This window comes from Embleya sp. NPDC005971, assembly GCF_040629175.1.
Taxonomy (GTDB): Bacteria; Actinomycetota; Actinomycetes; order Streptomycetales; family Streptomycetaceae; genus Embleya.
In genome coordinates, this window is record NZ_JBEXUX010000032.1 from 1 (window position 1) to 115,343 (window position 115,343).

Below are 115,343 nucleotides of genomic sequence, written 5' to 3' on the forward strand. Positions count from 1 at the left end.
CATATCGCCTCGTCGCGGACTCTGGGCTTCGAGGAGCGGTTCCGTGCGGCCACGGCGGGTCGTGGTGTGGATGTGGTGTTGAACTCGCTTGCGGGCGAGTTCGTGGACGCGTCGTTGCGACTGGTCGCCGACGGCGGCCGGTTCGTGGAGATGGGCAAGACGGACGTGCGGGACGTGGACGTGGTCCGGGCCGCGCATCCGGGGGTGGTCTCGTACGAGGCGTTCGATCTGGTCGAGGCGGCCGGTGCGGACGGGGTCGCGGAGTTGTTCGCGGTGTTGCTGCCGTTGTTCGAATCGGGTGCGCTCGTGCCGATCGTGGTGCGGTCGTTCGATGTGCGGCGGGCGCCGGAGGCGTTCCGGTTCATGTCGCAGGCGCGGCACACGGGCAAGTTGGTGTTGCGGATGCCGGTGTCGCCCGACCCGGACGGCACGGTGCTGATCACCGGCGGAACCGGCACCCTGGGTGGTCTGGTGGCCCGCCATCTCGTGGTCGAACACGGCGTGCGAAGCCTGGTGTTGGCCGGCCGTCGAGGCCCGGACGCGCCCGGCGCGGCCGAGTTGGCGGCCGAACTCACCGAACTCGGCGCGGACGTCGTCGTCGAGGCGTGTGACGCGGCGGACCGGGAGGCGTTGGCCGCGGTGTTGGCCCGCATCCCGGACGGACGTGCGCTCACCGGCGTGGTGCACGCCTCCGGTGTCCTGGACGACGGCATGGTCGAGTCGATGACGGCCGAGCGACTGGCCCGGGTACTGCGGTCCAAGGTCGACGGCGCGATCAACCTGCACGAACTGACCGCCGACCACGACCTCTCCGCCTTCGTACTCTTCTCCTCCCTCGCGGGTCTGGTCGGCAGCGCCGGACAGGCCAACTACGCCGCCGCGAACACGTTCCTGGACGCGCTCGCCCAGGACCGGCGCGCCCATGGCCTGACCGCCACCTCGCTGGCCTGGGGTCTGTGGGCCCGGGCCAGTGGGCTGACCGGCGAACTCGCCGAGGCGGACGTGGCCCGGATGGGGCGCGGCGGCATCCTGCCGATGGCGCCCGAGTTGGGACTCGCCCTCTTCGACGCCGCCCGCGGCAGCGACGAGGCGCTGTTGGCCCCGGTGCGCATCGACGGCAGTGTGCTCCGGACCGGCCGGGTGGCGCCGATCCTGCGCGGCCTCGCCCGAGGGCCGGCCCGGCGCACCGCGTCGACCGAAGCGACGGCTACCGGCCCCTCCCTGGCGCAGCGCCTGTCCAGGCTGTCCTCGGCGGACCGCGAGGAACTGCTCGTCGACCTGGTTCGGGCCAATGTCGCCGCGGTCCTGGGCCACGGCTCGGCGGGCGCGGTGGATCCGGACCGGGCCTTCCGGGACCTGGGCTTCGACTCGCTCACCGCCGTGGAGTTGCGCAACCGCCTCACCGCGGACACCGGACTGCGGTTGCCCGCCACGCTGATCTTCGACCACCCCTCTCCGGCCGAACTCGGCCGGCGGTTGCTCGAAGACCTCGCGCCGGAATCGGCCGACGCACCGGAGAGCACCCCGGAGCACGGCGCCGCGCCGGAGCCGGCCGCGCTGCGCGGCGGCGACCCGCCGGCCGCCGACGCCGGCGCGTCGATCGCGCTGATGGACGCCGACGAACTCATCCGGCTGGCCCTCGAGGGAGCCGGCGAGTCCTGACCCCCGGCCCGGCCCGACGCCACACGTCGGCCGGGCACCCGATGATCGGCCCCGCCGGGCACACCGGCGGGGCCGATCATCGTTTCGGCGGTGCGGACGAGCAAAGGGGAGGGGCGGTCGGCTTCGAGCCGACCGCCCCTCCCCTGTTCCTGTCCGTTCGGGCTGCCCCCGGTCAGCGGCCCAGCAGCGCCGACTCGTCCGGCTTCAGGGGCGGTTCGTCCGAGATCGGCCCGCCGGCGGGCCGGGCGGCGAACCGCTGGGCGGCGGCGAACACATCCGGTGCCTGGAGTCGGGTCAGCGGCGCGGACAGCGTGGTGACCTCCATCGTCGCGGTCGCCACCGCGGGATCGTAGAGCGCCGCGGTCGAGACCAGTTCGGCGAACCGCCGGCCGGCCGGCGAGGGGTTGGCCAGCCGGGCGTCGGTGACGTCCGAGCGGCAGCCGGGATAGTCCAGGTCCAGGGTGGTCGCCAGGATCCACGCGTCGTCGATCGCCGCGCTCACCGCCCGCTGGACACGCCGGGCGAGCTGGGGTGCGAGGCCGCCGAGTCGGCGCAGCTCGCCGTCCAGGGCCAGCGCGCTCTGCGCGGCGCAGCTCATCCCGTGTCCGTACACGGGGTTGAAGGCGGCGAGCGCATCCCCGAGTACGGCGAAGCCCTCGGGCCAAGGGGTGACCTGTTCGTAGTGCAAGCGTCGGTTCGTCGTGCTGCGCGAGCCCTGGACCTCGGTGACCGGCTCGGCGGCGGCGATCAGGTCGCCGACGATCGAGTGCCGTGCCGCCGCGGCGAATTCGACGAAGCCCTCCTCGCCGTTCGGCGGTTCCGCGCCCCGGGTCCCGGAGATCGTGACGATCCACCGGCCGTCCTCGATCGGGACGAGCACCGCGCTCTGCCCCGGGCCGCCCGAGCGGTGGTCCGGATACACGCTGACCACGGGGAAGCCCTTCTCCGCCCCGGCGGGGGCCCGGAAGATCCGGCTGGAGTAGCGCAGCCCGACGTCCACGGTCTCCTCCCGCACGGGAGGAAGTCCCAGATCGGCCAGCCACTTCTTGGCCGGCGACCCGCGGCCCGTGGCGTCGACCACGAAGTCCGCCGCCAACTCGCTCGGTCCCGCCGAGCCGTCGCGCGGCCGGAGGCCGATCCCGGTCACCCGCCCGGCCTCGGTCAGCGGGGCGAGCACGTCCATCCCGTCGAGCACGGTGATCCGTGCATTGCGCAGCACGGTGTCCCGTACCGTCCAGTCGAGCAGCTCCCGACTACAGGTGATCATGAACTGGTCGCCGGGGAATCGCTGTTGCCAGCCGTACGCGGTCAGCGACACCACATCCGCGGGGAGCGCGACGCGGTGTGCGCCGGCGGCGAGCAGGCGCTCGGTCATGCCGGGGAGCAGGCGATCGATCGCCCGGGCGCCACCCGACATCAGCAGATGCGCGTGCCGCGCCTGTGGCAGGCCCTTGCGCGGGTAGGGCCCGTCGGGCATCGTGTCGCGGTCCACCACGGTCACGGAGTCCACGTGGTCGGCCAGCACGTGTGCGGTCAGCATGCCCGCGAGCCCGGCACCCAGCACCACGGCGCGCTTCGAGTCGGTCATCGGTACGCCACACCCTTCCAGTCGTCGTTCGCGGCAGTGCGGGCCCGCGTCATTCGGGGCCCAGGAACACCACGTCGGACCGGCCCCAGTAGCCCTGCATCCCGGTGATCAGGCCGTCGGCCCCGACCGTTACGGCCATGACGTAGTCGAACCGGATGCGTGTCCCCGGCCCGCTGTCCTCGGGCGGCGCGGGCACGAACCCCAGGCGCACCAGATTCGGGCCCCAGGGCAGGTAGTTCATGGTCGTGACGACCGGTACCGCGGCGGTGGTGCCGTCCTGCGCCGCCACAGGGACACCGAAGTCCTCGAAGGCCCGGCATTCGATGGCCGCGCCCGCGTGCGCGCGCAGTGCCTCGATCCCGGTCTGCAACCCGGTACCCACCGGGTCCTCGAAGCGCACGTGTGGCGAGTAGAGGGCGAGCAGCCCTTCCAGATCGGCGGCGTTCACCCGGCGACAGTGCTCCACCACCAGGTGTTTGCGCAGATTCTCATCGGGCACGACGACCTCCCGCTGCCCGCGCTTCGGCACGGGACGTAGTGGAGACAGGCATGATCGGACTGTGCCACGCGGGCCCGTCCGGAGTTCGCGCACAACGGCGGTTCAGGGGTGTGCCCGACGAAGTCAGGGGTCCCACCGCCGGCCGGCCGGCGGTTGCACCGAGGGCACCGGGTCCGGGTCACATGGTCACGTCGGTGGCGCCCCAGAAGGTCCGGGCCTCCTCGATCAGTCCGTCGTCGTCGATGCGGAACGTCATCACGGCGTCGACGGTGACCCGCTTGCGCTCGGGGTCCTCGACGTTGATCAGGTCGGCGGTGACCGCCGCGGCGACGTGCCGATCGTCGTGCGCGCCGACGATCGAGTTGACCGTGTCCTTGATGTCGGCCCCGTTGATGGTGACGTCGTAGAAGTGCCGCAGCGCCTGGTGGCCGCGGGTGACCGGGGCGCCCAGCGGGTCCTCGATGTATCCGTCGCCGGCGAACATGGCGACCACCCCGTCGACGTCCCCGGCGTTGAGCCGGCGGTAGTACTCGGTGATGATCTTCTTGCGGGTCGGCTCGTCGGTCATGGTGCTCCCTCCGTCGGTGGCACTCGATCGGAACGCGCCCAGCCAGTACGGCTCGCGTTGGAACGGATAGGTCGGCAGGTCGATGCGCCGTGCGGACACTCCGCGGAACAGGTCGGTGTGGTCCGGGTCGACCCCGGCCACGTACAGCCGCGCCGGCGCCGACGCGAACGCCCCGGGTGCGAGCGCCGCGTCCGCGTACAGGTGCAGGGTGAGCGCCGCGCCGGTGTCGGGCCGATCCCGGTCCGGGGCGCCGAGATGCACGACCAGGTCGGTGTCGCGCGCCGCGAAAGTGCCGGTCGCCTCGGTCGGTTCGCCGGCCGTGGGCGCGGCGCCGGTGAGCAGCGCCTCGGCGTCGAGGTTCGCGCCGTCGTCCGTCAGCACCGGAAGGCGCGCGGGCGCGACCGTGCGATCGGGCGACTCGTCGGCGCGACCGAGGGTCACGGCCGCCGCCTGACGCAGGGTCAGCGAGCCGCCGAGGTGGGCGGCGGCGATCCGGCCGATGCCGCGACCGACCAGCGCGTCCGGGCGCAGGCCCAGACTCTCCAGCAGCCGGTGGCCGGCGAGGTGCGCCGCGAACGTGGCCGCGGCGACGGGCGGTTCGTCGTCCGTGCCGGGCCGGGGCAGCGGCTCGTCCAGGTACGGCGCGAGGGCGGCCGCGGCCTCGTCCCAGGCGTGCGCGTAGGCCGGAAACGCGGCATACAGCGCGGCCTCGGCGTCGGCCGACCGCTCCCCGGCACCGGGCAGCAGGACCACCAGGCGGGCGCCCTCGTCGGCCGAGCGGCCGGTGAGCAGCGCGGGATGGGCGGCGCCGGCGGCCAACGCGGCCAGGGCGTCCAGGAGTTCCGCCCGGTCCCGGGCCGGGATCGCGGCGCGCTGCTCGAACGCGGTGCGGGTGGTGGCCAACGACCAGGCGACGTCGGCCGGAGCGAGGGTGTCGTCGCCGGCCAGCCGCTCGTGCAGCCGGCGGGCCAGTGCGGCCAGGGCCGGGGCGCTGCGGGCGGACAGCAGGCAGGGCGGCGGGGCCGATCCGCCGGCGGAGCCGTTCGTCGCGGGCGGTGCCGCGAGGGGTTCGTCGGGGGCCTGTTCCAGGATGAGGTGCACCTTGGTGCCGTTGCCGCCGAACGAGGAGACCCCGGCGCGGCGCGGGCGCCCGGTCTCCGGCCAGGCCACCGCCCGATGGGCCAGGGCGATGCCGCTGCCTTGCCAGTCGACGTCGGGCAGTGGTTCGGCGGCGTGCAACGCCTCGGGCACGACGCCGTGCCGGATGGCCAGGATCGTCTTGATGACGCCGACGACGCCGGAGGCGGCATGCGGGTGGCCGATGTTGGCCTTGACGCTGCCCAACCACAGCGGACGGTCGGCGGGACGGTGCCGGCCGTACGCGTCGATGACCGCCTCGGCCTCGACCGCGTCGCCCAGGGGGGTGCCGGTGCCGTGCGCCTCGACCACGTCGATGTCGGCCGGACCGAGACCGGCCTCGGCGAGGGCGAGTTGCATGACCTGGCTCTGCGAGGGGCCGTGCGGTGCGGTCAGTCCGTTGCTGGCGCCGTTGTGGTTCAGCGCCGAGCCGCGGATCACCGCGAGCACCGGGTGGCCGCGGCGACGCGCCTCGGAGAGGCGTTCGACGACCAGCATGCCGGCGCCCTCGCCCCATCCGGTGCCGTCGGCGTCCGCCGAGAAGGACTTGCAGCGGCCGTCGGAGGCGATGCCGCCGAGGTTCTCGTACGCGGCCGGGAACGCCAGCACGGTGACGCCACCGACCAGCGCGGAGGCGCACTCGCCGCGGCGCAGCGCCTGGCAGGCCAGGTGCAGCGCGACGCCGGAGGACGAGCAGCCGGTGTCGACGGCGAGGGTGGGCCCTTCGAGCCCGAAGGTGTAGGCGACCCGGGCGCAGGCGAACGGCGAACCGGCGCCGGAGGACACGTAGGGCAGACTCGCCTTCGGCACCTGCCGCAGGTCGGAGACGTAGTTCTGGAAGAAGGTGCCGAGGTAGACCCCGGTGCGCGAGCCGCGCAACCGACGCGGATCCTCGCCGGCACGCTCCCACGCCTCCCAGGCCAGTTCCAGCAACACCCGTTGCTGGGGGTCGATCACCAGCGCCTCGTCCGGGCCGATGTCGAAGAACGCCGGGTCGAATCCCGAGGCGCCGGTGATGAAGCCGCCCTGGGACAGCAGGCCGACGCCGGGCATCGCACTGTTCCAGGCGGCGAATCGGTCCAGGTTCCAGCCGCGATCGTCCGGGGCGGGCCCGATCGCGTCGCCGCCCGACACCAGCAGGTCCCACAACCGGTCCGGGGATTCGATGCCGCCCGGCAGCCGGCAGCTCATCCCGACCACGACCACCGGGTCGTCCTCGCCGTCGGGTTCCGCGCGGCGGTCGGCGATCGGGGCGGTCGAGCCGACGGGCTCGGCCGGGTCCCCGGTGAGCCGGGTGCGCAGGTGCTGGGCGAGGGCGGTGGGGGTGGGGTGGTCGTAGATCAGGCCGACCGGCAGGCGCAGACCGGTGGCGGCGGCGATCCGGTTGCGCAGGTCGACCGAACTGAGCGAGTCGAAGCCCAACTCGCGGAAGGGCCGACCGGGCGCGACCGCGTCGCCGGTGGGATGACCGAGCACGGCCGCGGCCTGCCCGCGCACGATGTCGAGCAGGATGCGGGTGTGCTCGGCGGGGGGTTCGCCGGCCAGCCGGGCGGCGAGTTGCGGGTCCTCGCTCCGGGTGGCGCCGACGGCGCGCCGCACCGGGGTACGGAGCAGGCCGCGATACAGCGGCGGCGGCGGATTGCCGGCGAGTTGCCGGGAGAGCGCGCCGAGGTCGGTCGGCAGCGGTACGAACAGAGCGGTGTCGGTGCGGATCGCGGCGTCCAGGATGGCCAGGCCGTCCGCACTGGAGAGGGTGCCGAAGCCGGCGTCGACCATCCGGTCCCGGCCCGTGGGCTCTATGCGCCGGGTCAGCTCGCTCAGTTCCGCCCACATGCCCCAGGCCAGTGACGTGCCGGGCAGGCCCTCGGCCCGGCGGCGGGCGGCCAGGGCGTCCAGGAAGGTGTTGGCGGCGGCGTAGTTGGCCTGGCCGGCGGTGCCGAGCACCCCGGCGGCCGAGGAGAACAGCACGAACGCGGCCAGGGGCGCGGCGCGGGTGAGTTCGTCCAGGTGCAGCGCGGCGTCCACCTTGGGCCGGAAGACCGCGGCGACGCGTTGTGGGGTCAGCGCGTCCAGGACGGCGTCGTCGAGGACGGCGGCGGCGTGCACGACCGCGGTGAGCGGGTGGGCCGCGGGCACGGCGGCCAACACCGCGGCGAGTGCGTCCCGATCGGCCGCGTCGCATTCGGCGACGGTGACTTGGCCTCCCGACTCGCCCAGTTCGGCGACGAGTTCGCGGGCACCGGGGGCATCCGCGCCGCGCCGGCTGAGCAACACCAGGTGCCGGATGCCGTGCCGGTGCACCAGGTGGCGGGCCACCAGCGCGCCGAGGGTGCCGGTGCCGCCGGTGATCAGCACGGTGCCGTTCGGGTCGAGCGGCGTGGGCTCCGCGGCGGGGGTGCCGGCGGCCCGGCCGAGCCGGGGCGCGAGCAGCCGGCCGGCGCGTACGGCCAGCCGGGGTTCCCCGGCCGCCAGGGCCGCGCGCAGCAGGTCGGCCGAGACGGGAGCGTCGGTGTCGAGCAGCACGACCCGACCGGGGTGTTCGGCGTCGGCCGAGCCGACCAGTCCCCACAGCGGCGAGCCGGCCAGGTCCGGAGCCTCGTCGGGGATCGCGGCGACCGCGGACCGGGTGAGCAGCACCAGGCGGCCGGCCGCGAGCGGTTCGTCGGCCAGGTACGCCCGCAGGAGTTCCAGCGTCGCGCCCGCGACGGCCTCGGGTCCGCAGTCCTCGACGACGACCGGGACGACGACGGTGTCCGGGACGCGGGCACCCGCGGCGACCGCCGCGGTCAGCGCGGCCAGATCGCGGTGCACGTACACCTCGGCGTCCGGATCGCGCAGCGCGGCGGACAGCCCGGCCCGGTCCGGGCCCTCGGCGAGCACCGCCCAGGTCCCGGGTACCGGCTCCGGCGCCACCGTCACCGGGGCCCACTCGACGGTGAACAGCGTGTCGCGCGGCAGGCCCGCGCCGGCCGTCGGCCCCGGGGCGGCCACCTGCTCGAACACCACCGGGCCGAGGTCGGCCAGTGGTTGCCCGGCCGCGTCGGCGAGCGTCACGGTGACCGTGCCGTCGGCGCCGGGACGCAGGTGCACCCGGGCGCTGTCGGCGCCGGTGGCGTGTACCGCGACGCGACCGAGCGAGGTGGGCAACAGGGTGTGCCCGGTGTCGTCCGCCGGCGCCGGGCGGGCCAGGTGCCAGGCCCGGAGCGCGGCGTCCAACAACGCGGGGTGGATGCGGTAGCCGCGCACCGCACCGGAGTCGGCGTCGAGCAGCACGTCGGCGAAAACCTCGTCGCCGCGCTGCCACAACCCGCGGATCACCGCCGGGTCGGACCCGCCGTCGGGCTCCGGCAGCGGCAGCGGGTCGGCGTCCCGGGGCGGCCAATCGTGGTCCGCGGCGGCGGCCGGGGGAGGCGACGCGGCGGTGAGGGCGGCGCTCGCATGGCGGACCCAGCGGCCGTCCGCGACGGCGGGATGGCGGGCATGCACGGTCAGGGTGCGGCCGGCCCGGGCCGCAGTTACCTGGATGCGGGTGGCACCGTCCGCGGCCGGCACCGACGGCCGGTCCAGGGTCAGGTCCGCCACGCCGGCGTCGACCTCGTCGGCCGCGCGCACCGCCAACTCCGCCAGGGTGCCGGCGCCGAGCGTGGGCACCGCGCCGGCGCCGGCGCGCCCGAGCGGGTCGAGGGCGTCGACGGTGCCGGTGAGCACGACCGTGTCGTGGTCGGCCAACTCCACCGCGGCGCCCAGAATCGGATGGTCGGCCGGGTCCAGGCCCAGCGCGGCGGGTTCGGCCGTGTTCGGGCCGGGCGAGAGCCAGTAGCGGGCGCCCTGGAACGGATAGGTGGGCAGGGCGACATCCGCGGTGCCGATCCCGGCGAACAGCGGGCCGAGGTCGATCCGGGCGCCGCGGACCGCCGCCTCGCCCAGCGAGGTGCGAAAGCGCAGCAGCGAGTCGTCGTCGCGGCGCAGCGTCGCGACGACGGCGGCGTCCGCCTCGGCGTGCTCGGCGCACTCCTCGATGGCCGCCGTGAGCACCGGGTGCGGACCGACTTCGACGAAGACACCGTGCCCGCTCGCGAGCAGCGCGCGCACGCCCTCCTCCAGCAGCACGGTCCGGCGCAGATTGCGATACCAGTAGTCGGCGTCCAGCAGCGCCGTGTCGATCCAGTCGCCGGTGACGGTGGACCGGAACGGCACCGCGCAGGTGCGGGGCGTGATGTCCGCCAGGTCCGCGATCAGCCGGTCGCGCAGCGACTCCACCTGCGCGGAATGCGAGGCGTAGTCGACGGGGATCCGGCGCACCCGCACCTCGTCGGCCTCGCAGGACCGGACGAAAGCGTCGAGTTGCCCCGGCAGCCCGGAGACGACGGTGGAGCGGGGGCCGTTGTGGGCGGCGATCGACAACCGCAGGCCGGCGCGCTCGCAACGAGCCTGCACCTCGGCGACCGGCAGTGCCACCGACGCCATCCCGCCGTGTCCGGCCAAGGAGGCGGCGATGGCCCGGCTGCGCAGCGCGACGACCTTGGCGCCGTCCTCCAGCGACAGGGCGCCGGCCACGCAGGCCGCGGCGATCTCGCCCTGGGAGTGACCCAGGACGGCGGCCGGCCGCACGCCGTGGTCCTGCCACAGCCGGGCCAGCGAGACCAGTACCGCCCACAGGGCGGGTTGCACGAGGTCGACCCGGGCCAGAGCGGCCTCGTCGTCCAGCACCTCGGTCAACCGTCGGTCGATCCAGGGCGCGAGGGCCTGCTCGCACTCGGCGAGGTGCGCGGCGAACTCCGGGCTCTCGCGGCGCAGTCGGCCGGCCATCCCGGTCCACTGCGAGCCCTGGCCGGGGAAGACGAAGACCACCTTGCCGCGGACCACGGCGGGCCCCTCGACCAGCAGCGCGGACGCCGTGCCGGACTCCAGTGCGTGCAGCGGCTCGTGGGCTCGGTCCGAGTCCTCGACCAGGACGACCGCCCGGTGCTCGAAGGCGGTCCGGGTGCGGGCCAGGGCGGCGCCCACCCGCGCGGGGTCCGGCCGCGCCTCGCCGGCGCACCAGCGGGCCAGTTGTCCGGCCCGGGCCCGCAACGCCTGCGGGGTGGCCGCCGACAACAACCACGGCACCGGTCCGCGGCCGAGCGGCCCGGCCGGACGCTGCTCCGAGGGCTCGGCCGGCGGTGGGTCGTCCTGCGGATCGGCCTGTTCCAGGATGACGTGCGCGTTGGTGCCGCTGAGTCCGAACGAGGAGACCGCGGCGCGCCGCGGCCGGTCCACCGGCGGCCAGTCGCGGGCTTCGTCGGCGAGCCGGACCTCCCCGGCGGACCAGTCGATGTGCGGGGAGGGGGCGTCGACGTGCAGCGTGCGCGGCACGTGTGCGTGGCGCACCGCCAAGACGGTCTTGATCACCCCCGCGATGCCCGAAGCGGCCTGGGAGTGACCGATGTTGGACTTGATCGACCCCAGCCACAGCGGCCGTTGCGGGTCCCGGTCGCGGCCGTAGGTGGCCAGCAGGGCCTGGGCCTCGATCGGGTCGCCCAACGTGGTGCCGGTGCCGTGCGCCTCGACCACGTCGATCTGGTCGGGGGTGAGTCCGGCATCGGCCAGGGCGGCCCGGATGACGCGCTGCTGGGAGGGGCCGTTGGGGGCGGTCAGCCCGTTCGACGCGCCGTCCTGGTTGACCGCCGAACCCCGCAGTACGGCCAGCACCCGGCGGCCGTTGCGGCGCGCGTCGGAGAGTCGTTCGAGCAACAGCAGGCCGGCGCCCTCGGCCCAGGAGGTTCCGTCGGCCGCGGCGGCGAAGGGCTTGCAGCGGCTGTTCGGGGCCATCATGCCCTGGCTGCCGAACCCGAAGAAGATGCTCGCGGTGGACATCACGGTCACGCCGCCGGCCAGGGCCAACGAGCACTCGCCGGTGCGCAGCGCCTGGGCGGCCAGGTGCAGCGCGACCAGCGAGGAGGAGCAGGCGGTGTCCACGGTGACCGCGGGGCCCTCCAGTCCGTAGACGTAGGAGAGTCGGCCCGACATGACGCTGCCGGCGGTGCCGCTGACCAGATGGCCGGCCACCCCCTCGGGCAGTTCCGTGACGCCGGTGCCGTAACCGGTGGCCGTGGCGCCGATGAAGACGCCGGTCCGGCTGCGCTTCAACGAGGACGGCACGATGCCGACGCTTTCGAAGACCTCCCACGAGGTCTCCAGCAGGAGCCGCTGCTGGGGGTCCATCGCCAGCGCCTCGCGCGGCGCGATGCCGAACACGGCGGCGTCGAAACGGTCGGCGTGATCGATGAAACCGCCCTGCGGAAGCGCGCCGATGCCGATGCCGGTCGCGGCCAGGTCGAGCACCTGCTGCTTCCAGCCGCGATCGTCGGGCAGGTCCCCGATGGCGTCGGTGCCCTCGACGACCAGTCGCCACAGATCCTGCGGGTGGGCCACCGAGCCGGGGAAGCGGCAGCTCATGCCCACGATCGCGATCGGTTCACCGGCGCCGTCGGCCAGTTCCGCGTTGCGCGCGCTGAGCTGCTCGTTCCGGGCCTGCAGTTCCTCGTTCCGGGTCAACGACGCCCGGAGTGCCTCGACGAGCCGATCGGGGGAGGCGGTCACGCCGAACCCCGCTCGTCGCGGCGACGGGACGGGGCGGCGGCTCGGGCCGGCGGGTGTTCGGCCGGCCCGCGCATCGTCCCCCGTTCCGGCACCACACCCCGGGGGCGCGATTCGGTCACCCGTGCGGAAACAGTCGGAAAACGATGCATGGAGGACTCCCGTTTCGCCGACGGTGCCGGCGGACGATCACCACAGGACTGTCCTCAAGCTAATCGGCGCGATATCGGAACCCGACCCCATCTTTGGGCCGGGCAATCCCCTCATGCCCGGCGCGGACCCCCTACCGGGCCCGAACCGCGCTCGTCGAGCAACTCGCGGGCCCGGTGGGCGGCTCGGGCGACGAGCGACTCCAGGGCGCCCGCCGGGATCCCGGGCGGCGGCGTGATCCGCACCGACGGCACGGTGTCCGGCACCGGCGGCGGGTCGGCGGGCAACGGGTCGACCGGGCGGTAGGCCTCCCGGGCGGCGACGCCCGGCGCGGTGGCCGGCGAGCCGGGTGCCCGGGTGCCCGGGTCCCGCGCGCGCAGGCCGTCCAGGAACGCCCGTTCGCCCCGCCCGCGGAGCAGCAACAACACGAACGGGTCGGCGTCCAGCAGCCAGGCCGCCTGGTAGCACAGCGCGGCGGCATGTCGGCAGGGCAACTCCCAGTCCGGGCAGTCGCAATCCGGATCCAGATCGCCGATGCCCGGGAGCAGCGGTACGTCCGCGTCCTCGGCCGCCGCGACCAGCTCCTGCGGCATGTCCCGGTCCAGGAGCGCGGCCAGATGCCCGGACTTGGCGGCCACCTGGTCGAGGAAACGATCCCACCGCGCGTCGGTGAGCCGCTCGATGTGCACGGCCGTCTCGTACTGCGACCCGTCCGCGTCGTGCACGGACGCGGCGATCCGGCCCGGGCCGACGGTGATCGGGCCGACCCGACCGGAGCCGGCGTACGCGCGCCCCTTGCGCAGCGGCTCGCCGGAGAGCGCGGCCTCCTCCAGGGCGTCGGTCCAGGCGTGGCCCCACCAGGTGGTGCCCCTGGCACCGCGGCTGCGGCGTGGGGCGAACGCGGGGAAGACGCGGGCCGGTTCGGTGGTCATCGGCTGCTCCTGAGCTCGACCAGGTTCGCGAGTTCGGTGTCGGAGAGTTCGGTGAGTGCGGCCTCGCCGCCGGTGAGCACCGAGTCGGCCAGCGCCCGCTTGTCGCGCAACATCGCGGCGATCCGGTCCTCGATGGTGCCTTCGGCGATGAAGCGGTGCACCTGGACCGGCCGGGTCTGGCCGATCCGGTACGCGCGGTCGGTGGCCTGTTCCTCGACGGCCGGATTCCACCAGCGGTCGTAGTGCACGACATGGTCGGCCCGGGTGAGGTTGAGCCCGGTGCCGGCGGCCTTGAGCGAGAGCAGGAACACCGGTACCGCGCCGTCCTGGAAACGGGCCACCAGGGCGTCGCGGCGGGTCGGCGCGGTGCCGCCGTGCAGGAGTTGGTTGCCGATGCCGCGCCCGTCCAGGTGCTTGGCCAGCAGCCGGGCCATCGTGACGTACTGGGTGAAGACCAGGACCGAGCCGTCCTCGGCGAGGATCGTGTCGAGCAACTCGTCGAGCAGTTCGAGCTTGCCGGAGCGACCGTCGAGGCGGGGCTCGGGTTCCTTGAGGTATTGCGCGGGGTGGTTGCAGATCTGCTTGAGCCCGGTGAGCAGGCCGATGATGTGCCCACGCCGGGCCATGCCGGTGCTCTCCCGCAGTTCGGCCATCGCCTCGCGCACCGCCGCCTCGTACAGGCCGGCCTGCTCGCGGGTGAGCGACACCGGCTGGTCGGTTTCGGTCTTGGCGGGCAGTTCCGGCGCGATGCCCGGATCGCTCTTGCGCCGGCGGAGCAGGAACGGCGCGATCAGTCGGCCCAGTCGCTCGGCCGTGGGACCGTCCCGATCGGCCTCGACCGGCTTGACCCAGCGACGGCGGAACGCGGCCAGGCCGCCGAGCAGGCCGGGGGTGGTCCAGTCCAGGATCGCCCACAACTCGGACAGCCGGTTCTCCACCGGGGTGCCGGTGAGCGCGATCCGCGCCTGCGCGGGGATCGTGCGCAGCGCCTTGGCGGTGCCCGAGGTGTGGTTCTTGACGTGTTGCGCCTCGTCCGCGACCACCAGGCCCCACGCCACGTCGGCCAGCCGCGCCCGGTCCAGGCGCATCGTGCCGTAGGTGGTGAGCACGAAGCCGTCGACGAGGTCGTCCAGGGTGCGGCCGGTGCTGTGGAAGCGGCGCACCGGCGTGCCCGGCGCGAAGCGCTCGATCTCCCGCTGCCAGTTGCCCAGCAGCGATGCCGGGCAGACCACCAGGGTCGGCGCCGGGCCGGCCGGGTCGGCGCCGTCGAGCGCCGCGGCCCGCCGGTGCAGGTGCAGCGCGATCAGCGTGACGGTCTTGCCCAGGCCCATGTCGTCGGCCAGGCAACCGCCCAGACCCAGCGAGGTCATCCGGTCCAGCCAGCGCAGGCCGCGCAGTTGGTAGTCGCGCAGGGTCGCGGCGAGCGCCTTGGGTGCGGCGATCGGCTCGGCACCGCCGTCCGGATCGGCGAGCCGCTCGCGCAATTCGTCCAGCCACGCCGAGGTGCCCACCTCGATGCGCTTGCCGGCCACCTCGATGCCGCCGGTCAGCGCCGCGGTGAGCGCCTCGATCGGGGTGAGCGGCTTGATCGAGCGGTTGCGGGCCTTGGCGATCAGGGCCGGGTCGACCAGCACCCACCGGTCGCGCAGGCGCACCACGGGTCGGTGCGACTCGGCCAGCGCGTGCATCTCGGCGGCGGTCAACACCTGCTCTCCCAGGGCGAGTTGCCAGTCGAAGCCGAGTGGGGTGTCGCCGCCGAGGAAGGCGCGCAGGTCGCCGGGCGGCCCGTCGTGCGCGCCGACCACGGCCCGGGCGGTGAGATCGCGCACCAGGTCGCGCGGCCAGTGCACCTCGACCCCCGCCGCGGCCAGGCGCGCGGTGGCGGCGCCGAGCAGCGCGCCGAGGTCGTCGTCGCCGACCACCACCCGGTCCGGCACGCCGGCGTTCAACAGCGGCTCCAGCGCGGGCCACACCCGGGCGGCCCGACGCAGCGCGAGCAGCACGTCCAGCCGGGCCCGTTCGCCGAAGCGCGGGTCGGTGCCGGTCCACAGGGTGTCCGCGTCGATCACCGCGCTCGGATCGGCGAGCGAGTGCACCTGGACGATCGCCCGGAACGGCGCGTGTTCGATGTCGTGCGTCTCCAGCCGCAACGAGATCCGTACGCCGGTGTCGACGTCGGCGGCGATTCGATCCGACCAGGAGCGCAACTCGGGCAGCCGGTGCGGGTCGGTGGCGGCGAACGCGCCGGCGAGCCCGCCCCGCGGCGCGGCGGCGGTGCGCGGCATCGTGTCGGCGACCGCGTCCAGGAAGGCGCGGATCAACGGCGCCGCCTCCGGCAACAACGCGCCGCCCCCCGTCGGCATCGCCCGGGCCTCACCCGGCATCGCGTCGGCGAGCGCCCGCACCCGCTCCACGTCGGCGGCGTCCAGCGGCCCGGCCCGCCACGCGTCGTGGTCGCCGGGAGAAAGGCCGGGCAACATCCGGCCGCGGGCCACCAATTGCAGGGCGAGCACGGTGGCCGCCCCCCAGAACGCGGCGGCCGGGTGGGCGTCGGCGGTCCGGCGGGCCCGGGAGAGCAGCCGGACCGCGTCGGCGACCGGCACCAGGACGGCGGGGTGGACCTGCTCGGCGCCGTCGGCGTCGAGCACGGTGACGGTGTCGGTGCCGTCGGCGTGCGGCCAGAACGCGACGGCGCCGGCGCGGGGCGGGTCGGCCGGCGCGAAGGTGGCGGCGTGCCGGATCAGGTCGGTCGGGGCGTGCGTGCTGCGGGTGTCGATGTTCGCTACTCCTGCGGTGCGGGGGATTGCGCCGGGGCGACGGCCGGTGCGGGCCGGCGCGAGCGGATCAGGGTCTCGATGCCGTCCAGGACCAGACCCAGGCCGAACTCGAAGCCCGCGTCGGGGGCCTCCTCGTAGCTGCCGGCGGCCCAGACCCGGGTGAGGGTGGGGAAACGGGCGGGTTGGATGAGCCGTTCCAGATACGGCGTGCTCTCCGCCCACCAGTCCTCGTAGCCCACGCCGCTGGTGACCGCGTCCCGATTGACGTCGACGGCGACCTGGGTGATGCCGCGGACGTACGCGTCGACGAGCCCGACGACGTGGGTCATCTCGGCCTCGGTGAGGCCGAGATCGGCGACGGTGCGCAGCGCCGAATCGGCCCGGGCGGTGACCCGCGGGCCCATCAACAGCAGGCCGGGGCCCCACAGTTGCACCACCCACGGATGCCGCTGGGCGAGCGCGTGGTCGGCGCGCGCGTGCCGTTCCAGCGCGGTGCGCCAGTCGAGCCCGGCCGCGTCGGGCAGTGCGGACTCGCCGAGCACGGTGTCGAACATGACGTGCAGCAGTTCGGCCTTGCCCGGCACGTAGGTGTACAGCGACATGGTGCCCACGCCGAGTCGCTCGGCGACCGCGCGCATGGACAGCGCGCCGATCCCGTCGGCGTCGGCGATCTCCACGGCCGCCCGCACGATGCGATCCACGGTGAGCCCCTGCTTGGGGCCGCGGGTGGGTCCCTCGCCGGTGCGCCACAACAACGCGAGGGTGCGGGCCGGATCGGCGCGCCCACTCTTCTCTCGTGCCACGTACGTACCTTCTCCCGAAAACTCCGTAGAGCGTACGGTACGTCATCCGGAGTTGATCGACAAGCTTGATCGACCGGCTGATCGAAGGGCTGATCGAAGGGCTGATCGAACGGCGCCGCAAGCCCTCGGAAGTTCTTGCGCGCCAACTCCGTATGACGTACGGTACGGCGTACGAGACAACTTCGTATCTTGTACGGAGTCGGCTCGCGAACGCCTTCCCGTGCGGTTCGATCGAACGCGACGGGCGACACACGAAGGGGCCCACATGCCACTGGCGATCTCCGCCGAAGGTGTGACCAAGACGCGCGGCGCCACCCGGGCGCTGGACGGATTCGATCTGGAGGTGCCGACCGGCACGGTGCACGGGCTGCTCGGCCCCAACGGCGCGGGCAAGACCACGGCGGTGCGGATCCTGACCACGCTGCTGGGTCCGGACGGCGGACGGGCCGAGGTGGCCGGATTCGACGTGCTGCGAGACGCGGCGCGGGTGCGCACCCGGATCGGGCTGCTCGGGCAGTACGCCGCATTGGACGAGGTGCTCGGCGGACGGCAGAACCTGGAGATGTTCGGCCGGCTGTACCGCCTGGGCGCCCGCGCGGCCCGGGCCCGGGCGGACGAGTTGTTGGCGCGGTTCGCGCTGACCGACGTCGCCGAGCGCGCGGTGACCACCTACTCGGGCGGCATGCGTCGCCGGCTGGACCTGGCCGCGTCGCTGATCCAGGCACCCGAGGTGCTCTTCCTGGACGAGCCGACCACCGGGCTCGACCCGCGGGGCCGCACCGAGGTGTGGGAGGCGGTGCGCGAACTGGTCGCGGGCGGCACGACCGTGCTGCTGACCACGCAATACCTGGAGGAGGCGGATCGGCTCGCGGACACCATCTCGGTGGTCGACCACGGCCGGGTGATCGCCCGCGGCACGCCCACCGAGCTCAAGTCCCGACTCGGCGGCGACCGGATCGACGTGGTGGTCCGCGAACCGCTCGACCTGAGCGCCGCGGCGACGATCCTGGCCGGCGTCGGCAACGGCAACCCGGAGGTCCGGGCGGACGAGCGCCGAGTGGGCATCGCGATCACCGACCGGGTGAGTGCGCTCACCGCCACCGTGCGGGCACTGCACGACGCCGGCATCGAGGCCGAGGACATCGCGCTGCGCCGACCCACCCTGGACGAGGTCTTCCTGACCATCACCGGCGTGCGCCGGGACGAACGACCGGTCGAGCGCGCGCACGGGTCGCGCCGGGCGGGCAGACCCGACACGGGCGACGCGAAGGAGGTGGCGGCATGAGCGCCGCGCTGCGCCGGGCCCTCCCGGACACTTGGACGCTGACCCGCCGTACCTTCGCGCACTGGGCCAGGCAGCCCGCGCCGGTGCTGGTCGGGCTGCTGTTCCCGGTGCTGATGGTGCTGATGTTCGGCTACCTGTTCGGCGGCGGGATGGACGTGCCGGGCGGTGGTGACTACCGCGAGTTCCTGTTGCCGGGCATGTTCGCGATGACGATGGTCTTCGGAATCGAATCCACCTTCACCGCGGTCGCCGGCGACGCGGCGCGCGGGGTCACCGACCGATTCCGGTCGATGCCGATGTCGCACTCGGCCGTGGTCGGCGGGCGGGTGCTCGCCGACATGGTGCACGCCGCCGTCGGGCTGGCGGTGCTGATCTGCTGCGGACTCGCGGTGGGTTGGCGGTGGCACGAGGGGCCCGCGCGAGCGGCGCTCGCCGTCGCGATGTTGCTGATGTTGCGGCTCGCGGTGTTGTGGCTGGGCATCTACCTGGCGCTGCGCGCCAAGGGGCCCGAGTCGGTCGCGGTCCTGCAGATCCTGGTCTGGCCGCTGGGCTTCCTGTCCAACGTGTTCGTCTCGCCCGACACGATGCCGGGTTGGCTGGGCACGGTGGCCGAGTGGAACCCGCTCTCCGCGAGCGCGGGCGCCGGCCGCGAACTGTTCGGCAATCCCGGCTGGTCCGGCGGCGGCTGGGTCGCCGATCACACGATCCTGATGGCCTTCGGCTGGCCGCTCGTGCTGATCGCCGTCTTCGCGCCGCTGTCGGTGCGACGGTATCGCGGACTCGGCCGCTGACCCGGGCGCCCACCGAGGGTCCGCCGCTCGCCGGTTCGCGAGCGGCGGACCGTGCGGGCGGCGGATCGCGCGGCGCGGGCCGGAGTCGGTCAGGCCGTCCGGGCCCGTTCGGCGCAGGCCAACGCCGCCCGCAGGAACTCGGCGGTCGCCGAGTCCTCCGCCTTGACCAACTCGGCCGGCGTGCCCGCGAAGACGACCGTGCCACCGTGCTTGCCGCCACCGGGGCCCAGGTCGACCACGTGGTCGGCGCGCTTGACCACGTCCAGGTTGTGTTCGACCACCACCACCGTGTTGCCCGCGTCCACGAGCCGATCCAGCAGCCGGATCAGGGTGTCCACGTCGGACATGTGCAGGCCCGTGGTCGGCTCGTCGAGGATGTACACGCTGCCCGTCTTGTGCAGCTCGCTCGCCAGCTTGAGCCGCTGCAACTCGCCGCCGGAGAGCGAACTCAATGGTTGTCCCAGGGTCAGATAGCCCAGGCCGACCGAGGCCAGCGACCGCACCCGAGTGCGCAGCGCCTCCTCGACGAAGTAGTCGATCGCCTCCTCGGCGGTCAACGCCAGCACGTCCACGATCGACCTGCCGCGCAGCGAGTACGCCAGGACCTCGTCGCGAAACCGCCGCCCCGCGCACGCCGTACAACGGGTGGTCACCGGATCCATGAAGGCCATGTCGGTGCGCACCACGCCACGCCCCTGGCATTGCGGGCAGCCGCCCAGCGAGTTGAACGAGAACAGCCCCGGATCCACGCCGTTGGCCTTCGCGAACAACCTGCGCAGCGGGTCCGCCACCCCGACATAGCTCGCCGGCGTCGAGCGGGAGGAGATCCCCACGCCCGACTGGTCGACCACCACCGCCGTCGGGTGTGCCGCGACCAGGACGTCCGAGATCAGCGTGCTCTTGCCGGAACCGGCCACCCCGGTGACCACGGTGAGCACGCCGGTGGGGATGTCCACGTCCACGTCGCGCAGGTTGTGCAGGTTCGCGCCGCGAATCTCCAGCACGCCGGTGGGCCGGCGAAAGTCCGGCTTGAGCGGGCCGGCCCGGCGCAGCGCCCGCCCGGTCGGCGAATCCGACACGCGCAACTCGGCGAAGCTGCCCTCGAACGTGACGGTGCCGCCGTGGATACCCGCCCCGGGCCCGACGTCCACGACATGGTCGGCGATCGCGATCACGTCCGGATCGTGCTCGACCACCAGCACGGTGTTGCCCTTGTCCCGCAGCCGGGTGAGCAGATCACCCAGCCGCACCACGTCGCGCGGATGCAGCCCCACGCTCGGCTCGTCGAAGATGTACGTCATCCCGGTCAGGCTCGACCCCAGGTAGCGCACCATCTTCAGCCGCTGCCCCTCACCGCCGGACACCGTCGAGGTGGGCCGATCCAGGTGCAGATAGCCGAGCCCGATCGCGACGATCCGCTCCAGCGCGAGCGCCGCGGGGCGAGCCACCCGGCGGGCGACCGGGTCGGCCAACCCGGTGAGCACCCCGACCAGGTCGCCGATCTCCATCGCCGCGTAGTCCGACAACGATTGCCCCTCGATCAGCGACGCGCGCGCCGCCTCGTTCAGTCGGGCACCCGCGCAGTCCGGGCACGCCCCCTCGGCGACGAACCGGGCGATCGTCTCGCGGCTCCGCTCGGCCAGCGCGGAGGTGTCGCGGTTGAGGTAGAGCCGGTTGAACCGGTCCACCAGCCCCTCGTAGTCGATGTGGTGCCGGCCGTTGCTGTTGACGATCTCCACCTTGGCGCCGGTGCCGTACAGGAACAGTCGCCACTGCTCGTCGGTGAACTCGCGGACCGGGACGTCGGTGGGGTAGAGGTCGTGGTTCGCGTACAACTGCCACTGCCAGCCGCCCACCGCGAACCCCGGGTGTCGGATCGCGCCCTCGCGGATCGCCAGGGACGGGTCGAGCAGCGCGTCCAGGTCCAGTCGGACGGTGCGCCCCAGCCCCTCGCAGGTCGGGCACATGCCGTTCGGGTCGTTGAACGAGTAGTGGTTGGCGGGCCCGGCCCCGGGTGTGCCGTGCCGGGAGAACAGCACCCGCAGCAGCGGGTGGATGTCGGTCATCGTGCCCACCGTGGACCGCGAGTTGCCGCCGACCGGGCGCTGGTCGACCACGATCGCGGTCGACAGGTTCTCGATCGTGTCCGCCGTGGGCCGCTCGTGCTTGGGCAGCCGGTTGCGGATGAACGTGGTGAACGTCTCGGCGAGTTGCCGCTGCGACTCGACCGCGATGGTGTCGAAGACGATCGACGACTTGCCCGAACCGGACACGCCGGTGAAGACGACGATCCGGTTCTTCGGGATGCGCAGCGACACGCCCTTGAGATTGTGTTCCCGGGCGCCGGTGATCACGATGTGGTCGTAGTCCATGTGGCCAACGTACGAAGGTGTCCCTGACAGGTGTTGTCAAGGATTTCGGAACGATTGCGCACTGCCCCCAGCAGTCGCGAACCGTCGTCGCCGACCGCGCGACGGCCGGGAAAGCGGTTGCGCCGCGCGGACCCGATCGAGCACCATCGCCGCCATGACGAACCTGGCGAAGACCACGCACACCACGAACCGAAAGGGCGGCGACCGCCCGGGCGCGTGACCGCCCCGACGCCGGCCGCCGAGCCGACCGACCCGCAACCTCGCCCGAGCACCGCGCCGTCGAGCCGGGCCGGGCACGACGCACCCCGCTTCGGCTACGGGGACGCGGCGCACCGAGCGATCGAGGCCGACCGCGACGGCCCGACGGCTCGCGAGATGTTCGCGCGCACCGCGGACCCGGACGCGGCAGTCCGGCTGCGCGCCCTGACGTTGTTGACCGACGTCGGCCACGACGGCGAGCGGTGGCCGGCCGCCGCCGACGTGGCCGCGCACCTGTCGACCGACCCCGACGAACGGGTCCGCCGCGCCGCCGCCTGGCTGCTCGCACACGTCGATCTCGACCGGGCGCTGCGCGCGGCGTACGAGCCGCCCGCCGACCCGGTGGCCGGCTTGGCGCTCGTGGAGGCCGCGCTCGGCCGCTGGGCTCGGGACGCGGACGCCGCCCGACTGGATCTGGCGGAGCACCTGCGCGAGCACCCGGACCCCGCCGTGCGGCTGCGCGCGGGGCTGGCGGCGCTCGCGCTGTGCGCACCCGAGCGGCACGACACCTGGGAGCGGGTGATCCGGGGTGCCCTGGCCTGGGCCGACCGGCTGGCCGGCCCGGGTTCGCGGGTCCGGTGGACCGCGGCCGAGTTGTTGGCCTCCGCGCTGGTGCGCGGCGGGCGTGCCGAGGCCGACTGGTACCTGTGGGCCGACCTGCTGATTCGTTCCCCGGACCCGGCGACGGCGCGGGTGGGCATCGGGTTCGGGTACCAGGCGATCCGCACCTGGCGGGCCGGACCGGCCCGACTGTGGCCGGCCCTCGGGCACGCGCTCGACCACCCGGACCCGGACGTACGAGCGGCCGCGGTGCACACGATCGGCCGTTCCACCCACGCCACCCGCAGCGCCGCGAACGCGCTCGCGCGACTGACCGCGGATGCGATCGTGGGCCTGCCGGCCGCCGCCGCCCTGGCCCGGGAGGGCGATCGCCGGGCCCTGCCGACGGTGCGCGCGGTGCTGGCCACGACGGCCACGGACACGACGCACCCCGGACTGGCGCGGGCCGCGGCCGGCTTCGCCGACGACCCGTCGGCTCCCCTGCGCGACGCCGCACTCGGCCGGTTGGCCGGGCACGACGCCGCCGCCTGCGTACGCTCGCTCCGCGAGCGCGGCTGCCTGCTGCCCGCGGCGCTGGCCGCACTGAACCCCGGCCTACCGGGCGCGGCCGCGGCGGTGCCCGCGCTGATCGCGGCGTTGGCCGACGTGACGAGCGTCGAGGCGCACACCTGGCCGCGCGGCCGGCTCGCGCAACTGCTGGGCGAGTTCGGCCCGGCGGCCGGCGATGCCGTACCGCTGCTCGAACGCCTGGCCGCCGACGCCCCCGAGCGGCACGTGGCCCTGGCGCTGATCCGGATCACCGGCGACCGCGCGCTCGCGGAGGCTCGCCTGGACGCGCTCGGACCCGCGGTCCGACGTCCACGTCAGGCCGTGGTCCTGCTCGACTGGCTCGTGGACCACGGCGGCCTGAACGCACGCCACTCCGCCGAACTGTGGTCGCTGGCGGCGGACCCGACCCGGACCTACGGGCCGGTCCTGGTTCCGCTGTGGCGGCACGCCGGGGAGGCCGCCCTGCCGGTCCTGCTCGCGGCGCTGCCGCAGTTGTTGGAGGCCGACGTCTACGGATCGTTCGTCTACCGCCTGCTCGGGGACATGGGCGCGGCGGCGGCGCCGATCCTGCCCGCCCTGGACTCGATCATCGACCGTCGCGAACGGGCGCCCGGGCCGGACGAGGACGACGACGAGGTCATCCGCGACGAGCGGTTGGTCCAGCGGGCCCGGGCGGCGCGGGCCCGGATCCTCGCGGCTGTTGCCAGTAGTACGCAACTGCCGGGTGCCGGCAACTAAGCTCGTGCCATGACCGCTTCACCCATCGTCCTCGGCATCGAATCGTCCTGCGACGAGACCGGCGTCGGCCTGGTCCGGGACGGCCGGCTGCTCGGCCACGCGGTGGCCACGAGCATGGCCGAGCACGCCCGATTCGGCGGCGTGGTGCCGGAGATCGCGGCCCGCGCCCACGTGCACGCGCTCACCCCCACCGTGCGGGCCGCACTGGACTCGGCCGGGCTGCGTCGGCGCGACATCGGCGCGGTCGCGGTGACCACCGGACCCGGCCTGGCCACCGCTCTCCAGGTCGGCGTGGCCGCCGCCAAGGGCTTCGCGCTCGCGCTGGACGTGCCCCTGTACGGCGTGCACCACCTGGCCGGACACGTCGCGGCCGACACCCTCGAACACGGCCCGTTGCCCGACCCGTGCGTGGTGCTGATCGTCTCCGGCGGCCACACCTCGCTGCTGCTCGTGCGCGACTTCGCCCGCGACCCGATCGTCCACCTCGGCGACACCCTCGACGACGCGGCGGGCGAGTGTTTCGACAAGGTGGCCCGGGTGTTCGGCCTGCCCTACCCGGGCGGACCGGCGATCGACCGGGCCGCGCGCGAGGGCGACCCGAACGCCGTCGCCTTCCCGCGCGGACTCACCGGCCCGCGCGACGACCCGTACGCGTTCTCCTTCTCCGGCCTCAAGTCCGCCGCCGCCCGCTGGGCCGAGCGCTCGCGGGCCGGCGGCGGCACGTTGCCGGTCGCCGACGGCGCCGCCGCGCTCCAGGAGGCGGTGGCCGACGTACTGACCAGCAAGGCCGTCGCCGCGTGCACCGCGCACGACGTGCGCACCCTGGTCGTGGTCGGCGGGGTCGCGGCCAACTCCCGGGTGCGCTCGCTCGCGGCCGAACGCTGCGCCGCGGCGGGCATCACGCTGCGGGTGCCGCCGCCCCGGCTGTGCACCGACAACGGCGCGATGATCGCCGCCGTCGGCGACCTGCTGATCCGGGCCGGCAAGGCGCCTGCTCCGCTCGACGTGTCCATCGACCCGTCCGCACCCCTGGAGTACGCGTGCCTGCACCCCGTGGCGACACCCACCCGGGCGGCCGGATGAACCCGAACATCCGCCGCTTCACCGCCGCCGACCTCACCCGGTACACGGCCGGCATCCGAGCCGTCTACGCCGAGGCGTTCGCCGAACCGCCGTGGCACGAGGGTCCGGAACAGGCCGTCGAATACGCGCGACGGCTCGCCGCGGACACCGGTCGACCGGGCTTCGTGGGCGCGATCGCGGTGGCCGAACACACCGGCGCCGTGCTCGGGTTCGCGACCGGTTGGACCACCGCGACACCGATGCCCACGAGCCGCTCGTACGGCGACGTGGCCCGGGCCCTGGGCCCGGCGCGGACCGCGGCGTGGTTGTGCGGTGCGCGAGAGGTGGACGAACTCGCGGTCGGCGGCCTGGCCCGCGGCACCGGCACCGCCGCCGCGCTGCTGAACGCGGTGACGGCGGATGTGCCCGACGGCCGGTGTTGGCTGCTCACCTCGACCCGGGCCGAACCGGCGCTGCGTTTCTACGCCCGGCAGGGTTGGCGCCGCGTCGCCAACACCGAGTCGCCGGACACCGCGCTGCTGCTGCACCCTCGGCATCCGGCTCCCGAAGGGCCGGCGTCGCCGCCTCAGGGCGTGTAGCGCAACATCCAGTCGTTGTCCGCGTTGCGACCGAACTCGGGATCGTTGGGCGGATCGGCCGGGAGTTCCTCGACCTGGTCGGCCGCCGCGACCCGCTCGGGCAGCTTGCCCCAACGGGCGGCCCGATCGGCCTGCTCGACGCCCTCGCCGGCGGATTCCTTCGGCTGCTGCCGCTCACGCTTTTCTTCGATGTCCATGAGCCCCTGCCCTGTCCGAGCCGTGCACCTTGACGCCCCAACGGTAGCGCTCTTCGCCGCGGGGATACTGGGACCGTGTACGCCGAACGTCGTTCCCGCCTGGCACCGCTGACCGTCTGGACCCGCACGGTCGAGGTCGCCGGATCCGAACGGGTGCTGCCGGACGGCTGCATGGACCTGATCTGGTCCGGCGAGCAACTGATCGTGGCCGGCCCCGACACCCTCGCGCACGCGGTCGAGAACACGCCGGGGGCCCGCTACGCGGCGGTGCGCTGCGTGCCCGGGATCGGGCCCGCGCTGTTCGGGCTGCCGGCCGACACGCTGCGCGATCGACGGGTCCCGCTGGCCGATGTGTGGGGCGAGCGCGCGGTGCGGGTGCTGACCGAACGCATCGCCGGCGCCGCCGATCCGGCCGCCTTCCTCGAACGGCTGGCCGCCGAGCGGCTGCGCGACCACGACGCCGACGCGGCCCGCTTCGCCGACGCGGTGGTCGGCGAGCTGCGGGCCGGCGCCGACATCGCCGCGATCGCCGCCGAGGTCAATCTGAGCGAGCGCCAACTCCACCGGCGCTCGCTCACCGCGTTCGGCTACGGGCCCAAGACGCTGGGCCGGGTGCTGCGCCTGGACCGCGCGCTGGACCTGGCCCGCGGCGGGCTGCCGGCCGCCCGGGTCGCCGCGGACGCCGGCTACGCGGACCAGGCCCACTTCGCCCGCGACGTCAAGGCCCTGGCCGGCGTCCCGCTGCGCACCCTGCTGTCGGGCTGACGCGCTACGGAGCCTGCTTCGGCAGCGGCGCGAGCAGGTCCACGGCGTTCCCGTCCGGGTCGTGCAGGACCGCGTACCGCTGCTCCCAGAACGCGTCCCACGGCGCCAGATATCCGGTGTGCCCGGCCGCGACCAGCTCGCCGTAGACCCGGTCCACGTCGGCCGGATCGGTGAACGCGAAGGCCAGCGAGGCCCGGTGGTCGCCGGTCGGCGCGGTCCACCCGGGGGCGAACGAGCGGACCGTCTCGACCGTGTCCAGCACCAACAGCGGCCCGTCGGGCAACGACACCTCGACATGCGGGAGCGCGTCGTGCTCGGCGGGGATGTCCAGGCCGAGCGCCCGGTAGAACGCGAGCGACGCGGCCATGTCGGCGACCACGAGCCCGATGAAGTGGAAACGAAACGCACGAGAAGTCATACCCGCACGCTAGCCGGCCCCGTGGTCGCGTTCTTGAACGAATCGGACGTGTCCGCCGGCGTGTCGGGCCGGCCGCACGCGCCGGACGGGTGCCCGGCGTCGCTCAGCCGCGCTCTCGGCGGGCCGCCGTCAGGGCGAGCAACGTGGTCGCCGCGGCCAGGGCACCGCCGAACCACAACACCGCCGACGTGGCCACGGCGTCCACCGTGATGCTGCCGAGCAACGAGCCGAGCGCGATCGCGACCTGGAACCCGGTGACGAACACCGCGGACGCCGCCTCGGGCGCGTCCGGGGCCGACCGCGACATCCACGCCTGCAGGCCCACCGGTACCGCGCCGTAGGCGAGGCCCCAGACGAGCATCGCCGTCACGGTGCCCGGCGTCCGGGGCCCGGACAGCGCGAGCAGCACCATCGAGCAGGCGAGCAGCCCGGCCGCGACCGCGAGCGTGCCGTACGCGGCGCGCCCGATGTACGCGCCGGCCACGAAGTTGCCCAGCACACCCGCCACGCCGTAGCCGAACAGCAGCCCGCCGATCGGTCCCGGCCCCAGGTCGCCGACCTGCTCCAGGATCGGCCGGATGTAGGTGTAGGCGCCGAAGTGGCCGGCGATCACCAGGACCAGTCCGGCGGTGCCGATGAGTACGGTGCGTCGACCCAACAGCGCGCCCAGCTCGCGTGGTCGCACGGCCCGCTCGGCGGGCAGCGGTGGCAACAACACGAGCAGGACGATCAGGACGAGGGCGGCGAGCCCCGCCATCACCGCGAACGCGACACGCCACCCGGCCCATTCGCCGATCATCGTGCCGATCGGCACCGCGATCACCGAGGCCATCGAGACCCCGCCGAAGATCACCGCGGCGGCCCGGCCGACCGATCGGGCGGGCACCAGGCGCACCGGCAGGCTCGCGCCGATCGCCCAGAAGCCGCCGATGGCGGCGCCCACGAGCAGGCGGGCCACCAGCAGGGTGGCGAAGTTCGGCGCCAACGCACTGATCGTGTTGGCGGCGAGCAGCACGAGCATCATCGCCGCCAGGACGATCCGCCGGTCCACCCGACCGGCGGCGACCAGTACGAGCGGCGCGGCGAGGCCGGCCACCACCGCGGCCGGCGTCATGGCCAGGCCGGTGGTGCCCTCGGATACGTGCAGGCCCTGCGAGATCGGGGTGAGCAGGCCGACCGGGAGCATCTCGGTGCCGACCACGGTGAAGGTGCCTGCGGCGATGGTCGTGACGGCGAGCCAGGAGCGGGCGCCGGCGGTCTCGGGAGCGGAAGCGGGCTCGTCGTGGGGTCCGGGGTCGGGGGCGGACGCAGCGGTGGAGGCGGTGTCGACGACTGGGTTGGGCATGCCGCTCAGCCTGGCCGGCGCACCGGGCCCCCGACAACGGCCAAGATCGCATGCGAGCACAAGCCTCGCTTATGCTCGCAGGTCGAAGTCCGGTGCCCGGCCGAGCACGCACCCCGTGTGGGCGGCTTCGGGGGTGCCCGAGGGGGAGGAGAGTGCGGATGAGCGTGGAGTTCCGCGAGTTGGAGTGCTTCGTCGTACTGAGCGAGGAACTGCATTTCACCCGTACCGCCGCGCGGCTCTACACGTCGCAGGCCCGGGTCAGTCAACTGTTGCGGCAACTGGAGGAGCGGATCGGCACCCGGCTGTTCGAGCGCAACAGCCGCCGGGTCCGGCTCACTTCGCAGGGCGAGCTGTTCCTGGCCGAGGTGCGGCCCGCGTACGGCGCGATGGTCGACGCGGTCGACCGGGCCCGGGCCCGCGCCCGCGGCATCGAGGGAGTGTTGCGGATCGGCTTCGTCGGCACGCCCTACGGCACCCTGCTGGACCTGGTCGGCGACTTCCGGGCCGGTCATCCCCAGGCGCGCGCCGACCTGGTCGAGACCCCGCTGTCGGATCCGTTCGGCCCGCTGTTGCGCGGCGAGATCGACGCGGCGTTCGTGACCCTGCCGGTGGTCGACCCGGCGCTGCGCACCGGCCCGGTGATCGCCGTCGACCCGCTCGTGCTCGGGGTCTCCACCCGCCACCCGCTCGCGGCGCGGGACCTGGTGGACGCCGAGGAGTTGGCCGAGTGCCTGTTCGTGGACATCGCCGGCCCCGCGCCCGCGCGTTGGCGCGAGCTCCAGTCGCCGACGGCCACGCCGGGTGGCCGGGAGATCACCCACGGACCGGGTGCCGGCACCCTTCAGGAGGCGTTGTCGTTGATCGCCGCCGACCTGGGGGTACTGCTGTTCTGCGCGCAGTTCGCCGGTTACAACGGGCGACCCGACGTGGCGTTCGTACCGGTCACCGGCCTGCCCGAGTCGGCCGTCACGCTCGCCTGGCGCGCCGGGCAGGAGACGAATCTGCTGCGCTCCTTCGTCGCCGCGTCGACCCGGCTGTCGACGCGGGCCGCCTGAACCGGTCGCGACCGGGTCGACTCGGCGGCGCCGGAACATGACGATCCATCGACAAAACGACGTCGTCGACGGGATCGAGTCGGGTCGGCCCCGCCCCCGGGCCGCAGTGCCGCCCCGGGGGCATACCGTGAGGTCGTCAACCCGTCTCGGACCGAAGGACCTGGTCATGCCGCTGCTCACGATCAAGTCTGAAGGTGAGGTCGAGATCGAGGTCCGTCGCTCACGCTTCCTGTGCGCCGTCGCGCGCGTGGGCGACGACGCCGCGGCGCAGGCGTTCCTGGCCCGCCGCCGGGCGCTGCATCCGTCCGCGCGGCACAACTGCTCGGCCTGGATCGCGGGCGGTCAGGAAAAGGGCTACGACGACGGCGAACCGTCCGGCACGGCCGGTGCGCCGATGCTCCAGGTACTCCGCCGCCGCGAACTCACCGAGACGGTCGCGGTGGTGACCCGCTACTTCGGTGGCATCATGCTCGGCGCCGGCGGCCTGATCAGGGCGTACGGCTCGGCGGTCACCGAGGCGGTGGACACCGTGGGAGTGGTCGAACTGCGGCCGATGCTGGTGCTGACCGTCGACGTCGACCACACCCACGCCGGCCGGCTGGAGAACGACCTGCGCGGGCTCGGCCACCAGGTCCGCGACATCCGCTACGGCGCCGAGGTGGCGATCGACGTGTGTGTGCCGGAGCCGGACCGGGAGCGTTTCACCGCCCGACTGACCGACCTGACCGGCGGCCGGGCGAGCGCCCGGGAGACGGGGCGCACTTTTGTCGAGGTGGACGCTCCCCGAAACACTTCCTGACGTACTTCTTGCGCCGGTGCGCCCCAAAGCCGGTTGAAACGCTTCCCAGGTCGGAACACCAAGGGGTGTATGGGTGCTCGCGCGGGGGCTGCGGGAAATGAGGAAGTGATGACGGCTGGATACGACGAGAAGTCGGCGACCGACCAGGCGGAGGTCGTCCGGGTGGTGCGCGAGCGGGTGATCAAGGCTCGTGCGGTGTTGTCCGAGGCCAGTGCCGCGCATGATACGAACGCACTGTCGCCCGCGCTGGACGAACTGGAAGACGCGCTGCACGCCGCCCGCGAATACGGCGTGACGGTCCCACCACCGGCGGACGGCGCCTGACCCGCGCGCCGGGTCGGCTCAGGGGTTCTCGTGCAACCCCGCGTCGGCCGGCCCGACGACGAAGCGGGTGAAACGTACGCGCAGACCCGCGCGTTCCGGCGAGCAACAGAACGGCCCGGCGAACGCATCCGCGTCCCGGGCCAACGGCGCCAGTCGGATGGTGCGCCACGGGTCGTCCTCGGCACGCGCCCGAATGGTGAGCGCGTCGCCGGCTCGGCTGACCCGGACGGTGACCGACCGGCCCGCCCACTCGGGCACCGGCGCGATCGACCAGTCGGACATCTCCCGGGTGACCACGGCGCCCACGTGCAACGCGCCGTCGGTGACCTCGACGCCGGCCTTGACCCAGGTCCGCTCGTCCACGCGGACGAACAGGCCGGCCTGGTCGTAGAGCGTGTCGAAGTCGCCGTCGAAGGTCACCTCCACCGAGGTGTCCGGGGCGAGTTCGGTCAGCAGCGCGCTGCCGGTGTCCCGGGTGAAGCCGTACGAGGTCTGTCGCCAGAAGTCGGCGCCGGCGTGCGGCGTCACCACGAGCGCGGCGCCGACCCGTCGGGCCGCGGCGGGCGGGTTGAGCCAGTGTGCGTCGTCCCAGTCCACATCCTCGGTGCTCATCCACCGAGCGTAGTGCGGGCCGCCGAGACGACGGCGGCGGACTCGGAGCGTTCGGGCCCGGAACGCTCCTCGCCGCCGACATCGCCTCGGTGGCCCGACGGACGGTCGGATCGGCCCGAGTCGGATCGACCCCGCGTCAGATCGACCTGTGCATGCCACCGTCGACGATGTAGTCGACACCCATGATGTTCGCGGCCCGCTCCGAGGCCAGGAACAGCACCACGTCGGCGACCTCCTGCGGTTCGGAGACGCGGCCGGTGAGCACCCCCATCGCCTGCGGCAACACCTCGTCCATGAACACCTGCGCGGTGGTCCCGGCGGACGCGGCCATCAGGTCCGCGAACTGCCCCGGGTCGGTCCACAGCGGGGTGCGCACCGGACCGGGCGAGACGGTGTTGACCCGCACGCCCTGCGGGCCGAACTGCTCGGCCAGCGACTTCGAGTACGAGCTGAGCGCGGCCTTGGAGGCCGAGTAGTGCACCAGCGACGCGGACGGCAGGTGACTGTTCAGCGAGCTGATGGTGACCACCGCGCCGCCGCCCCGGGCCAGGATGGCCGGCATCGCGGCCGTGGTCGCGCGCACCGCGCTGAACAGGTTGATGTCGAAGATCCGCCGCCACTCGGCGTCTTCGACCTCGATGATCGAGGGGGTCGGCGCGCCGGTGCCGACGTTGTTGACCAGTACGTCCAGCCCGCCGTGCGCGTCGACGGCGACCTGGACCAACTCGGCCGGACCGTCCGGGCGAGTCAGGTCCACGGCCACCGGGAGTACGTCGAACTCCTCGCGCAGCGCCGCCAGTTCGGGGGTGACGGTGCGGCTGCCGGCGACCACTCGGGCGCCCTCCTCGGCGAAGCCGCGCACGATCGCCAGGCCGATGCCCTTGCTGCCACCGGTGACCACGACGACCTTGTTCTTCAGGTTCAAGTTCATGGCTCAATCATTGCTTCGCGGAAAACTCATTGCTGGCGGAAAACCGCCGTCGCGTTCCGGGAGGCAAGCGCGAGCGGGGGCACGTGCCGAGGGTGCGTGGGAGGGCCGACGAGTCGGCCGGTACGTGGCGTCCCACCGCATCAGCCGGGTCGGCTCGCGGTGAATGCCGCGTCGAGCAGGGCGCCGGTCTCGGCGATCGCGGTGGACAGTGTCGAGGGGGTCAGCCGGGAGACGATCTCGTCGACGCCGCGCAGGCCCGCCCGATCCACCAGCGTCTTCTCGTTGGTCACCCACTCGCCGCGGCCGGCCGACACCGCGTGTGCCGCCTCGCAGGTCGCGCGGCCGATCGCGCCCGCCACGTCGGTGAGACGGCCCCGGTCGGCATGCGCCCGGTCCGCGTAGTCCAGGGTCAGCCGCGCGTCGTCGCTCCACCGGGTGTGCCCGGCCCGGCGCAGCGCCTGCGGGTAGGAGGGGCGCGGCAGTTCGCCGAACAGCACCCGGTTGACCGCGAGTTCGGCCACCACCAGGTAGGTGGGCACGCCGGCCAGGTGGAACAGCAGCCGTTCGACCTCGAACCGGCCCTCCCGCGCATCGGCCAACCGCCGCTGCACGTCCGCGAGTTCGCGGTAGTGCAGGTCGACCGCCCGGTCCTGGACGGTCAACCAGGCGCCGCCGTTGAAGACCCCGCCGCCCCACGCGCCGAACTCGGAGACCTCGCCCGGCCAGCCCAGGCCGCGGACCGCGTCCGGGGTGAACCCGTCCCGGTAGTAGACCGAGAAGTCCCAGTCGCTGTCCGGGCGATGGGTGCCCTGGGCGCGCGATCCGCCGAGTGCGACGGCCGCGACGCCGGGCAGCGCGGCCAGTCGTTCCGTGACGTGGGTGGTGAAGGATGCGTCACTGGTCATGATCGCAGGCTATCTCGCCCCCGGACCGGATCGGCGCAGCCCCACGGGGGCCGGCCGCCGCCGATCGGGCCCGGGGGCCGCGTCGGTCAGGGACGCAGGTAGCCGCGGGCGACCGCCTCGTCGATCAGTTCCAGCGTGTAGGTCCACAACGACGGCGAGCCGTCCGCGATCGTGCTGCCCTGCTTGGCCAGCACCTCCGTGCGGGTGAGGTCGTACTCGCGCCAGGTGCCGCCCTCGGTGTGGAAGTTGAGCAGGCACGGTTGGAACCGGTCGACCGCCTTGGCGAAGCGGGCGTCCGGGGTTTCGCGGGCCTCGAATTCCTCCCACAGCGCCTGTAGTTGCTTGCCCTGCTCGGCGGGCAGCAGGCCGAAGATCCGGGCCGCGCCCCGCTGCTCGCGCTCGGCCTGGTCCGCCTCGGCGACCGTGTCGTAGTAGAAGGTGTCGCCCGCGTCGATCTCGACCAGGTCGTGGATGAGCAACATCCGGGTCACCCGCGCGACGTCCACCTCGGTCGCGGCGTGCTCGGCCAGGGTGCCCGCGAGCATGGCCAGGTGCCACGAGTGCTCCGCGGTGTTCTCGCGTCGCGACGCGTCCGCGATCAGGTTGCGCCGGACCACGCCCTTGAGCCGGTCGATCTCCAGGACGAAGCCGATCTGCGCGGCCAGGTGCGCGTCGGTGGGCGGGAACAGCGGGACACCGGACAAGGCGACTCCTCGGTCGAACGATCGGGCGGCGTCCGGATCGTCGCACCCCCACCCGCCCGGGCGGCGGCCGGCAGTCGACCGCCGCCGGCGCGCGGCGCGGCGAAGATCGCGGACACCTCCACGATATGCAATGCGCTTGGGCCGACCCGGCCCCGGTGGGGTCGAGCCGACACCCGAGCCCGCGGAGCTAACGCAACTTGGTCAGCAGGGCGGGGAGGTCGGCCAACGCGCCCTCGACGATCGCGGTCGCCATCGGCGCGAACGCGGCGATGTCGGTGCCGGCCCAGTCGATCGGGCCCTGCGGCGGCTCCGGGTCGTACTCGATGCCCAATTGGATCGAGCGGGCCACGTCGGCGCCCGCGATCCGCTCGACCACGTGCAGCGCCATGTCGATGCCGGCGGACACGCCGGCGGCGGTGATCACGTCGCCGTCCTCGACCCAGCGCTCGGCGACCGGTTCGGCACCGAAGGCGGTCAGCCGGTCCCGGAACAACCAGTGGCTGGTGGCCCGGCGGCCGGCCAGCAGTCCCGCCTCGCCGAGGATCAGCGAACCCGTGCACACCGAGGTGGTCCAGGTCGCGGCGGCGGACGCGGTCCGCACGTAGTCGAGCAGCGCGGTGTCGGCGAGCGCGCGCAGGGTCGCCTGCTCGCCTCCGGGCACGCACAGCAGGTAGGGCGCGGGCACCTCGGCGAAGGTGCGGTCGGCGGCCACCCGCAACGGGGCATCGGTGGGCATCGGGTCGGTGTGCGCGCCGACCACGCTCACCTCGTAGTCGGTGCCGAACCGGCTCAGGCTGGTGAACACCTCCAGCGGACCGACCAGGTCCAGCAGGGTCAGGCCCGGATACAGCAGGAAGGCGATGGTCTTGGGCGCGGGAGCGGCGGTGTCGTGCTCGGCGAATGAGGTCATGGGCCGACCCTCGCGCGTGCGCGCCGGGGGCACGAGGACGATGTCCGGATCCTTGTGATCCCGGTCCTTCGGACACTAGGTTTTCGGGTCATGGACCTCCGCCCGGACGCGCGCCGGATGATCGTGGTCGGCTACCCGGACTCCGCGCTGCTGGACATCGCGTGTGTCACCGAGACGTTGGCCACCGCCAACACGCTCGGCGCCGACCCGCCGTACGACATCCGGCTGGCCGGTCTCGGCGGCCGGCCGCTGCCGTGCTCCGGCGGCTTCGAGCTGACCCCGCACGTTCCGCTGGAGCATGTGGTGGGCCCGGTGGACACGCTGCTGATCTGTGGTGGACAGGGCCATGAGCGGGCCGCCCGGGACGAGCGCTTCGTCGGCCATGTGCGGCGCGCGGCCGGGCCGGCGCGCCGGGTGGCATCGGTGTGCACGGGTGCCTCGGTACTGGCCGCGACCGGGCTGCTGGACGGCCGACGGGCCACCACGCACTGGGCGTACGCCCGGCAACTGGCCGCCGACCGGCCCGCCGTCACGGTGGACGCGGCCCCGCTGTTCATTCGGGACGGCCGGATCTCCACGTCGGCCGGGGTGACCGCGGCGCTCGACCTGACGTTGTCCTTCGTCGAGGAGGATCACGGCCCGGAACTGGCCCGGCACACCGCGCGCGGCCTGGTCACCTATCTGCAACGGCCGGGCAATCAGGCCCAGGTGTCCATGTTCGTGGCCGCGCCGGCCCCCGAACATCCGCTGGTGCGGCGGGCGATGGCCTACGTGACGGGCAACTTGGAGGCCGACCTGAGCACTGCCGCACTGGCCCGCGAGGTGGGCGTCGGGGCCCGGCACCTGTCCCGGCTCTTCCGGCTCGAACCGGGCACCTCGCCGGCGCGCCATGTGCGGGTGACCCGGACCGAGGCCGCGGCCCGGCTGCTGGTGTCCACCCGACTGCCGCTGAGCGCGATCGCGCGCCGGTGCGGTTTCGGCACGACCGAGACGCTGCGGTCGGCCTTCGCCGAGTTGTACGCGTGCTCGCCGTCGGCCTATCGGCGATCCGCGGGCGCCGCGGTCGGGCCGTCGGCATCGGCCGCCGCCGCGCCCTCGGGCACGATGTAGTCGCGGATCAGGCGTTCGGCGTCGCGTACCAGCGGACGGAAGACCTTGTATCGCGACAGCGTGATCACCCGCTCCACCATCGGCGTGGTGCGGGCGACGAACGCGCGCGACTTGGCGCAATCGGGCGAGCGGTCGTAGACCCAGAAGAGCACGATGCCCATCAGGTGCAGCCACAACAACTCGGGCAACAACTCGGCGAGTTCGTCGTCGATCCGGAGCGAGGAGCCGCGCAGCACCTCGGCGAACAACGTGGTGACCTGGGCGCGGATCGGATAGGACTCGGCGGAGAACGGGCTGAGCGGGCTCTCCGGGTCCGCGGCGTTGCGGAAGAACTGCACCGCGAACGCGTGATAGGGCTCGGCGACGTCCAACCACGCGGAGAGCACCACCTGGAGCCGCTCGCCGAAGTCGCGGACACCGCGCAGGTCCTGCCGGCACCGGTCGACGTGCTCGTGGGTGACCTGATCGTAGAAACCGTGGATGAGGTGTTCTTTGGAGCCGAAGTAGTAGTAGGCGTTGCCGACCGAGACGCCGGACTCCTGGGCGATGGCCCGCATGGTGGTCTTGTCGTAGCCGCGCTCGCGGAACAGCCGCAGCGCGGTCTCCAGGATCAGAGACCGCGTCTGCTCGCTCTTGCCGGGGCGACCACCCCGGTCCGGCGGGTCGCCCTTGCCGGCCGGGGTCGATGCGTCGGTGTCTTCCACGTGCTCCACGACAGGCAAGGTTAGTGCGCGATCTCGCACCGGTCGTCACACGCGACCACCGTCCAGGGTTCCCGGTAGGGGTCGGCGTAGGGATAGGGCGGCAGGGGTTCGCGGCGGCTGACCGCCCGGATCCGGGCCGCGGCCAGTACAGCGGCGCGGGCCATCGGCATGCCCACGGGGGTGGCGAGCCGGCGGGACAGGCCGCGATAGGCGCGCAGTGCCCACAACACGGTGATCCACGCGGCGGCGCCCGACCACACCTCGCCGCCACCGCCCACGACGGTCAGTTCGCGCACGGTCGCGGGGTGGTCGAGTTCGGGGAAACGGTTGTGTGCCCGGGGCGAGTCGGCCGGGAGCAGATCGACGGCGACCAGGGTCTGTTGCCGGGCGATCCAGTCGCTGAGCGCGGTGCACAGCGGGCAGCCGGCGTCGTAGAGGACGGTGAGTCGGCGGATCGGGGCGGGCGGCTCGGGGTCGGACACGCCGTGCCGGGCCGTCCCCTCCGATCGGCCCGGCACGGTGTTCACGGGTTCGGCGATCATCGGGATCAGACCCCGGGCGCCGGGCGGGTCGTGCTCTGCGGGACCACCGGCGGCATCAGGTCGCGGCCGGAGATCTTGTGCGCGCGGGGCGCCCCGCCGGTGCCGCTGCGGTACGCCTCGTCGTCGAGACCGCGCTGCCGGATCCGGTTCAGCACGTAGACGTTGAGCAGGTGCAACACGCCCAGGACCAGCAGTACGGTGCCCAGCTTGACGGACAGTGCCTCGACCGATTCGCGGGCGTTCTCGACGGCGTCGCCGACCTTGAGGTAGAGCGCGACGAAGCCGAGGTTGACGAGGTAGAAGCCGACCACCAGGAGGTGGTTGACGGCGGCGGCGAGTTCCTCCCGGCCGTGCAGGACGTCCCGGAGGAAGATCTGCCCGCTGCGGCTGAGGGTGCGGGCCACCCAGATGGTGAGCCCGATGCTGACGAGCAGATAGATGGCGTACGTGACGACGGTCATATCCATGACCCGGCTCCTTTTTGAACGTGTTCAAACCGGCCGACGAGCGTGACTGTAGACCTGTTTTTGAACACGTTCAAGTCGCTGAGGGGTCGGTGTCGGAGACCCGGCCGAAAACGGCGAAACCCGCCGATCACACCGCAAATGCGGGCTGATCGGCGGGAGTCGGTGGAGCGTGATCGGTCGTGACGGGCCCGTCGCGACCTCGGTCGCCGGATCGGCGCGGCATCGGGGCCGGGTCAGCGGGCCGCGGCCGGGTCGGCGACGGTGGGCCGGTCGCCGTCGCGGTGGGCGCGCCGGACGTCCTCGATCCAGGCGCGGCTGAACATCGCGGACAACACCGCGACGCCGCCCCGGTGGATCCGGACCTCGCCGTGATCGATGTGACCGACCAGGCGGATCGTCCGACCCTTGGCGGCGGTGGGCCGGCCGGCGTCCTTGACCCGACCGCGGCCGGTCCAGCGCAGCCCGTCCTGCTCGACGACCGCGTCGTCGGCGACCAGCAGCTTGAGCATCGCGTGGTCCAGGTCGACCCGAATCTCGATGTCGCCCGCGTCGATCCGCGGCGAGCGCAGGTCCAGCACGGTGGCGGCGCGGCGCTCGCGGACCTCGAACGAGGTTCCGGTCGTCCAGTTGCCCAGGTGCTTGGTGGTGGTGTGGTCGGCGTGGATGCGAATCGGGGTGGTGGTCATGGCGGTTCCTCTCGGACGGTGACGCCTCGGCCGACGGCGGGGCCGGATTTCCCCGCTCGCTGCCGATGCATGAATAGTGGCATGGCGACTAGTGTTTCGGCAACTAGTATCGCTGGAGTTAGTTTCCGGGCATCCAGTACGCTGAGGCACATGACGACGACCTTCCGCAGATCACCGCTGGCCCTGGCGCTGTTGGGGTTGCTCTACCGCGAGCCGATGCACCCGTACGCGATCCAGCAGCGGATCAAGCAGTGGGGCAAGGACAAGGTCGTCAACGTGGGCCAGCGCGCGTCGCTGTACAAGACGATCAATCGGCTGCGCGAGGCCGACCTGGTCGCGGTGCGCGAGACCGAACGCGATCAGCAGTACCCGGAGCGCACCGTCTACGAGATCACCGAGGCGGGTCGGATCGCGTGCCACACCTGGATGGCCGAGATGCTCGACACCCCGCGCAACGAGTTCCCCGAGTTCCCCGCCGCGCTGTCCTTCCTGGCCCTGCTCACCCCGGAGACCACGCGCGCGCTGCTCACCCGGCGTCGGGACCGGCTCGTCGCCGATCTGGCGGCGCTCGACGCGGACGCGACGAACGCGGCCGGGTTCGCCCTGCCGCGGGTGCTGACCCTGGAGGACGAATACCTGCGTGCGGTCACCGGGGCGGAACTGGCCTGGGTGCAGGCGGTGTTGGTCGACCTGGCCGAGGGTCGGCTGAGCTGGAGCCAGGATTCGCTCGCGGCGTTCGCGGAGCCGGTGGCGCAGTAGAGCCCGAACGCGCCGACGCGGCCCGCACCGACTCGGGCGGGTCGCCGCCCCGCCGGCCGTTCTCGCGCGGCCGACGCGCCGCGTCCGGGGCGGGCCGGTTCGGTCGGGTGGCGGCCGTATCATCCACATGATCGACGACTCGGTGACCGCGCTCGGCCCGGGCGCGCCGGGTGGCGACGACCCCGGGAGCGACCTTGTCCGACGCGCTGGAGTACCACGCCCTGCACATCGCAGTGGAGACCGAGAGCGAGGGCCGCGCGATCCTCGACGAACTCGCCCGGGATCCGGGCCGGTTCGGCGAGATCGCCCGGAAACGGTCCAAGGACCCGCTGTCCGCGGCGCACGGCGGCGATCTCGGCTGGGGGCAGGAGGACGACTACGCGGAGGCGTTCGCCGAGGCGTTGGTCAAGCTGCGCCCGGGCCAGTTCAGCGACCTCGTCGCGTCCCAGTACGGCTTCCACATCATCAAGCTCGCGAACACCCGTCCGGCCCGCTTCGTCGACGAGGACTGACGGGCGGGCGGACCGGCCGCGGTCCGTCGGGGCCGTTCGGTGCGGGTCCGCGTCGGCGGCGGATGGTGCCGGAGCGAACGGGAATGCATCCGCAGGGCGACCGCGCGCGTGCAGGGAGTAGAGCCGTCGGCTCCGCCGGGAGCCCCCGTCGCACGGCCGTCCGATCGAAAGGGATCGCGAGATGATTCGTACTCGGCAGACGCAGGACACCTGCGGACGCACGTCGGTGAAGATGTTCGCGGCGGCGACCGTCGCGCTCGCCACCATCGGTGTCTGCGCGGCACCCGCCTCGGCCGTGCGTTTCGGCACCGACGCGCCCGCCGGCGCCGCGCCGTACGCCGTGGCCCTGTTCACCGCGGACGGCCAGCAGCTTTGCGGCGGAACGCTGGTGGCCCCGAAGAAGGTGCTCACCGCGGCGCACTGCGTGAGCGGCCTGGACGACCCGACCGCGATCACCGTGGTCGCCGGGCGGCTGGACCTGGCGGGTACGGGCGGACAGACCCGCGCGGTCACCAAGAGCAGGGTGCACCCGAAGTTCGAGCAGGGCACGCTCACCTACGACGCCGCCGTGCTGGACCTGGACCGACCGCTGAAGCAGCAGCCGTTGCCGATCGCCGGCGCCAAGGACGACGCGCTCTACCGGGTCGGCAACGAGGCGAAGGTCTACGGGTGGGGCAAGACGGACGGCGGGGTGTCGACCACGCGGCTCAAGCAGACCACCCTGGTGCTCGCACCGCTTGCCGAGTGCGCGCCCTACACGTTCCCCACGGACAGCCCGGCCACCCGGGTGTGCGGCCAGGCGCCGGCGAACAACCCCGGCAGCAGCATCTGCCGCGGCGACTCGGGCGGGCCGCTGGTGGAGAAGGGCAAGCTGATCGGGATCGTGTCCACCGGCAACAAGTACTGCACGGGCGAGCAGCCCGAGTCGGTGTTCACCCGGGCGAGCGCGGTGACCAAGGGCCTCGGCCTCTGAGCCGTCCGCAGCGGCGGGGCGGCGCGTGAGCGGTTGCGGGCCGGCCGATTCGTAGCCCGCCGGACCCGGCTCGCGTGCCCGAACAAGTGCATCGATCAGGTCGAGGGCGCGTCGCCGACAGGGCCGCGCGCCCTCTTCGATGGGGCCTCCCGCCCTCGTCGATCGGAGCGTCCCGACCCCGTCGAGCCCGCTATACACACCAGGTATACCTGGTGTGTATAGTCCTCCGCATGTCAATCGGACACACCCTGCTCGGACTCCTGGAGTCCGGGCCCTGCCACGGCTACGACCTCAAACGCAGCTTCGACGAACGCTTCGGCCGGGATCGTTCGCTCGCCTACGGCCAGGTCTACTCGACCATGTCGCGGCTGCTGAAGAACGGGCTCGTGGAGATAGACGGCCTCGAAACCAGCGGCGGGCCCGAGCGCAAGCGCTACTCGATCACCGACGCCGGCGTCACCGACGTCGAGCAGTGGCTCGGCCAACCCGAGAAGCCCGAGCCCTACCTCCAGTCGACGCTCTACACCAAGGTCGTGCTCGCGCTGCTCACCGGCCGGGACGCCAACGAGATCCTCGACACCCAACGCGCCGAACATCTGCGGATGATGCGCGACCTCACCCGGCGCAAGCTCGACGGCGATCTCAGCGACCGATTGATCTGCGACCACGCGCTGTTCCACCTCGAAGCCGACCTGCGCTGGCTGGAACTGACCACCGCCCGCCTCGGCGAACTCACCCAGGAGCTCCGCAAGTGACCGACGCCCTGCTCAGCGGCCACGAGCTGCACAAGACGTATGGTGCGACGCCCGCACTGGCCGGTGCCGAGTTCACCATCGGCGCGGGCGAGATCGTCGCCATCATGGGTCCGTCCGGATCGGGCAAGTCCACCCTGCTGCACTGTCTGGCCGGCATCGTCCGCCCCGACTCCGGCACCATCCGCTACGACGGCGGCGACTTGACCGCCATGTCGGACGCCCGGCGCAGCGCACTGCGCCGGAGCGACTTCGGCTTCGTCTTCCAGTTCGGCCAGTTGGTACCCGAGCTGACCTGCCTGGAGAACGTCGCGCTGCCGCTGCGGCTGAACGCGGTCAAGCGCCGGGAGGCCGAGTCGAAGGCGCGGGAGTGGATGGAGCGCCTGGAGGTCGCCGACCTCGCGGGCCAACGACCCGGGGAGATCTCCGGCGGCCAGGGCCAGCGCATCGCGGTGGCCCGAGCCCTGGTGATCCGCCCCCGCGTGGTCTTCGCCGACGAGCCCACCGGTGCGCTGGACTCGCTGAACGGGGAACGGGTGATGAAGCTGCTGATCGAGGCCGCCCGCACCACCAAGGCCGCGGTCGTGCTGGTCACCCACGAGGCCCGGATCGCCGCCTACTCCGACCGGGAGATCGTCGTCCGCGACGGCCGGTCACGGGACATGGCGCGTGCCGCGTGAACGTGTTCCGCGATCTGAGGATGGGCGCCGGCTTCGCGGTCACCGGCGGCCGGGAGGGTTGGACCCGAACGCTGCTGACCGCGATCGGGGTCGGCCTCGGCGTGGCGCTGCTGCTGTTGACCACCGCGATCCCCGGGGCGCTGGGCGCGCGGGACGACCGCGGGCGTGGTCGGGACGAGTTGTCGGGGCGGGCGCAGCAGGCCGCCGAGAACACCCTGCTGATCGCCACGATCGACACCACCTACAAGGGCGACGACATCCGCGGCCGGGCGCTTCGCGCGGAGGGGCCCCGGGCGCCGGTCCCGCCGGGGCTCAGCCGGTTGCCCGCCCCGGGCGAGATGATGGTCTCGCCCGCCCTGGCCGACCTGCTGGCCTCGAAGCGGGGCGCGCTGCTCAAGGAGCGCCTGCCCTACCGTACGGCCGGAAAAATCGCCGACCGGGGCCTGATCGGTCCGGACGACCTGACCTTCTACCTCGGCAGCGACGCCCTCACCGGGGACTCGAACACGGCGGTCCGGGTCACCGCGTTCGGCAATGATTTCCCCGCGGAAAAGCTGGATCCCCGGCTGCTCCTGCTCGTCGTGGTGATGTTCGTGGTGCTGCTGATGCCGGTTGCGGTGCTGATCGCCACGGCCGTGCGGTTCGGCGGCGACCGGCGCGACCGGCGGCTCGCGGCGCTGCGGCTGGTCGGTGCGGATGCCCGGACCACCCGATGGATCGCGGCCGGCGAGGCGCTCGCGGGATCGTTGTTCGGGCTGGTCCTCGGGCTCGGCTTCTTCCTGATCGGTCGGCAACTGACCGGCGCGGCGGCGGCGTTCGACCTGAGCATCTTTCCCGGCGACCTGGATCCGAGTGTGCCGCTGGTCGTCCTGGTGGTGCTCGCGGTGCCTGCCGCCGCCGTCGCGGTGACGCTGTTCGCGCTGCGTTCGGTGGTGATCGAGCCGCTCGGGGTGGTGCGTACCGGTACCCCGGCCCGGCGCCGGGTGTGGTGGCGGTTGCTGCTGCCGGTCGTGGGCGTGGCCCTGCTCTTCCCGTTGATCCGTCGGGGCGCCGACGCCGGGGAGTTCAACCGGTTCCAGGTGATCGGCGGCACGGTGCTCCTGCTGTTGGGGGTCACCGCGTTGTTGCCGTGGCTGGTCGAGGCGATGGTGGCCCGACTCGGCGCGGGCCGGGTGTCGTGGCAACTCGCGGTGCGTCGGCTGCAACTGGGCAGCGGTGCGGCGGCCCGCTCGGTCAACGGGATCGCGGTCGCGGTGGCCGGTGCGATCGCTCTGCAGATGCTCTTCATGGGCATCGAGAAGGACTACGTCAGGGACACCGGCCAGGACACCGCCCGGGCGCAGATGTCGGTGTCGTCCAGCGGGTCGATCGGCAGCGACCGGGTCACCGAGATCACCGACGGGATCCGCCGGACCAAGGGGGTGCGCAGTGCCTTCGGGCACTCGGGCACCCGGATCGGCGATCGGGGCGACAACCCGGCCGAGGGGGCGACGCTGACCATCGGGACGTGCGACGCACTGCGCGAACTGGCCCGGATCGAGCGCTGCGCCGACGGTGACGCGTTCATCATCGAGGCGAGCGGGTCCTCGGACCGGGTCGTCGGCGAGATGCGGCCGACCCCCGGTCGGCAGGTGGTCATCGATCCGGCCTACGGGATGATCGAGGGGGCGGCCCCGTCGCGCACGCCGTGGCGGATTCCCGCGGCCGCGCCGACCGTGCCGGGTCGAGCCGACGCGCACGGGACGCGCTACGACGGGGTGCTGGCGACGCCGGGCGCGGTGCCCGCGGCGGCCAGGAAACTGACCTACTGGATGGACGTGCAGATCGACCCGACCGTCCCGGACGCTCGGGACCTGGTCCGCAACGCCGCCGCCCGGGTCGATCCGCTGTCCACGGTCTACGACCTGTCCCGGACCCAGGAGTCGCGGCGGTTCGCGAACGTGCGCACGGCGCTGTTCATCGGCACGGCCGTGGTGCTGCTGCTGATCGGCGCGAGTCTGCTGGTGACCATGCTGGAGCAACTGCGCGAGCGGCGGAAGTTGTTGTCGGTGCTGGTCGCGTTCGGCACCAGGCGCAGCACGCTGAGCTGGTCGGTGCTGTACCAGACGGCGGTTCCGGTCGCCCTGGGCCTGGTGCTCGCGGCGGGCACGGGCATGGGGCTGGGTGCCGCGCTGCTGGGGATGGTGGGTCGGCCGTTCACCGTGGACTGGACCGGCATGGCGTCGATGATCGGGATCGGCGCGGGGGTGGTGCTGCTGGTCACGGCGCTGAGCCTGCCGCCGCTGTGGCGGCTGATGCGCCCGGACGGGCTGCGCACGGAGTAGGCGCGGGCATCTCTCGCGAGCGAACCCGCCACCGGGCGGCCGTGCGAGCGGCCACTCGGTGGCGGGTTCGGGGCGGTGGTGTGGTGGGTGCTCAGGGTTTGCGGGCGACCGCGCCGAACTGCGGTACGACCGGCGGAAGTTCGTCGGTGGGGGAGGCGGCGCGCCAGCGTGCGCAGGAGACGATGCCCGGTTCGAGCAGCTCCAGGCCCTCGAAGAACCGCTCGAACTCGGCGCGGCTGCGCGCGGTGATCGGCGGCTTGGCGTTCTCGTTCCAAAAACGCATCGCCTCGACGTTGCCCTCGCCGCCCAGTTCGGTGGTCGGGTGGGTCACCACGAGGTGGCTGCCCGAGGGCACCGCGGCCATCAGTTTGCGGACGATGTCCACCGCCTCGTCGGTGTCCAGGATGAAGTTGAGGCTGCCCAGCAACATCACCGCGACCGGCCGCTCGAAGTCCAGCGTCGCCGCGGCGGCCCGGAGGATGGTGTCCGGGTGGTGGGCGTCGGCGTCGATGTAGTCCGTGGCGCCTTCGGGGGTGCTGGTGAGCAGGGCGCGGGCGTGCGCGAGCACCAGCGGGTCGTTGTCCACGTAGACGATCCGCGCGGCGGGGTTCACCCGTTGGGCGACCTCGTGCGTGTTGTCGGCGGTGGGCAGCCCGGTGCCGATGTCCAGGAACTGGTCCACGCCCACCTCGCCGGCCAGGAACCGCACCGCGCGGCCGAGGAAGACGCGGTCCGCCCGGGCGACTTCGCCGATCGAGGGGAACATGTCGGTGACGTGGTCGCCGACCTTGCGGTCGATCGGGTAGTTGTCCTTGCCGCCCAACCAGTGGTTCCAGACTCGGGCGTTGTGCGCCACGTCCTGGCTCGATGTCGGCGGGCCCTCGGCGGGTCGACTCTCGCTCACGGGGGTGGTTCCTTATCCCTGGACGCCGTTCGGTCGGCACGCTCCGAACGAAAGGTTGCGTCGATCGGCGCGATCGAACCGATTCCCGAACCATTGTGCCAGGCCCGTGTGGATCGGCCGGCTGCGGTGTATGGGCGTGTCGGGCCGCGATCGGTTGCCGGGTCCGCCGGTCCGCGCCGTCGGGTCCGCGCGTTTTCCGGGGGTTGTGCGCGGGCGGTCGGTTCAGAGTGTGCGGATGCGCCGGCGCGGACGCGGGAGCGTCGCGGGCGAGAAGGGTGTCGGTATTGTCGGCATTTTCGAATCCGGGCGGAGGTCGGCCTTTTGCATATGCAATTGCATGGGTGTCACTCGGGAGGGTGGATTCGACGACCGGGCCCGTCCTCTCCATGATGGGCGTGGAAATGGGGCCGTTCCGAGGCTTTGACGTTTTCCGATCGAGTCTCGTTGGCGTATGTGCGTTTGTGCCTCGGGACCTGCGGTTCCCAGTGCGTCGACCGGTCGATGTGGTCGGTCGGAGAGGACGTCCTCGACCGGTTCGGGAGCGCGGAGGCGGGCGCCGCGCATTTGCATTTCCGTGGATTCGTTGATGTCCGGGAAAGTCTGGGAGTAGCTTCCGGAACATCGAACGACCCCGGATGCCGAGCATCGCTCCGGGGTCGTCGGGAACAACGATCAAGGAATCACGGATGTTGATCGAATTATCCGCCGGAGAGTTGTCCCAGCACCCCTCGACGATTCCCGAATGCACCATTCCGTGGTTTCCCTCCGGGGAAACGACGGGGAGTGCGGAGATTGCGGATGTCCAGCTCCGGCCGAGCGCCGAGGCGCCGGTGGCGCGGTGCGTGTGCACCGCCCTACGGCGGATTCCGTGATCGCCTCGCCCGGAACCGGAAGGAGAAACAGGGAATGAACGCCCAAAGGGGCATCACCAGGTGCGCGGCGTGCGGGCGGCGCTTCGCCCAGCGCATGGCGACCGGCCGCAAGCGGCTGTACTGCGATCCGACGTGTCGACGGCGGGCGCAGCGGGCGCGCGAACGCGAACGGGGGGCGCCGGCGCCGGTCGGTCCGGACGACCCGCTCGGCCCGATCGAGCCGAGCGACCCGAGCGACCCGGCCGACCCGCAGGGCCTGGAGGCGGGCATCGTGGCGATCCTGCGCCGGGTGGCCTGCGCCCTGGAGGAGGCCGAGCGCACCCGCGAGCCGCTGCGGGTGCGCCTGGCGTACGCGGATCGGCTGAGTGGGGAGACCCGGCGCTATCGGGCGGTGGTGGGCGAGGCGCATCCGGCCGCGCGGATCCCGCCGCGCCCGCAGTGGTCCGCGCAATTGGCCGCGCGGTTGGGTGCCCGGGCGCATCCCGGCGCGGACGCCGGTCGCGACGAGGACCTGTCCAGCGCGCAATACGCGGGGGAGCGGTTGGCCGCCGCGTTGCGCGAACTGCGCCGGGTCGAGGGGATCACCGTCGCCGACCTGGCCTGGCAGGCCGGCATCAGCGAGGGGTTCCTGGATCGCATCCTGGCCGGCGAGGTGTGGGCATCGTGGCCGGTGGTGGAGACGCTGGTCGGGAAACTGGACGGCGACGCCCACGAGTTGCGGGCGTTGTGGGAGTGCTCGCGGGGCATCGATCACGGCATCCGGCGCGAACTGCGCGACCTGGTCGAGCTGCTGGCGGCGATGTTGCGCGGGTTGTGGTTGGCCGCCGGGCGACCCGCACCGGAGCTGCTCGGCGCGCCGCCGCTGACCGCCGATGCGCCGGCGCGCATCCTGGCCGGCGCACTGATCCCGGATCGGGCCGGCGCCGAGGTCCTGGCCGAACGCCTGGGGGCGCATCCGGACGTGGTGCGCAGACTGTGGACCCAGGTGCACTACGGCGTGTTGATCCGCCTCGGCGACGCCGGATTCCCGGCCGGCGGACTGGCGTTCGGCGCGCTCGGCGGGCCCGGTCCGGGAGGGCACAGCCGGGCCGGCGAGGTGGACCCGGGGGCGGCCGCCCGGCCCGGTGACGTGGATCGGGACGCGCCGGCCCGGTCCGGTGGTGCCGATGTCCCGTGATCCGGCCTCGGGGCGATCCGGCGTCGCCGGCGTCGTGGTGGTCGGGCGGTCCCGTGCTCCGCTCGACTTCGCCGCGTTCTGCCTGCTGTACCGCCCGCGTTGGGCGCAGTACGCCCGGCTGCGGGTGGGCGACCCGATCCGCGGCGAACGGGCCGTGCAGTCGGCGGTCGCCGAACTGGCCACGAACTGGCCGGACATCCTGCGGGGGCCGAAGCCGACCGCCGGGGCCTGGCGCATTCTGGGCCGCGCGGTCACCGGTTCGCCCGGGCCCGTGTCCAACCCCCTGCACGACGCGCTGCCGTGGCCGCAGGCGGACGCGGTGCTGCTGCACTATCGCCTGGGCCTGACGCTCACCGCGACCGCCGACCTGATGGGCGCCGAGCCGCCCGAGGTGGCGGCGCACCTGGTGTCGGCCGAACGCAGCCTGCCCACCGACGTGGTCAAAGCCCTCGGCCGCGGCCCCGCCGGCGAGATCGGGCCCGGGCAGTACGAGCGATGAGAGGGCGCGGGTCGCGCGTTCCCTCGCGCGCGACCCGTTTCTCCCTCCGCCGTGTCCCGGCGCACCCCGTTTCGCGCCGCGAACGGGCGGGTGCTTCCGGGACGAGTACCTGCCCCCGCGGCATCCGCGCGCCTAGCATGGCCGGTGGGCGTCGGGACGGTGGCGGCGCACCCGCGGGCGCGACATCGAGGGGGCGGCATGGGGCACGGGGAGAAACACGTTTCCGAGATCGACGTGGACACACCCAGCGCGGCCCGGATGTACGACTGGTACCTCGGCGGCACGGACAACTACCCCGCCGATCGGGCGGCCTGCGAGGAACTGCTCAAGATCGTCCCGAGCACCTGCGAACTCGCGCTCAACAACCGGGCGTTCCTGCAGCGGGTGGTCCGGGTGCTGGCCGCCGAATACGGGATCCGGCAGTTCCTGGACCACGGATCGGGTCTGCCGACCCGGGAGAACGTGCACCAGGTGGCCCAGGGTGTCGACCCGGCGACCCGGGTGGTCTACGTCGACAACGACCCCATCGTGTTGGCGCACGGCCGGATGTTGCTGGAGGAGAACGACAACACCGCGGTGATCCAGGCGGACATGACCGACACCGAAGGCATTTTCGAGCACCCCGAGGTCCGCCGGTTGATCCGCCTCGACGAGCCGGTCGCCGCGCTGTTCGTGTCGGTCCTGCATTGCCTGCCCGAGTCGGCCGAGCCCGCCGCGATGATCCGCCGGGTCGCCGAGCGGCTGCCGGCGGGCAGCTTCATGGTGATCTGCCAACTGGTCAGCGACGACCCGGCGATTCGGGACGGGGTCAGCGACTTCATGGCCGAGGCGACCGGGAACAACTGGGGTCGCGTGCGCGAACCCGCACAGGTGGACGGCTACTTCGACGGACTGACCATCCTGGAGCCGGGCCTGGTCGAGGTGTCCACCTGGCGGCCCGACTCGCATGTCACCGTGCGCCAGAAGACCGAGGAGTGGATCGAGTACGGCGGCCTGGGCCGAATTTCCTGAACCGGCGCGGCGGGACGGGTGTGCGGCCTAAGGCAGGGCCCGGGCATCGTCCGGGTCCTGGCCGGCCGCGGTGAAGCGCTGCTCGGCGTCGCGCAACATGCGTTGGCTGGACTGGCGGTCCTCGGCCACGGCCCAGAGCCGCAGCAGGATCTCCCGATAGGCGTCGATGTCCGTGCGCCTGCTCAAGTACGTGGCACTGTTGGCCTGTTCCAGGTAGATCATCTCGCTCGGGCCGCCCGAGGCGAAGCGCAGATACGTCATCGGCGACGGCGGGGTGATGCTGGCCGCCCGGTCGAAGCGCACGACCCGGATGTTGATCCGGTCCCGGGCCGACTCCGCCAGCAGGTGCCGCATCTGCTCGGCCATCACCTCCGGACCGCCGACCGGCCGCCGCAGGATGCCCTCGTCCAGCAGCGCGGTCAGGTCCGGCCGGCGCTCGTCGGCGAGCAACGCCTGTCGCTGTCGCCGCAGTTCGATCCGGCGCTCGACCTCCTCGCGATCCGCCCGGGGCAGTCCCGTCCGGACGATCGCGCGGGTGTAGGCGGGCACCTGCAACAGGCCCGGGACCACGTGCACCTCGTAGGTGTCGATCTTGGTCGCCGCGTCCTCCATGCCGATCAACCGGGCCAACCAGCCCGGCAACACGTCGCTGTAGTGGCTCCACCAGGCACGCTCCAGCGCCTTCTTCAGCAACTCCTCTATTTCGGAGAGGGACTGCTCGTCGTGCACGCCGTAGAAGCGGACCAGGTCGAAGACGTCCCGGGCCCGCGGCGGACTCTCGCCCCGCTCCAACCGACTGATCTTGGACATCGAAGCCCGGATCGCCTCGGCCGCGTCCTTGAGTCCCTTGCCGTTGTCCAGGCGCAACTTGCGCAGTGTGGCGCCCAGTACCTTCACCGCGGCGGCCGGACTGCTCTGCTGGGTCAGTGACACCACGGGTGCGATCGACGGTGCGCGGGCCGGGCGGTCGGCGGACATGCGGGCTCCAGGAATGGGATGTCGACGCCCCATTATCCCGAGTTCGGAACCCGCCTGTCCGTCGATCCGGTCGGCCCCGGTCCGGCCGAACCGCCGGGATCAGTCGATCAAGGAGTCGAACTCGCCGCTCTTGGCACCCGCCACGAACGCGGCCAACTCGGCTCGCGTATAGACCAGCGCGGGTCCCCGCGCGAACCGTGAATTGCGGACCGCGACCTCCCCGCCGGGCAGCGCGGCCAGTTCCACGCAGTTGCCCTCGGCCGTGCTCGCACTGCTCTTCACCCACGTCACGGACCCGAACGAGTCCGCCGGATCCCCGTTGCCGGCACGCATGCTCATCATTCCTTCCCGATCCCGCCCGCTCGTGGCCGCCACGGCGCGATCACGGACGCGACCGCCGTCGTGCAAAGCCACCTGCATTTGCATCATGGAACCGACGAGAAGCCTAGTCACGGGAATCCCGGAGCGAAGTCCCTCGAAAGAGTGCCCGTGCCCCCGGCGCCCACTCGCCGACGCGACCCCTCGAATCCGGTCGCCGGCGGCCGGATTCAGCCGAAATCCAGGGGTTTGCCGAAGCCCCGAGCGAAGTTGCCCGGCGTTCGACGGATGGTCACAAGATCCTTGCGCACAGTTGGCAATCGGGGCTTGTGGCAGGCCGCCACGATGGCGTAACAAGGAACCCGCTGACGGTGTGACAGAGCTGATCGGCGTGCCCCACACCGCGGTTCCGCGACCGCGGGAACCCGACCACGGGGGGCGGCGTCGTACGAACCGGATCGACCAACGCACGACCGGACCAGGACGGGACGGCGGCACCCCACGTCCCCGATCGCGACACACCGCACCGGCCCCGCGGGGGAGCCGTCGGCGGCGTTCCCGACGAGCAACGCTGTCATCTCCCCGCACAGCGCCGCGGTGCGGGCCGCGCCCGGGGGAAGGGGAACGCTTCAGTGGAACCGGAGCGGGTATCCGAACTTTCCGATCTGCTGGCGCACGCACGCGCCTCGCGAACCGGCGCCGGTGGTCGCGCCGTGATCATCCGCACCCCGTCCGGGATGTGGTGCCGCGCACTGCTCGTCGAGTTCACCGACCGGCAACGCCGGGCCGGCGCCGCGCCGATCCTGGTCTCCTGCCAGCACCGCGACGCGCACGAACCCTTCGCCGCGCTGCGCCAGTTGCTCACCGGCTTCGACGACGCGACGGACAGTCCCGGAGACGGCCGCTTCGACGAACTGCGCCGAGCCCTGCCGCACACCGTCCCCGACAACGATCGGCAACTCTTCGACGAACTCTACGAGGCACTGCTGCCCGCCGTGCGCCGCTGCCCCCGGGTGATTGTCGCCGACCACGCGCAGTGGATGGACGACGCCTCGCTGCGCTGGTTCGCCTACCTGGTCCGGCGCCTGTCCCGGCTGCCGTTGCTGGTGGTCCTGGGCGTGCGCACCGACGACGACCTCCCGGCCCGGGACGTCCTCGACGACATCGGCGCCCAGGCCGCCTGCCACGAGACCACGCTGCGTCCGCTTTCCGTGCACAGCGCCCGCGAACTCGTCCAACGGGCCTACGCCGGGCGCGTGCCCGACGACCCCTTCGTCCGGTTGTGCCACCACGTCACCGGTGGCGTGCCCGAATACCTGACCCGGCTGATCGAGGCCCAACTCCAGGCCGGGCTGCCGCCCGAACTGGGCATCACCCGTGTCGCCGGCCACGTCGACGGCAGGCCCCGGCTGACCCGGGCCGACCACATCCGCCGGATCGCCGCCCGGATCGAGGCCGCGGCGGTGACCACCCGACTGGCCCGCCAACCGGAACGGGTCCGGGCGTTGGCCCGGACCACCGCGCTCTTCGGCGACGGCGCCGACCTGGACATCGTGGCCGACCTGCTGGGCACCGGCCCGGACCGGCTGGACGGCCCGCTGGCCGAACTGGTCCGGATCGGCGCGCTGCGCCGGGCGCCGGCGGGCAGCCGGTTGATGTTCCGCACCCCCGAGTTGCGCGACGCCGTGCACGACACCATCCCGGAGGCACTGCTGCGCGATCGGCACCTGCGGGCCGCCCGCCGGCTGGGCGACTACGGCGCGCCGGTTACGCGCGTCGCCGACCACCTGTTGCGGATCGACACGCTGGACGCGGACGACCACGCCTGGGCGGGCGCGGTGCTCTACGAGGCGGGGCGCATCGCGCTGGAGACGGGGGCCACGCTGCGCTGCGCCGAGTACGCCCGGCGCGCGCTGCGCGACGACCCGGCCCCGGAACACCGCGCGCGGCTGCTCGTGTTGCTCGGCCGGGCCGAGGTGCCGACCGCACCCGAGGCCGCCGGTCGCCATCTGGAGGAGGCGCTGCGGCTGCTCACCGATCCGGTCGAGCGCGCCGAGGCGATCCTCGAACTGTGCCATGCGCAGGTGTTGCGCGAGGGCGACTGCGTCGAATCGGTGATGCGCCCGACCCACGGCGCCGCGTCCCGGCTGGGCGAACTGGCCGCACAGGACTGCCTCGACCCGGACCTGCGGTTGCGGCTACGCGCGGTGATGCACCAGGCGGCACCCGGTGGCGCCCCCTCGACCCGGGAAATCCGGTACGGCGCCCAACTCCCGGCCGAGGTCACCGGGGTCACCGCGGGCGAACGCGAACTGCTCGCCGCGTTGGCCTCGGACAGCGCGTGCCGGGCCGAACCGAGCACGGTGGCGCTGGACCTGATCGAACGCGCGCTCGCCGGCGAGCCGGCCCGAGGCAGCGCCTCGGGGCTGCTGCTGCTGCGCAGCGTGGTGGTGCTGGCCTGGGCCGGGCGGCTGGACGAGGCACGCACCTGGGCCGCCGGTCTGACCGCGGGCGCGGCGATCGGGCCCGCGCACTCGCGGATCGGCCTGCCCGCCGTGGTCGCCCACTGCCTGTGCGCGGACATCGCGCTGCGGGCCGGGAACCTGTCCGAGGCGCTGACCGAGGCGCGCACCGCCAGCCGACTCGCGCGCGGCCCCGAACTGTCCGCACTGGCCCAGCTCACCCGGGTGCAACTGGCCTGGATCCGGGTCGTCCTGGGCCAATACGACACCGCCGCCGTGATGTTGCGCGGGGCACTGGGCGTCCCGCGCGCGCGGGCCACCGCGTTGGGCGTGCGCGGGCGATGTCGCCATGCGACGGGAGACCTGCGCGGAGCACTGGCCGACTATCTGGAATGCGGCCGCCGACTGGCCGAACTGGGCATCGTCAACCCGGCGTCGAGCGACTGGCGCGGCGGCGCGGGCCTGGCGCTGACCGAACTGGACCGACGCGACGAGGCGGTGTCACTGCTGGACGAGGGCCTGGAGACGGCCCGGCGCTGGGGTGCGGCGGCCACCATCGGCGAGGCGCTGCGCAACCGGGCCCGGATCGAACCCCCGCGCGTCGCGGCCCGCTTGCTGGAGGAGTCGGTCGCCGTCCTGGAGAACTCCGGAGCCCGACTGCAACTGGCCGAGTCCCTCGTCGAGTCGGGTCGGGTCCACGCGCTGGCCGGGCAGGCCGCCGCGGCCCGACAGTCGTTGCGGCGCGGGATGGGCCTGGCCCAGGAGTGCGGCTGGGACCTGCTGGTGGAGCGGGCGCACAAGGACCTGCTGGCCTGCGGCGGCCGACTGCGCCGCACCAGCCTGTCCGGTCCCGGCTCACTGACTCCCTCGGAACGCCAGATCGCCGAACTCGCCGCGGCCGGGCACACCAACCGTGCCATCGCCGAGTTCCTGTGCGTCACCCGCGGCACGGTCGAGGTGCACCTGACCCACGTCTACCGCAAGCTGGGCATCACCGGCCGCTCCGCCCTGTCCACCCGCCTGGCGCCGAACTAGGCCCGGTCCGCCGGTGGGGCCGCGCCGCCCGGCACCGCACCGGACGACGCGGCCCGATCCACCAGGATCCGCCGGACCGGGCCCGGGTCCGGCACCCCGGCCCTCGGCCGACGCGCGCCGGACCGGAGACGGCCCGGCGCGCCGCGGCTCAGCGCACCCGCCCGCCGACGGCGAAGCCCAGCAGCAGGGTGAACCCGTCCAGCGCCACGAACCGTTCCCACGCGGCCATCGCCCGAGCGTACGCGGCCACCCCCAGGACACCCCGCTCGACCAGCGGCAGCAACCGCTCCGGCGACAACTGCGGCGCGAGCGCGGCGACCCCGCCGACCTCGTCGCTGGTGTAGGCGAACGGCCGTACGCCGACCTCCGTCAGGCCCGCCGCGCGCAGGATCCGCGGCAGCCGGCGGGCCACCAACCGATCCCCGCCGTCCGCCGCCTGGGCCGAACCCAGCGCACGGTAGGCATCGGCGGAGAACACCGACAGATCCGGCTCGGCGCAGCCCCACAGGCCGGCGTCCACGTCGACGACGGCCAGCCGGCCGCCCGGCCGCAGCAGGCCCGCCAGCGAGCGCGCGACGCCGACCGGATCGGCCAGATGCTGAAAGACGTACCGAGCCAGCACCAGGTCGAACCCCGCGGCCGGCAGCGGCGGTCGGGCCAGATCGCCCGCCACGTAGCGAATCCCCTCGACGGGTCGGGTCGCCCGGGCCACCGCCAACAGGCGCTCGTCCGCGTCCAACCCCACCACCCGGGTGCCGGGGTCGGCCAGTCGCGTCCGCAACCGCCGGGTCACCGCCCCGGTACCGCATCCGGCGTCCAGCACCGCCCCGCCCTCGGCCGGCGCCCAATCGGCGAGCACCCGCCACTCGTGCGCCCAACTCAGCTCCGCCTGGGTCTCCAGCCGGCGCACCTCGCCCGGCAACCCGCCCCATTCGGCCTGCGGCCGGTAACTGCCGCCGGGGTGGATCGCGCCGCTCACCGGGTGCCGCCGTCCGCGAGCAGGTGCGGTGTCATCAGCAACCCGTCCCGAGGCCGCAGCGTCACCAGCGCCTCCGGCACCACCGGATGGCCGACGACACCGCGCAGTTCCAGCCGTTGCAGGATGGTACCCAGCACCAGCACCGCCTCCGTGGTCGCGAACGACTGGCCGATGCACACCCGGGGGCCACCGCCGAACGGCACGTAGGCGTGCGCGGGTCGGGCCTGCCGGGCACTCGCGGCGAACCGCTCGGGCCGGAACTCCTCCGGTGCCTCCCACACCCGCGGGTGCCGGTGCAGCGTCCATGGACTGATGCACACGAGCGTGCCCTCGGGCACCGTCAACCCGTCGAGCACGTCCTCCGCGCCGGCCCGCCGGGAGATCAACCACACCGGCGGATACAACCGGATCGCCTCCTCCAGGCAGCGCCGGGTCAGCTCCAGGCGGGGCAGATCCTCGGCCCGCGGCGGCCGGCCGCCCAACACCCGGGCCAGTTCGGCCCGGACCGCCGCCGCGTGTTCGGGATGCCGATCCAGCAGATGCACCGTCCAACTCAGCGCCTTGGCGGTGGTCTCGTGCCCGGCCATCACCATGGTCAGCACCTGATCGTGCAACTCCCGATCGCTGAACGTGTCCCCGTGCTCGTCCCGGGCCGCGAGCATCGCGTCCAGCAGATCGGCCGGGCGATCCGGCGGCGGCCCGGTGTAGCGCCGCGCGGCCACGAGCATGCCCACCACCCGCTCCAGGAAGGTCTGCGCGGCCAGATACGACCCGCGCAGCCGGCGAAACGCGGCGTCGGCCACGACCGGCGCGGTCGGCTCGCCGTCGAAGTGGCCGATGAAGCGGTTGATGTCGTCGACGGCGCGACCGAACCCGGGCCCGGCCGCGGCCAGATCCGCGCCCAGCAGCGCGTCCGCGACGATCCGCAGGGTGAGCGCGGTGAAGTCGTGGTCGACCCGGACGGACCGACCCTCCCGCGCGGCCCGGCTCCACGCGTCGGCCAGATCCGCCGCGGCGTCGGTCATCAGCGTGTCGAACGCCGCCACCTGGCGGCTGCGGAACGCGGGCGCGCACAACCGGCGTTGCCGCTCCCAGACCGGCCCGTCGCTGGTCAGCAGCCCGGTGCCGAGCAGCGGAGTGAGCATGAAGTCGTCGGGGGTGCCCGCCTTCGTCCACGCGGTGTAGTTGTCCTTGAGGATGTGCCGGACCAGATCCGGCCGATTGACGAACCACACCACCTCGCCCCGGGTGCGATGACTGCACAGATCTCCGTACTCGGTGGCGAGTTCGGTGAGGAAGGCCAACGGATCGTCGCGGATGCCGGCCAGGTCGAGTTCGTCGGCGGGACCGGGCGGACGCCGGCGTACGGGGGATTCGGACATGGCGGACCTCCAGGGCGGGGTGAACCGGCGTGGGCGGGAACTCGCGTGCGGGTCAGGCCATCTGACGTTGCACCAAGCGGTGGAACAGGCCGTCCTCGTCGGCCAGCAACTGATCCGGCGGCCCCTGCTGGACCACTCGCCCGGCGTCGAGCACGACGATGCGATCGGCCTGCATCACCGTGGACAACCGGTGCGCGATGATGATCCGGGTGGCGTTGAGCCGGCGGGTGCTCTGGGTGACCACCTCCTGCGTGCGGTTGTCCAGCGCACTGGTCGCCTCGTCGAAGAACAGGATGCGCGGGCGCCCGATCAACGCCCGGGCGATCATCAGGCGCTGCCGCTGCCCGGCGGACAGGGTCACCGCGCCGTCGTTGAGGACGGTGTGCATGCCCATCGGCATGCGCCCCAGATCCTCGTCCAGACCGGCCATCTCGGCGGCCTCCCACGCCTCGTCGAGGGTGTAGTTGCGCAGCCCGCAGATGTTGTGCAGCACGCTGCCCGCGAACAGTTGGCCGTTTTGCAACACCACGCCGAACTGTCGTCGCACGGCCGCCACATCCAACGACGCCAGGTCCTGGCCGTCGTAGAGCACCGATCCGGCGGTCGGCTCCTCGAAGCCGATCAACAGGCGCAGCAGGGTCGACTTGCCGCAGCCGGTCGGCCCCACGACGGCCACGAACTCGCCCGGCCGGGCCCGCAGGTTCACCTCCTCCAGCACCGGCGGCCCGTCCCGGTGATAGCCGAAGGTCAACCGGCTGACCTCGATGCCGCCGTACAGATCGCCCGGCGGCTGCTTGGACTCCAACACCTCGGGCAGCGCCCGCAACACCGGCTGCACGCCCTCGTACAACGGCACCGCCGCGGCCACCATGGTCACGCTCGCGGTCATCTGGAGCATCGAGCCGAGCATCACGGTGAAGGCGACGTTGAAGGACAGGAAGTCGCCGACGTCCAACTGCCCGGCCGCCGGCCCCGCGGCCATCGCGAACAGCACCAGGGTGCAGACCAGCAGGTAACCCGAGTTGAACACGGTGACCAGGTTCTGCAACCGGCGGGTGCGCACGGTCAACATCCGACCCCGGGCGAAACCCATCGCCCAGAACGCGAACGCCCGGTCCTCGGCCGCCGCCACCCGCAACTTGGGTAGCCCGGACAACAGTTGGAACATGCGGCCGGACAACCGGTGTTCCTCGTCGACCAGTTCGCGCTGCCAGTGCATCTGCCGCAACCCGGCGATCGCGCACACCGCGCCGCCGAGCAGCGCGAGCCCGGTGGACAGCAGCGCCAGCGGCACGCTGTAGAAGAACAGCAGCCCCAGATCGACCACGAAGACCAGGAACGCGGGCACGAACAACGCGGTGACCCCGCTGAGGATCTCGCGCAACCCGCTGATGCCCATCGCGGCGCTGCTCAGCGACCCGGAGGAGACCGACCCGAAGAACCCGGTGGGCAGGCGCAACAGCCGATCCCACACGGCCGCCTGCGCGGACGCCTCGAACCGGCCCTCGACCCGGAGCAGGGACAGGTTCTGCACCGCCGACAGGGCGGCGGCCAACAGCGCGGACACGATCAGCACCACGCACATCCGGCTGACCAGGGCCCGATCGCCCTGCGGCACGAACACGCCGAGCACCTTGCCGGTCAGCACCGGCACCAGCAGGCCGAGCAACGCCGCCGCCGATCCGCAGCCGAGCAGCACCAGCAGATCGCGCAGGCTGCCCCGGACGCCGAAGCGCAACAACGCGCGCGGGCCCCCGGGCTGCTCCGGCAACGCCGGATAGAACATCGTCGCGCGCCGCTCCAGGGTGCCGGCCAGCGCCCGGGTCACCGGCTTCCAGTCGGTGCCGGCCGGGTCGAGCACGTGATAGCGCCGCCGCCGCCACACCAACGCGACCGGGCGGCGCGGGTCCGTATCCGGGTCCACCGCGCGCACATGGCCGACCAGCGGCCCCGAGTCGGTGCGCCACCAGCGGTCCACCAACTGCACGTCGCGCACCCGGAAGCCGGAGGAAACCGCGATCCGCTCCAGCGGGTCCAGCCGGGCGTCGGCGGCCTCCGAGGTGCCCGAGCGGGTGACCTGCACCCCGCCCGCCTGCCCGACCACCCGGGCCACCGCGAGGTAGTCGTCCTGGTCCGCCACGTCCAGGCCGGGTCGGCGGACCGGCCGATAGGGGTCGAGCACCGCGCCCAGCGCGCGCGAGGAGCGGCGCAGCGCCTCGGCGTCGACCAGCCGCCGGGCGTCCAGCTCGCGACCCGCGTTGCCGCGTCGGCCGCGCAGCCGCTCGTCCACGCGCTGCATCAGGGTGTGCTGGTGGCGGGCCAGGTCGGTGGCGAACACGGCCTCCGCGAGCACGTCGCGGGTGCGTACCACGTGCACGAACGCGCCGTCGGCGGAGTACAGCCAGTCGGCCGCGCCGATCGCCAGCCGGCCGCCGAACCCGACCGCGGGCACCGCCTCGGCATCCGGGCCGGCCGCCGCGCCGGGTCGGGCCGCCGTGCCCGGCCCGCGCTCGCCGGACTCGGCGGTGTCCTCGTTCGGGCCGCCGATGCACACCGAGCCGGAGAGCACCCGCACCCACAGCGTGCCCTCGACCGAGCGGGCCGAGCCGCCGGCGGGCAACTCCGCGCCGTCCCCGGCCTCCAGGGCGGTGAAGGTACGCGGCGGCAGGCCCAGGCGCACCGCGTCCGCCAGCGCGCCCAGGCCGCGATCCAGACCGAGCGCGAAGCACCCGGCGAACGCGTCGTCCCCGGCGGCGGCGGTGAGCGCGTCGGCCAGCGCGGCGGTGCGCACCACGCCGCCGGGCAGCGGCTTGCCCAGCATCGCGGTTCCGCCCGGGGGCACCCCGCACAACACCGTGCCGGCACCCACCCGGCACAGGAACTGCCAGCGGCCGCCCTCCTCCTCGGTGGTGGCGAACACGTCCACCATGCCGGCGGTGACGAACCACACCTCGTGCGCGCCGACGAGCGCGAAGGCACCGGCCGGCTCGGGCCCCAGGCGGTCGCCGAGCACGCGCAGGTCCAACGGCGTCTCGTCGGGCGGCTCGGCGGGGTCGAAGCCCTGCGGGGGCTCGGTCATCGTGCTTCCTCCATCGGGCGGTGCGCGGGTGGCGGTCAAGGCGTGTCGCTCTCCGAAGCCGGACGTCGGGCCGGCACGGCGTCGGGTCGGCCCGGTGTCGGCACGGCGTCTGGCCGACCCGGTGTCGGACCGGTGAATGCCGTCCGCCCCGGGCGTGGGCGAGTCGGTGGGTCGGAACCGGCTACTGGTCGCGGATCAGTTCGGCGTACGGCCCGGCGACGGCGGCGAGCGTGTGGTGGTCGCCGCGCTGCGCGACCCGGCCCTGTTCGAGTACGACGATCTCGTCGCTGTCGCGCACCGTGGACAGGCGATGCGCGATGATCACGCACGCACAGCCGCGTCGGCGCAGGTTGTCGTCGATGGTCGCCTCGGTCTGCGCGTCCAGCGCGCTGGTGGCCTCGTCCAGGACCAGCACGCTGGGATTGCGGACCAGCGCGCGGGCGATCTCCAGGCGTTGACGCTGCCCGCCGGAGAAGTTGCGGCCGCCCTCGGACACCGCGCTGTGGATGGTGCCGGCGCGCGCCGCGACCACGTCGTACACGGCGGCGTCGCGCAGCGCGGCCACCACCGCTTCGTCCGGGATCGAGTCGTCCCACAGCGTCACGTTGTCGCGCACGGTGCCCTCGAACAGGAAGATGTCCTGGTCCACGAACGCGACCGCGGTGCCCATCACGTCGCGCGGATAGTCCCGGCGGGGCCGGCCGTCGAAGAGCAACTCCCCGCTCCACGGCTCGTACAGGCCGGCGATCAACCGGCTCACCGTGGACTTGCCGCTGCCCGAACCGCCGACCAGGGCGACCCGCTCGCCGGGGCCCACCCGCAGCGAGAAGTCGTCCAGGAGCGGTTTGCCCAACGGGCTGTAGCCGAAGGTGACGTGGGCGAGTTCGATCCGGCCGGCGAGCACCGGGGTGTGCTCGTGACCGTTGCCGAACCGGGCCCGGCGAGCCGTTTCGTCCTCCAGGAACTCGGGCGCCGGCGGAAACTTCTCGATGTCCTTGAGCCGATTCACGTCGGCGGTGACGTCCTGCAGACGCGGCCCGAGATTGGCCAGTTGGGCCACCGGTCGGCTGAACGAGGTGACCAGCGTCTGGAAGGCGACCAGCAGGCCGATCGACATGTGCCCGTCGATCGCCCGCAGTCCGCCGATCCACAACAGCAGACCGCTGTCGACCGCGGCCAGCATCGGGGGGACCACGGCCAGCATCGCGGTGGGCGCGCCCAGACGTTGTTGCCCGGACACCACCCGGGCCTGGAACCCGGCCCAGCGCTTGAAGTAGTCGCCCTCGGCGCCGGTGGCCTTGAGCGTCTCGATCAGTTGCAGGCCGTTGTACGAGGCGGCGACCAACCCGGAGCGATCCGCGCGCAGCCGGGCCACGGTGTCGGTGCGCATCCGGGAGACCAGCTTGAGCACCACGATGTTGAGCATCGCCACGCCCACCCCGATCACGGCGAGCTGGACGTCGTAGGTCAACAGCAGGCCGGCGTAGACCAGTACCAGGAGGGTGCCGACCGCGGTGGTGGCCACGTCGCGGGACAGGATCTGGGCGATCGTGGCGTTGGAGGAGACCCGTTTGCCGATCTCGGCGGGGCTGCGCTGGGTGAAGAACACCACGGGCAGCCGCAGCAGATGCCGCACCACCCGTACCGAACTGCGGATCGAGGACGCGGACTCCACCCGCAACAGATGGGTCTGCTGCAGCATGGTCAGCCCGATCGTGACCGCAGCCGCCAACCCCATCGAGGTGAGCAGCGCGGGCAGGAACGAGTGGTCGCCGCCGGTGAGCACCCGATCGATGAACACCCGGGTGAACGCGGGCGTGGCCAGCCCGGGCAGGATCAGCAACAGACTGGCCAGCAACGCCAGCAGCAGCGCGCCGCCGCTGCTGCGATAGCGCGCCCGCAGATCGGTGAGCAGCCGCGGCGAATGCCCACCGCGGCGGAAGTCCGGGCCGGGCTCGAAGGTGAGCACGATGCCGGTGAACGCGGCGTCGAACTCCTCGGGAGTGACCACCCGTCGGCCCTGCGCCGGGTCGTTGAGGCGGATCACCGGACGGCCCAGCCGGCGGGCCGGGCCCTCGTAGACCACGAAGTGGTTGAACCGCCAGAACAGGATGGCCGGCGGCCGGCCGCGCAGCAGCGCCGCGGTCTCCATCTGCATGCCGCGCGCGATCAGTCCGTACGCGCGCGCGGCGCGCAGCAGGTTCGCCGCCTTGGCGCCGTCCCGGGAGACGCCGCACGCGTGCCGCAACTCCTCCAGCGGCACATGGCGGCCGAAGTGGGCGAGCACCATGGCCAACGCGGCGGCACCACACTCGACGGCCTCCAACTGGATGACCGTGGGCGTGCGGACCGACGTCGGACGGTCGCCGGACTCGCGGCGTCCGCGCTCGGCCGGGGCGGGCGGCTCGGCGGGTGCCCCGGCCGGCGGGGACGAGGTGGTGGTCATCCAGGAAGCAGCCAATCGAGCGGGCGTTCGCCCGGCAGGCGGGCGAAGCCGGTGATGGGGGTCTGCGAGTCGATCCGGAACGGCGGACCGGACTTGTTGGTCCACCGATAGCCGCTCAGCGTGCGCGGATCGGTCTCCAGGTCGACGGTGATCCGGACCGCGCCCCCGGCGGACAACAACCGGGCCGCGGCCTGTTGGTCGCCGCCGAGGAAGTCGGCCACCTGCTGAGCGGTATAGGGAAACTGGTCGATCGCGGTGATGCGGCCGCGCAGCAGCCCGAACGCCTGGGACGGCGCGGACTGCACGGACACGTCCACGTGGGTGCCCGGCCGCAACATCCCGGCGCTGCGCGGCGAGACGAACAGTGTGGCCAGCAGCCGGTCGTCGTTGGCGTCGGTGCGCTCGACGGTCATGAACGTGGTGCCCACCGCGATGTACTGGCCGCTGGAGACCAGGACGCCGATCACCCGGCCGGCGAACGGCGCCCGGACGATCTGGGTCGCGCCCTGCTGGTCGACCACGGACAACACCGGGGTGCCCTTGGGCACCAACGTCGCCGAGTCCACGAACAGGTTGGACACCAGGCCGGTCTGCGGGCTCTGCACCCGCGATACGCCCAGCGGGTGGGTCAGGATGCCGGGCACCCGCACCTTGCGCGGCAGCGTGCCGGTCGCCGACCACACGGTGGCGCAGCCGACCAGCAGCGCCAGCGCCAGCAGCAGGGCCCACGCTCGGGGGCGGGCCAGCCGGATCGGCGCGTCCAGTTCCTCGGGGGCCTTCAGCGCCTCCAGCGCCTCACGACGAAAGTGCATCGCGGCCTCCCGCCGGGCCGGCCCGCTCGGGGTGTTCCGGTTCGCCGCGGGCCGGCTCGGGGCCGATCGTGCCGAGCAGGAACTCGCCGACGCTGCCCTCGTGTTCCCAACGATTGCCGGTGGCCAGAGCGAACATGTCGGAGTCGCCACCGCCGAGTCCGCACGCGGCCAGCCCCATCGCGGCGGCGACCAGGTACATGGTCTGGTAGAGCACGCCCACGTGCTTGAGCACGAGCGCGTAGCCCATCGTCTGGTACTTCCACATCACCCGGCCGAACCGCGCGCTCACCACCAGCACCACCTGCGGCGGCGTGGCCATCAACGACGTCGCGCGGGCCACCTCGGACAACCGGTGCACCGCCGGGCCGGGCTCGGCGACGCGCTCCAGGCGATGCCCCTGCGGGTCGTAGTGGTAGAGCCCGGGCGCGACGCCCTCGACGTTGTTGATCAGCGGGTACAGCTCCAACTCGTGGCAGCGTCCGCCCGAGGGGTAGGGCCGGTCGCCGATCTCCTGCCGCTCCTCGTGCAGGATCGCCCGATTGCGGGCCGAGCGGTACAGGAACTCGCCGAGCCGCTCCAGGGTCAGCGGCGCCGCGTCGTCGTGCGCGCGGATCGAGCGGCGGCCCTCCAACACCTCGGTGAGGGTGGGGTCGGTGCCGCGCAGCGCGTCCAGGTCCGGGCGCGGCAGCTCGATCGCGGGCCCGGCGAACGGCGGACGCACCGCGGGCAGCGGCTCGGTCGACCCGGCCCGCCAGTAGGTGCCGCCATACGGCAGGTCGTGCCGCCCCGCCCGGGTGCGGCCGTGGAACCACAACTCGTGCGGCGACCACTGGGCCCGGTCCGGGTCGGCGTCCTCGGCCTCGGGATCCACCAACAGGCCGTGCCGGGCCAGCAGGTCCAGCGCCCGCTCGATGCCCGGCGTCGCCCCGTCGAGCCGGTGCGGCAGGCCGGCCAGCAGCGCGGCCAGCGCCGGATCCGGCAGTTCGGCGGCGACCGGGGCCAACGGCGACTCCAGCACCGCGTGTTCGCCGTCGCGCCGCAGCACCGCGAAACGGGACAGCCGCAGCCGCTTTCGTTCGACCGCGGCGCCGCGCGCGGCCGGGGGCGAGGACGGCGCGAGCGGCCGCAACGTCAGCAGCGGCCGGCCGGCCACCTCCAGGTGGATGCTCAGCCACCCGCCCGTGCGCAACCGGCGCAGCAGCACGGGCAGTTTGAGCAACGCCGCCTCGCCGTCGCACCCGAGCACCGCCCGGTGCAGGTCGTCCTCGTCGCACGGGTGTGCGGCGAGCAGCGCCAGGGCCGCCGCGACGCCCGGCGCGAGCACGCCCAGCCCCAGCCCGCGCGGGCCGAGGAACAACAACGTCGCGCCGTCCGCCGCGGTGCGCACCCGCACACCGGGGTGCAGGGCGATGCGTTCCACCGGCGTGGACTCGGCGGGTGCGGCGACCGCCGCCGCGGGCGGGATACCGAGGCTGGTCATGGAACCTCCGGGACGGATCGGGCCGGAACGGGGGCGCGCCGAGGCGAGCGGGCGCGGCCGGTCCGGCGGCGCGAGGCCGGACCGGAGCGGGCCCGGGGCGCGGGACGAGGCCGCGCCCGCGGGCCACCCGGTGCACTCAGAAGAAGACGCTGTACGGATTGAGCTCGGCCTCGGGCGTGGGCGCGTCGAGCCAGCCCAGCCGCACCGGTGTGTCGTACATCCGGCCCGGACCCAGTCGGCGCCAGAAGTGCCGCAACCCCGGCACCATCACCTTGGCCACGTGCAACTCCAGGTCGGGCAACGACTGGTCGAGCACGATCACCTCCAGGTCGACCGCACGCAGCCGGTCCACCGTGTCGCGGATGTCGCGCGCGATGTCGCCGCTGTGCAGCGTGCCGTAGCCGGCCAGGGTGGTGGCCGGCAGGTGCGGCGCGGGCAACGCCCACGGCTCCCGCTCGGCGGTGGCGGTGTGCAGCCAGGCCAGCGTGTGCGGGTCGTCCTCCCAGTACCTGGTGGTGCCGTCCGGATTGCGGTTGATCACCGCGGGGAGGAACTGGTTGACCTCGGTGAGCGCGCGCAACACCGCGATCCGCACGTCCAGGTGCGCGCCGAAGCCCAGCAGGATGTCCTCCACCGGGTGATCGACGCGCCGCGAGACCGCGGCGAAGGTGGGCACCCCCAGGTCGGTGGTGATGTCGACGACCTCCAGGGTGCGCTGCATCCCGGCGTAGAACTCGCGCAGCGTGTCCACGTACGGCTCGCGCAGCGAGTCCAGGTCGAAGCCCGGGCGCAGCGCCCGGTTGTACCACCACAGGCCGACCGCGTCCCGCTCGCAACTCTCGAACAGGCCCTGCATGATCGCCTCTTCGAGGGTGTTGCCGGACGCGTTGCCGTTGCCGTCGCTGAAGCAGAAGAAGTGCTCGTGCAGGTCCGGGTGGCCGAACCAGGAGTACCCGGCCGGTACCAGCCGGGGCCGGTCCTCGGTCAGCGACCACGCGCGCGACCAGTGCAGGCGCCGGGCCTCGTCGAAACGCTCGGGCACCAGATGCAGCCGGCCGGCCGATTCCCGGTTCCACGTCTCGCGCGTCTCGTACTGGGTGTCCGAGTACAGCAGCAGGTCGTAGGGGTGCACCGCCAGGTCCGGGCCCAGTTCGGCGAACGAGCCCGGTTCGGTGGACCGGTCGTCGCGCCAGACACCCGAGTAGCGCTCGATCGCCTCGCACACCCCGCTGACGCGCGCCTGTACGTCGCTGCGCCCCTTGCCGCCGCTTTGTCCGCGCAGGTTGCGCCGCAACATCGCGATGTTGCGCCCGGGCACCGCGAAGTTGTGGCTCGCCGCGTAGCTGAAGGTGACGCCGTTGTCGACGTTGTTGAGCAGGCGCAGCGAGCTGACCGCACCCAGCAACCGGCCGATGTGCTTCTCCAGGCGGTTGAAGGTGTCGTCCGGGCGCATCGTGCGGTGCCCGCCCTCGTCGTCGAACACCACCGGCTGGTCGGCGAGTTCGATCCTGGGATCGCGGTCGAGCAGCAGCGCGGGGTCGCCGCAGCCCGGGCACTGGGGCTGCCGGATCAGCCGGTGCTGCTCCAGCCGGCGGCCGGCCACGTGCAGCGAGACCAGGACGCCCTCGTACTCGGAGCGGTCGCCGGCCAGCAGTTCGGCGGCGGTCGCCGCGACCAGGTGTGCGGACAGCCCCACCGACCACGCGGTGGCGGCCAGCGACGTGCGGATCGGGTCGTCGGCGACGGTGCCGTCGTCGCGGCGCCGCAGGAAGGTTTCCACCTGCTGGTTGCCGGCCAGCCGATGGGCCAGGCAGTGCCAACAGCCGGTCCGCCCGGGCACCAGGTAGGGGCCGGTCCACACCTCGGCCCCGGTCGGTTTGACGAGCAGCCACGGCAACCCCGCGGCGCGTAACCTGGCGTCCATCGCGTTCAGCCGGGGGTCGAGGTAGTCGTCGGTGAGCACCACCGTCAGGTCCGGCCCGTGCCGCCCCTCGGCCACGTCGGCGCCCACCTCGGCCGGGGTCACCGGGGTCACCGTCGCGCCGATCTCGCGCAGCGCGGCGACCACGGCGGCGGCGTCCACCGCACCCAACGCGGCCACCTCGATCCGCGCCGCGCCGAGCCGGCGCAGCGCCGTCGCGGTGTCCAGTCCCAGGCCCTCCCAGGCCGCGGCGACGGCCCGGTCCTCGCCCACCGCGCCGTCCACCAGGTGGCCGAAGCGCTGGAACTTGGAGACGGCGAAGACCACTTCACCCATCGTGAAGCGCTCGGCCAGCTTCTCGGCGATCTCCGCGATGGTGTGCGTCCCGTCCAGGTACGGCAGCACGGCGGTGACCGCCTTGCCCTGGACCAGGTAGTGGCCGTCCTCGCAGACGAGGAAGACCCGGTCGGAACCGAAGGCGCGAGCGACGAGATGTGCCTTGAGACGAGGCAGGTCCACGAATTCTCTCCCGGCGTAGTCGAAATCGAACAAGCGGCTGTCGACGGCTGCTGCCGGTAATTCTTAGCCGCCGCCAAGGCGCCCGGACAAGGTCGTTTCGGCGATTCCCCGCTGTTTCTGCGGTGGTTGCGCACTCGGGTATGGGGGTGCACCGCGGATGTCTATCGGAGGGTGTTTCCTAACGTTGGGGGGTGCCTCGACTAGCCTGCCGGACGGTCGCGTTGACCTGCGGGAGGCAGGGGTCCGGGGGTGGGGGAGGGGGGTCCTAAGCAGGGGATCCGGCAATTAGGAATTCGGGCATTGACGCGCCGCAGCGGTCTCAGCATGCTTCCGGTATCGCAGCCGACGTCGATCCGAAACCGGCGTGCACAGGGCGCCGAACAGGTGGGACACCGTTATTCCGGACCGATGCGAATCGGCGCGGAATTTGCTGCGCGACCCGAAGTCGGATTCCAGTGAGGGAGATTCGGATGGACCCCAGGGACAGGGCCGCGTTCGTCAGGTCCTACACGAAGGTGTTGACCGCGGCCTGGTCGGACGACGAGTACGCGGCCCGACTCGAGAACGACCCACGCAGCGCGCTGGCCGAGCACGGCCTGGAACTGCCCGCCGGCGCCACGGTGCGCATCGTGCGCAACCTCGGCGGCGAGCCGGACCTGGAGGCCCAGGTCGAGCTGTGGGAGAGCGGCGCCGAGACCGGCTCGTACGAGCTGCGGGTGCCCAACTCGCCGCAGATCGAGCTGCGCGAACTCTCCGAGGCCGACCTCGAGTCGGTCGCCGGCGGTGGCCTGGAAACGCCGGACAACCCGGACGGCACCGTGTACTGCTGCTGCTGTTCCCCGTGCTGCTGCTGCACCTGAGCCGGCAGTCGGCCCCACCGGCGTCGCGGAGAGGAGGGCTCGCGTGGAGCCCAGGGAAAGAGCCGCGTTCGTCGGCTTCTACGCCAAGGTGCTGACCTCGGCGTGGTCGGACGACGACTACGCGGCACGATTGGAAGCGGACCCGCGAGCCGCCCTCGCGGAGATGGGCTTCGAACTGCCCGCCGGCGCCACGATCGACATCATTCGTGAGGCCGGCGGCGAGCCCGACCTGGAGGCCCAGGTGCGCGCCTGGACCGAGGGCGCGAAGACCGGTCGGTACGAACTGTGGGTGCTGGACTCGCCGTTGCTGGAGACGCGCGAACTGTCCGAGGCCGACCTGGACTCGGTCGCCGGCGGCGACGCGTACAGCTGTTCGTGCTCGCCGTGCTGCACCAGCACCTGACCGAACGTGGGTGCGCACACCTGATTCACCCGCACACCCGGTTCCGCCGCCTCGGGAGTCGTCCTCCCGCGGCGTCGGAACCGCCCCGTTCCACCGACCCGAGGCGGAGACACATGCCCGGACCAGCCGCGCCGGATGTGCGCGCACCGCGCCCGTCGTCGGCGCGCGAGACCTCGACGCCCGGCCCCGCCCGCCGGGCGACTTCGGGCGTCCGCCGCCGTTCTGCCGTGCTCGCCGCCGTCCTGCTGTTCGCCGGTGCCGCACTGGCCGGCTGCGGCGAGACGCCCGCCGACCCCAAGCCGGCCAAGCCACAGGGCGCCCCGCCCCCGGTGAGCGTCGAACAGGCGGGCCGACTGCTCCAGGAATACGCCGCGGCGAACACCCGGATCAACGCGAGCCTGGATCCGGCCGCGGTGGACACGATCGAGCTGCCGCCCGCCGCCACCGGCAGCAAGGCCGGAATCCAGGTGGCCAAGTCCCAGGCGATCGTGGTCCCCACGACCGGCTACGTGCACCCCAGATTCGTCTTCCCCCGAGTGACCGGCTACCCGAAGTTCTTCGTCGCCATCACCCAACTGCTCCAGTCCGACACGGTCTCCCCGTCGCCCAAGTACCTGCTGTTCGTCCAGGACCGGGAGAGCGCGCCGTGGAAGGTGGCCTACTACCCGTTCGTCACCGACCGCTCGGAGATCCCCGAACTGGAACAGGACGCCGCCGGCGGCGCCCCCGCGGTCACCGACACCGCCGCGCTGCTCGCCGACCCGGCCACGCTCGGTCGTGCCTACCAGGACTACGCGCAGGGCAAACGCGACCCCAAGGTGCCACTGTCGCCGACCAGGACGCTGACCGGGCAGGTCACCGGCGGCTGGACCGCCGGCGTGCAGGCGCTGCGCGCCAAGGGATGCCTGATCGAGCGCGGCATCCCCGCCGACGGGCCCCGCTACCCGACGTTCCTGCTGCGCACCCGCGACGGCGGTGTGCTCGCCTTCACCGCCGTGCAGGTACGGGACACGATGACCACGGCCGGCGGCAAGGACGGCGTGCCGCTGGACGCGGGCAGCCGGGAGGCCGCGCTCGCGGGCAGCCCGGAGGGAGCCAAGGCGCCGCAGTTCGTGATCGATCGACTGGTGGTCTCGCTCAGCCACATCCCGCCCGCCGCCGCGCCCGGCACCGGCGTACAGCTCATCGCCTACGGCGACTACGCGCTCTCGGTCACCTGACCCGCACCGCACCGCACCATGCCCGCCGCCCCCTCGCGTCAGGAGACCCCGAATGTCGTCGTCGCCCGTCGCATCGGCTCGCCGTCGGCAGGTTCATCTGGTCGAGCTGACCGTGATGCCCGGCGTGCGCTACAGCGCCGTGCTCGGGCAGCTCCAGGCGGCGGCCCAGGCCGACCCCGAAGTGGCCGCCGCGGTGACCTTCCACAAGCACGTGCACCTCCAGGGCGGCTCCCGAGCGGGGGTGCTCGCGGTGCCGGAGGGCCTCGACGATCCGCTCGTGGTCGCCTTCACGGTCTACTTCTGGAACCGGGTACGCACGCTGGAGTTGGCTCGGCAAGTCAAGGAGCGCTGGCCGCGCTGCCGGATCGTGGTCGGCGGCAACGACGTCACCCACCAGCAGCGCGAGCTGTTCGCCCAGGCGCCCTGGGTGGACGTACTCGTGCACGGTGAGGGCGAGTTGCGCTTCCGGGACCTGTTGCGGGCCTTCCTCGCGCACCCCGACGCCCCGCTCACGGACCCGGAACCGGCCGCCGCGTTGGCCCGGATCCCCGGGATCAGCCGACCCGGACCGAACGGGCGCCCGATCGACACCGCCGACGCGCCCCGGGTCACCGACCTGGACGCGCTCCCCTCCGCCCTGCTCGACCCGCGGGTGTGGTCGGACCGGGACCTGGCCGCGTCCCGGATGATCGTCTACGAGACCAACCGGGGCTGCCCCTACTCGTGCGCGTTCTGCTACTGGGGCGGCGCGACCAACTCCAAGGTCCGCCGGTATTCGCTGGATCGCATCCGCGCCGAACTCGACCGGATCGTCGCCAACGTCGGCCAGGGCACCCAACTGTTCATCGCCGACGCCAACTTCGGCATCCTGCCCCGCGACACCGAGATCGCCCGGCATCTGGTCGAGCTGTGCGCGCGACACGGCAAACGGCTGCTGGTGATGACCAACTGGGCCAAGAACACCAACGGGCGCGTCGTGGAGATCGCCTCGATCCTGCACGGGGCCGGGCTGACCGGCGCGATCACGCTGTCCGCGCAGTCGTTCGACGCCGAGGTGCTGCAACTGGCCAACCGGACCAACATCCGCGTCGACAACTACCGGCGCATGCAACGGCAGTTCCGCGATCGGGGCATCCCCACCTACACCGACCTGATCTGGGGCCTGCCCGGCGAGTCGCTGGCCACCCACCTGGACGGGGTCGAGGAGGCGGTCGCCGCCGGTGGATCTCCGGTGGTCTACCCGTTGTTGCTGCTCAACAACACCGACTACACCCACGCGCGCTTCCGCGACGAGCACGCGCTGACCACCCGCCGACTGCCGTGCGACCCCGGCAACACCGACCTGATCGCGGACGTGGTCACCGGGCATGCCCGGATGGACTTCGAGGACTGGCTGCGCGGCATGGAACTGCGCATCCCGCTCACGCTGTTCCACAAGTGCCTGCTGCGCTGCACCCTGCGCGTGCTGGCCCACACCACCGGCACCCGCACGGTCGACCTGGTCGCCGCGCTCGGCGAACACCTGCGCGCGGGCGACCCCGACCCGATCGCCGCCTATTGGTTCGCCGACTACACCCGCTCGTGGCGCACGCCCGAGACCTTCCCGCGCGAGGCGCTGTACGCCGAACTGGGCACCGAGACGATCCACGAGGAGATGCACTACCAGGCGATCCTGCATCGCATGGTGCGCGACCCCGAGCGCGCCCGGCAACACGCCCACGCGGCCGTGGACTTCCTCTACGAACACCTGGGCGCCGACCCGGTCGCGGCGGCCCGGCTGCCCGAGCGCGCCGACCTGGACCGGGTGACCGGCCTGGACCTGGCCGCCGCTGCGGTGTTCCGGGCCGGCATCCACAAGGTCGCCGAGGACCACGAGTTCGCCGTGCCCGGCGCGTTGTGGGCCATCCTGCGCGAACACGGCGACGTGCCGCCGGCCGACGACGAGTCGGCCGGCGCCGACCCCGATCCCGCCGACTCGATCCGGGGCCGGGTCACCGTGCCGCAGGCGCGGGTGCACTACCCGTTCAGCGCCTACGCCCTGTCCGTCTGGCACGGCAGCGGCCGGCCGGTGCACGACTGCACGACCACCGCCCGATCCGCCGACCGGCCGCTTTCGGCCCGCACGCTCCACTGAGGCAGCCATGAACCGCACCGTGCGTGTCACCGCCCCCATGCTCTACGCCACCGCGATCGTCCTGGCCTTCCTCCTGAACACCCGAGCCGGCGTCGTGGTCTGCGTCGTCGGCGGCATGTTGCTCGGCGTGTTGTTCACGGTCTCCGGTCGCCGCCGACCCTCGCACCGGCCGCCGCCGCGCGACCCACCGACGACCGGGTGAACGCCTCGATCCCGCTCAGTACTTCTGCAGGAACTCGACGATCGCCGCGTTGACCTCCTCGGGCCGTTCCAGGTGGCCCAGATGGCCGGCGTTCGCGATCGTGACCAGGTCGCAGTTCGGGATCGCGTCGGCCACCTCGGCGGCCAGATGCACGGGAGCCACCAGGTCGTCGGCGAACGCCACCACTCGACACGGCACGGTGATCCGGCGCAGCTCCTCCCGCCGATCCATGTCCAGGTCCACCCACGCCTGGCCACCCGAGCCGTCCGGGTCGCCGGCCAACTCGAAGACCTCCAGCCAGGTCGCGGCCGAGTCGTCGTCGTTCAGCGTGGTCGGTGACAACATCAGCAGCGCGGTGTTCAACGCGCGATAGGAGGCCGGCACGGGCGCATCGGCCCGGGTCTGGGCCCGGTCCGCGAGGGTCTGCGCGCGCCGCAGGGCGTCGGCCCGGGACCGGGTGGCGACGAGCACCGCGCTGTGCACCGACTCCGGGTGGCGCACCGCGAGTTCCTGGGCGATCAGGGCGCCCAGGGAGAGCCCGACGAGACGGCACGGAGCCAGATCCAACGCGTCGATCAGGCCCTTGGTGTCGGCCACCATCTGGGCGAGCGAATATTTCCCCGGTGGCACGTCCGAGGGCGCGATGCCCCGATTGTCGAAGACGATCGTCTCGAAGCCGGCACGATGCAACGCGGGTGTCTGATGCATGGTCCAGACCCGACCCGCGGCCCCCGAACCCATGATCAGAAGAACACTTTCCCCGCTGCCGGAGCGCTCGTAGGAAAGACGGATGCCATTGGCGTACAGGTAGGGCATGGTCGCTGAGTTCCGTTCGACATCGGGAACGGGATCCCGCTCCCGGGCCGCGCCGGCCCGAGCGTACGTGTCCCGACCGTGGCGGGCGTCGAACCGGCCGGCTCGCCGCGATCGACCATGGTATCCGCGCAACGCCCGCTGCCACGCGGCGATTTGGCACGCCGTCCGGAGCGGCGCGGCGCTGCCCGGTCGCGGCGGCGGCATCCGAAAGGTCGACGGGCGCGCGCCCTTGATGCCGCCCGGACGGGTCGGCCACAGTGGTCCGCAGCACCATCGAGCCGGCAGGCGCGGCCGACCCCGAGCCGTCGCCGATTCCCGAGAGAACGGACGACACGATGACGAATCCCTTCGATGACACCGAGGCGAGGTTCCTGGTGCTGGTCAACGAGGAGGGACAACACTCGCTGTGGCCGGTCTTCGCCGTGCTGCCGGTCGGGTGGACGGTCGCCTTCGGCGAGGCGAGCCGCGGGGAATGCCTCGACTACATCGAACAATCGTGGACGGACATGCGCCCGAAGAGCCTGATCGAGGCCATCGAGGCACGCGCGGCGAACGGCTGAGGCGCGTCCGGTCCCGGGGCGGGACGTTTCCCGCCCGGGGACGCCTCCGCCTCCCCTATCCTCGTCCCGGACCGACGGGGGTGGGGCACGGGTGTCCATGGACGAGGCGAGGCGGCCCGCGGTGCTGCTGGCGGACGACGACGTCGCCATCACCGCACAACTGGGGCCGCTGCTGGAGCGTTCCGGGTTCGACGTACGGATCGTGCACGACGGCGCGGCGGCGCTCGCCGCCGGCAGCGCCGAGCCGATACCGGATCTGATCGTGCTCGACGTGCTCATGCCGTTGCTGGACGGGCGCGAGGTGCTGCGCCGGATCCGGCGCTCGGGAGCCTGGATCCCGGTCATCCTGCTCACCCAGGTCGGCGAGTCGACGGAGCGGGCGATGGCTCTGGAGGAAGGCGCGGACGACTACCTCAACAAGCCTTTCGACCCGTACGAACTCGTGGCCCGGATGCGCGCGTTGTTGCGCCGCTCGGGCCGCGGCCTGCCACCGCTGGCCGGCGCCCGGGTGGTGCGGGCCGGGACGCTTCGGGTGGACCGTACCGCGCGCCGCGCGTGGCTGGGCGATCGCGAGTTGACACTCACCCCGAAGGCCGGCGCGCTGCTCGACTACCTGGTCACCCACCCCGACGAACTGCTCTCCCGGGAGCGGTTGATGGAGGTGCTGTGGGGCTGGGAGTCGGCGAGCACCACCCGGGCGGTGGACAACCGTGTCGCGGAGCTGCGCCGGGTGCTCGGCGACGACTCCGGCGCGCCCCGCTGGATCGAGACGGTCACCGGCGAGGGCTACCGCTTCGTGCCGCGCGTCGAGGCCGCCGAATGAGCCGCCGGCGTCGGATCGGCCTGACGGCGGCGGTGGTCGCGGCCTTCGTCGCCGCGCTGGTGGCCGCCGCCGTGTTCGGCGACGACCGGCGGGTCTACGTGCGCTTCGCCCCGGTCCTGGGCGTGCTCGTGCTCGGTCTGCTTGCGGCCGGCGCGGTCGTGGTGGTGATCGACGTACGCGAACGCATCACCCGAGCCGCAGAGCGGGCCCGGGCCGAGGCGGCGGCCGAGCACCACCGTTTCCTGCGCCGACTCGACCACGAACTGAAGAACCCGTTGACCGCGATGCGCCTGGGCCTGGCCAACCTGGCCGCCGGCGGCGCCGATTCGGACCCGGACGGCCCGCTGGCCGGCGTGGGGGAACAGGTGGCCCGGCTGGCCCGGATCACCGGCGACCTGCGCAAGCTCGCCGACATCGAATCACGCCCGCTGGAACGCGTCGCGGTGGACGTCGCGGTGCTGCTGGACGCCGCCGGCGAGACCGGTCGGGATCTGCCGGGCGGCGCGGACCGGCGGATCAGCGTCTCGGTACCCCGCGTGCCCTGGCCGCTGCCCACCCTCGCCGGCGACCCGGACCTGCTGGAGCTGGCCCTGGAGAACCTGGTCGGCAACGCGGTCAAGTACAGCGACCCGGGCTGCGCGATCGAACTGCGCGCGTTCGCCGAGGACGGCTATGTGGTGGTCGAGGTCGCGGACACCGGACGCGGCATCCGGGCCGACGAACTCCCCACGGTCTGGGAGGAGTTGGTACGCGGAAGCGACGCACGTGGGACGCCGGGCAGCGGGCTGGGCCTGGCCCTGGTGCAGGCGGTCGTGCATCGCCACGGGGGTCGTACCGAACTGCGCAGCATGCCCGAGTCGGGCACCGTCGTGCGGTTGCGGCTGCCCACCTCGTGACCGTGTCGGTGATGTCGCAGAGCCGGTAGATGCCTGCCACACCGGCGCGACACGCGGTCCCTAGCGTGGAGGGCACAGGCCGAAGCGGCCTGGCGAAACTGGGGGAGAGACTCGAAATGCGTATCCGTACCGTACTGCCCGCGATCCTGATCACCGCGACCGTCGCGATCGGCACCACCGCCTGCGAGGCCGGCGTCGAGAAGAAGAGCAGCTCCTCGGCGCCTTCGGCCGCCCCGGCCGCCCCCGGGAGTGGCACGGACGCATCGGTGCCGGCCGCCGCGAGCGGGCCGCCGTCGACCTCGGCCACCGGCGCGCCCAAGACGGGCAAGGCCACGACGCCGCAGACCACGCCGGCGGCGCCGAACACGCACCGCGACGCGCTGGTCATCTCCGGGACCGGCGCCCAGCCGACCGCCGACTGCACCGGCAAGGACGTGCGGATCGAGGGCAACGAGATCAACGTCACCCTGACCGGCTTCTGCCGCGAGATGACGATCTCGGGTGCCGACCACACCGTCGAGGTGGCGTGGGCCGACAAGATCACCGTGACCGGCTCGAACCACCTGCTGATGTACGGCGTCAAGGCCGACGGCAGCAAGCCCGACATCATCGACAACGGCACCAGCAACAAGATCTTCACCAGGTGAGCCATCCGGACGCCGGGCGCGATCGCGTCGCACACGCGATGCGATCGCGCCCGGCGGCGGACCAGGCCCGCTAGACTCGTCCCTGTTCGTGTTCGGTTCGGATCGAGACATACGAGGAGGTGGGGTTGATGACCGCGCGCAAGGCCACAGCCGTGTGCAGTGCCCGGATCACCCTCACGTCCCGGGCCGTGGCCTGACCTCGTTGTGATTCCCGCCCTCGCCTGAGCGTGAGCTCGCAGGGCGGCCGCCGATCCGAACCATCGAAACGGACGACCATCCATCATGAGCGACACCCGGTTCACGCGCGTCGAGACCGACGCCGACATTCCGACCGTGCACACCATCCACGCCCGCGCCTTCGAGACGCCCGCCGAGGCCGATCTCGTCGACGCGTTGCGCGTGGACCCGTCCTGGATCCCGGGCCTGTCCATCGTCGCCACCGACGCGAACGACCGGCCCATCGGGCACGCGTTGCTGACGCGTTGTCACATCGACGATGTGCCGGCCCTGGCCCTGGCACCCGTCGCGGTGCTGCCCGAGTACCAGGGCACCGGCGTCGGCTCGACCGCCGTTCGGGCCGCCCTGCGGGCGGCCGAGGACCTGGGCGAGCACCACGTCGTCGTCCTGGGGCACCCGGCGTACTACCCGAGGTTCGGTTTCACCCGCGCCTCGGCCCACGGCATCGGCCTCACCATCGAGGTCCCGGACGAGTCCCTGATGGCCCTCGCCTTCGACGCCGACCACCCGCTGCCCGGCGGCACCGTGCACTACGCGGCCCCCTTCGGCATCTGACCCACGGCAGGACGGGGGAGCCGGCGCGGTTTGCCCGCGCCCGGTAATACGTATTCCCGCGGCCTCGCCTCCCCGCCACTTCGTGGTCGGGAGGCGGGGCCTTTTCCCGGGCCGATTCCCCGCCGCGGACTTGTCGGGTGTGCCGTGGTCGATGATGCCTTGGCTCGATATTCAAGGCATGGCTTGATTTCCGTGGGATCTGCGAGGGTCCACCGATTCCCCAGGCGCCGAGGCTTGCGTCGGACAGGCGAGGAAACGTTCCTGCTTCACCGCTTCGCTGATCGATTGGTTGTGGTCGTGCACGATTATGATCGAGATCGGATCATCCGGTCAAGCGTGTGAGCTGGTGTGATTCCACACGGTCATCTGTGAATCACGGATGGCTAACATAGGTCTAGACCGGTGGCGACAGAACCGAAAGGCTCCGCTGTGTGCGCATTCCGGCGAGGTTCCGTTTACGAACGGTTCATTCTCGGATCGAGGTCCGCAGCGCCGAGTCGATGTTCCGCGCGCAATCGTGGGCGAGGCGGCAGTACCTGCAGGCGATAAACCATTCGACCTGCCTCGGGTGATGGTGCAATACGTGTCGGCCGAAAGTCCAAAAGATGTACGGCCGATATCGAATGCCTCCCCGGTATGACCGAACGCCGACGGCGAAGCCCTTCCCGGCCCCGGAGTCCGCCGCGCCACGACCCCGGTTGTTCCACGGCACCACGACCAACGCTCCGCCGAAAGGAACCACCCCGATGACACCCACTCGCACCACCCGCCTTCGGTCCCGCCCGCGCCGCCGCCGTCCGGTCGCCCTGGTCGCCGCCCTGGTCTGCGTCGCCACGGCCTGGAGCGCGTCGCCCGCCGCCACGGCCGCGCCGACGCCGACCACCGGGTTGGCCGCGGCGGCCACCGCTCCCGTCGCCGGCCCGGTGAGCCCGGCCCTGATCACCACCACCGCCCGGCCCGGCAACCGGGTCGCGCTCACCTTCGACGACGGGCCGAGTCCGCAATTCACCCCGCAATTGCTGCAGGTGCTCAAGAAGCACCAGGTCAAGGCGGTGTTCTGCGTCGTCGGCGAGCAGGTCGAATGGCAGGAGGCGACGGTCCGCGCGATCGTCGCCGACGGCCACACCCTGTGCAACCACACCTACCGTCATCGCGACCTGACCACCGTTTCCCCGGCGGACATCGACGCGGACATCCAGCAGACCAACGCCCGGATCCGGACCGCCGTTCCGGGCGTCGAGATCCCCTACTTCCGTGCGCCGTACGGCAATTGGGGCCAGTCGCCCGCCGTCGCCGCGAACCTGGGCCTGCGCCCGCTGAGTTGGACGCTGATGCCCGGCGACTGGGAACTGCCCGGCGTGGACGTGCTCCTGCAACGCCTCCGCGACGGCATCACCCCGACCGGCGTGGTCACCCTGCACGACGCGGGCGGCGACCGCCAACAGACGGTGGACGCGGTGGACCGCCTGATCACCGAGTACCACGCCAAGGGCTGGAGCTTCGACCTCCCGGCCCGCTGAGCCCCGCCGCCGCGTCGGACCGGGTCGGCCGGTCGATGACGAAGTCGCCCGAACGGCAACCCGGTTCGGCGCGGCGGCAGCCCCGATCCGCCTCCCCTCATCCGCCGGCCGGCGCCTTGATCCGGCCCGACACCAGCGCGGCCACCAAGGCAAGCAACGCGGTCAGCCCGAAGGTCACGCCCAGCGCGGTTCCCATCCCCGCGCCGTGGTCGTGCGTCAGGGCGAGCGCGCCACCACCGAGGCCGCTGAGCACGGCGACGGCGAAGGTCTGGGACAACTGGAGCGCCGCGCCGGTACGGCCCTGTTCCTCGGGCGGCGCCTGGGCGAGGACCGCCGCGGAGGCGGCGTTGTACGCGATGCCCATCCCGAGTCCGCCGATCGCCCAGCCCGCCACCGCCACCGACGGGGGCACGGCGTCGATCAGTACGGCGCCGGCCAGGATCGCGATGCCGAGGAACAACACGGCGCTGCCGAGCGCGCCGTGCGTCGGGCGAAGCCGCGCGCCGTGGCGATCGTCCCAGCGTGCCTGGAGCGCGGAGCCCGCCACCCAGGTCAGCGCGCCCGCCGAGAGTCCCAGTCCCGCCTCGACGGTGCTCAACCCGCGCAGCTCGGTCAGCCCCAGCGGCAGGAAGGTGTCCGCGCCGAAGTAGGCCCCCGCGAGCAGCCAGCGCATCGCGACCCCGGCCGGCAGCCCGCGTCGGGCACGGGTGGTGCCGGCGGGGGTCAGGGCCGCATAGGCGAGCACGGCGACGACCGCGCCGACCGACGCGAGCAGCACCATCGACACCGCCGACCCGAACTCGAACGCCACGATCATCAACCCGGTCCCCAGCGCGAGCACGAGACTCGACACCGGATCCGGAAGCCGCCGCAGGCCCCTCGCACCCGAAGCACGGGAGCGGCGCGAAGCACCGGAGCCGCCCGAAGCACCCGAAGCGCCCGAACCGGCGAGCGTACGGAGCGCGGGCAGCGTCAGCAGGCCCGCGAGCACGATCGGAATCGGCAACAGCAGGAACAACCAACGCCACGACAGTCGATCGGCGAGGGTGCCCGCCACGACCGGCCCGATCAGCGCCGGCAGCGTCCACGCCGACGAGGTGAGCGCGACCATGCGGGCTTGCAGATGTGCCGGGTAGGCCCGACCGATCACCAGATACGCCAACCCCATGATCGCCCCGACGCCCAGCCCCTGGACGAACCGCCCGGCCACGAACACCCACCACGTGGGCGCCACGCCGGCGAGCACACACCCCGCCGCCAACAACCCCAGGGCCACCGCGAGCGGTCGACGCGGCCCGATCCGGTCACCGGCCGTACCGGCCGCGACCGCGCCCAGGATGCTCGCGAGCATCAGCGCGGACAGACCCCAGCCGTACGATTCCAGCCCGCCGAGCCGCCGTGCGATGCGCGGCATGATCGCGACCACCCCCATGGCCTCGAACGCCACGAGCCCCACCGAGATCAACACTCCCGCCGAGAGCGCCCGATGCCCGTGGTCCCACACCCCCGCACGGTCGGTCGCATCGGCGCCGTCCACCGGCCCGACGGCACCGGCGGATGCCGGCGCGGCGGTATCGGTTCCCGACGGGGCGGGCGGAGCGCCCATCGGATCCGGCCGAGGCGTGCCGTCGGCCTTCGTCGCGTCGACGGTCGGTTCGAGTTCGCGCTGCCGTTCGGCTGGCAAGGTCGGCTCCCAGGTCTTCGTCGTTTTATGTTCCGTTCCGGAACGGAACGATATTAGACCCGATCTATACTCGTGACCATGGCCAGCTCCGATACGCGACTGATCCCCACCGGTCGGGGCCGTCCCCGCGACCACCGCATCGACGAGGCGGTGCTGGCCGCGACCATGCGACTGCTCCAGGAAGGCGGCTACGCCGACTTCACGATGGAGGCCGTCGCCGCACGCGCCGGCACCACCAAACCGGCCATCCGCCGCCGCTGGGCGTCACGTCGCCACCTCGTCGTCGACGCCCTCGTGGCCGCCATGGGCGAAGCCCCCACCCCGGACACCGGCTGCACCCACTGCGACCTCATCGCCGGCATCGCCACGCTCACCACCGCGTTCGCGGGCCCCGGCACCCGCCGGGTGTGGCCCGCCCTGGTCGCCGACATCGCCGCCGACCCGGCCCTGGCCGAGACCTTCTTCACCCGCCTGTTCGAGCCCCGCCGCGCCGCCACCGCCGCCGCGCTGCGCCGCGGCATCGACCGCGGCGACATCCGCGCCGACACCGACCTCGACCTGCTCCTCGACCTCCTGGCCTCGACCACCTACTATCGAGCGCTCTTCGGCCACCTCCCGATCACCGACAGCCTCGCCGAGGACATCGTGATGATCGTCATGTCCGGAGTGGCCACGCCCGCCTGGCGGGCGCAGCACGAACGCCCGCACCGCCACCCCTGAACACCCGCCACCGCCAAGGGGGAGTTCGCGTCCGCCACCGCCGGGTCGTCCGCCTACTTGCGGCCGACCCCCGCGTACATCCACTGGCGGTCCGCGTGCGGACGCGGCAGGCGGTCGGCCCGCCAGGAGGCGACCGGGACCACCCCGGGGTTCACCAGGCTCAACCCCGTGAACAGCGCGCATACCTCCGGGAGGGGGCGCGGGAACAGCGGGGCGGCCGAATGCCGATACGTCTCGGCGGTGGCCCGGGCCGCCTCCGGACGCAGATCGGCGGCCAGGTGCGAGAGCAGCAGCGCGCTCCCGGGCACCATGGCCGCCATCAACTCGCCCACCACGGACCGCGGATCGTCCGCGTCCGACAGATAGTGCAGGACCGCGGCCAGCACCACCGCCACCGGCCGGCGAAAGTCCAACCCGGACCGACCGCCCGCCCGCTGCAACAGCGCGCCGGGATCACGAAGATCGGCCTCCACCACGCGCACCCGCCCGGGCCGCGTGGATAACGCGCGGGCGTGCGCGAGCACCAGCGGATCGTTGTCGACGTACACCGCCCGCGCCTCCTCGGTCGCGAGCACCGCGCACTCGTAGGTGTCGCCGGCGGCCGGCAGCCCCACCCCGATGTCGAGGAACTGACGGATCCCACACCCGGCCGCGAACGACACCGCGCGGCGCAGGAACGCCCGATTCGCGAACGCCATCTGCCGGACCTCCGGCGCCAGGGCGAGCACGTCCGCCGCGGCGGCGCGGTCGATCGGGAGGTTGTTCTTGCCGTTGAGGTAGTGGTCGTACATCCGCGCGGGATGCGGCAGATCGGTCCGCAACGCGGAAAACCGGGACCGGGGCGCCGGCGCCGGCGGAGTCGCCTCCGTCGGCGCCGGCGCCCTGGCCGCAGGCACCCACGCCGGCGGTCGCACGCTCGGTCCCCGTACGTCCGGCCCCCGTGTGCCTGACGTCCGCGTCTCCGATGTCCGTACGACCGCCGCTCGCGCGTCCGCCGGGCAGCCGCCGTGAGGACTGCCACCCGGTGTCTGGTCAGGCATCACAATCATCGGCCTTCCCGACTGTCGACGCGCGAAATCGCGGGTCGCGGGCCGCCCGAATCGGGCGAGGCGGGGATACCCGCCGGGCGGTCCCGCAGCTTCCTCCGCACTGCCCCGGGAGGTCAGTGGCGGAGGAAATCCGTGACGACGGCGTCGAATTGCTCGCGTTCCTCAACGAAGGGCACATGCCCGCTCGCAGAGAACCTCGCCACCCGTGCGTCGGGCAAAACCCCGGCCAGCCATCCCGCCAGGTCTCCGGGGAAGATCCGACTGCGCTCACCGTAGACGAGCAGGGTCGGCACCTTCACCTCGGGCAGCACGGACCGCCAATCGGAATGCGCCATGTCCATCCACACCTCCAACGCGGAGGAGGTGTGCGTCTGGGTGGTCTCCGCATACGCCGCGTCCACCGCCTCCGCCGCCGGCGCTTCGGCGAAGCACGCCTGGATGAACGGCTTGATCGCCAGCGGCCGGGCGTATCGGACCGTCTGCGCGAACACCGCCAGATCCGCGGCCGAATAGCCACCCTGCAACGCGAACTCCCAGCCCGGAGCGTCCATGAAGCGCGGCGACTGATCGACGAACACCGCGCCGCGCAGTCCGTCGCAGCCGAACTGCCGGATATAGGACAGGATCACCGAGGTGCCCATGGACCAGCCCACCAGCGTCGACTCGGACAGATCCAACGCCCGCATCAACTCCCGCACATCACGGGCATATTGCGCCAACGAGTGCCCCTCGGGCGTCTTCCCCGACCGCCCGTGCCCGCGAAAGTCGACGGCGATCACCCGGTGCTCCGCCGCCAGGGCGGCGATATTGCCCGCCCAGAAGGTGCCGTTCATGGTCCAGCCGTGCAGCAACACCACCGGCCGGCCCGCGCCGTACTCCTCGTAGTACAGCGGAACGGCGTCGGACAACTCCAGATAGGGCACCGTCTCTCCTTCACTCTCGGCCGCCGAGTCGCCGACCCGCGCCACCGCAGTCTGGGCGAGCGCGCACCGCTTCCACCAGAGCGCCGAGGGGGGTTGCAACAACGTTGCAGATTCCGCTTACCCGGCCGGCCCGGGCAAGCTCACCCGGCGCCGGCATGATGGCCACATGGCGTTACGACCGAAGGTGCGCGATCGAGCCCTGGGCGGTGGATCGGCGCGGGGCGTACGAGACCCGATCCGGGCCTCCTGGTCACGCGCGCGCCGACACGGCCTGCCGCCGGACGCCTATCTCCCGCCGGTCACCCTCGACGACGACGAACTGGCCCGGTATCGCCAGGAACACCCGCTGCGCCCGATCTGGCCGCTGCTGCGCCGCTCGCTGGGCGGCCTCACCGCCGACCCCGGCCGACTGCTGTTCCTCAGCGACGCGCGAGGGCACCTGCTGTGGGTCCAGGGCGACAGCGCCACCCTGCGCTCGGCCGAGCGCGTACACCTTCTGCCCGGGGCGCTGTGGAGCGAGGACGCGGCGGGCACGAGCGGAGTCGGCACCACGCTCGCGACCGGCCGGCCGTTCCAGGTGTTCGGCGCGGAGCACTTCCTGTCCGCGGCCACCGCGTACACCTGCACCGCCACGCCCATCCACGACCCGGCCAGTGGCGAACTCCTCGGCACCCTCGACTTCACCTGCCCCGCACAGCACTGGCAACCACTGGCGATACCCCTCCTGGACACCGCCCGCCGACTGGCCCAGGCCGAACTGGAGTCCATCCGGCTGCGCGAGGAAGTGCGGGTCGGCAGCCGCTACACCGAGCGGATCGCCCGCCGACTCGGCACCCGCAGCGCGATCGCCGACCCCCGGGGCCGCATCGTGCGCTCGGATCCCCCCGGTTGGCTCCCGCAGCACCTGCCCGGACCGCCGACCGAGGGTCGCATGTTGCTCCCCGACGGGCAGCCCGTGCTGGTCGAACGCCTCGCCGCGGGCGGCCTGTTCCTGCTGATCGCCGAGGACGCCGGCGCCGGCGCCCTGACCACCGCCCCGCTGCGGTTCCACGCGCTGGGCCTGCGTCGGGCCCGCCTGGAGATCGCCGGCACCACGCACGAACTCACCCCGCGCCACGCCGAGATCGTCATCACCCTGCTCAGCGAACCGGGCGGAATGACGGCCCGGGCCATCGCCGACGCGGTATACGGCCCCACCGGCCGCCCGGCCACCAGCCGCGCCGAACTCGCCCGACTGCGCTCGATCCTGGGCCACCGCCTGGCCTCCGACCCCTATCGCCTGATCGGCCCCGTCGAAGCCGACTTCCTCGACCTGGACCGGGCGCTGTCCAGCCCCGGCACCCCCATCGACACCCTCCTCGACCGCTATCGGGGCCCACTCCTGCCCGGCTCCACGGCTCCCCGCATCCTCACCCTGCGCAACACCCTCCACGAACGCCTGCGCCACCGCGTCCTGGCCGCGGCCGACTACGACACCGCCCTGCGGTGGGCGAGGTGAACCCCGGACGCACCGGGGGTGCCTGGCGCAACGCAGGTGCGGGCGATAGGCTTTCCGGCGATGATCACTCTTCCTCGTTTCGAAATGGGGGTCCCGTCCGCGCAAGGTGAGTGCTGATGCTCACTCGGATCGCGAACAGGGATTCCAAACCTTCCTTCTGGCTGCGCGTGCGCGAGTTCGCCGTGCCGCCCTCCATGATCGAGACTGCGACCGCTCGTCGAGATGCCGGCGACTGGGCCGGGGCATGCGCCGCCGCAGGCATCGATATCGACGTACGGCCACGTTCGGTGGCACGCACGCACGGCCGGGACCTCGCGGCCCGACTGCGCGACGACCTGCGGCACTTGGCTCCGGATCTGCTGCGTTGGCACATGCCCAGGGTCGCCCCCGACGGATTGCTGCGACCGGGGCTGACCATCGCCCTGGCCCGGTACGACGTCGAGGACGAGAGCCGGGCCGGCCGAAGTCCGGTGTACCTGGTGGTCAGGACCCCGCCCGCGTGGGCGGACGCCGGTCAGCGGATCAGCCTCGCACTGTGGGACGGATCGCCCGACCGGGCCGAGGCCCTGCCTCGCTCCTACCCCCACCCGCATCCCAACCGGCGGTTCCGGCTCGACCTGCACCGCCACCTGTGGGATGCCCGCAGGAGCGCCGAACTGCGGGTCCGCTCCGGAGCCGACTGCCCGCCCACCGAAGGCCGTTGCGCCCCGGGCCGTGACCCGGATCCGGATTCGGACCCGCTCGCCACGCTGCCCTACGCGCACCGCTGCGCCGTGGACCGCTGGGCGGCCGAGGCGCGGATCGTGCTCCGGGCCGAGGGGCGGTCCGCCGGCAGCGTCCGGATACGGCTCGACGGCCGACATCGGCTGTTGCTGGATCCGGCCGCCGACGGCGACGACGTCGGGCCGCGCCCGCTGTGGCTCGGTTCGACGACGGCCGGCGACGCCCCCGGGATGCCGATCCTGCCGGACGCGGCGACCTGGGTGGCGCCGGATCTGGCGCTGCTGCGCGCCGGTTCGATCGACGTCGATCGGCTGCACCCACTGGTCGCCGCGGCGCTGGCACCGGAACGGGCGGCGGCCGGCCCGGCGCGCGTCGCGGACCGGGCGGCCCGACCGCACGTGGTGGACTGCCGGGGCGCCCGGCATCGGATCGGTCTGGTCGACGGAGTACTGGCGCCGCTGGACCACGACCCGGCCGAGATCCGCCGCGAGGAACTGCTCGCCGCGCTGACCGGCACGCCGCTGCCGTGCCTACAGGTCATCGACGAGGCGCATCGCCGTCCACACGCCCTCGCCGGCGTCCGCGAACGCCTGGACCACGGCGACACCGCCGGGGCCCTGGCCATCGTCGAGGGCCTGCTGGGTCGCGACGCGGTGCTGCGCAGCGGCCCGCTGCGCGACGAACTCGAATCGGCCGCGCTGCGCCGGGTCACCTACGGACTCTTCAGGGCCGGCCTGATGGACGCCGGAGCCCGCCGGGTCCCGGTGAACCATCGCCACTCGCGCGGCCACCGCACCTGTCCGTGCCATTCGAAGCCGCGTTGACCCGAGACCTCGACGCGCACACCCGTACTCCCCACATACCTCGCAGGACGACCGCCGCCCACCCCGGGACGTCGGTCCGCGGCCGCGCGTGCGCTGTCGCGATCCCGGCTGCCCGCACCCGAACCCGAAGGTGATCCCACGCATGTCCACATACACCCCGTACCGCCCGCCCGCCCCGAACACCCGCCCCACCGAAGCCGGTACACCCCGTCCCACACCCGGCCCGCCCCCCGTCGCCCCCCAACTCGACGTCGCCGCCCGCCTGTCGGCCCTTCTGCGCGAGGCCGACACCGAACCGCGTCCGGACACCCAACTGGAGGCCCTGACTCTGGCCGTGGCCGCCGACCTGCCCGTGCTCCTGTGGGGCGAGCCGGGCATCGGCAAGACCGCGGCGCTGACCCAACTCGCCGCGTCCCTGGACCTGCCGCTGACCACGGTGATCGCGAGCGTGCACGAGCCGTCCGACTTCTCGGGGTTGCCCATCGTCGGCGACGACCCCGCCGAGCAGGGTGTGCCGATGGCCCCGCCGGACTGGGCGGTGCGCCTGGTACGGGCCGGTCGAGGGCTGCTGTTCCTGGACGAACTGTCCACCGCGACACCCGCCGTACAGGCCGCCCTGCTCCGCCTGGTCCTGGAACGGCGGATCGGCGCCCTGCAGTTGCCGCCCGGGGTGCGGATCGTGGCGGCCGCCAATCCGCGCTCCTCGGCGGCCGACGGTTGGGAACTGAGCCCACCGCTGGCCAATCGATTCGTACACCTGCAGTGGACGCACGATCACGACGTCGTGGTCCGCGGGCTCGGCGGCACCTGGCCGCTGGCGACCCTGCCGCACCTGGACCCGACCGACCTGCCGGCGGCGGTGGCCTTCGCCCGCCGGGCCGTGTGCGGGCTGCTCGCCGCGCGTCCCACGCTCGTGCACCGGCTGCCGACCGGCGAGTCCCGCCGGGGCGGGGCCTGGCCGTCGCCGCGCAGTTGGGAGATGGCGTTGTGCCTGATCGCCTTCGCGACCGCGGCCGGCTCCTCCCGCGAGGTGCTCTCCATGCTGGTCCGGGGCACGGTGGGGGACGGTCCCGGGCTGGAGTTGCTGGCCGGCCTGGACCGGATGGACCTTCCGGATCCCGAGGACCTGCTCGCCGACCCGGCCGGCGCCGTGCTTCCCGAGCGCGGAGATCTGCGCCAAGCGGTGCTCGACGGGGTGGTGGACGCGGTTCGCAACCGGCCGGAGAAGGCCCGCTGGGACGCGGCCTGGTCGCTCCTGGTCCGGGCGATGGAGACCGGCGCCCCGGACCTGGTGGTCGTCCCGGCGACCACGCTCGCGTCGCTGCGTCACCAGGACTGGGAGGTCCCGGCCTCGATCGAGCGGCTCGCCGGCGTGGTGTCCCTTTCCCGGCGAGCGGACCGCACGGCCGCCCGGACGGGGGCGCACGAGGCGAAGGCGGCCCGATGACCGCAGACGCACCGGCGACGGCGAACACCGCGAACGCACCGGTGGTACGCCCGCGCCGACCGCTGGACCTCGACAAGCTCTTCGCCGCCCGGCTGTACGCGGCCCGGGCCCGCCCCTACCTGGCGACCGCCCTGTTCGCGCTGCACACCGTCGAGTCGCGGAGCGTACCGACGATGGCGGTCGACCGGCACTGGAGGTGCTATGTGTCGCCGGGGTTCGTGGACCGCACGCCGGAGGAGGAACTGGCCGCGGTCTGGGTGCACGAGGTGTCGCATCTGCTGCGCGACCACCACGGGCGCAGCGACCGGTTCGCCCGCGAGCACGACGCGGCCGGCCCGGGGGAGCGGTTGCGGATGAACATCGCCGCGGACTGCGAGATCAACGACGACGCCTTCGGCGACGGGCTGGTCCGACCCGAGGGCGCCGTCGTGCCGGAGATGCTGAGTCTGCGCGACGGCGAACCGATGGAGGACTATCTGCGCCAATTTCGGCTCGGGCCGTGTACCCAGGACCTGGCCTGGCTGGACTGCGGCAGTGGTGCCGACGGGCTGGAACGCGAATGGGAATGGGGGCCGGACGGCGCGCACGGCCTCAGCGTCCAGGAGCGCGACGCCGTGCGGTTCCGGGTGGCCGAGGGCATCACCGCCCGTCCGGGGAGCGTGCCCATGGGGTGGCGGCGCTGGGCGGAGGAGGCGTTCCATCCGCCACAGCCGTGGCGGGAGTTGTTGGGCGGGGCGGTGCGCTCGGCGACCTCCGGGGCCGGTGCGGGCGACGACTACACCTACGGACGGCCGTCCCGGCGCTCGGCCGGCCTGCCCGGCGTCGTGCTGCCCAGCCTGCGGCGCAAACCGCCTCGGGTCACCGTGATCATCGACACCTCCGGGTCGGTCAGCGACGCCGAACTGGGCAGCGCGCTCCTGGAGGTCGCCGCGATCTGCCGGGCCGTGGGCGGGCGTCGCGACCTGATCACGGTGGTGCCCTGCGATGCGGCCGCCACGATCGCGCATACGCTGTGCCGCGACGAGGGCATCCCGCTGGTGGGCGGCGGGGGCACGGATCTGCGCACCGGCTTCGCCAAGGCGCTGCGCACGCAGCCCCGACCGGACGTGGTCGTGGTGCTGACCGACGGCCAGACCAGCTGGCCGAGCTCGCGACCGTCGTGCCGCACGGTGGTCGGCCTGTTTCCCCGGCAGGTGCCCCGGTCGTGGATCGAGAACGATCCCGACTATGTGCCGGACACGCCCCCCGAGTGGGCCAGGGTGGTGGTGATCGACCAGGCGTCCGCCGCCCGGTGAGTTTCCGGCCTCACCGGGGTGAACAGCAAGGGCGCCGAGTCCGGTTGTCGCAGACCATGCCCGAAAGGGCGGCTGTGCGGTGTGGCTCGGGTCGCTTTTTGTGGGAAACCTACAACGCATCGGCGCCGGCATGCTCGATCCAGGACATGGGTGTACTCGTCGGTAACCAAGCAGGGTATAGATAGGTGCAGGCGACGCTCCGGTTCCCGGGCGTCGCCTTCTGCACGTGGGTACTTGGGAGGCTCAGCCGGTGTTCAGTCGTGTCGCGATCGTCAACCGTGGAGAGGCCGCAATGCGGCTCATCCACGCCGTCCGGGATCTTTCGGCGGAAACCGGGACGAGAGTGGAGACGGTCGCCCTCTTCACCGACTCCGACCGCGACGCGACCTTCGTCCGGGAGGCCGACCTCGCCTACCCGCTCGGCCCCGCCTCGGCCCGCCCCTACCTCGACCACGCCGTCCTGGAGCGCGCGCTCCTGGAGACCGGCGCCGACGCCGCCTGGGTCGGTTGGGGCTTCGTCGCCGAGGACCCGGCGTTCGCCGAACTGTGCGAGCGCATCGGCGTCACCTTCGTCGGGCCCAGCGCCGAGGCGATGCGCAGGCTCGGCGACAAGATCGGCGCCAAGCTGCTCGCCGAGGAGGTCGGCGTCCCGGTCGCGCCGTGGAGCCGCGGAGCGGTCGCCACCCTGGAGGACGCGCTGCGCGCCGGCGACGAGATCGGCTACCCGCTGATGCTCAAGGCCACCGCGGGCGGCGGCGGGCGCGGAATCCGGATGGTCGCCTCGGCCGCGGACCTGACCGACGCCTACCTGCGCACCAGCCAGGAGGCGCTACGCGCGTTCGGCTCCGGCGTGCTCTTCCTGGAGCGCCTGGTCACCGGCGCCCGACACGTCGAGGTCCAGGTGATCGCCGACGGCCAGGGCACCGCGTGGGCACTGGGCGTCCGCGACTGCTCGGTACAGCGGCGCAACCAGAAGATCATCGAGGAGTCCGCCTCGCCGGTCCTGGACCCGGAACAGACCGCACAGCTCAAGGCGTCCGCCGAGCGGCTCGCCGTCGCCGTCGACTACCGCGGCGCGGCCACCGTCGAGTTCCTCTACCACCCCGGCGAGAAGTTGTTCGCCTTCCTGGAGGTCAACACCCGACTCCAGGTCGAGCACCCGATCACCGAGATCACCACCGGCACCGACCTGGTCCGCCTGCAACTGCACGTGGCCGGCGGCGGCAGGCTGACCGGCCCGCAGCCGGCCGAACTCGGCCACGCCGTCGAGGCCCGGCTCAACGCCGAGGACCCGGACCGCGACTTCGCCCCCTCGCCCGGCCGCATCACGCGCCTGGCGCTGCCCGCCGGCCCCGGCATCCGGGTGGACACCGGGGTCAGCGAGGGCGACCGGATCCCGGCCGACTTCGACTCGATGATCGCCAAGATCATCGCCTACGGCCGCGACCGCGACCAGGCCCTGGCCCGGCTGCGCCGGGCGATGGCCGAGACCACCGTGATCATCGAGGGCGGCGCGACCAACAAGAGCTTCGTGCTCGACCTGCTCGACCAGCCCGAGGTGATCGACGCGAGCGCCGACACCGGCTGGATCGACCGGGTCCGCGCCGAGGGCCGGCTGGTCACCCACCGGCACTCCGCGATCGCGCTGGCAGCGGCCGCGATCGAGGCATACCAGGACGAGGAGGAGATCAGCCGGCAGCGGTTGATCTCCACCGCGCACGGCGGCCGCCCGCAGGTGCAGCACGAGAGCGGCCGGCCGCTGGATCTCAAGCTCCGCGGGGTCGGCTACCGGGTGAGCGTGGCCCGGGTGGGCGACCGGCGATTCCGCGTCGCGATCTTCGGCGGCGGCGGTGCCGCGCACCCGGCCGACGTCGAGGTCGAGCGGTTCGACACGCACAGCGGCCGGATCGTGGTCAACGGACACCGCTTCCGGCTGGTCTCGGCCACGCACGGCCCGACCCACCTGGTCGAGGTCGACGGGGTCACCCACCGGATCAGCCGCGACGAGGGCGGCGTCGTCCGCTCGCCCGCACCCGCGCTGGTGGTCGCGACGCCGATCTCGGTCGGCGACGAGGTCGCCTCGGGCGCGCCGATCCTGGTGCTGGAGAGCATGAAGATGGAGACGGTGCTGCGCGCGCCGTTCCGCGCCCGGGTCCGCGAATGCCCGGTGTCGGTGGGCAGCCAGGTCGAGACCGGCGCACCGCTGATGCGGCTTGAGCCGCTCGCCGAGGAAGGCAGCGAGGGCGCCGCCGAGGAAGGCCCGGGCGCCGGCGAGAGCATCGAGGTCGACCTGCCCACCGAGGCGATCCCCGCCTCCGCCGCCGAGCGGGTCGACCGCGGCCTGCAGGACCTGCGCAGCCTGCTCCTGGGCTTCGACGTCGACCCGCAGGACCACAAGCGGGTGTTGTCCGAGTACCTGGCCGCCCGGGCCGACCTCGGCGGCCGGCCGCTGCCGGGCGAGGTGGACCTGCTCAAGGTCTTCGCCGACCTGTCGGAGCTGAGCCGCAACAAGCCGGGCGGCGAACTCGACGTCGAACCGGACAGCCCGGTGCACAGCCCCCGCGAGTACTTCCACAGCTACCTGCGCTGCCTGGACCCCGAACGCGCCGGTCTCACCGAGGCGTTCCGGATCAAGCTGGAGCGGGTGCTGGGCCACTACGGGATCACCGACCTGGACCGCACGCCCGAGCTGGAAGCCGCGATCTTCCGGATCTTCCTGGCCCAGCAGCGGATGTCGACCGACGTCGCGCTGGTGTCCGAACTGCTGCGCCAGTGGCTGGCCGGCGCACCCCCGGTGGAATCGCTCAGCGAACGCGCCGGACTCACCCTGGAACACCTGATCGAGGCCACCCAGGTGCGCTTCCCCGCGGTGTCGGACCTGGCCCGCGGCGTGGTCTTCCGCTGGTTCGCCCAGCCGCTGCTGCGCCGCAACCGGGCCAAGGTCTACGCCGGCGTCCGCAACGAACTGCGGCACCTGGACCAGCACCCGGACGCGCCGGACCGGGCGGAGCGCATCCAGACCATGGTGGCCGGTTCCGAGCCGCTGGTCCGGCTGATCGGCCAGCGGATCGGCCGGCCCGGCCGCGACCACGCGCCGCTCCTGGAGGTGTTGACCCGCCGCTACTACGGCAATCGCGGGCTCGCCGAGGTCACCGTGCGCGAGCAGGCGGGTTGCCGGTTCGTCACCGCCCAGCACAGCGGCGCGGCCGGCCCGACCCTGGTGGTCACCACCGCCGTGGACATCGCCGCCCTGCCCGACGCGATCGGCGCGGTCAACGCGTTCGCCGCCGACGTGGCCGAACACGCCCTGGTGGCCGATCTCTACCTCACCTGGGAGGACCAGCCGGACGCCGAGGAGATGGCGGTGCGGCTGGGCCGACTGCTGGCCGAGCAACCGCTGCCGGCGGGCGTGCGCCGGATCACCACCACCGTGGCCGGCACCAGCGGCGCGGTGATGCACCACCACTTCACCTTCCGCCCGGACGGGTCCGGCCTCGCCGAGGACCGGCTGATCCGCGGGCTGCACCCGCAGATCGCCCGGCGGCTGCAACTCCAGCGGCTGCGCGAGTTCGACCTCACCCGGCTGCCCTCGGCCGACGAGGAGATCTACCTGTTCAAGGCCGTTGCCAAGAGCAACCCGGCGGACGAGCGGCTGATCGCGATGGGGCAGGTCCGCGACCTGACGCCGCTGCGCGAGACCGACGGCCGACTGGTCGCGCTGCCGGCGGTCGAGGACGCGATCACCGCGGGCCTGGACGCGATTCGCAACATCCAGGCGCAACGGCCGCAGAACAAGCGCTTCGACACCAACCGCATCATGATGTACGTCTGGCCGTCGACCGAACTGACCGCCGACGAACTCAACGCGCTGGTCCAGCGCATCCTGCCGACCACCGCCGGCGCCGGACTCGAAGAGGTCCAGTTCGTGGCCCGCCGGCGCACCGGCAGCGGCGAACTGACCGAGATCGCCGCGACCATCACCCTGGACCCGGGCCACGGCGCGAGCCTGTACGTCGGCGAACCGTCGACCGAATTGGTACGCCCGCTGGACGGCTACCGGCAGAAGGTGCTGCGCGCGGCCCGCCGCGGCAACGTCTACCCGTACGAACTGACCGGCATGCTCACCGGCGGGCACGGCACCTTCGTCGAGCACGACCTCGACGAGGCCGGCGCGCTGGTACCGGTGGACCGGGCCAAGGGGCGCAACACCGCGGCGATCGTGACCGGTGTCGTCGCCACCCCCACCGAGCGCCACCCCGAGGGCGTCACCCGCGTCCTGCTGCTCGGCGACCCGACCAAGTCGCTCGGCGCGTTGTCCGAGCCGGAGTGCCGCCGGGTGATCGCCGCGCTCGACCTGGCCGAGCGCCTGCGGGTGCCGGTGGAGTGGTTCGCGCTGTCCTCCGGCGCGCGGATCTCGATGACCTCGGGCACCGAGAACATGGACTGGGTGGCGGCGGCGCTCAAGCGCATCGTCACGTTCACCCAGGACGGCGGCGAGATCAACATCGTGGTCGCCGGGATCACCGTGGGCGCCCAGCCGTACTGGAACGCCGAGGCGACCATGCTGATGCACACCAAGGGCATCCTGGTGATGACGCCGGACTCGGCGATGGTACTCACCGGCAAGCAGGCCCTGGACTTCTCCGGGGGTGTCTCGGCCGAGGACAACTTCGGCATCGGCGGCTACGACCGGGTGATGGGGCCCAACGGCCAGGCCCAGTACTGGGCGCCCGACCTCCCGGCCGCGCGCGACGTGTTGATGGCGCACTACGACCACACCTACGTCGCACCCGGCGAGGACGCGCCGCGCAAGGCGGACACGAGCGACCCGATCGACCGTGACGTCTGCGACTTCCCGCACGCGGCCGTCGACAGCGACTTCACCACCGTGGGTCGGATCTTCTCGGCGGAGCACAACCCGGACCGCAAGAAGCCGTTCGACATCCGCACCGTGATGCGCGCGCTGTCCGACCAGGACCACCCGGTGCTGGAGCGCTGGGCGGGGATGGCCGACGCGGACACCTCCGCGGTCCAGGACGTGCACATCGGCGGTTGGCCGGTCTGCCTGATCGGCATCGAATCCCGCGCGGTACCGCGGCGCGGCTTCCCGCCCACCGACGGCCCGGACACCTACACCGCCGGCACCCTGTTCCCGCAGTCGTCGAAGAAGACCGCGCGGGCGATCAACGCGGCCTCGGGCAACCGGCCGCTGGTGGTGCTGGCCAACCTGTCCGGGTTCGACGGCTCGCCCGAGTCGATGCGCAAGCTGCAACTGGAGTACGGCGCCGAAATCGGCCGAGCCGTCGTCAACTTCGACGGCCCGATCGTCTTCTGCGTCATCTCGCGCTACCACGGCGGCGCGTTCGTGGTCTTCTCCAAGGCGCTCAACCCGAACATGACCGTGCTGGCCCTGGAAGGCTCCTTCGCCTCGGTCCTGGGCGGCGCCCCGGCGGCGGCCGTCGTCTTCTCCGGCGAGGTCAACAACCGCACCGCCACCGACCCCAGGGTGACCGACCTGCAGACGCAGATCTCCACCACCGTGGGCGCCGAGCGCGCCGCGTTGAGCGCCCGCCTCGCCGAGGTACAGTCCGCGGTCCGCACCGAGAAGCTCGGCGAGGTGGCCGCCGAGTTCGACGGCGCCCACGACATCCGCCGCGCGGTCGAGGTCGGTTCGGTGGATGCCATCATCGGCGCCGCCGAACTGCGCCCGAGGATCATCGAAGCCATCGAGCGCGGCATGAAACGCTGATCCGTCGCAGCACGTGCCGCGGCCGGGGTGCAGGACGTCGTACCGTCCCGCACCCCGGCCGCCGGCACGTCCGGGCCGATCGTCCCGCCCTTCCGGCGGGTGCCGCCGCAGCCCTCGGCGACGGTGTGTCATCGCACGGGAATTCACTGTGGCGGCCGAAAATCGTTGCTACGTTTGCTCTCTGCACATCCCGTATCACGCGGAGGTGGCAACCATGCCGGACGATTCCACGCTCGACGACCGGATCTACCTGTCCGATGTCGATCCGCACGCGTCCTCACCCGTCGAGAAGATCGATGATCTGCGCGCACGAGTGGTCCTGCACGTCCTGTTCGCCGACACGCTCCTGATCGGCGACTCGCAGAGCCTGAACAACAAGTACTTTCGCTCCCTGCTCTCGGCCGAGGAGGCCGAACGGGTCCGAGGGGAACGCCCGTTCCGGGACGTGGCCCCGCTGGCCGACCCGCTCCCGCCGGCCGCGTCCGCTCCGCTGTCCGACCTGACCCCGCTGCTCGACCGGGGGCACATCCGGGTCGCCCGGCGGCTGGGCAGCACGCTGCGCGAACTACGCGACGTACTGGCCGCGAAGGGGGTCGAGAACGCGGCCGAACCGGGCTATGCCGCCTTCCTCGACGATCTCACCCGGGAGCACGCCGTCGACTACGACGGCGTCATGGTCTCGGCTGCGTTCAAGGCCGGGGTGCTGCTGCGGGTCGAGGCCGGCGCGGAGGCGCGGACGGGGGACGCACGGGCGGTCCTGGGCGACCTGCGGGCGTGGGCCCAGGAGCAGCGGCCCCTGGACTACAAGGCGCTCAGGGACCGACTGGCCACGGTCCGCGCGGGGTTCCCCGAGGCGAGCGCGGACGTGGTGTCGGCACTGACCCAGGTCGACAAGTGGGCGGGGGAGTCCTATCGACACGCCCTGCCCGAGGTGCTCGACGCCGGCCTGGCCAGTCCGCGCGATCTGCCGGACCTGCTGCCGCAGTCGCGCAGCCACCGCGTGTTGCGGCTGAGCGGCCTGCCCTCGGCCATGTTGGACGAGACCCTGCTCGCCCGGCTCCCGGTGGACGTGCTCCTGGAAGCTCTCGACCAGCCCGCGCGCACCGCCCTGGTCGGCGAGTTGGGCGCGCTGCGTCGTGGCCTCGCGCCCGACACCGCGCTGCTGGGCGATGCCGCCGGCGAGTTCGCGGCCTGGATGTCGTCGGCATTCACCCGGTTGTTCGCCCATTCCGACGACCTCGCCGGTGCCCGGCTGCGCGCCGAACGCCGGGAGATGGAACTGCACCTGCACGAGGACCGGGAAAGCGCCCGCTTCGGCGCGGAGTTGTCCGTCCGGAGCACACCGGAGCCGATGCCGGCGGCGGAAGGCTCCCCGAACCTGTCGATGACCGTGGTCACCGGCACCGACGAGGAACAGCCCGAACAGCCGGCTCGGCTGCCGGTGTCGCAGCTCGACCCGCGAGAACGCGTGATGGTCTGATCAGGGCGGACGAGGCGCAACAGGTGTAACGGGAGGAGGGGGCGCAGTCATGACGGATCGCTCGGCGACCGGTCGGCGGCCAACACGAGCGCGAACGCCGCGAGCGTGACCCCGCACGTGACTCTGCCCTGCCCCAACAGGTCCAACATGCCCTCGTGGGACACCCACACCGGTTCGGCCACCGACTCCATCGTCTCGGGCCGGGCCACCTCGGCCGGCCCGCCGAGCACGGTCGCCGACACGACATGCACGGCACTCTCGATCAGCCCCGTCTCCGCGTGCAGGAGGCCGATGTCGCGGGTCGTCGCCGCGATCAGCCCGGCCTCCTCGCGCAGTTCGCGCGCGCCGGCGTCCGCAGGGCTTTCACCCGCCTCGCAACCGCCCCGCGGGAACTCCAACGAGGCCGCGCCGAGCGGATATCGGTAGGTGGGCACGAGCGCGATACCGGCCGGGCCGCGCGCGACCACCACCACGCCGGTATGCGACCACTGCCAGCGTAGGTACTTGCCCGCCCGGCCGCCCGGCGACAACACGTCGTCGTTGTAGAGCCGACCGTAGCGGTTGCCGAACACCTCGACCGCCCGTTGCCTTCGGATCGGGGCCGGGGACCCCGGAGTCTCCTGGTCGATCGGCATGTCGCCCTCACCCTTCCCATCCGAGGTCCGCGGGTACTCGGTTCACGAGCCACGCATCACGTATCACGCGTCATGATCGTGCTCCCCCGGCAGCCGTGCCAACCAGATCCGTTGCTCGGATTCGAACTCCCGGTGGCGACCCGCCAATTGGGCCAACGCTCGCAGCAGCGCGTACTGTCGGTCGGCGCGCTGGGTCATCACCCGCTGCGACGCCTCGGTCGGCAACGCGGTACGCAACGCGACGGCCTCCCGCATGACCGGGTAGGCATCGCGCTCCCGGTCCGCCCGGACCAGGGCGCGGGCCCGGGTGTGCAACCCCTCGGGCAGCCGGGCCGCATACCGACCGGGCTGCCGTTCGGCCAGGATCCGCAGGACCTCGACGAGCCGGGTCGCCGCGGTGACCGCGCCCTCCCCGGTCGCGAATCTGGCCTCGATCAGCACCTCCAGACACGTCACGAACGTGTCGTCGTGCCGGGCCCCGGGCCGCGCCCGCATGCACAGTGTCACCGCACGCGACGCCTCCTCGACCGCGGCGGCGACCTGACCGTCCGCGAGCCGCAACGACACGAGGGTGCTCAGCGCCGCGGCCTCGTCCAGTCGTCGCCGGGAGCACAGCACGTCGTCGCCGGTCGCCTCCGCTTCGGCGAGCAGTCCTCGATACCGTTCGACCGCGTCCGCGGCGTGCGCCAAGGCGGTGCCGAGGTCGCCGCCGCGATGCAGCAGCAGCGCCAGGTTGTTGAGCACCGCCGCGTATTCGCCGGCGTATCGCCCGGTGCGCCGATACAGGTCGTCGGCCAGCGCCGCGGCCTCACGGGCCGCGTCCAACGCGTCCTCGCCGCTGCCCGGGGTGTCCAGATCGCCCAGCCGAAGGGCGAATCGCGAGAGCAGCCGCAGCCGTTCCGCCTGGGCGGGCACGGTGAGCGTCGCGCTCCCGGGACCCAGCAGGCGGCGAAACGTCACCGCGGCGGCGGCGGACAGGCCCGACGGATACTCCGGCAGCCGCTCCTCGACCGCGGCCAGGACCGCCGGGTCGCAGGTTTCCAGCAGCGGGGTCATCAGCGCGACCAGCGGCTCCACGTGCGGCAACGCCTCGCCGGCGACCACGAGCGCGGGCAACACCACGGCCGGGTTGTCGGCCGCGGCGGCGCCGAGGGCGGCGTCCATTCGACGGTAGGCGTCGTGCACCTCGATCCGCCCGGTCCCGGTACAACCCCGGGCCCGCGCGAACACCTCGATCGTGCGCGCGGCGGTGGCCACCCGAGCGCCGATCGGCGCCGCATCGGGGGTCTCCAGGATCGCGGCCAGATACCCGACGACATTGCCGGAACTGACCGTCGAGGTGAACACCCGACGCATCAGGATCTCGCCGATGCGATCCGGCTCCATCGGGGCGACACCCTCGTCCTCGCCGGGATAGAGCGTCCGCAGACACGTGTACACCGCGGCGACGTCCGGCTCCGGGGTGCGCGCGAACGCCGCCCGGCACACCCGGAGCAACAACTCGGTCAAGGCGTCCGGGTCCCGCCCCGGAGCCAGGGTGGGCACCAGCAACAGCCCCTCCGAGACCAGCGTGCCGAGCGTCCCGGTGAGCACCGAGCCCACGGGGAGTTGGCCCTTGAGCACACTCGACCACGCGTGCAACTCGTGCGTGCAGATGCGGGTCAGCGGATCGTCGGTCTCGATCCAGGTGTCGCCCTGCCGCATGGTCAACACCGCGTCCAGCGCGAGCGCCAGCACGCTCAACGGCGAATCCGCCGCGGCGGCCCGGGCGTCCAGGGTGCGCGGTGCCCGCAACCACGGACAATCCAGGTGCGCGGCGAACGTGTCGAAGGCCAACGTCGCCAGCGAGGTGGAGCCGCCCGGGTCGAGTCGGCCGGTGAGCGCCTTCTCGTCCGCGTCGGCGGGCATCCCGGTCGACGTGCTCAGTGCCTGCCACAGCGGTTCGACGGATCGGGCCAGCAACAGGATCCGCAGCCGCGAACCATCCGGGAGGTGGTCGTCCAGGTAGGCCAAGAACGCGGCGATGTCGGGCACTTGGCCCTCGGCGTAGTCGAGCACGACCAGTACCGGAATCCGCACCGCCAACGCGGCGACGAGTTCGGCCTGCCAGGCCGGATCGGCGGGCGCACCCGGCGCCACGAACCCGGCGTTCCAGCCCTCGTTCCGAAGCCGGAGACCGAGCTGCGCCGCGAGTCTGGTCTTACCGGCGCCGCCGGGCGCGTGCAACAACCGCAGAGCCAGGTCCGGTTCGCCCGTGCACCACGCGTACAGCGCGTCGACCTCCGGCCGAGGCACGAAGGGCATCACGTCGCCGGCCAGCAACCGGGCCGGGGTCGCGGGCCGTTCGCCCGTCGTACCCCGTTCCCGGGAGCGCCGGAACAGTCGTTGTTGCCGGGCGTCGAGCAGCACCGCGATGTCGCGCCACCGGGTGCCCGGCCGGTGCGCGTCCGCGTTGCGGCGGACCGACTCGGGCAGGTGCGCGGCCACGGCGCCGATCGGGATCAACCAGCCGCCGCGCTCGTCGTCGACGTCCCGGGACGACTTGAGCACGCCGCAGACCCGGCCGGTGCGCGGATCGAGCACCGGGGAGCCGCTCAACCCGCGCAGCACCTGATCGCTCTTGACCCGGGTGAAGCGGCCGCTGGGACCCGCGACCTCCAGATCGAGGGTCTCCGGCAGGCTCAAACCCTCCAGGCTCTCCCGGCTGTACCCGTAGGCGGCCACCTCGTCGCCGCGCAACGGTGGCCGCTCACCGAGCCACACCCCGATGCTCTCGACGGGGGTATGCAGCCGCAGCTCGGCGAGGTCGGGGAACGGGTGGATCCCGCCCGGGGTTTCGGGCGGGATCGAGCGCACCACGTCGACCTCGATCCAGGTGCCCGCGAGCGCGACGGACAGCCCCGTCGAGTGCCCGTGCACCACGTGCGCACACGTGAGCACGGTGTCCCCGGCGATCAGGAACCCGGTCCCGAGATAGGTGTCCCGGATGCGGATGCGCACCAGTTCGCCGACGATCGCATCGTCGAGCCGAGCCGCGATCAGCCGTTCGTCGTCATCGCCGAACACTCGGCCTCCACCCTCGGAACGAACCGATGCCCGGATCCGCGATCACCGGCGGTCAGAAATCGGCGGAGTCCGGATACCCCGCCGACTCGCCGGCGCCGGTGTCCACCGGCGAGCCGTCCGCGCGTCGCGGATCCAGCCGAACCGTCACGTGATGTGTCGCCTTCGCCGCCCGTTCGCCGCGCCCCTCCAGGCTCGCCACCCCGAACCGCAGGCCGCCGCCGGCACCCTTGGTCCGGGTCAACTCCATCCCGAACTCGACGGTGATCTCGCCGAGACGAAATCGCACGTCGGCCCCGGCGCTGCGGCGCTGGGCCTCGGCGACCTGGACCCGCAACAGCTCGATGGCGTCCGCCAGATCGAGCCAGTCGTCCGTATCCGCGCTCATCGCACTCCCCTTGCCGCACCATCGGTCACCGGGTTCGGACCGTGTGTGCCCAGCTTGGCATTTCTCGACGGCGGTGCGCGAAGTTTCGGCCTGCCGCGCCGAGTTCCCTCGTCGGTCGCGGCGCTCGTTCAGCCGATCAGGCTCCACGCGGAGAAGGGCGCGTCGGGGGATCCGGCGTCCTGGTGGGCGAAGTACAACATGCCGTCGGTGCCGATGTGGAACATGGCCGGACGTCCGTCGGCGCGGGCCACCACTGCGGGCGAGTCGATGACCGTGGCGGGGATCCGCTGCCAACCGCCGAAACCGGATCCGGACGCGGAACCGGTCTGCCAGTTCACGGTGATGCCCGACTCGTCGTTGCGCGTGTACAGCAGGATCCGGCGGTCCGAGCCCGACGCGACGAGTGGCTTGCGGGTTCCGCCGGTGTTGCCCAGGTCGCCCGTCGTCTGCTGCCAGGCGCCGGCGACATTGAGCTGGGTCACCACCCCGACGTCACCGGTGTCGGCCGCCCGGTAGAAGACCCGGATCTGGCCGCTGCCGCCGACGATCGCGCTGGGAGCGCTTGCCACGTTGTCGGCCACCAGGTACGGGTTGTGGGCGAACGTGCCCTTGGAGTCGGTCTGGTACCACGTGGCCAGCCGCCCTTCCCGGCTGCTCCCGGCGCCGAGGGTGGCGGCGAAGAGTTCGATGTGGCCGACGTCGTTCAGGACCGCGCTGAGCCCGTCCTGCACCCCGGTCCCGCCGATGTCCTTCCAATCGAGATCCCACCACCCGTTCGTCGGGTCGCTCTGGTAGACGGTGCTGACGCCACCCCCGCCGTTCTTGACGAAGATTTGCAGTAGGCCGTCCGCGTTGCGGACCATGATCGGGGTGCCGACCTGAGGCCGATTGACCACGCCCAGGTAGTCGTTCGGGTTGCCGAAGTCGCTCCACGACGCCGCGAAGTTCCCGTTGACCGAGGTCTGATGGATCGTCACGATGTGGTGATCGTCGAGCCGCCGGCCGAGTAGTTGCAGCCGCCCGTCGTAATTGGGGGCGACCGAAAGGCCCGGGGCGAGCGGACCACCGGGCCACGGCAACTCCTGTGCGGAGCCCCACGAGCCGTTGGTGGACTGTCGCCAGGTGACGACCTTCTCGCCGATCACGGCGAATGCCTGAAGTGTGCCGTCCGCGTTGCGACCGACCCAATCCGAGCCCCTGGACCATCGTTCGTGGGCGGGATCGCGCCAGTCATCGTTGCCTCGTGCCCCGGTCGCGATGTCCGTGTAGGCGGTGATGGCCGCCCGCTTGTTGTACAGGTCGTCGGCGGCGAGGTTGTTCGGACCCGCCTCGACGTTGTAGCCCCGATAGGACGTGACGAACAGCCGGGCGCTCTCGGACGCGCTGTAACGGGCCACCGCTTCGTTCGCATAGCGTGCGGAGGCGACGTGGTCGGGATGATCGTGCAGGGCGTCGCCGGTTCGATATCGATTGTCCGGCAAGGCGTCCATCGTCCGCAGGGATGCCGGCCGGTATTCGCGGATCAACTGGTAGACAGCGGTGGCGATATCGTCGCGGTGATAGGTGAAACGGTCGTCGACACCGGTTTCGGGTGATGCCGGATTGCTGGTGACACAATCCGAGACATCACCGTTTTGCAGTGGCAGGAGACATTCGCCGTCACGTAGGTTGAGGAAAATCAGCCGAATATCGTCGCGCTCGTCCAGGGTGTACACCTCGGCCAGCGCATCCGCCACGGCGATCGAGGAACCGGTCCACGTCGAGCCCCATTTCTCGGCCATCGCCGCATAGGCGGCCATGGCGCCCCGCTGCCGGACATGCGGGCTGTCCTGCTGGTAGCCGTCGGTGAGATAGATCGTCGTGGACGGCGCGCCCGCCCGGATGCCCTCCACCAGCTCGGGGTTCATGAAGAACAGGTCGTCATCGGGATGGGCGGCAATCTGCATGAAGCCGTCCGGCGCCGCGAGCGGATCCGCCGATACCGGCCCGGTGGTGCCGAGGATTAAACCCAGCGCAAGTCCGACACTGCCGATCACGCGATACACGTGGGATCGCATGTGCACTCACCTTTCGTCGTCCGAGTCGACCCCGCATCGTTTCGCCCGACCCGGAACAAGTCAACAACCGATGAGTCGGCGGATTTTCCGGCGAATTGCGTTTCGGCGGTGGCGGCGCGGCTAGGCTTCGATGCCGTCGTCGGCCGGTACGTCCGCGTCCGTCGGTTCGAGGACGAAGACCGGGATGCGGCGGTCGGTGCCGCGCTGGTAGGTGTCGAAGTCCGGGTACGCCTGCACCGCCCGGCGCCACCACAGGTCCTTTTCGGCCTCGAACACCTCGCGCGCCCGGTACGCACGGATCGCCGTGCCGTCCTGGAGTTCGACGGCCGGTTCGGCGACCAGGCCGGCGTACCACTGGGGGTTGGTCGGCTCGCCGCCCTTGGACGCGACGGCCGCGTAGTGCCCGTCGTGCTCGACGCGCATCACGGGCGTCTTGCGGACCTTGCCGGTCTTGGCGCCGCGATAGGTGAGCAGCACGGTGGGCAGGCCCTTGATGGTGACCCCGTCGGTGGTGCCGGTGCGGACGATCTGCTCGACGTGCTCGCGGACCCACGCCGACCCGCTCGGCTCGTAGTCGCCGGCCGACGCCACGCTCTGCTCGACCCGGCCGGCCGGCCCCGATTCCGCGGTCGCGCCGGCGTGGCGGCCGTGCGGGTGACGGGGGCGCCTGGTGTCCACGTTGGCGGTCACCGCCGCGAGGATGTCGGGCAGTTCCGCCACGGTCCGAGCGGGCAGGCCGGCCACGGACTCCGCCGCGAGTGTGCACCACAGTTGCTTGACCTCTTCGGCCAAGGCCCGGCCGGCGTCCGTGAGTTCGACGATGCCGGCGCGCTTGTCGGCGGGGTCGGGCGTGCGCCGGATGTAGCCGGCCGCCTCCAGCTTGCGAGCCATGAGCGTGATGCTGGGTGGTTCGCAACCGAGTGCCTCGCCGAGCTGGGCCTGGATCATCGGGCCGGTGCGGGCGAGTTCGAGCAGGAGCGCCTCCTGACCGGGGTGCAGGCCCAGGGGGGCCAGCAGGGCCGAGGCCCTGGCTCGATGGCGCAGGCTGAGCAGGCGGATGGCCTGGTTGAGGGTGTCGGCGTACTCGAAGTCCACGGGCTCTCCTCGATGGAAAGGTTATGCGGATAACGTTATGCGCATAACCACTTCGATGTCGAGTGGGATGCCGAGTGCGATGCCGGGCACGTCGATACCGGGAGCCGGTTCGGGTGGGTGGGGGGGCTCACGAACGGGCGAGGCGTTCCAGGCGGTGGTGGAGGTGGTGCACGTAGTCCTCGGATTCGGGCTTCATCAGCACGCTGCGCAGGATGCGGGCACCGTCGGCGTCGGCGGTGATCTTGGGGTGGCGGGCGATCAGCCGCTCGGCGTCGATGCGCAGGGTGCTCAGGAAGACCGGGTCCTCGGTGTCGGTCATGCCCTCGTGCAGGATGCGGGCGGCGGCCGTGTCGATCCGGGAGAGGGTGTTGGGGGAGGTGACCGGGAAGTAGCCGACGATGTCCAACTCCGGGGGCTGGTAGAGCTCCAGGCAGTCCGACTGCTCGATCAGGTCGGCCCACCGCAGTGCCGCGCGGCGGCCGGCCGCCAGGGCCTGCCCGAGTCCTTCGCGGGTGGGCGGCAATACCTGGAAGGTGAGCCACAGGCCGGCGGCCGCGGCGCCGGCGCGCGAACACTCCAGGCTGATCTCGCCCAGGTGCAGTTCCTCGGAGGTGAAGTAGGTGTAGGGCGAGTCGTGCAGGTAGAAACGGCCGACCGAGGGGTCGCGAAACATGACGGCGCCGCATCCGTAGGGCTGTAGGCCGTGCTTGTGCGGATCTATCACGATCGAGTCGCACCGGGCGATGGCGTGCCACGGGGCCGCGGGCAGTCCCTCGGGGCCGTCGGCGCCCGCCAGCAGGGTGAAGAACCCGCCATAGGCGGCGTCGACGTGGATCCGCACGTCGTATCGCTCGCGCAACGCCTGCACCCGGTCGATCGGTTCGACGGCGCCGAGCGCGGTGGTGCCCGCGGTGAGGACCACGGTGCCGACCCGCCCCGTCCGCAACAACCGCTCCAGCGCGTCGACGTCCATGCGCCCGCGATCGTCGACCGCGACGGGGTGGCCGTCCACGCCCAGGACGCCACACATGCGTCCGTGCGTGTAGTGGGCCTCGGTGCTGTAGGCGATGCCCTTTCCGGGGTGCAGTTCGCGGGCCACGAAGAGGGCTTCGAGGTTGGCGATGGTGCCGCTGGTGGTGAGGTGCCCGAGGTGGGTGTCGTAGCCGAACATGCCGGCGAGCTGCGCGACGACCTCACGTTCCATCTCGGCGGTGGCGGGCCCCCCGTCCAGGGCGTGGTTGTTGGGGTTGATCAGCATCGCGGTCAGGTAGCCCACGATCGCCGCCGGATGGGGTGGCTTGAGCATCTGTCCGGCGTAACGCGGGTGAAAGAAGGGGTAGTTGTCCGCCAGGCGTTCGGTGAACGTCGCGAAGGCGGCGGCGAACCGCGCGTCGTCCACGGCCAATGCGGGATGGCCCGGGTAGGGGCCGAATCCTTCGGACCAGTGCTCGTTCGATGTCACGGCGGCCTCGAGCCAGTGGCGCAGATCCATGATCCTCTCCTTCTGTTTCGTGCCGGAGTGGTGCCGGGGCGGTGCCGGAGCGATGACGGGCCGATGAAGGCGGCGGGGCGGAGGCGACACGCGCCGCGGCTCATCATTTGATCCCAAACAAGCTAGCCCGGCCGTCGGAGGCGGTCAATACCGCCCACCTGCCGCCGCGGCCGGAACGATCTTGTGCTGATCATGGTGCCGGGCAGCGCGCTATCGGCCGCCGGTGGTTGTGGAGTCGTCCCGTCGGGTGCACAGACCAGGGAGAGCCAGGATGCTTGAACGTGCCGAAGCCGACCTCGGCGAAAGAGTCGCGATACTGGCCGTGAACGCCGCCCGGCAACGCCTGGGCTCCGCCGTGGAGTCGGGCTTCGCGATCGGCAGCCTGGCGCACGGGGGATTCGTGGCGGCGGTCAGCGACGTGGACGTCGCCTTCGTCCTGCGGGACGACGCGCACGATGCGACCTCGGTCATGGCGCAGGTCAAGGAGGACGTCCGGGACCGGTGCTCGGGAACCGAACTCGAAGCCCTGGCCGACCGACTCTCGCTGTTCTGGGACACCTGGGAGTGTCTGGAGCGGAATCAGGAATCGGGCCGGTTCCCGGCGATCGACCGGGCCGACCTGATCGAATCGGGTCGACTGCTCTTCGGCACGGACCGTCGATCGGTGTGCACACCGCCGTCCACGCTCGATCTGGTCGCCTGCGGAGCCACGTTCTTCGTCGCCAAGTTCCACCGGCGCGCCTACATCGAGACGCTGCTAGACGGGGAACGACTGGTCGACTCGGGTCGACGCGCGGTCACCAAGGCGGTGATGTTCCCGGTCCGGATCCTGTACACACTGGAGCGGGGAGTGCTCTCCGGAAACCGGGCCGCCGCCCGGTACTACACGGCGGCCCGACACCCCGGAGCCGAACTGGTCGCAGCGTGCGTCGATTGGCGCGAACAAGGCATCGAGTCGACGGACCGGGCGCGGGCGCTGATCGACGAACACCTGGTCGACATCTATGACTTCGCCGCGCGGGAACAGGCCCGCTTCCTGGACGGCGTCGGATTGCCCGCGTCGAGCCGGCAACTGCGCGACTTCGCCTCCGCACTCCGGCCGACCGCCCGGGCGTGAGACGCCGCTAACCGGCGGGCCGGGTCGCCCGGGCGATCCAGTCCAGGTACGGTCGCGGCCCGAACTCGATGGGCAGCGCGATCACTTCGGGCCCGGCGTACGGGTGTTCCTCGATGAGGTGGGCGGCCAATTCGGTCGCTCTCCGCGCGGTGGTACGGAACATCACCTGCCACTCGACCCCGTCGCAGACCGCCCCGAGGTGGCGGTACGTGGTGGCCACGGGGCCGGTCACCTGGCCGGAAGCGGCCAGACCGGCCTCGACGGCGGACCGCGACAACCGGGCGGCGGTCGCCTCCTCGTCCACGGTGGTGATCACGATCACGTAGTCGGCCATGTCGGAACCCGGCCCTTCGGGCGCGGTCATCCGCGATTCGCGTGTTCGTCACGGACCACGGCCGCGCCCGCGGTGACACCGCCGTCGACCACGACGGTCTGCCCGGTGACGTAGCCGGACAACGGACTGAGCAGCCAGGCCGCCGCGTTGGCCGCGTCGTCGCAGGAGCCGAGCCGGCCCAGCGGGGCCCGGCGGGCACGCTGGGCGAGGGCGTCGGCCTCGGGGTAGAGATCGCGCAACAACGGCGTGTCGGTGGAGCCGGGGCTGACCACGTTGATCCGGATGCCGTCCCCCGCGTACTGCAGCGCCGCGGACTTGCTCAGCCCGATCACCGCGTGCTTGGTCGCCGAGTAGATCGGACTCTGTCCATGGCCGATGTGCGCGGCCACCGACGCGCAGTTGACGATCGCGCCGCCACCGTTGGGCAGCATGGCCCCGATCTGGCTGCGCATGCAGGCCCACACCCCGCGCAGGTTGGTCGCCACCACGTTGTCGAAGTTGTCGACGGTGTCCAGGTGCAGCGGGCCGAACGCGCCGAAGGTGCCCGCGTTGTTGAACGCCCCGTCCAGTCGGCCGAATCGGGCGATCGTCTCGGCCACACACGCATCCATGCCGCTCTCGTCGGCGACGTCACACTCGGCCACCAGGTGATCGGCGGCGGGCAGGCCGTCGGCGGTCTCGTGCAGCGCGTCCGCATTGCGTCCGACCAGTACGACCCGCGCGCCGAGCCGGGCGAACAGCCGGGCCGCCGCCCGGCCGATCCCGCTGCCCGCCCCGGTGATCAGCACTACGCGGTCGTTCAGTTCCAGGCTCATCGGTTGGCCACTCCGTTCGATGATCATCAGATGTGCAGTCCGCCGTTGACGTCGATGACCGTGCCGGTGGTGTAGCCGGAGTGTTCACCGCACAGATGGCAGACCATGCTCGCGGCCTCGGCCACGGTGCCGAATCGACCGGCCGGGATATGGCTGACCCGGTCGGCGGTCCACTGCGCGGGCTTGTCCTGCCAGGCCCGGCGAATACGATCGGTGCCGATGACCCCGTGCGCGACGGCGTTCACCGTGATGCCGTGCGGGGCCAGCTCGAAGGCGCACTGCTTGGTGAACCCGATGACGCCCGCCTTGGCCGCGACGTACGCGGCGTTGCTGAACCGCGTGTAGGTGCGGCCCGCCACCGACGCGAGGTTGACGATGCGCCCCCAACCGGCGGCGATCATCGCCGGGGCGCACAGCCTGGTCAGGGTGAACACGCCGGTCAGGTTGTGCGCGACGGCGTATTCGAGATCGGCTTCGGTCAACTCGGTGAGCGGTCGCGGTCGGGTGTCACCGCCGACGCCGTTGACCAGGACACCGGGCCGGCAATCCTTCGGGAGCGCGGCCACCGCGGATTCCAGCGCCCGCGCGTCGGTCACGTCGACCACCAGCGGATCGCAGGCCAATCGCCCACCGAGCTCCGCCGCGACGCGGTGCACGGCCTCCGCGTCCCGGTCCAACAGCACCAGTCGCATGTCCCGGGCGGCCAGGCCACGCGCGACCTCGGCGCAGATGCCGTTGCCTGCTCCCGCGACCAGCGCCACTCGCCGTTGTGCCGCCACCATCATGTCCTCCGCCAGCCGCTGTCGGGTTGCCACGTCGCCGGACACCGGGTGTGCCGCAGCAGGTTCTCGGTGGGCTCGATGCCGGTGCCGGGCCCGGCCAACGCCGCCACGCGATGCGCGGTCCGGTCGACCGTGAACGCGGGCTCGGTCAGCGGCTCGGGGAACCACTCGTCGCCTCGACCCGCCTCCACCGTCTGCCACAGCCCCCAACCGGTGGCCAGCACCCGGCTCGCCGCCCACAACGGGCCGACCTCCGCGACATGCACGCCCAACTGACAGCCCAAGCCGAGCTGTCGGGCTCGCAACGCCAGGCGGGCCGAGGCGAACAACCCGCCGCACTTGGACAGCCGCACGTTGATGTGGGTGGCCGCGTCGGCTTCGGCGGCGGTGCGCAGGTCCGCCAGGTCGGTGCACGACTCGTCGAGCATGATCGGCAGGCCGGTGCGCCGTCGAAGCCGGGCCAACTTCGGCCACGACCGGGCCCGCAGGGGTTCCTCGACCCAGGCCACGTCGGTGAGTTCCGGCGCGATCCGCTCGGCCTGCTCCGGTGACCAACCGCCGTTGACGTCCAACGAGATCCCGGTGTCCGCGCCCAGCCGGTCGCGGGCCCGGGACAGGCGCTGCACGGCGGCGCACGGGTCCGCCACCTTGATCTTGACATGCCGCAGCGACGCCCTGGCCTGCGGCGTCAGGTCGTCCAACGTCGAGGCGACGTCACGAGAGAGCGGGATGACCAGGCTGACCGCCGCCGGACCGCTGCGGCGCAGCCCGGCGGGCAGGTTCGCCCCGTCCCAGGCGGCCGCGACGTCCAACACCTCGGCCAGTGGCCGTTCGAAGTGTCTGCACGCCGCGTCGAGCAGCGCGATCTCCACCGCGGCGGCGGCCGACGGACCCGCGACGAGGCTCGGCAGGTCGAGGGCGGCGATCGAGGCGATGGTGGCGTCGAACGAACGCCAGTCGATGCGTTCGGCGAGCGCCGCCGGGTCACAACGCCGCAGGGCCTCGATCGCGCCGGCCGTCGTCTCGCCGGTGACATAGTCGCGCGGGGCTCCCTCCCCCCAGCCGCACACGTCGCCCAGGTGCAACTCGACCAGCACGGACTCCGATCGGCGGCGCGAGGCACCCGCGTGGTCGAACGTGGTGGCCATCGGCACGGTGGCGACATGCAGGCGTACCCGGCTGATCACCGACCCTCCCGGACCCGGTCGGCCAGCCAGTCCCAATACGCGGTCCTGGCCCGGCTGAACTCCAGGTAGTGCACACCGGTATCGAAGACCCGCTCCTCGGCCGCGGGCGCCAGCCGCCGCAACTGCGCCCGCGCGGCGCTCAGATCGATGATCGGATCCTCGGCGGGCATCGCCACCTCGACCGGTATCTCGCCGTGGGGGGATCCGTGGACGTAGCGATCCTCCAGGTGCACGAGCGTCGCCTGCGTGGCGGCGGTGATCCGCCGCAACATCAGCGGATCGGCGGCCAGGAAGGCCAGGTACTCGGGCAGGTCCGTGTAGGCGTGGTTGGCCAGCCCGACCTCCTGCGGCGCGGATCCGGACCGGTCGCGGCGCTCCGCCAGCGCCGCCGGATCGTGGCGTGAGCGCTGTTGTCCCAGCGCGGGCGCGCACAGGATCAGCTTGCGCACCGGCAACGCCCGGCTGCACCACAGCGCCGCCAGCACGCTGCCGCCCAGGCTCTGACCCAGGGCGACCAGCGGCCGATCACCCACCTCGTCGGCCACCGCGTCGACGGCCCGCGTGTAGTCGTCCAAGACCTGTTCGGCCGAGGGGAGATGCCCGCGTTCTCCCGGGCTGCGACCGGAACCCCGGCGATCGAGCGCGTAGACGTCGATGCCGCGTGCGGTCAACTCGGGTCCGGTCTCGTACAACCACCCCGCGTGGCTCTGGATGCCGTGGATGTAGAACAGCGCCGCGACGGAGTCGGGCGTCGTCCACCGGTGCAACGCGAGCGCGAGTCCGTCGTCGGCGATCAGGGTGCCGGTGCCGGCCATGTCCCCTCCTCAGTACCGGACGATGTTGACGTCCGGGTCGAGCCGGACGTCCACCAGGAGCGGGCCGTCGAGGGTCGGCACGAACTCGCCGACCGCGTCGAGTTCCTCGATCTTGCGGACGGTCAGCGCCCGCGCGCCCATGGTCGTGGCCAGGGCGGCCAGGTCCGGCCAGGCGTAGGCCGAGTGGGCGGGGTCGTAGCCGTGGTTCCTCAGCTTGTAGTGCTCGGCGCCGTAGGCCCCGTCGTTGAGCACCAGCACGACGATCGGCAACTTCTCGCGCACCGCGGTGGTGAATTCGGACAGGTGCATCATGAAGCCGCCGTCGCCGACGGTGGCGATCACCGGCCGGTCGTTGCCCGCGAGTGCCGCGCCGATCGCGCCGGCCAGGCCGAGTCCGATCGAGCCGAACCCGCCCATGGTGGTGAAGTGCAGCGGGTCGGCGACGCGCAGGTAGGGCCAGACGCCCACATTGAACCGGCCGATGTCACTGACCACCGTGCGTCGCGCGGGAAGGATCCGGTCCAGCCGGATCATCGCCGACCGGATGTCCACGGTGTCCGTCCCGGAACGGTCCACGAAGTCGGCCTGCGGGATGTGGCGGGCCATCGCCTGCTCGATCTTGTCGGCCCAGCGCCGATTCCCGGCGTGATCCGCCTCCCGGAGCAGCGAGTCCATCGCCGCCGCGGTCAGGCGGGCGTCCCCGGCCACCGCCTCGTCGACGGGTGTGTACGAGCCGAACCTGGCCGGGTCGATGTCCACGTGCACGATGCGCTTGCCGCGCAGCAGGTCGCCGTTGAGCGCGGTCCACATGTTCAGGCCGGCGCCGAAGGCGATCACGCAGTCGCAGTCGGCGATGACCTCGCTCGCGACGCCGTGCGACAGGCTGCCGAAGATGCCGATGTCGCGCGGATGGCCGGCGAACATCTCCTTGGCCAGCACGGTGGTGGCCAGCGCCGCACCGATGCGGTCGGCGAGGGCGATCAGGCTCTCGCGGGCTCCGGAGGTGGCCGCGCCATGCCCGGCGAGCACCAGTGGCCGTTTCGCCGAGGTGAGCAGCCCCAGCGCCCGATCGAGCGTGTCCGGCTGCGGTGCGGCCGCGGTCGGCGGGGGCACCGGGGGCACCACCGGCGCCTGTTCACTCGCCTCGGCCTGCATGAAGGCGATCGGGATGTTCAGTACGACCGGCCGCCGCTCGGCGACGATCCGCTGGAGTGCGCGGTTGAGATCCCGGACCAGCGACGCCGGTTCGTAGACCCGCTCGTAGCCCGCGCCCGCCGCGGCGGTGACCGTCGCGATGTCGAAGTGGTGGAAGTGGCTGGGCACCGGCGGCGGATCGCCGGTGATCAACAGGACCCGACTGCGGCTGCGGGCGGCCTCGACCAGCGAGGTGAGCGTGTTGGTGAACGCCGGACCGTGCGTCACCGAGGCCACGCCGATGCCGCCGGACATCCGCGCGTGGCCGTCGGCCATGGCGACCGCACCCGCCTCGTGGGTCACCGCCACGAACCGCCCTCCCGCGTCGGCGAACGCGGGCAGGTAGAGCAGGTTCGCGTTGCCCATGAGACCGAAGACGGTGTCCACGCCGTGCCGGGCCAGCGCGTCCGCCAGCGCCTGGTAGACCTTCATCGTTGCCCTTTCGTCGTGGTGGGTGTGAGCCAGGCGGGGTCGTTCCGGTCCACCGGCGCGAGGTCCGGTGCCGGCGCGCCCCGCGACAGCGAGCGCAGGTGGTTGCCGGTGATCAGCACCGGGGTGTCCGCGTACGACTGCGCGAGGATCATCTGCCGGGCCAGGACCTGGGGATGCCGCACCACCTGCGTCAGGTCGTGCAGCGGGGCGGCGGGCAGGCCCGCGGCGGTCGCGGCCGCCAGGATCGCGGTCACCGGGCCCTCGACCTCGGGCAGGGGTTGCGCGGTATCGACGAGCACCGACCCGTCCCGGGCCTCGACCAGTCGTGGGGTGGGTATGGGGCCGTCGACGAACCAACTGTCCTGGGTCGCCCACACCGCCGCGTCGAACAACGCCACGTCGGCGCCGACGCCGGCGCCGGTGCGCAGCCGGACGTAGGTCGACACCGTGGCGGCCGCGGCGGCCAGGAACGCCCCCAGCACGTCGGCACTGGACACCGGTGTACGCAGCGGGGTGCCGGTGCCGCCGCCGACCAGGTGCATGGTCCCGGACTCGGCCTGGATCACCGTGTCCATGCTGCGATCGGCGGCGGCCAGGCCGTGGCCGGTCACCGCGCAGTGCACGATGTCGTACCGGTCCAGCACCTGTTCGGGGGCGATGCCGGCGGCGGCGAGGGTGTCGGCCGCCAGGTTGGTGAGCACGATGTCGGCGGTGCCGAGCAGTTCGTCGAATCTCGTCCGGTCCGCGGGGTCGTTCAGGTCGAGCCGACAGGAGCGCTTCCCCGCGTTGTTGACGAAGTACAGGTAGCCGACCGAGCCGACGCGCCGGGCCAGGCGCCGGGAGCCCTCACCGTGCGGCGGTTCGACTTTCAGTACGTCGGCGCCCAGTTGCGCCAGCAGCCTGGTCGCGTGCGGCCCGGCCGTGTACGAGCCGCACTCCAATAACCGGATCCCGTGCAGGGGAGGGCTGCCGCGCGGAATCGGTTCCCACAGGCGGCCCTGCCGGGGTAACGAGCCGGTGGTGCGCGCGGTGGGCACCAGTGAGCGCAGCGGGCTCTGCGGTGCGCGATCCGGTCCGGTCACCAAGCCTCGGCGCCGAGCGGCCGGGCCGTTGCGGACGTCCTCGGGTGTGGCCACCGGGGCGGCCGGAATGCCCTGGGAACGCAGCCGGGCCACCACGTCGTCCGCATCGTGCCGACCGGTCCAGGCGGCGATGACGCGGTCGAGTTCGTCGGCGTGCCGGACCCGGGCGGTGGTGTCGGCGAAGCGTGGGTCGGCGATCAGTTCCGTGCGGTCGATCGCCGTCGCGAGCCGTTGCCACATCGCCTCGGTCATGGTGCAGATGACGACGGGCGCGTCGCGGCACGGGTAGCAGTTCCACGGGGCGACCATCCCGTGTCGGTTGCCGGCGCGCTGCGGCGGTCGGCCGGTGAGCGCGACGCTCGGCAGGAGGGTGCCGACGTGGGTGAGCAGGCTGTCGAACTCGGCGATGTCCAGGTAGTCGCCCCCGGCGCCGCGGGCCCGACCGATCAGGCCCGCCGTGACGGCGATCAGCCCGGACAACGCGGCGGTGCGGGCGGCGAGTCCCACGGTGGTGGTGATCGGCGGGTCCTGGCTCGAACCGGTCGCCGCGGTCACACCGGCCAGCGCCTGCAGGGTCAGTTCGGTGGCCGGGGTGTCGCGCAACGGCCCGGTGAGCCCGAACTCGCTGAGCCGTACCGTGATCAGCTCCGGATAGGCCGCGAGCAGCTCGTGCGGGCCCAGGCCGAGTGCGGTGAGTTGTTCACCACCGGGTCGGTCGCAGACCAGGATGTCGGCCCGATCCAGCAGCCGGCCCGTATCGACCCAGCCCGCGGCGGGCCCGGCACCGACACGCAGCCACCGCTCGAACCCGCCCACCGGCGCCGGGAGTTCGCCGACCGGCATGGTTCGGGCCCCGAGATCGGCGAGCAGCCTGCCCAGCAGTGCGGCCGCGCCGGCATGGCCCGCCGTAACCACGGTGATGCCGGCCAGCGGCCCCGCGCCATTCACTCAAGGTCCCCCCTGCAACGCGTGCCCGGGTCATGATCACGGGCGCCGAATCAACCTTCGCGGGATATCGAATCACCGGATTCTGCTCGACGGTCGAGGGAACATCCGCGAACGGTTTTCCCGACCCGATATCGATATCCGGTGGCACCTCCCGGCGACCGTATCACCGGGGCCCGGGGAAGCCAATGGTGGAGTTTAACGACGGCTCGTACGCGCGACTCCCACAAGATCTTGTCGCTGTCAATGCTTACGTTAATTTTAGGTTTCCGTGTTCTTCACGCGCCGGACACGATGCCGGACTCCCCTTGCTGGTGGGGGCATTGATCGCTCCGGCGGTGAGCATATGACCCACGTCACACTGCCGGCCCTGTTTGACCGAGGCCGCTGCGGGTCAAGCCTGAATCGGTCGGAAACTTGCTCGGTCGTGCATGGGGATGTCAACTTTTAATCCCGGCTCGATCTGAAGAAGGGGATCACGGGGGATGTGCCTTCAGTGTCGTATTTGTGGGTCGAGTTGACGGCGGCCGGGTTCGAGACGCGGGTCGCGGACGATTTAGCCTCGGAAGGCTCGTTAGCCTTCCCTGGAAATAGTGAGTTACCGATATTCCGCGCGTGGAACAATTCCGAACCGATTGTCATTCTGGGCATCGGAAGCCGATCTACCGACGGTGCCCGCGCTCCCGCGAATGATGCGGAAGATGCGGCGGGGCACCTCCGGGAAGCCGCCCGGGCAGCCGTCGAACAGGCGGGAATCGACCCGGCGGCGCTGCGGGAAAGCCGGACCGGTGTGGTCACGGGCATGGCCGACGGAGCAGGGGCCGCAGGACAGGTCGCGAACCATCTCGGTCTGACCGGACCATCGATATCGCTGAGCGCCGGTTCACCCGCGCTGCTCGCGCTGCACCTCGCCGCCCAGGCACTGCGGGCGGGGGACTGCACATTCGCCCTGGTCGGCGCCCAACTCGACGACGATGTAAGCGCGTTGCTGATCGCACGGGAGAGCGCGGTACCGCCCGGCAGCGGCCCGGTGCTCGCCATCGTGCGCGGCTCGGCCGTCGGCCACGGCGGTTCGCCCGACCACCGGGAGCAGGTGATCGGCGCGGCGCGGGCGACCGCGGGCCGGACGTCCGACGACGTCGCCGCCCAGCCGACGACGGGTATCGCCGGCGTGCTCGCCGCGGTGCTCGCCGAGCGGACCGGGCCGACGCAGGCCACAGGCGTGACCGAGTCCGGCGCCGACGGGACCACCGTGCAGGTCGTGCTGGAAGACCCGACGGGCGCGAGCACCCGGGCCGAACTGCCCTGGGTGGTGACCGCCCAGAGCTCACAGGCCCTACGGGCGAAGGCGATCGCTCTGGCCGCCCACCCGGACACCGGCGCCGGCTCACCCGCCGACGTCGGCCACACCCTGCTCGGCACACCGTCCGCCGGTCGGCGCGCAGTCGTCCTGGGCGGCGACCGGGCCGAGTTGCAGCGCGGACTGGCGGCCCTCGCCGCCGGTGGCAGCGCGCCCAACCTGGTGCGTGGCACGGCCACGACGGCCCGGCGCCCGGTGTTCGTCTTCCCCGGACAGGGCTCCCAGTGGAGCGGAATGGCCGCCGAACTGCTGGACACCTCACCGGTGTTCCGCGACAGCGTCGCCGCCTGCGCGGACGCGCTCGCCGAGTTCGTCGACTGGTCGCTGCTCGACGTGCTGCGCGAGGCGCCCGGCGCACCACCGCTTCGCCGCGTCGACGTGCTGCAACCCACGCTGTGGGCGACGATGGTCTCGCTCGCCGAGGTCTGGCGCTCCTACGGTGTGCAGCCGGCCGCCGTGGTGGGGCACTGCTACGGCGAGATCGCCGCCGCGCAGGTCGCCGGCGGGCTGAGCCTGCGCGACGCCGCGCGGTTGTTGGCCCGCCGCAGCCGGGCCTGGCTACGCCTGGTCGGCAAGGGCACGGTGATCTCGGTCGGCACCTCCGCCGAGGAGATCGGGCGCCGACTGGCGTCGTGGCCGGACACGGTGGAACTGGCCGCGGTCAACGGGCCGCGTTCGGTGGCGTTGTCCGGTCCGCAGGACGTGTTGGACGAACTGGTCGCCGAGCTCACCGCCCAGGACGTGTACGCCAAGCGCATTCCCGGTGTGGACACCGTCGGCCACTGTTCCCAGGTCGACGTGCTGCGCGAAGACCTGCTCCAGGCGCTGCGTCCGGTCTCGCCGGTGACCTCCGCCATCCCGTTCCACTCCACCGTGGACGGCGAACAGCGGGACACCGCGACACTGGACACCGACTACTGGTACCTCAACACCCGCAGCCCGGTGCGGTTCCATCAAGCCATTCGTTCCCTGCTCGAAGCCGGGCACCGGGCGTTCGTCGAGGTGAGCCCGCATCCGCTGCTCGCGATGTCCATCGAGGACACCGCGGCCGAACTGGGCATCCGGGACGTGGCCGTACTGGGCACGCTGCGACGGGAGCAGGGCGGTACCCGCCGGGTGCTGACCTCGGTGGCCGAGGCGTTTGTCCGAGGCGTCGACGTCGACTGGTCGCCGGCCTTCGCCGGAACGCGCGCCCGGCACGTCGATCTCCCGAAATTCGTGGACTTCACCGACGACGCCGAACGATCCTGGGCGGACGAGATCGCGACGCGCTCGGCCACCGAGCGGATGGACGCCCTGGTCGACCTGGTGTGCGGCACGGCCGCCGAGGTGCTGGAACAGGGCTCGGCGGACGCGATCCAGGCCGAGGTGGCGTTCAAGGATGTCGGCCTCGGTTCGTTGGCGGCCGTTCGGTTGCGCAATCGGCTCAACGAGGTCACGGGCCGGTACCTGCCCGCCGCGGTTGCCTTCGACCACCCCACGCCGGCCGCGCTGGCCCGTCATCTGTACGGCGTGCTGTTCGGATCCGATGCCGGCCCGGACGCCGGAGTACTCGCCGCCATCGAGCAGGCCGATGCGGCATTGGCGCTGCTGCTGGCCGCCGGTGCTGCCACGAAGCAGATCGAGCAACGTGTGGAAGCCCTGCTGGAGCGGCTGAGGCGGGCGAATCGCGGCGATGCCGGGGACACGGTCGCCGACCGTTTCGCATCGGCGGGCGATGAGGAGATGTTCGCCCTCATCGGCGAACGCTTCGGCATCTCCTGAGCTTTCCCCGGTCATGCAGACACCGAAGGTGGGTTTCCCATGGCACACGAAGACAAGCTTCGATACTTCCTCAAACGTGTCAGTGCCGAGTTGGACGAGACACGGCAGCGGGTGCGTGAATTGGAGGACGGCGATCGCGAGCCGATCGCGATCGTGGGCATGGGCTGCCGGCTGCCCGGCGGCGTGCGCTCGCCGGAGGAGTTCTGGGAACTGCTCGACGCGGGCGTGGACGCGGTGTCGGAATTTCCCACCGATCGAGGCTGGGACCTGCCGAACCTGTTCGACGCGGACCCGGACGCCCCCGGCAAGTCGTATGTCCGCGAGGGCGGATTCCTCTACGACGCGGGGGAGTTCGACGCGGGCTTCTTCGGGATCTCGCCGCGTGAGGCGTTGGCGATGGATCCGCAGCAGCGGTTGTTGCTGGAGTGTTCGTGGGAGGCGATCGAGCGGGCCCGGATCGACCCTCGGTCGCTACAGGGCAGCCGGACCGGCGTGTTCGCGGGCACCAACTGGCAGGACTACAACACCCTGCTGCTGCGGGCCGACGAACGGTCGCAGAGTTACCTCGCCACCGGTGCCTCCGGCAGCGTGCTGTCCGGCCGGGTGTCCTACGCACTGGGCCTGGAAGGGCCCGCGATCAGCGTCAACACCGCGTGTTCGTCGTCGTTGGTGGCGATTCATCTGGCCGCGCGGGCGTTGCGGGCGGGGGAGTGCGAACTGGCCCTGGCCGGCGCCGTCACGGTGATGTCGACGCCGCAACTGCCGGTCGCCTTCTCCCGGCAGCGGGGCGTGGCGCCGGACGGGCGCTCCAAGGCGTTCTCGGCCTCGGCCGACGGCATGGGTTTCGGCGAGGGCGTCGGTGTGTTGGTGCTGGAGCGGTTGTCGGACGCTCGGCGAAACGGCCACGAGGTGCTGGCCGTGGTGCGGGGTTCGGCGCTGAATCAGGACGGCGCGTCGAACGGGTTGACGGCACCGCACGGTCCGTCGCAACAGCGGGTGATCCGAGCGGCGTTGGCGAACGCGCGGCTTGCCCCGTCGGATGTGGACGTGGTGGAGGCGCACGGGACCGGGACGACGCTGGGCGATCCGATCGAGGCCGAGGCGCTGTTGGCGACCTACGGGCAGGGGCGGCCGGCCGATCGGCCATTGTGGCTGGGGTCCGTTAAATCCAATATCGGCCACGCCCAGGCCGCCGCCGGCATGGCAAGCGTGATCAAGATGGTCCTGGCGATGCGTGCCGGTGTGTTGCCGCGGACGTTGTAC

88 protein-coding genes (1 of these 88 running past the window's edge) are annotated in these 115,343 nt (G+C 72.5%); 42 read left to right on the plus strand and 46 right to left on the minus strand.

All coding sequences use genetic code 11. From position 1 onward, the window contains the following. On the plus strand, nt 1-1,662 hold a 1,662-nt coding region (locus tag ABZ374_RS26175; RefSeq protein ID WP_360315117.1), incomplete at its 5' end, for an SDR family NAD(P)-dependent oxidoreductase. 172 nt (nt 1,663-1,834) lie between these two features. On the opposite strand, the gene ABZ374_RS26180 is transcribed toward ABZ374_RS26175, so the two are convergent. The 6 genes from ABZ374_RS26180 to ABZ374_RS26205 all read right to left on the minus strand — a co-directional run bounded on the left by ABZ374_RS26180 (nt 1,835) and on the right by ABZ374_RS26205 (nt 16,695). Next, nucleotides 1,835-3,250 (minus strand): FAD-dependent monooxygenase, encoded by a 1,416-nt coding sequence (locus tag ABZ374_RS26180; RefSeq protein ID WP_360315119.1) that lies wholly within the window; start codon nt 3,248-3,250, stop codon nt 1,835-1,837. Between the two features lie 49 nt (nt 3,251-3,299). Then, nucleotides 3,300-3,749 (minus strand): nuclear transport factor 2 family protein, encoded by a 450-nt coding sequence (locus ABZ374_RS26185; RefSeq protein ID WP_360315121.1) that lies wholly within the window; start codon nt 3,747-3,749, stop codon nt 3,300-3,302. Nucleotides 3,750-3,927: 178 nt separating this feature from the next. Continuing rightward, a complete protein-coding gene (locus ABZ374_RS26190; protein WP_360315122.1) occupies nt 3,928-12,036 on the minus strand; it encodes an SDR family NAD(P)-dependent oxidoreductase in 8,109 nt (2,702 codons plus the stop codon). 260 nt (nt 12,037-12,296) lie between these two features. Then, the gene (locus tag ABZ374_RS26195; protein WP_360315124.1) at nt 12,297-13,115 is read right to left on the minus strand and encodes an SWIM zinc finger family protein; all 819 of its coding nucleotides are present in this window, start codon (nt 13,113-13,115) and stop codon (nt 12,297-12,299) included. Further along, entirely contained in the window at nt 13,112-15,892 is a 2,781-nt protein-coding gene (locus tag ABZ374_RS26200; RefSeq protein ID WP_360315284.1) for a DEAD/DEAH box helicase, read from the minus strand. The genes ABZ374_RS26195 and ABZ374_RS26200 overlap by 4 nt, the downstream gene beginning before the upstream one ends. A gap of 5 nt (nt 15,893-15,897) precedes the next feature. After that, on the minus strand, nt 15,898-16,695 hold the full coding sequence (locus ABZ374_RS26205; protein ID WP_360315126.1) for a TetR/AcrR family transcriptional regulator: 798 nt from the start codon (nt 16,693-16,695) through the stop codon (nt 15,898-15,900). A 265-nt stretch (nt 16,696-16,960) separates the two neighbouring features. On the opposite strand from ABZ374_RS26205, the gene ABZ374_RS26210 reads away from it, so the two are divergent. Together ABZ374_RS26210 and ABZ374_RS26215 are read left to right on the plus strand one after the other, a co-directional pair. Next, nucleotides 16,961-17,980 carry an ATP-binding cassette domain-containing protein gene (locus ABZ374_RS26210; RefSeq protein WP_360315128.1) on the plus strand — a complete coding sequence of 340 codons (1,020 nt, stop codon included), beginning with the start codon at nt 16,961-16,963 and terminating at the stop codon, nt 17,978-17,980. After that, nucleotides 17,977-18,771, plus strand: a complete 795-nt coding sequence (locus tag ABZ374_RS26215) for an ABC transporter permease (RefSeq protein WP_360315130.1) — start codon at nt 17,977-17,979, stop codon at nt 18,769-18,771. Before ABZ374_RS26210 ends, ABZ374_RS26215 begins: the two co-directional genes overlap by 4 nt. A gap of 89 nt (nt 18,772-18,860) precedes the next feature. Here the strand turns inward: ABZ374_RS26215 and ABZ374_RS26220 are convergent, their stop codons facing one another. Then, nucleotides 18,861-21,143, minus strand: coding sequence for an excinuclease ABC subunit UvrA (locus ABZ374_RS26220; protein ID WP_360315132.1), 2,283 nt, complete (start codon nt 21,141-21,143; stop codon nt 18,861-18,863). 216 nt (nt 21,144-21,359) lie between these two features. On the opposite strand from ABZ374_RS26220, the gene ABZ374_RS26225 reads away from it, so the two are divergent. From ABZ374_RS26225 to ABZ374_RS26235, 3 genes are read left to right on the plus strand one after another with little or no spacing between them, the layout of a single operon-like run. Continuing rightward, nucleotides 21,360-23,249, plus strand: a complete 1,890-nt coding sequence (locus ABZ374_RS26225) for a hypothetical protein (protein WP_360315134.1) — start codon at nt 21,360-21,362, stop codon at nt 23,247-23,249. Between the two features lie 9 nt (nt 23,250-23,258). Next, a complete protein-coding gene (tsaD, locus tag ABZ374_RS26230; RefSeq protein ID WP_360315136.1) occupies nt 23,259-24,332 on the plus strand; it encodes a tRNA (adenosine(37)-N6)-threonylcarbamoyltransferase complex transferase subunit TsaD in 1,074 nt (357 codons plus the stop codon). Beyond that, nucleotides 24,329-24,910 carry a GNAT family N-acetyltransferase gene (locus ABZ374_RS26235; protein ID WP_360315286.1) on the plus strand — a complete coding sequence of 194 codons (582 nt, stop codon included), beginning with the start codon at nt 24,329-24,331 and terminating at the stop codon, nt 24,908-24,910. Before tsaD ends, ABZ374_RS26235 begins: the two co-directional genes overlap by 4 nt. Here ABZ374_RS26235 and ABZ374_RS26240 read toward each other — a convergent pair. Further along, the gene (locus ABZ374_RS26240; RefSeq protein WP_360315138.1) at nt 24,898-25,107 is read right to left on the minus strand and encodes a hypothetical protein; all 210 of its coding nucleotides are present in this window, start codon (nt 25,105-25,107) and stop codon (nt 24,898-24,900) included. The genes ABZ374_RS26235 and ABZ374_RS26240 overlap by 13 nt on opposite strands. Nucleotides 25,108-25,182: 75 nt before the next feature. Between ABZ374_RS26240 and ABZ374_RS26245 the strand changes: the two genes are divergently transcribed. Next, nucleotides 25,183-25,872, plus strand: coding sequence for a helix-turn-helix domain-containing protein (locus ABZ374_RS26245; protein WP_360315140.1), 690 nt, complete (start codon nt 25,183-25,185; stop codon nt 25,870-25,872). 4 nt (nt 25,873-25,876) lie between these two features. Here ABZ374_RS26245 and ABZ374_RS26250 read toward each other — a convergent pair whose 3' ends face one another. Beyond that, on the minus strand, nt 25,877-26,290 hold the full coding sequence (locus tag ABZ374_RS26250) for a VOC family protein (RefSeq protein WP_360315142.1): 414 nt from the start codon (nt 26,288-26,290) through the stop codon (nt 25,877-25,879). 103 nt (nt 26,291-26,393) lie between these two features. Further along, nucleotides 26,394-27,635: an MFS transporter gene (locus tag ABZ374_RS26255; RefSeq protein WP_360315144.1), complete on the minus strand. Its 1,242-nt coding sequence runs from the start codon at nt 27,633-27,635 to the stop codon at nt 26,394-26,396. Nucleotides 27,636-27,793: 158 nt separating this feature from the next. On the opposite strand from ABZ374_RS26255, the gene ABZ374_RS26260 reads away from it, so the two are divergent. The 3 genes from ABZ374_RS26260 to ABZ374_RS26270 all read left to right on the plus strand — a co-directional run bounded on the left by ABZ374_RS26260 (nt 27,794) and on the right by ABZ374_RS26270 (nt 29,813). Continuing rightward, on the plus strand, nt 27,794-28,690 hold the full coding sequence (locus ABZ374_RS26260) for a LysR substrate-binding domain-containing protein (protein WP_360315146.1): 897 nt from the start codon (nt 27,794-27,796) through the stop codon (nt 28,688-28,690). 166 nt (nt 28,691-28,856) lie between these two features. Next, complete coding sequence (locus ABZ374_RS26265; protein WP_360315148.1) at nt 28,857-29,489, plus strand: YigZ family protein; 633 nt, start codon at nt 28,857-28,859, stop codon at nt 29,487-29,489. A 108-nt stretch (nt 29,490-29,597) separates the two neighbouring features. After that, nucleotides 29,598-29,813: a hypothetical protein gene (locus ABZ374_RS26270; RefSeq protein ID WP_360315150.1), complete on the plus strand. Its 216-nt coding sequence runs from the start codon at nt 29,598-29,600 to the stop codon at nt 29,811-29,813. Between the two features lie 18 nt (nt 29,814-29,831). Here ABZ374_RS26270 and ABZ374_RS26275 read toward each other — a convergent pair whose 3' ends face one another. The 5 genes from ABZ374_RS26275 to ABZ374_RS26295 form a co-directional block, all read right to left on the minus strand. Next, nucleotides 29,832-30,425 carry a DUF1349 domain-containing protein gene (locus ABZ374_RS26275; protein ID WP_360315152.1) on the minus strand — a complete coding sequence of 198 codons (594 nt, stop codon included), beginning with the start codon at nt 30,423-30,425 and terminating at the stop codon, nt 29,832-29,834. A gap of 136 nt (nt 30,426-30,561) precedes the next feature. Next, nucleotides 30,562-31,356, minus strand: a complete 795-nt coding sequence (locus tag ABZ374_RS26280) for an oxidoreductase (protein WP_360315154.1) — start codon at nt 31,354-31,356, stop codon at nt 30,562-30,564. Between the two features lie 140 nt (nt 31,357-31,496). Further along, nucleotides 31,497-32,261 (minus strand): nucleotidyltransferase domain-containing protein, encoded by a 765-nt coding sequence (locus tag ABZ374_RS26285; RefSeq protein WP_360315156.1) that lies wholly within the window; start codon nt 32,259-32,261, stop codon nt 31,497-31,499. An 86-nt stretch (nt 32,262-32,347) separates the two neighbouring features. After that, entirely contained in the window at nt 32,348-32,965 is a 618-nt protein-coding gene (locus tag ABZ374_RS26290) for an HD domain-containing protein (protein WP_360315158.1), read from the minus strand. A gap of 187 nt (nt 32,966-33,152) precedes the next feature. Then, complete coding sequence (locus ABZ374_RS26295) at nt 33,153-33,875, minus strand: DJ-1/PfpI family protein (RefSeq protein WP_360315160.1); 723 nt, start codon at nt 33,873-33,875, stop codon at nt 33,153-33,155. Nucleotides 33,876-33,965: 90 nt separating this feature from the next. Here ABZ374_RS26295 and ABZ374_RS26300 point away from each other — a divergent pair, with 90 nt between their 5' ends. Beyond that, complete coding sequence (locus tag ABZ374_RS26300; protein ID WP_360315162.1) at nt 33,966-34,985, plus strand: DJ-1/PfpI family protein; 1,020 nt, start codon at nt 33,966-33,968, stop codon at nt 34,983-34,985. Here the strand turns inward: ABZ374_RS26300 and ABZ374_RS26305 are convergent. From ABZ374_RS26305 to ABZ374_RS26320, 4 genes are all read right to left on the minus strand, one after another. Beyond that, the gene (locus ABZ374_RS26305; RefSeq protein WP_360315164.1) at nt 34,913-35,698 is read right to left on the minus strand and encodes a TetR family transcriptional regulator; all 786 of its coding nucleotides are present in this window, start codon (nt 35,696-35,698) and stop codon (nt 34,913-34,915) included. The genes ABZ374_RS26300 and ABZ374_RS26305 overlap by 73 nt on opposite strands. A gap of 11 nt (nt 35,699-35,709) precedes the next feature. Continuing rightward, nucleotides 35,710-36,231, minus strand: coding sequence for a DCC1-like thiol-disulfide oxidoreductase family protein (locus ABZ374_RS26310; RefSeq protein WP_360315166.1), 522 nt, complete (start codon nt 36,229-36,231; stop codon nt 35,710-35,712). A 5-nt stretch (nt 36,232-36,236) separates the two neighbouring features. Further along, on the minus strand, nt 36,237-36,698 hold the full coding sequence (locus ABZ374_RS26315; protein ID WP_360315168.1) for a hypothetical protein: 462 nt from the start codon (nt 36,696-36,698) through the stop codon (nt 36,237-36,239). Between the two features lie 233 nt (nt 36,699-36,931). Beyond that, complete coding sequence (locus ABZ374_RS26320; protein WP_360315170.1) at nt 36,932-37,384, minus strand: hypothetical protein; 453 nt, start codon at nt 37,382-37,384, stop codon at nt 36,932-36,934. Between the two features lie 150 nt (nt 37,385-37,534). Between ABZ374_RS26320 and ABZ374_RS26325 the strand changes: the two genes are divergently transcribed. The 6 genes from ABZ374_RS26325 to ABZ374_RS26350 all read left to right on the plus strand — a co-directional run bounded on the left by ABZ374_RS26325 (nt 37,535) and on the right by ABZ374_RS26350 (nt 43,384). Beyond that, a complete protein-coding gene (locus ABZ374_RS26325) occupies nt 37,535-38,143 on the plus strand; it encodes a PadR family transcriptional regulator (protein ID WP_360315172.1) in 609 nt (202 codons plus the stop codon). 194 nt (nt 38,144-38,337) lie between these two features. Then, nucleotides 38,338-38,655, plus strand: coding sequence for a peptidylprolyl isomerase (locus ABZ374_RS26330; RefSeq protein ID WP_360315174.1), 318 nt, complete (start codon nt 38,338-38,340; stop codon nt 38,653-38,655). Nucleotides 38,656-38,836: 181 nt separating this feature from the next. After that, entirely contained in the window at nt 38,837-39,628 is a 792-nt protein-coding gene (locus ABZ374_RS26335) for a serine protease (RefSeq protein WP_360315176.1), read from the plus strand. Between the two features lie 230 nt (nt 39,629-39,858). Beyond that, a complete protein-coding gene (locus tag ABZ374_RS26340) occupies nt 39,859-40,383 on the plus strand; it encodes a PadR family transcriptional regulator (RefSeq protein WP_360315178.1) in 525 nt (174 codons plus the stop codon). Next, nucleotides 40,380-41,060 (plus strand): ABC transporter ATP-binding protein, encoded by a 681-nt coding sequence (locus ABZ374_RS26345; protein ID WP_360315180.1) that lies wholly within the window; start codon nt 40,380-40,382, stop codon nt 41,058-41,060. Before ABZ374_RS26340 ends, ABZ374_RS26345 begins: the two co-directional genes overlap by 4 nt. Beyond that, complete coding sequence (locus ABZ374_RS26350; RefSeq protein ID WP_360315182.1) at nt 41,057-43,384, plus strand: FtsX-like permease family protein; 2,328 nt, start codon at nt 41,057-41,059, stop codon at nt 43,382-43,384. Before ABZ374_RS26345 ends, ABZ374_RS26350 begins: the two co-directional genes overlap by 4 nt. A 91-nt stretch (nt 43,385-43,475) precedes the next feature. Here the strand turns inward: ABZ374_RS26350 and ABZ374_RS26355 are convergent, their stop codons facing one another. Further along, nucleotides 43,476-44,288 carry an SAM-dependent methyltransferase gene (locus ABZ374_RS26355; protein WP_360315184.1) on the minus strand — a complete coding sequence of 271 codons (813 nt, stop codon included), beginning with the start codon at nt 44,286-44,288 and terminating at the stop codon, nt 43,476-43,478. 906 nt (nt 44,289-45,194) lie between these two features. On the opposite strand from ABZ374_RS26355, the gene ABZ374_RS26360 reads away from it, so the two are divergent. From ABZ374_RS26360 to ABZ374_RS26370, 3 genes are all read left to right on the plus strand, one after another. Continuing rightward, nucleotides 45,195-46,337: a helix-turn-helix transcriptional regulator gene (locus ABZ374_RS26360; protein ID WP_360315186.1), complete on the plus strand. Its 1,143-nt coding sequence runs from the start codon at nt 45,195-45,197 to the stop codon at nt 46,335-46,337. Next, nucleotides 46,327-46,836 (plus strand): hypothetical protein, encoded by a 510-nt coding sequence (locus tag ABZ374_RS26365; protein ID WP_360315188.1) that lies wholly within the window; start codon nt 46,327-46,329, stop codon nt 46,834-46,836. The genes ABZ374_RS26360 and ABZ374_RS26365 overlap by 11 nt, the downstream gene beginning before the upstream one ends. A 198-nt stretch (nt 46,837-47,034) precedes the next feature. Next, on the plus strand, nt 47,035-47,847 hold the full coding sequence (locus ABZ374_RS26370; protein WP_360315190.1) for an SAM-dependent methyltransferase: 813 nt from the start codon (nt 47,035-47,037) through the stop codon (nt 47,845-47,847). 27 nt (nt 47,848-47,874) lie between these two features. Here the strand turns inward: ABZ374_RS26370 and ABZ374_RS26375 are convergent, their stop codons facing one another. Together ABZ374_RS26375 and ABZ374_RS26380 are read right to left on the minus strand one after the other, a co-directional pair. Further along, entirely contained in the window at nt 47,875-48,825 is a 951-nt protein-coding gene (locus ABZ374_RS26375; RefSeq protein ID WP_360315192.1) for a helix-turn-helix transcriptional regulator, read from the minus strand. Between the two features lie 99 nt (nt 48,826-48,924). Continuing rightward, the gene (locus ABZ374_RS26380; protein WP_360315194.1) at nt 48,925-49,164 is read right to left on the minus strand and encodes a DUF397 domain-containing protein; all 240 of its coding nucleotides are present in this window, start codon (nt 49,162-49,164) and stop codon (nt 48,925-48,927) included. Between the two features lie 611 nt (nt 49,165-49,775). Here ABZ374_RS26380 and ABZ374_RS26385 point away from each other — a divergent pair. Beyond that, nucleotides 49,776-52,640, plus strand: coding sequence for a LuxR C-terminal-related transcriptional regulator (locus ABZ374_RS26385; protein ID WP_360315196.1), 2,865 nt, complete (start codon nt 49,776-49,778; stop codon nt 52,638-52,640). A gap of 148 nt (nt 52,641-52,788) precedes the next feature. Here ABZ374_RS26385 and ABZ374_RS26390 read toward each other — a convergent pair whose 3' ends face one another. From ABZ374_RS26390 to ABZ374_RS26420, 7 genes are all read right to left on the minus strand, one after another. Beyond that, the gene (locus ABZ374_RS26390; RefSeq protein ID WP_360315198.1) at nt 52,789-53,619 is read right to left on the minus strand and encodes a methyltransferase domain-containing protein; all 831 of its coding nucleotides are present in this window, start codon (nt 53,617-53,619) and stop codon (nt 52,789-52,791) included. Then, nucleotides 53,616-55,001, minus strand: a complete 1,386-nt coding sequence (locus ABZ374_RS26395) for a cytochrome P450 (RefSeq protein ID WP_360315200.1) — start codon at nt 54,999-55,001, stop codon at nt 53,616-53,618. Before ABZ374_RS26395 ends, ABZ374_RS26390 begins: the two co-directional genes overlap by 4 nt. Nucleotides 55,002-55,053: 52 nt before the next feature. Then, nucleotides 55,054-58,080, minus strand: a complete 3,027-nt coding sequence (locus tag ABZ374_RS26400; protein ID WP_360315201.1) for an NHLP bacteriocin export ABC transporter permease/ATPase subunit — start codon at nt 58,078-58,080, stop codon at nt 55,054-55,056. Nucleotides 58,081-58,261: 181 nt separating this feature from the next. Beyond that, nucleotides 58,262-60,526: an NHLP family bacteriocin export ABC transporter peptidase/permease/ATPase subunit gene (locus tag ABZ374_RS26405; RefSeq protein ID WP_360315202.1), complete on the minus strand. Its 2,265-nt coding sequence runs from the start codon at nt 60,524-60,526 to the stop codon at nt 58,262-58,264. Then, nucleotides 60,523-61,338 carry an HlyD family efflux transporter periplasmic adaptor subunit gene (locus tag ABZ374_RS26410; RefSeq protein ID WP_360315204.1) on the minus strand — a complete coding sequence of 272 codons (816 nt, stop codon included), beginning with the start codon at nt 61,336-61,338 and terminating at the stop codon, nt 60,523-60,525. The genes ABZ374_RS26405 and ABZ374_RS26410 overlap by 4 nt, the downstream gene beginning before the upstream one ends. Beyond that, on the minus strand, nt 61,322-62,818 hold the full coding sequence (locus ABZ374_RS26415; RefSeq protein ID WP_360315206.1) for a SagB family peptide dehydrogenase: 1,497 nt from the start codon (nt 62,816-62,818) through the stop codon (nt 61,322-61,324). The genes ABZ374_RS26410 and ABZ374_RS26415 overlap by 17 nt, the downstream gene beginning before the upstream one ends. 136 nt (nt 62,819-62,954) lie before the next feature. After that, nucleotides 62,955-65,258 carry a TOMM precursor leader peptide-binding protein gene (locus tag ABZ374_RS26420; RefSeq protein WP_360315208.1) on the minus strand — a complete coding sequence of 768 codons (2,304 nt, stop codon included), beginning with the start codon at nt 65,256-65,258 and terminating at the stop codon, nt 62,955-62,957. A 470-nt stretch (nt 65,259-65,728) separates the two neighbouring features. Here ABZ374_RS26420 and ABZ374_RS26425 point away from each other — a divergent pair, with 470 nt between their 5' ends. From ABZ374_RS26425 to ABZ374_RS26445, 5 genes are all read left to right on the plus strand, one after another. Continuing rightward, nucleotides 65,729-66,118 (plus strand): hypothetical protein, encoded by a 390-nt coding sequence (locus ABZ374_RS26425; protein WP_360315210.1) that lies wholly within the window; start codon nt 65,729-65,731, stop codon nt 66,116-66,118. A 43-nt stretch (nt 66,119-66,161) separates the two neighbouring features. Continuing rightward, complete coding sequence (locus ABZ374_RS26430; RefSeq protein WP_020548415.1) at nt 66,162-66,521, plus strand: hypothetical protein; 360 nt, start codon at nt 66,162-66,164, stop codon at nt 66,519-66,521. Between the two features lie 113 nt (nt 66,522-66,634). After that, a complete protein-coding gene (locus ABZ374_RS26435) occupies nt 66,635-67,741 on the plus strand; it encodes a hypothetical protein (protein ID WP_360315212.1) in 1,107 nt (368 codons plus the stop codon). Between the two features lie 52 nt (nt 67,742-67,793). After that, nucleotides 67,794-69,875 (plus strand): radical SAM protein, encoded by a 2,082-nt coding sequence (locus tag ABZ374_RS26440; protein ID WP_360315214.1) that lies wholly within the window; start codon nt 67,794-67,796, stop codon nt 69,873-69,875. Between the two features lie 7 nt (nt 69,876-69,882). Further along, on the plus strand, nt 69,883-70,077 hold the full coding sequence (locus tag ABZ374_RS26445) for a hypothetical protein (protein ID WP_360315216.1): 195 nt from the start codon (nt 69,883-69,885) through the stop codon (nt 70,075-70,077). 15 nt (nt 70,078-70,092) lie between these two features. On the opposite strand, the gene ABZ374_RS26450 is transcribed toward ABZ374_RS26445, so the two are convergent. Continuing rightward, nucleotides 70,093-70,893, minus strand: coding sequence for an alpha/beta hydrolase (locus ABZ374_RS26450; protein ID WP_360315218.1), 801 nt, complete (start codon nt 70,891-70,893; stop codon nt 70,093-70,095). A gap of 335 nt (nt 70,894-71,228) precedes the next feature. On the opposite strand from ABZ374_RS26450, the gene ABZ374_RS26455 reads away from it, so the two are divergent. From ABZ374_RS26455 to ABZ374_RS26480, 6 genes are all read left to right on the plus strand, one after another. Beyond that, nucleotides 71,229-71,453 carry an MbtH family protein gene (locus tag ABZ374_RS26455; RefSeq protein WP_360315220.1) on the plus strand — a complete coding sequence of 75 codons (225 nt, stop codon included), beginning with the start codon at nt 71,229-71,231 and terminating at the stop codon, nt 71,451-71,453. Nucleotides 71,454-71,550: 97 nt separating this feature from the next. Further along, nucleotides 71,551-72,276 (plus strand): response regulator transcription factor, encoded by a 726-nt coding sequence (locus ABZ374_RS26460; RefSeq protein WP_360315222.1) that lies wholly within the window; start codon nt 71,551-71,553, stop codon nt 72,274-72,276. Further along, nucleotides 72,273-73,172: a HAMP domain-containing sensor histidine kinase gene (locus ABZ374_RS26465; protein WP_360315224.1), complete on the plus strand. Its 900-nt coding sequence runs from the start codon at nt 72,273-72,275 to the stop codon at nt 73,170-73,172. Before ABZ374_RS26460 ends, ABZ374_RS26465 begins: the two co-directional genes overlap by 4 nt. Nucleotides 73,173-73,288: 116 nt before the next feature. Continuing rightward, nucleotides 73,289-73,819 carry a DUF3060 domain-containing protein gene (locus ABZ374_RS26470; protein ID WP_360315226.1) on the plus strand — a complete coding sequence of 177 codons (531 nt, stop codon included), beginning with the start codon at nt 73,289-73,291 and terminating at the stop codon, nt 73,817-73,819. Nucleotides 73,820-74,101: 282 nt separating this feature from the next. Continuing rightward, nucleotides 74,102-74,611, plus strand: a complete 510-nt coding sequence (locus tag ABZ374_RS26475) for an N-acetyltransferase (protein WP_360315228.1) — start codon at nt 74,102-74,104, stop codon at nt 74,609-74,611. 746 nt (nt 74,612-75,357) lie between these two features. Then, nucleotides 75,358-76,131: a polysaccharide deacetylase family protein gene (locus ABZ374_RS26480; protein ID WP_360315230.1), complete on the plus strand. Its 774-nt coding sequence runs from the start codon at nt 75,358-75,360 to the stop codon at nt 76,129-76,131. A 97-nt stretch (nt 76,132-76,228) separates the two neighbouring features. Here ABZ374_RS26480 and ABZ374_RS26485 read toward each other — a convergent pair whose 3' ends face one another. After that, nucleotides 76,229-77,815 (minus strand): MFS transporter, encoded by a 1,587-nt coding sequence (locus ABZ374_RS26485; RefSeq protein ID WP_360315232.1) that lies wholly within the window; start codon nt 77,813-77,815, stop codon nt 76,229-76,231. 78 nt (nt 77,816-77,893) lie between these two features. Between ABZ374_RS26485 and ABZ374_RS26490 the strand changes: the two genes are divergently transcribed. Next, nucleotides 77,894-78,535: a TetR/AcrR family transcriptional regulator gene (locus ABZ374_RS26490; protein ID WP_360315234.1), complete on the plus strand. Its 642-nt coding sequence runs from the start codon at nt 77,894-77,896 to the stop codon at nt 78,533-78,535. A gap of 53 nt (nt 78,536-78,588) precedes the next feature. Here ABZ374_RS26490 and ABZ374_RS26495 read toward each other — a convergent pair whose 3' ends face one another. Both ABZ374_RS26495 and ABZ374_RS26500 read right to left on the minus strand, forming a co-directional pair. Next, entirely contained in the window at nt 78,589-79,356 is a 768-nt protein-coding gene (locus ABZ374_RS26495; RefSeq protein WP_360315236.1) for an SAM-dependent methyltransferase, read from the minus strand. Between the two features lie 341 nt (nt 79,357-79,697). Beyond that, complete coding sequence (locus tag ABZ374_RS26500) at nt 79,698-80,609, minus strand: alpha/beta hydrolase (RefSeq protein WP_360315238.1); 912 nt, start codon at nt 80,607-80,609, stop codon at nt 79,698-79,700. Nucleotides 80,610-80,673: 64 nt separating this feature from the next. Between ABZ374_RS26500 and ABZ374_RS26505 the strand changes: the two genes are divergently transcribed. The 6 genes from ABZ374_RS26505 to ABZ374_RS26530 all read left to right on the plus strand — a co-directional run bounded on the left by ABZ374_RS26505 (nt 80,674) and on the right by ABZ374_RS26530 (nt 93,523). Beyond that, nucleotides 80,674-82,005 (plus strand): GAF domain-containing protein, encoded by a 1,332-nt coding sequence (locus tag ABZ374_RS26505; protein WP_360315240.1) that lies wholly within the window; start codon nt 80,674-80,676, stop codon nt 82,003-82,005. A gap of 116 nt (nt 82,006-82,121) precedes the next feature. Further along, nucleotides 82,122-83,552: a hypothetical protein gene (locus ABZ374_RS26510; RefSeq protein WP_360315242.1), complete on the plus strand. Its 1,431-nt coding sequence runs from the start codon at nt 82,122-82,124 to the stop codon at nt 83,550-83,552. A 142-nt stretch (nt 83,553-83,694) separates the two neighbouring features. Then, a complete protein-coding gene (locus tag ABZ374_RS26515) occupies nt 83,695-84,999 on the plus strand; it encodes a MoxR family ATPase (RefSeq protein ID WP_360315244.1) in 1,305 nt (434 codons plus the stop codon). Then, nucleotides 84,996-86,294, plus strand: coding sequence for a VWA-like domain-containing protein (locus ABZ374_RS26520; RefSeq protein WP_360315246.1), 1,299 nt, complete (start codon nt 84,996-84,998; stop codon nt 86,292-86,294). Before ABZ374_RS26515 ends, ABZ374_RS26520 begins: the two co-directional genes overlap by 4 nt. 292 nt (nt 86,295-86,586) lie before the next feature. Further along, entirely contained in the window at nt 86,587-92,043 is a 5,457-nt protein-coding gene (locus tag ABZ374_RS26525) for a carboxyl transferase domain-containing protein (RefSeq protein ID WP_360315248.1), read from the plus strand. Between the two features lie 214 nt (nt 92,044-92,257). After that, nucleotides 92,258-93,523, plus strand: coding sequence for a hypothetical protein (locus ABZ374_RS26530; protein WP_360315250.1), 1,266 nt, complete (start codon nt 92,258-92,260; stop codon nt 93,521-93,523). Between the two features lie 47 nt (nt 93,524-93,570). Here ABZ374_RS26530 and ABZ374_RS26535 read toward each other — a convergent pair whose 3' ends face one another. The 6 genes from ABZ374_RS26535 to ABZ374_RS26560 form a co-directional block, all read right to left on the minus strand. Beyond that, complete coding sequence (locus ABZ374_RS26535) at nt 93,571-94,158, minus strand: NUDIX hydrolase (RefSeq protein ID WP_360315252.1); 588 nt, start codon at nt 94,156-94,158, stop codon at nt 93,571-93,573. A gap of 63 nt (nt 94,159-94,221) precedes the next feature. After that, nucleotides 94,222-97,224 (minus strand): serine protease, encoded by a 3,003-nt coding sequence (locus tag ABZ374_RS26540; RefSeq protein WP_360315254.1) that lies wholly within the window; start codon nt 97,222-97,224, stop codon nt 94,222-94,224. A gap of 52 nt (nt 97,225-97,276) precedes the next feature. Further along, nucleotides 97,277-97,609 (minus strand): trypco2 family protein, encoded by a 333-nt coding sequence (locus ABZ374_RS26545; RefSeq protein ID WP_360315256.1) that lies wholly within the window; start codon nt 97,607-97,609, stop codon nt 97,277-97,279. Between the two features lie 128 nt (nt 97,610-97,737). Beyond that, on the minus strand, nt 97,738-99,666 hold the full coding sequence (locus tag ABZ374_RS26550) for a PIG-L family deacetylase (RefSeq protein ID WP_360315258.1): 1,929 nt from the start codon (nt 99,664-99,666) through the stop codon (nt 97,738-97,740). A 120-nt stretch (nt 99,667-99,786) separates the two neighbouring features. Then, the gene (locus tag ABZ374_RS26555) at nt 99,787-100,761 is read right to left on the minus strand and encodes a nitroreductase/quinone reductase family protein (RefSeq protein ID WP_360315260.1); all 975 of its coding nucleotides are present in this window, start codon (nt 100,759-100,761) and stop codon (nt 99,787-99,789) included. Between the two features lie 127 nt (nt 100,762-100,888). Then, nucleotides 100,889-102,253, minus strand: coding sequence for an aminotransferase class I/II-fold pyridoxal phosphate-dependent enzyme (locus ABZ374_RS26560; protein WP_360315262.1), 1,365 nt, complete (start codon nt 102,251-102,253; stop codon nt 100,889-100,891). 271 nt (nt 102,254-102,524) lie between these two features. On the opposite strand from ABZ374_RS26560, the gene ABZ374_RS26565 reads away from it, so the two are divergent. Next, nucleotides 102,525-103,370, plus strand: a complete 846-nt coding sequence (locus ABZ374_RS26565) for a hypothetical protein (protein WP_360315264.1) — start codon at nt 102,525-102,527, stop codon at nt 103,368-103,370. A 7-nt stretch (nt 103,371-103,377) separates the two neighbouring features. On the opposite strand, the gene cutA is transcribed toward ABZ374_RS26565, so the two are convergent. The 7 genes from cutA to ABZ374_RS26600 are packed head-to-tail and all read right to left on the minus strand — an operon-like array spanning nt 103,378 to nt 110,959. After that, on the minus strand, nt 103,378-103,734 hold the full coding sequence (gene cutA, locus ABZ374_RS26570; protein WP_360315266.1) for a divalent-cation tolerance protein CutA: 357 nt from the start codon (nt 103,732-103,734) through the stop codon (nt 103,378-103,380). Further along, on the minus strand, nt 103,731-104,519 hold the full coding sequence (locus tag ABZ374_RS26575) for a glucose 1-dehydrogenase (RefSeq protein ID WP_360315268.1): 789 nt from the start codon (nt 104,517-104,519) through the stop codon (nt 103,731-103,733). Before ABZ374_RS26575 ends, cutA begins: the two co-directional genes overlap by 4 nt. Nucleotides 104,520-104,545: 26 nt before the next feature. Continuing rightward, nucleotides 104,546-105,334, minus strand: coding sequence for an SDR family NAD(P)-dependent oxidoreductase (locus tag ABZ374_RS26580; protein ID WP_360315270.1), 789 nt, complete (start codon nt 105,332-105,334; stop codon nt 104,546-104,548). After that, on the minus strand, nt 105,301-106,488 hold the full coding sequence (locus ABZ374_RS26585; RefSeq protein ID WP_360315272.1) for an enolase C-terminal domain-like protein: 1,188 nt from the start codon (nt 106,486-106,488) through the stop codon (nt 105,301-105,303). The genes ABZ374_RS26580 and ABZ374_RS26585 overlap by 34 nt, the downstream gene beginning before the upstream one ends. Next, nucleotides 106,485-107,303 (minus strand): alpha/beta fold hydrolase, encoded by an 819-nt coding sequence (locus ABZ374_RS26590; protein ID WP_360315274.1) that lies wholly within the window; start codon nt 107,301-107,303, stop codon nt 106,485-106,487. The genes ABZ374_RS26585 and ABZ374_RS26590 overlap by 4 nt, the downstream gene beginning before the upstream one ends. A gap of 9 nt (nt 107,304-107,312) precedes the next feature. Beyond that, nucleotides 107,313-108,929: a thiamine pyrophosphate-binding protein gene (locus ABZ374_RS26595; protein ID WP_360315276.1), complete on the minus strand. Its 1,617-nt coding sequence runs from the start codon at nt 108,927-108,929 to the stop codon at nt 107,313-107,315. Beyond that, a complete protein-coding gene (locus ABZ374_RS26600) occupies nt 108,926-110,959 on the minus strand; it encodes a CoA transferase (RefSeq protein ID WP_360315278.1) in 2,034 nt (677 codons plus the stop codon). Before ABZ374_RS26600 ends, ABZ374_RS26595 begins: the two co-directional genes overlap by 4 nt. Before the next feature lie 799 nt (nt 110,960-111,758). Between ABZ374_RS26600 and ABZ374_RS26605 the strand changes: the two genes are divergently transcribed. Then, nucleotides 111,759-114,080 (plus strand): acyltransferase domain-containing protein, encoded by a 2,322-nt coding sequence (locus ABZ374_RS26605; RefSeq protein ID WP_360315280.1) that lies wholly within the window; start codon nt 111,759-111,761, stop codon nt 114,078-114,080. Between the two features lie 39 nt (nt 114,081-114,119). Further along, nucleotides 114,120-115,343 carry part of the coding region annotated (locus ABZ374_RS26610) for a beta-ketoacyl synthase N-terminal-like domain-containing protein (RefSeq protein ID WP_360315282.1) on the plus strand (this coding region is incomplete at its 3' end). Its footprint extends 355 nt past the window's final position, so 1,224 of the 1,579 annotated nt are shown.

Excerpts from the sequence above, each read along its gene's own strand:
- ABZ374_RS26260 (WP_360315146.1), top strand. The coding sequence starts at position 27,794 with ATGAGCGTGGAGTTCCGCGAGTTGGAGTGCTTCGTCGTACTGAGCGAG.
- ABZ374_RS26180 (WP_360315119.1), bottom strand. The coding sequence starts at position 3,250 with ATGACCGACTCGAAGCGCGCCGTGGTGCTGGGTGCCGGGCTCGCGGGC.
- ABZ374_RS26525 (WP_360315248.1), top strand. The coding sequence starts at position 86,587 with ATGCGGCTCATCCACGCCGTCCGGGATCTTTCGGCGGAAACCGGGACG.
- ABZ374_RS26280 (WP_360315154.1), bottom strand. The coding sequence starts at position 31,356 with ATGAACTTGAACCTGAAGAACAAGGTCGTCGTGGTCACCGGTGGCAGC.
- ABZ374_RS26505 (WP_360315240.1), top strand. The coding sequence starts at position 80,674 with ATGGCGTTACGACCGAAGGTGCGCGATCGAGCCCTGGGCGGTGGATCG.
- ABZ374_RS26240 (WP_360315138.1), bottom strand. The coding sequence starts at position 25,107 with ATGGACATCGAAGAAAAGCGTGAGCGGCAGCAGCCGAAGGAATCCGCC.
- ABZ374_RS26300 (WP_360315162.1), top strand. The coding sequence starts at position 33,966 with ATGGACCTCCGCCCGGACGCGCGCCGGATGATCGTGGTCGGCTACCCG.
- ABZ374_RS26210 (WP_360315128.1), top strand. The coding sequence starts at position 16,961 with ATGCCACTGGCGATCTCCGCCGAAGGTGTGACCAAGACGCGCGGCGCC.
- ABZ374_RS26365 (WP_360315188.1), top strand. The coding sequence starts at position 46,327 with ATGTCCCGTGATCCGGCCTCGGGGCGATCCGGCGTCGCCGGCGTCGTG.
- ABZ374_RS26475 (WP_360315228.1), top strand. The coding sequence starts at position 74,102 with ATGAGCGACACCCGGTTCACGCGCGTCGAGACCGACGCCGACATTCCG.
- ABZ374_RS26450 (WP_360315218.1), bottom strand. The coding sequence starts at position 70,893 with ATGCCCTACCTGTACGCCAATGGCATCCGTCTTTCCTACGAGCGCTCC.
- ABZ374_RS26270 (WP_360315150.1), top strand. The coding sequence starts at position 29,598 with ATGACGGCTGGATACGACGAGAAGTCGGCGACCGACCAGGCGGAGGTC.
- ABZ374_RS26425 (WP_360315210.1), top strand. The coding sequence starts at position 65,729 with ATGGACCCCAGGGACAGGGCCGCGTTCGTCAGGTCCTACACGAAGGTG.
- ABZ374_RS26335 (WP_360315176.1), top strand. The coding sequence starts at position 38,837 with ATGATTCGTACTCGGCAGACGCAGGACACCTGCGGACGCACGTCGGTG.
- ABZ374_RS26465 (WP_360315224.1), top strand. The coding sequence starts at position 72,273 with ATGAGCCGCCGGCGTCGGATCGGCCTGACGGCGGCGGTGGTCGCGGCC.
- ABZ374_RS26590 (WP_360315274.1), bottom strand. The coding sequence starts at position 107,303 with ATGGCCGGCACCGGCACCCTGATCGCCGACGACGGACTCGCGCTCGCG.
- ABZ374_RS26410 (WP_360315204.1), bottom strand. The coding sequence starts at position 61,338 with ATGCACTTTCGTCGTGAGGCGCTGGAGGCGCTGAAGGCCCCCGAGGAA.
- ABZ374_RS26315 (WP_360315168.1), bottom strand. The coding sequence starts at position 36,698 with ATGGATATGACCGTCGTCACGTACGCCATCTATCTGCTCGTCAGCATC.
- ABZ374_RS26530 (WP_360315250.1), top strand. The coding sequence starts at position 92,258 with ATGCCGGACGATTCCACGCTCGACGACCGGATCTACCTGTCCGATGTC.
- ABZ374_RS26235 (WP_360315286.1), top strand. The coding sequence starts at position 24,329 with ATGAACCCGAACATCCGCCGCTTCACCGCCGCCGACCTCACCCGGTAC.
- ABZ374_RS26215 (WP_360315130.1), top strand. The coding sequence starts at position 17,977 with ATGAGCGCCGCGCTGCGCCGGGCCCTCCCGGACACTTGGACGCTGACC.
- ABZ374_RS26250 (WP_360315142.1), bottom strand. The coding sequence starts at position 26,290 with ATGACTTCTCGTGCGTTTCGTTTCCACTTCATCGGGCTCGTGGTCGCC.
- ABZ374_RS26520 (WP_360315246.1), top strand. The coding sequence starts at position 84,996 with ATGACCGCAGACGCACCGGCGACGGCGAACACCGCGAACGCACCGGTG.
- ABZ374_RS26550 (WP_360315258.1), bottom strand. The coding sequence starts at position 99,666 with ATGCGATCCCACGTGTATCGCGTGATCGGCAGTGTCGGACTTGCGCTG.
- ABZ374_RS26360 (WP_360315186.1), top strand. The coding sequence starts at position 45,195 with ATGAACGCCCAAAGGGGCATCACCAGGTGCGCGGCGTGCGGGCGGCGC.
- ABZ374_RS26395 (WP_360315200.1), bottom strand. The coding sequence starts at position 55,001 with ATGTCCGAATCCCCCGTACGCCGGCGTCCGCCCGGTCCCGCCGACGAA.
- ABZ374_RS26575 (WP_360315268.1), bottom strand. The coding sequence starts at position 104,519 with ATGAGCCTGGAACTGAACGACCGCGTAGTGCTGATCACCGGGGCGGGC.
- ABZ374_RS26320 (WP_360315170.1), bottom strand. The coding sequence starts at position 37,384 with ATGACCACCACCCCGATTCGCATCCACGCCGACCACACCACCACCAAG.
- ABZ374_RS26490 (WP_360315234.1), top strand. The coding sequence starts at position 77,894 with ATGGCCAGCTCCGATACGCGACTGATCCCCACCGGTCGGGGCCGTCCC.
- ABZ374_RS26560 (WP_360315262.1), bottom strand. The coding sequence starts at position 102,253 with ATGGATCTGCGCCACTGGCTCGAGGCCGCCGTGACATCGAACGAGCAC.
- ABZ374_RS26255 (WP_360315144.1), bottom strand. The coding sequence starts at position 27,635 with ATGCCCAACCCAGTCGTCGACACCGCCTCCACCGCTGCGTCCGCCCCC.
- ABZ374_RS26510 (WP_360315242.1), top strand. The coding sequence starts at position 82,122 with ATGCTCACTCGGATCGCGAACAGGGATTCCAAACCTTCCTTCTGGCTG.
- ABZ374_RS26545 (WP_360315256.1), bottom strand. The coding sequence starts at position 97,609 with ATGAGCGCGGATACGGACGACTGGCTCGATCTGGCGGACGCCATCGAG.
- ABZ374_RS26445 (WP_360315216.1), top strand. The coding sequence starts at position 69,883 with ATGAACCGCACCGTGCGTGTCACCGCCCCCATGCTCTACGCCACCGCG.
- ABZ374_RS26470 (WP_360315226.1), top strand. The coding sequence starts at position 73,289 with ATGCGTATCCGTACCGTACTGCCCGCGATCCTGATCACCGCGACCGTC.
- ABZ374_RS26515 (WP_360315244.1), top strand. The coding sequence starts at position 83,695 with ATGTCCACATACACCCCGTACCGCCCGCCCGCCCCGAACACCCGCCCC.
- ABZ374_RS26195 (WP_360315124.1), bottom strand. The coding sequence starts at position 13,115 with ATGACCACCGAACCGGCCCGCGTCTTCCCCGCGTTCGCCCCACGCCGC.
- ABZ374_RS26295 (WP_360315160.1), bottom strand. The coding sequence starts at position 33,875 with ATGACCTCATTCGCCGAGCACGACACCGCCGCTCCCGCGCCCAAGACC.
- ABZ374_RS26480 (WP_360315230.1), top strand. The coding sequence starts at position 75,358 with ATGACACCCACTCGCACCACCCGCCTTCGGTCCCGCCCGCGCCGCCGC.
- ABZ374_RS26460 (WP_360315222.1), top strand. The coding sequence starts at position 71,551 with ATGGACGAGGCGAGGCGGCCCGCGGTGCTGCTGGCGGACGACGACGTC.
- ABZ374_RS26405 (WP_360315202.1), bottom strand. The coding sequence starts at position 60,526 with ATGACCACCACCTCGTCCCCGCCGGCCGGGGCACCCGCCGAGCCGCCC.
- ABZ374_RS26565 (WP_360315264.1), top strand. The coding sequence starts at position 102,525 with ATGCTTGAACGTGCCGAAGCCGACCTCGGCGAAAGAGTCGCGATACTG.
- ABZ374_RS26340 (WP_360315178.1), top strand. The coding sequence starts at position 39,859 with ATGTCAATCGGACACACCCTGCTCGGACTCCTGGAGTCCGGGCCCTGC.
- ABZ374_RS26400 (WP_360315201.1), bottom strand. The coding sequence starts at position 58,080 with ATGACCGAGCCCCCGCAGGGCTTCGACCCCGCCGAGCCGCCCGACGAG.
- ABZ374_RS26455 (WP_360315220.1), top strand. The coding sequence starts at position 71,229 with ATGACGAATCCCTTCGATGACACCGAGGCGAGGTTCCTGGTGCTGGTC.
- ABZ374_RS26310 (WP_360315166.1), bottom strand. The coding sequence starts at position 36,231 with ATGATCGCCGAACCCGTGAACACCGTGCCGGGCCGATCGGAGGGGACG.
- ABZ374_RS26415 (WP_360315206.1), bottom strand. The coding sequence starts at position 62,818 with ATGACCAGCCTCGGTATCCCGCCCGCGGCGGCGGTCGCCGCACCCGCC.
- ABZ374_RS26380 (WP_360315194.1), bottom strand. The coding sequence starts at position 49,164 with ATGAGCATGCGTGCCGGCAACGGGGATCCGGCGGACTCGTTCGGGTCC.
- ABZ374_RS26285 (WP_360315156.1), bottom strand. The coding sequence starts at position 32,261 with ATGACCAGTGACGCATCCTTCACCACCCACGTCACGGAACGACTGGCC.
- ABZ374_RS26595 (WP_360315276.1), bottom strand. The coding sequence starts at position 108,929 with ATGAAGGTCTACCAGGCGCTGGCGGACGCGCTGGCCCGGCACGGCGTG.
- ABZ374_RS26375 (WP_360315192.1), bottom strand. The coding sequence starts at position 48,825 with ATGTCCGCCGACCGCCCGGCCCGCGCACCGTCGATCGCACCCGTGGTG.
- ABZ374_RS26275 (WP_360315152.1), bottom strand. The coding sequence starts at position 30,425 with ATGAGCACCGAGGATGTGGACTGGGACGACGCACACTGGCTCAACCCG.
- ABZ374_RS26265 (WP_360315148.1), top strand. The coding sequence starts at position 28,857 with ATGCCGCTGCTCACGATCAAGTCTGAAGGTGAGGTCGAGATCGAGGTC.
- ABZ374_RS26605 (WP_360315280.1), top strand. The coding sequence starts at position 111,759 with ATGGCCGACGGAGCAGGGGCCGCAGGACAGGTCGCGAACCATCTCGGT.
- ABZ374_RS26535 (WP_360315252.1), bottom strand. The coding sequence starts at position 94,158 with ATGCCGATCGACCAGGAGACTCCGGGGTCCCCGGCCCCGATCCGAAGG.
- ABZ374_RS26325 (WP_360315172.1), top strand. The coding sequence starts at position 37,535 with ATGACGACGACCTTCCGCAGATCACCGCTGGCCCTGGCGCTGTTGGGG.
- tsaD (WP_360315136.1), top strand. The coding sequence starts at position 23,259 with ATGACCGCTTCACCCATCGTCCTCGGCATCGAATCGTCCTGCGACGAG.
- ABZ374_RS26220 (WP_360315132.1), bottom strand. The coding sequence starts at position 21,143 with ATGGACTACGACCACATCGTGATCACCGGCGCCCGGGAACACAATCTC.
- ABZ374_RS26440 (WP_360315214.1), top strand. The coding sequence starts at position 67,794 with ATGTCGTCGTCGCCCGTCGCATCGGCTCGCCGTCGGCAGGTTCATCTG.
- cutA (WP_360315266.1), bottom strand. The coding sequence starts at position 103,734 with ATGACCGCGCCCGAAGGGCCGGGTTCCGACATGGCCGACTACGTGATC.
- ABZ374_RS26370 (WP_360315190.1), top strand. The coding sequence starts at position 47,035 with ATGGGGCACGGGGAGAAACACGTTTCCGAGATCGACGTGGACACACCC.
- ABZ374_RS26435 (WP_360315212.1), top strand. The coding sequence starts at position 66,635 with ATGCCCGGACCAGCCGCGCCGGATGTGCGCGCACCGCGCCCGTCGTCG.